This window comes from Pseudomonas sp. PB105 (assembly GCF_009764655.1).
Lineage (GTDB): Bacteria > Pseudomonadota > Gammaproteobacteria > Pseudomonadales > Pseudomonadaceae > Aquipseudomonas > Aquipseudomonas cyclaminis.
Genome location: NZ_RWIO01000089.1, coordinates 1 through 89,430 on the forward strand (window position 1 = coordinate 1; position 89,430 = coordinate 89,430).

Genomic DNA, 89,430 nt, shown 5'->3' on the forward strand with positions numbered 1-89,430 from the left:
TGGTGAGCGGGCTTGTCCCGCGCTGGGCTGCGAAGCAGCCCCAATAACAAACACCGCGTAGCATCAGCAAGAACCCGATCACCACAGTGTTATGTGTAAGCCTTTGAGAGTTGTGTAGATACCCATGGCCATCGGGGGCAAGCCCCCTCCCACATTGATCGGTGATAGACAGGACCGCTCGGTCAACTGTGGGAGGGGGCTTGCCCCCGATGAGGCCCCCAAAGCCAATAAAAAAGGCCCGCATTGCGCGGGCCTTCTTGTTCAGCGGGGCAGGGCGGTAATCAACCCGCTACCAATACCCGAATCGCCTCCAGTCGCAGCGCCGCCTTGTCGAGCATGGCCAGGCCTTGCTCGCGTTGGTTGCGCAGGGCAACCAGCTCGCTGTCACGTACGGTCGGGTTGACCGCTTGCAACGCAGTCAGGCGCGCCAGCTCTTCGTCGGTGTCCGCTGCCAGGCGACGCTTGGCCTCGGCCACGCGCTCGGCATGTTGCGGGGTGATCTTCTCTTCACCCGCGTTGATCCTTGGCGTCAACTGGTCGCGCTGGGCCTGGATGAACTTGTTGGCGCTAGCCCGCGGCACGCTTTCCAGCTGGTCGTTGAGGGTCACGAATGACACACGCCCCGACAGGTCATTACCGTTCGCATCCAGCAGGCAGCGCAGTGCCGCCGGCGGCAGGTAGCGACCCAGTTGCAGCGCACGCGGTGCAACCACTTCGCTGACGTAGAGCAGTTCCAGCAACACGGTGCCCGGCTTGAGTGCCTTGTTCTTGATCAGCGCCACGGCGGTGTTGCCCATGGAACCGGACAGCACCAGGTCCATGCCGCCCTGCACCATCGGGTGTTCCCAGGTGATGAACTGCATGTCTTCGCGTGACAGTGCCTGGTTACGGTCGTAGGTGATGGTCACACCTTCGTCGTCGCCCAGGGGGAAGCTGGCGTCGAGCATTTTTTCGCTGGGCTTGAGGATCAGCGCGTTTTCCGAATGGTCTTCGCTGTCGATGCCAAAGGCGTCAAACAGGGTTTCCATGTAGATCGGCAGGGTGAACTGGTCGTCTTGCTCAAGAATGTCTTCAACCAGTGCATCGCCTTCGCCGGCGCCGCCGGAGTTGAGTTCCAGCAGGCGGTCGCGACCGGTGTGCAGCTCTTGCTCCAGGCGCTCGCGTTCGGCACGGGCTTCGTCGATCAGGGCTTGCCACTCGCCGTCGTCGGCGTTTTCCAGCAGCGGCAGCAGGCGTGGGCCAAACTGATGCTGCAAGGCGTTGCCGGTCGGGCAGGTGTTGAGGAATGCGTTCAGCGCTTCGTGGTACCACTGGAAGAGACGCTCTTGCGGGCTGGTTTCCAGGTACGGTACGTGCAGTTCGATCACATGTTTCTGGCCGATCCGGTCCAGACGGCCGATGCGTTGTTCCAGCAGGTCGGGATGGGACGGCAGGTCGAACAGCACCAGGTGGTGGGAGAACTGGAAGTTGCGGCCTTCGGAGCCGATTTCCGAGCAGATCAGCACCTGGGCGCCGAACTCTTCATCGGCAAAGTAGGCGGCGGCGCGATCACGTTCGAGGATGTTCATGCCCTCGTGGAACACCGTGGCCGGGATGCCGGAGCGCACGCGCAGGGCGTCTTCCAGGTCCATGGCGGTTTCAGCGTGGGCGCAGATCACCAGGACTTTGGTGCGCTTGAGCATTTTCAGCTGGTCGATCAGCCACTCGACGCGCGGGTCGAAGCGCCACCAGCGGTTTTCTTCGTCAATGTCCGGCTGCGACTGGAAGCTGACTTCCGGGTACAGCTCGGCGTGTTCGCCCAGCGGCAACTCCAGGTATTCGTCCGGGTTCGGCATCGGGTAGGCGTGCAGCTTGCGCTCCGGGAAACCCTGCACGGCGGCACGGGTGTTACGGAACAGCACGCGGCCGGTGCCGTGGCGGTCGAGCAGCTCACGCACCAGGCGCGCACTGGCTTCGGCGTCGCCATCGTTGACGGCGGTGAGCAGCGCTTCGCCTTCGTTACCGAGGAAACCCTGGATGGTCTTGTGGGCGGTCGGCGACAGGCGGCCCTTATCGAGCAGTTCCTGCACGGCTTCGGCCACCGGACGATAGTTTTCGCTCTCGGCGCGGAAGGCCTGCAGATCGTGGAAGCGGTTCGGGTCCAACAGGCGCAGGCGCGCGAAGTGGCTGTCCTGGCCCAGTTGCTCCGGGGTGGCGGTGAGCAGCAGCACGCCTGGTATCACTTCGGCGAGTTGCTCGACGAGAGAGTATTGCGGGCTGGCTTTTTCTTCATGCCAGACCAGGTGGTGGGCTTCGTCGACTACCAGCAAGTCCCAGCCAGCGGCGAACAGCGCGTCCTGGGCCTTCTCGTCGTCCACCAGCCATTCCAGGGCCACGAGGGCCAACTGGGTGTCTTCGAACGGGTTGGCGGCATCGCTTTCGATGAAGCGTTCTTCGTCGAACAGCGCGACCTGCAGGTTGAAGCGGCGGCGCATTTCCACCAGCCACTGGTGTTGCAGGTTTTCCGGGACCAGGATCAACACGCGGTTGGCGCGGCCCGAGAGCAACTGGCGATGGATCACCAGGCCGGCTTCGATGGTCTTGCCCAGGCCGACTTCGTCAGCCAGCAATACCCGCGGTGCGATACGGTCAGCGACTTCACGGGCGATGTGCAGTTGGTGAGCAATAGGTTGCGCGCGTACGCCACCCAGGCCCCACAGCGTGGACTGCAACTGGCGGCTGGTGTGTTCCAGGGTGTGATAGCGCAGCGAGAACCAGGCCAGCGGGTCGATCTGGCCGGCGAACAGACGGTCGCTGGCCAGGCGGAACTGGATAAAGTTGGAGAGTTGGGTTTCCGGCAGGGTGACCTGCTCGTTCTGCCCATTGAGGCCGTGGTAGACCAGCAGACCGTCGACGTCGTCGACTTCCTGTACGGTCATTTTCCAGCCTTCGAAATGGGTGATGGAGTCACCCGGCGAGAACCTCACACGGGTGAGGGGCGCATTCCGTAGCGCATACTGGCGAGTGTCGCCAGTGGCCGGATAGAGCACGGTCAACAAGCGGCCGTCCTGTGCCAGAACGGTGCCTAACCCCAGCTCTGCTTCGCTGTCACTAATCCAGCGTTGCCCCGGTTGATACTGCTGCGCCATGCTGCCTGACTCCCGCCGTGAAAAAGCCGACTATCTTAACGGAACAAGGCCCGCAGCCAAAGGACTCTGACAAAAACTACTCCGTTTGAGTGCAGGGCAGAGTGCTGAATCGACGGGTGGCGGGCACTTGCGAGTGTCGACTGGGTCACAGGTTGGCGAGTCCGCGCTCAAGTCGCCGTGGCCCCCGCCGACAGCCTGCTGACAGGAGAACAACTATCATGCTGCCACCTATGCTGCCCGTCAGCGTTATACCGGTTACGTCGCAACTCGACCCGGTCCGTCAGAAACCAGATATTCCGCCCGTGGTCCCTGTTCAAGCGGGCTCCAGTGAAAGCACTATCGACTTGAAAAAAGGCGATGCCGAGCAGTCGACCTTTCTGCTGCGCGAAGAGCAACGCCGCCAGCAGGAACAGCAGAAACGCCGGCGCGAAGCCGATGAGGATCCGGACCAGCACCTGGCGATCCCGGGCGACCTGCTCAATGCCGACAACACCGTACCGGTTGTGCCGCTGATCGAAGACGCGCCGCGCCAGGGCCTTTGGGTGGACGTCGAGGTTTAAACCCGCAGTTGCCTCAAGGCCGCTAGCAGCGACTCGATGTCGTGGTCGTTGTTGAGGGGGCTGACGGAGATTCGTGCAACGCTTGCCAGGCCCCGCGCCTGCATATCCAGCGGGGTGTAGGCCACGCCGTTGGCGCCAATATTAATGTGCCTGAGTCCCAATTGTCGTTTCAGCTCGAAGGCGTCGCAGCCGGCGAGGTTGAAGGCGATCAGCCCTGATTGAAACGTGCCCAGGTCATGCAGGGAAACCCCCGGAATCTCACACAGTGCTGCGCGAATTTGCGCGCTGGTTTGTGCGACGTGTTTCCATACTCGCTCAATCCCCCAGTTATTCATTTCGTGCAGCGCATTCCCCAGCCCCGCCAACAGGGCGAAGGACACTTCGCTGGTTTCAAAGCGCCGTGCGTCGTCACGCAGGTCGAAACCGGCGGCGGTCCAGGGGGCTGAAAACACATCGCGTTGGGCCGGGTTCAACTGTTGGAGAAAGTCCGGCCGCACATACAACAGCGCCGTGCCACGCGGCCCGCGCAGGTGTTTGCGGCCGGCCGACTTGAGCACATCACACTGCAACGCCTGCACATCCACCGGCACCTGGCCGACCGCTTGGCCGGCGTCGATAAAGTAGGGGATGCCATGACGCCGGGCCACTGCGCCGATGGCCTGGGCGGGGTTGATCAGGCCGCCGTTGGCCGGCAGCCAGGTGAGGTCGATCAGCTTTACGCTGGCATCGATCATCGCCTCCAGTGCCACCGGGCACACCGCGCCAGTGGCGTCGCAGGGGATGACGTCCACCCGCGCACCTGCTTGCACGGCCAATTGCATGCTCGCCAGGTTGCCGCCCCATTCGTGGCGCCCCACCAGAATGCGATCACCCGGTTGCCACGGGCCCAGGGCTTGGAATGCCATGCTCCAGGCAGTCGAACCGCTGCCGGCAAAGGCTATCGATGCGGCGGGCGCGTTGAGCAGTCGCGCGGCGGCGTGGCGCGCTTTTTCCACGAGCATGGCGCCATGTTCACCGGCTTCCATCGGACCGTCCCGGGCTTCGCGCTGGAGTTGGTCAATGATGGCGTCAAGTGTCGCCTGGCTTGGCAGCGAGGCGCCGGCAGGGTTGAAGTGCACCAGGCCCGACTGGCAGCCAGGCGTGGCCTCCCTTAATCGTTGAATATCGAGCGGGCTCACGGCTGCAGCTCGAAAATCGCGTCAACCTCTACCGCCACACCGGCTGGCAGACTGGCAACCCCCACTGCGGTGCGCACATGCCGGCCTTGTTCACCGAGGGCATTGACCAGCAGGTTCGACGCACCGTTGGCCACCGCGCCCTGGCGCTGGAAATCGGCGCTGCTGGCGATAAACACCCCCAGGCGCACAGTGCGCACCAGGCGCGACAGGTCATCGCCCAAGGCATCGCTCAATTGCGCGAGCAAGCTCAGTGCCGCCAGTTCTGCCGCCTGGACACCTTCTTCTTCACTGAGGGATTCGCCCAGTCGGCCGAGGTAAGCAGGCCTTGCGTCGAGCAGGGGGATTTGCCCGGAGATAAACAGCTGGTTCTGACTGATGACATGGTTGATGTAGTTGGCAATCGGCTGGCTGGGAGCTGGCAGCGTCAGGCCAAGGGCGTGCACGCGTTGGCGCAGGGAGTTGCTCATGCTGAGTCCTCTGGTTTCAAGAGGGTTGAGCATGTTGTTCCGGGGGGGACTGCGACAAACGGATAGATCTCACTCGACGTATCGAAATTACTCACGCGTCGGCGCAGATCTCCCTTAGCCACTGGCTGAAGCATTCGACCGCTTGGTGGGCAGGGCCTTGAGGGGTGATCAGCCAATAGCCGATATCGCTGTGGTAGGGCGGCCAGTCGAAGGCTTGCACCAGGCTGCCGTCCTGGAGTCGGCGTTGGATGAGATGGTGACGACCCATCGCGATGCCCTGGCCGGCCACGGCGGCTTCGACCACGATGTTGTAGTCGTGCAGCATGACGCGCGGGTGATGTTCAAGGCTGACTTGATAGTGCTGGGACCAATCCGTCCATTCGAACGGCCGGTGTGAGGTTGCCATCAGCAAGGGGCCGTTGCCCAGTGAGTTGGCCTTGAACGTCGGGCTGCAGACCGGTGAAATGACTTCAGCCATCAGGCGCGTGGCCTGCACGTGCGGCCAATCGCCCTTGCCGTAGCGGATGGCCAGGTCGACCTCGGCGGCGGCGACGTTGGCCAGTTGAATTGACGGCAATAGCTCCACCTGGATGTGTGGGTAGCGGTTGAGAAACCCCGCCAGGCGCGGCGCCAGCCACAGCGTGGCGAAAGACGCCAGCAGGCCGACGCGCAATACCGTGGCGCTGGGCATCTGCCGTTGGGCGCGTGTCGCGGTGGCGATGGCATCGAGGGCCGGGCGGATTTCATCGTAGTAACGCTGCCCATCTGCGGTCAGATCGATGGCGCGGGTGCGTCGGATAAACAACGGTTTGCTCAGGTGCTGTTCGAGTTTCTGGACCTGATGGCTGAGGGCGCTTTGGGTCACTGAAAGCTCCTGGGCCGCCTTGATAAAGCTCAAGTGCCTGGCCACGGCTTCAAAAGCACGAAGGGCCAGCAGCGGGGGAAGATCCTTGTGCAGTGACACCTGAGTGCGCCTCCTGAGTTGGGCGGAAAGTACCGATTTTGGGCGACGGTCTGCCTTTTGTCGCGTGCTGATTTGCCGTCGGGCACAGGAGCCCGCATTATTGAGCCCTACTTGCCACGACGTAAGACAAACCATGAGTGATGACGACAAGCTGATCGACCTGAATGCCGAACGCGCCAAGCGCGTGCATGACCTCAATGACAAACGCCTGAATGAAGTGCGCCAGGCATTTGAACACGCAATGCCTTTAGGCAAAGCCAAGAAAAAATCAAAGAACAAACCGAAAAAGCGTTAATACGGCCTGCGTCTGTTGATGCAGGTCAGTTATTGCCCTTCTTTACGCCCCGTTGCGGGCGACATTGATCCCCGTCAATTTTCCAATTCGCCTTCTCCAGTAACTTAGCCCTATCGCAACAGGGCAAGTGCAGGAGGCCGGTCATGTTTATCGATAATGTGGTATTCGCCGGGGTGCTGACTGTCAGCCTCATGGTGCTGTTTTTTGTAGGGTTTGGGATTTTTATCTGGAAGGACGCTAATAAGCGTAAAGAACCGTAAGTCTTTCTGGATTACATGAGCACGCAAGGCATTTTGGGCGACTTCGGTCGCCTTTTTTTTGCCTGGTATTTAATGATGTCGGTTAATACTGATCCATAAAAAAAGGTGCGGTCCTCACAGAGGCCGCACCTTTTTTTCAGCGCCTGGCTATCAGTTGCCCAGCGCCTTGGACGCCAGCCAGAACAACCCGGCCGACAGGCCAACGGTCGCAGGCAACGTCAACACCCAAGCCATCAGGATGGTCTTGACCGTGCCACCTTGCAGGCCGCTCTTGTTCGCGACCATGGTGCCGGCCACGCCCGAAGACAGCACATGCGTCGTGGACACCGGCAGGGCAAAGATATTGGCAAAGCCAATCATGGTAGCGGTGGTGATCTGCGCTGACATGCCCTGGGCATAGGTCATGCCCTGCTTGCCGATCTTCTCACCGATGGTCAGTACCACACGCTTCCAACCCACCATGGTGCCCAGGCCCAAGGCCAATGCGACGGCGAGGATTACCCAGAACGGCGCGTACTCGGTCGTCGCGGTCAGGTCTTTGCGAAGCTTGTCGAGGTCGGACTTCTCACGCGCATCCAGGCCCGGCAGCTTGCCGACTTTCTTCGCGGTGTCGTCCAGGCAGAGCAGGTAGCGACGCACTTCGATACGCTGGTCCGAGGTCAGCGAATGGTAGTCCGAGACCCCGCTCAACGTACTGACGAGCGCTTTGATAGTGGGCTCGGTCTGCTGCGGGTTGCACTGGAACTTGCCCGGCAGATCGTCCTTCACACTTTTGCCCAGGGCCAGGAATTCGCCGAGAGTGGCGTTATTGCGCTGGTAGAACTGGCTCAAATGCACGGTGGCGTCGCGGGTACGCTCGATCTGGTAGGTGGTGCTGCCCAAGTCGAGTACGAACTGCGCCGGCACGATACCGATCAGCACCAGCATGATCAGGCCGATGCCTTTCTGACCATCATTGGAGCCGTGCACGAAACTCACGGCCATGGCGGAGATCACCAGGACCAGGCGGTTCCAGAACGGCGGGTGCTTCTTGTCGTCGAGCTTGCGGCGCTGGTCCGGGGTCTTGTGCATCTTCGACAGCGGGCGCCACCATTTCAGACCGATCAGCACCAGGGCTGCGACCAGGAAGCCGGCCATCGGCGAGAACACCAGGGAGGCGCCGATATCGATAGCCTTCTGCCAGTTCACACCGTCAGCCAGGGGAATATCGTTGATCAGGGCGTTGGCCAGGCCGACACCGAGGATCGAGCCGATCAGGGTGTGGGAGCTGGAAGCAGGAATACCGAAGTACCAGGTGCCCAGGTTCCAGGTGATCGCCGCGGCCAACAACGAGAAGACCATCGCCAAACCATGGCCGGTGTTCACATTGATCAGCAACTCCACCGGCAGCAAATGCACGATGGCGTAGGCGACACCGACACCACCGAGCAATACGCCGAGGAAGTTGAACACCCCGGAGAAGAACACGGCCAGATGCGGCGGCATGGCTTTGGTATAGATGACTGTGGCCACCGCGTTAGCGGTGTCATGAAAGCCATTGATGAACTCGAAGGCGAGGACAAAGGCCAGGGCGAGCAACAGGCTCACGAGAACCCAAGCATCCAGTCCGCTGAATAAATCGATCATGAAGGTTTTCTGACCCGGTCGTAAGGGGGCGCGATTATGCCAGAAAACCTCAGTAATCGATGCACTAGCTGCTCATCGGTAACAAACTTCATTGAAACGCCAGGGGCGAAACCGGGCGATCCCAGGGTTTTCGGGGCTTTGGCAAGTCTTTGATTTATAAAGTACAGGGCTGAAAAGACCGGGTTTTGTCACCGAATCGTCATCCCTGAAACATTTGTATGAAATTTTACTGGCGATCGTGGGATTCAGGGCCCGGGCTGCTGGCTAAGCGCTAGCAGCCTGGGCCGCGCCCCTGGCTCAATCCGAAGTACTTATGGCTCTTCGGCCTTGAGTTCCTGTTCAATCTTTTGGATTTCCTGGGTAAACGCCTGGTCGAGCAGGCTGGCTCGCTTGCGCCAGGGTTTGCGCTCAGGTTCAGGCTGGGCGGCGTAGGTGGTGACTTCCCCGCCGTAAACGTCCTTGTAACGTTGCTCCTGGCGCTCAAGTTCCGCGCGCAGTTCATCTTTCGTCACATTGTTACCTAATCGAGTTGAGTGTAATTACCCGGCAGCGTAGTGCCTGAATGTCGCCTTCGGATTGTTCAAAGTTGAACCAATGATGCGCTCAAGTTTGAACCGCTGATACTAAAGACCGTTGGTGATAACTGTCATTCAAGGCAGGTAGTTGCGACCTTCCATGCACGGCATGTGCCTGGGCTGGCGAGCTCTGGTCCCGATAGTGAAACCGGGCTGACCTCCGCACAGCGTGCATTATAGCGGCGCATTTGAATAACACTATCGGCATAAAGTTAAAAAGCGTCAACTTTGTGTGAGCGTTTTGTTACACGCAGACGTCAGCAATTGCTGAAATTCTGGCGCCATAAAGTCAACAAGGAACTAAAGATCCAACCTTCTCACCGCAACTTTACTCTGCCAGGCGGGTGAGGGCGCGGGCACGGCTCAAATTGCGATAATCGCATGATCGTCCGATAATCGCCCTATGTTGCCGGCCCTGCCTTGTGCAGGGCGGCCGGTGCGGCTTGTAATACCCGCCCAATCCCTGCGGTTGACAATAAGAGAAAGGAACCTGAGATGAACGATCAATTGCGCAACTCCTTCGCGTCAGTGGCGCCGCCGATCGTTGCCTCGCCGGCCAAGCGGATCCAGGCGTTTACCGGTGACCCCGACTTCATGACCTCCCTGGCCCGTGGCCTGGCCGTCGTGCAGGCATTCCAGGAGCGCAAGCGCCACCTGACGATTGCCCAGATCAGTCACCGCACCGAAATCCCCCGCGCCGCTGTGCGCCGTTGCCTGCATACCCTGATCAAACTGGGCTACGCCACCACCGACGGGCGCACCTATTCACTGTTGCCCAAAGTCCTGACCCTGGGCCATGCCTACCTCTCATCCACGCCACTGGCGGTGTCGGCCCAGCCATACCTGGACCGTATGAGTGAACAACTGCACGAAGCCTGCAACATGGCCACCCTGGAAGGCGATGACATCCTCTATATCGCCCGCTCGGCCACGACCCAGCGCCTGATTTCGGTGGACCTCTCGGTGGGCGGCCGTTTGCCGGCCTATTGCACTTCCATGGGGCGCATCCTGCTCGCGGCACTGGACGACGCTTCGCTGCAGGACTACCTCGATCACGCCGACCTGCAAACCAAGACCAGTCGCACCCTCACCACACCTGAAGCCTTGTTCGAATGCCTGCAACAAGTGCGTCAGCAGGGCTGGTGCATCGTCGACCAGGAACTGGAACAAGGCCTGCGCTCCATCGCGGTGCCGGTGTATGACGCCTCGGGCCAGGTATTGGCGGCACTCAATGTCAGCACCCATGCAGGGCGGGTCAGCCGCAGCGAGCTGGAACAGCGTTTCCTGCCGAGCATGCTCAGCGCCAGCCGTGAGCTGAGTGCGCAACTGTTTGCCTAAGCTGTTCGGTGACCGCACAGATCCCGGCTTGATCAATTGACGGTGTTTCACCCGGCTTATTATTGTGCGGCAGCGCTCTCAAGGGCGCCCCAATAATAATGACGACCCCAGGTCGTTGGCCCGCCCTCGGTGTGGAATAAAAATAATGAATCAGCCTTCTGTCGGTACCACGCTGGACGTGCAGTCCTTCATCAACACCCAGCCACTGTCACGCTATCAGTGGCGCGTGGTCATCCTGTGTTTCCTGATAGTTTTCCTCGACGGCCTCGACACTGCAGCCATGGGCTTTATTGCGCCTGCGCTGTCCCAGGACTGGGGCATCGACCGCGCCAGCCTCGGCCCGGTGATGAGTGCTGCGTTGATCGGCATGGTATTCGGCGCGCTGGGTTCCGGCCCGCTGGCCGACCGTTTTGGCCGTAAAGTGGTGCTGGTCGGTGCCGTACTGGTGTTTGGTGCGTTCAGCCTCGCCTCGGCCTACAGCAGCAATGTCGACCAGTTGCTGGTGCTGCGTTTCCTCACAGGGCTGGGCCTGGGCGCGGGTATGCCCAATGCCACCACGCTGCTGTCCGAATACACCCCCGAACGTCATAAATCGTTGCTGGTGACCAGCATGTTCTGCGGCTTCAACCTGGGCATGGCCGGTGGCGGGTTTATCTCGGCCAAGCTGATCCCGGCGTTCGGCTGGCATGCGTTGTTGATGATCGGCGGCATCCTGCCGTTGATCCTGGTGGTGGTCCTGCTGCTCTGGCTGCCGGAGTCGGCGCGTTACCTGGTGGTGCGCAACCGTGGCACTGACAAGGTGCGCAAAACCTTGTCACCCATCGAGCCCACTATCGTTGCCCAGGCCACGGCCTTCAGCGTACCCGAACAGAAAACCGTCAAGGCCCGCAATGTGTTCGCGGTGATCTTCTCCGGCACCTACAGCGCCGGCACCTTGCTGCTGTGGCTCACCTACTTCATGGGCCTGGTGATTGTGTACCTGCTGACCAGTTGGCTGCCGACGCTGATGCGCGACAGCGGCGCGAGCATGGAGCAAGCCGCGTTTATCGGTGCGTTGTTCCAGTTCGGTGGGGTACTGAGCGCAGTTGGCGTGGGTTGGGCGATGGACCGGTTCAATCCCCACAAAGTCATCGGCATTTTCTACCTGCTGGCTGGGGTGTTTGCCTACGCGGTCGGACAGAGCCTGGGCAATATCACCGTGCTGGCGACCTTGGTGCTGATTGCCGGGATGTGCGTCAACGGTGCGCAATCGGCGATGCCGTCCCTGGCGGCGCGTTTCTACCCGACCCAAGGCCGCGCCACCGGCGTGTCGTGGATGCTCGGCATCGGCCGCTTCGGCGCGATCCTCGGCGCCTGGATGGGCGCCACCTTGTTGGGCCTGGGCTGGAACTTCGAGCAGGTGCTCACCGCCCTGGTGATCCCGGCCGCAGTAGCCACCGCGGCAGTGGTCATCAAGGGCATGGTCAGCCATGCGGATGCGACCTGAGGTTGATTGATAGCTTGCCAACAATCGGTTCGATAATCGAACGCTTAGTCGATTATCGGATTGTTTGGCCCATTTCCCCAGCTTAATCTTCAAGCACTTCGGCGCCACCTCAGCGCCTTTTTCGATAACCCCGGGAGCCCAACCCCATGGCTGACATTCTCACCCTGCGTGATGCGGTCAAGCGCTTCGTGAACGACGGCGATACCGTCGCCCTCGAAGGCTTTACCCACCTGATCCCTACCGCCGCAGGCCATGAAATCATTCGTCAGGGCAAGAAAGACCTGACGCTGGTACGCATGACGCCTGACCTGATCTACGACCAGTTGATCGGCGCCGGCTGTGCACGCAAGCTGATTTTCTCCTGGGGCGGCAACCCTGGCGTGGGCTCCCTGCATCGCCTGCGTGACGCGGTCGAGAAGCAATGGCCACAGCCGCTGGAGATCGAAGAACACAGCCATGCCGACCTGGCGAATGCCTACGTCGCTGGTGCCTCAGGCCTGCCGTTCGCGGTGCTGCGTGCCTACGCCGGTTCCGACCTGCCCAAGGTCAACCCGCTGATCAAAAGTGTGACTTGCCCGTTTACCGGCGAAGTGCTGGCGGCGGTGCCGTCGGTACGCCCGGACATCACCGTGATTCACGCCCAGAAGGCCGACCGCAAGGGCAACGTGTTGCTCTGGGGCATTCTCGGCGTGCAGAAGGAAGCGGCCCTGGCGGCCAAGCGTTGCATCGTCACCGTCGAGGAAATTGTCGACGACCTGAATGCACCGATGAATAGCTGCGTATTGCCGACCTGGGCCCTGACTGCTGTCTGCCACGTACCCGGCGGCGCGCATCCTTCCTACGCCCACGGTTACAACGAGCGCGACAATCGCTTCTACCAGGCGTGGGACCCGATTGCCCGCGACCGTGGGACGTTTACCGCCTGGATTGACGAATACATCCACGGCACTGCCGACTTCAGTGAATTCCAGGCCAAACTGGCCACCGCGCAGGAGGCCAAGTAATGGCTTACTCGACCAATGAAATGATGACCGTCGCCGCCGCGCGCCGCCTCAAAAACGGCTCGGTGTGCTTTGTCGGCATCGGCCTGCCCTCGAAAGCAGCCAACCTGGCGCGCCTGACTTCGTCGCCCGACGTGGTGTTGATCTATGAGTCCGGCCCAATTGGCGCCAAGCCTTCGGTACTGCCGTTGTCCATCGGTGACGGTGAACTGGCGGAAACCGCTGACACCGTGGTGCCAACCGGTGAGATTTTTCGCTACTGGCTGCAAGGCGGGCGCATTGACGTCGGCTTTCTCGGTGCGGCTCAGGTCGACCGTTTCGGCAACATCAACACCACCGTGGTCGGTGACTATCACCAGCCCAAAGTACGCCTGCCGGGTGCCGGTGGCGCGCCGGAGATTGCCGGTTCCGCCAAGAGCGTGCTGATCATCCTCAAGCAGTCGTCCCGGTCGTTCGTGGACAAGCTGGACTTCATCACCTCCGTCGGCCACGGCGAGGGCGGCGATTCACGCAAGCGCCTGGGCCTGCCGGGCGCCGGTCCTGTCGGGATCATTACCGACCTGTGCATCATGGAGCCGGAAGAGGGCACCCATGAATTTGTGGTCACCGCGCTGCACCCTGGCGTAACTCGCGAGCAAGTGGTGGCCGCCACCGGTTGGGCGATCCGCTTTGCCGACCAGGTCAGCACCACTGCCGAACCGACTGACGTCGAACTGACCGCCCTGCGTGACCTCGAAGCCCGCACGGCCGCCGCCCATGGCCAAGCACCCGGAGAAGCCTGATGCGCGACGTGTTTATCTGTGATGCCATCCGCACGCCCATCGGCCGGTTTGGCGGTGGCCTGGCCACGGTGCGTGCCGACGACCTGGCGGCGCTGCCGATCAAGGCGCTGATGGAACGCAACCCGTCGGTGGACTGGCGTGCGGTGGACGAGGTGTTCCTCGGCTGCGCCAACCAGGCCGGCGAAGACAACCGCAACGTTGCGCGCATGGCGCTGTTGCTGGCGGGCCTGCCCGAGACTATTCCGGGCGTGACCCTCAACCGGTTGTGCGCCTCGGGCATGGACGCCATCGGCACCGCGTTTCGCGCCATCGCCAGCGGCGAAATGGAGCTGACGATTGCCGGCGGCGTCGAGTCGATGTCCCGTGCACCGTTCGTGATGGGCAAGGCCGATGCGGCGTTTTCGCGCAACATGAAGCTGGAAGACACCACCATCGGCTGGCGTTTTATCAACCCGCTGATGAAGGAACAATACGGCGTGGATGCAATGCCGCAGACCGCCGATAACGTCGCCGACGATTACCAAGTGTCCCGCGCCGATCAGGACGCCTTCGCCCTGCGCAGCCAGCAACGCACGGCAGCCGCCCAGGCTGCCGGTTACTTTGCCGAAGAAATCGTGCCGGTGCGGGTCGCCCATAAAAAAGGCGAGACCGTAGTGGCGCACGATGAGCATCCACGGGACACCACCCTCGAAGCCCTGACCAAGCTCAAGCCGGTCAACGGCCCTGACAAAACTGTCACCGCTGGTAATGCTTCGGGTGTGAATGATGGCGCCGCCGCGCTGATCCTGGCGTCCGCCGAAGCGGTCAAGAAACACGGCCTCACCGCCCGTGCCCGCGTGTTGGGCATGGCCAGCGCCGGTGTCGCCCCGCGTGTGATGGGCATCGGCCCGGTGCCGGCGGTGCGCAAACTGCTGGAGCGCCTGGGGTTGGCGGTCACCGATTTTGACGTGATCGAACTCAACGAAGCCTTCGCCAGCCAAGGCTTGGCGGTGCTGCGTGAATTGGGGATCGCCGACGACGCGCCCCAGGTCAATCCGAACGGTGGCGCCATCGCCCTTGGGCATCCGCTGGGCATGAGCGGTGCACGGTTGGTCCTGACAGCCCTGCATCAGTTGGAAAAAACCGGTGGCCGTAAAGGCCTGGCGACCATGTGTGTCGGCGTCGGCCAAGGCTTGGCCCTGGCGATTGAACGCATCTAATAAGAGAGGACTGCTCCATGAGTGACAAGCCCGGTTACCGGCGCCCGCAAGCGGGCACTCAACCTGATTACCTGCACCCGGCCTACCAGTCGACGAACCTGCGTTCGCCGTCCCAGCCGTTGGTGTTCCTGCCCCATTCCTTGTCGGAAATCACCGGCCCGACCATCGGTGCCGAGCGGATCAACGAGAAGGACAACGACCTCACCGCGCAGCATGAAGGCGAGCCACAGGGCGAGCGCATCATCATTCATGGCCGCGTGCTGGACGAAAACGGTTTGCCGGTGCCGGGCATCCTCGTGGAGATCTGGCAGGCCAACGCCGCCGGTCGCTACAACCACAAGCGCGATGTGCACGACGCGCCGCTGGACCCGAATTTCACCGGCACCGGCCGCACCGTCACCGACGCCGATGGCTGGTACCAGTTCCAGACCATCAAGCCCGGCGCCTACCCGTGGGGCAACCATCACAATGCATGGCGCCCGGCGCATATCCACTTTTCGCTGTTTGGCCCGAGTGTGCTGACGCGGTTGGTCACGCAGATGTATTTCCCCGGCGACCCGTTGCTGGAATACGACCCGATCTACAACTGCGTGCCGGACACTTCGGCCAAGCAGCGCTTGATCGCCAGCTTCGACCTGGAAAAAACCATTCCTTCCTATGCCCTCGGCTACCGCTGGGACATCGTCCTGCGCGGCCGCGACGCCACGCCGATGGAGAAATGAGATGAGCCTTTACGCAACCACGTCCCACACCGTCGGGCCGTATTACCACATCGGCCTGACCTGGCTGAACCGCGAAGACCTGACCGTCGCCGCCACCCTTGGCGAGCGCGTGGCGATCAGCGGGCAAGTGGTGGATGGCAACGGTGATGTGGTCAACGACGCCATGCTCGAGGTCTGGCAGGCCAATGCCGCCGGCAAGTACGACCATCCGGAAGATGAGCAGGACAAGGCCGTCGACCCTAACTTTGAAGGGTTTGGCCGGGTGCCGGTGGACGCCGAAGGGCGCTTCCGGTTTACCACCATCAAGCCGGGGGCTGTTCCGGGACTGAAAGGCACGACCCAGGCACCGCATTTGGTGGTGCTGGTGTTTGCGCGAGGCTTGGTGAAGCACTTGCTGACGCGGATTTATTTTGACGGTGAGGTGCTCAATGGTGATGACGCGCTGCTGGCGTGTGTGCCGGCCGAGCGGCGTAGCACCTTGATTGCCAGGCAGGATGAGCAGGGTGTGTATCAGTGGAATGTGATTTTGCAGGGGACGGATAAGGAGACGGTGTTTTTTGATTATTGAGTAAGTCTGGAGGGCTTCATCGGGGGCAAGCCCCCTCCCACAGTTGATCGAGTTGTCTGAGCCTTACTCGGTTAAATGTGGGAGGGGGCTTGCCCCCGATAGGGCCGGTTCAGGCAACCCATTATCCAAATGTCTGCTTGCGGAACATGGTTGTTGCAAAGTATGTCTAGGCTATAACCGTTCCCACTGAGTGAAAAATCATGACAACAACCACCAGTCACTACACCGGAGAAGAACGCAGCAAACGGATCTTCGCGATTGTCGGTGCCTCCTCCGGCAACCTGGTCGAATGGTTCGACTTCTACGTCTACGCCTTCTGCGCTATTTACTTCGCCCCGGCGTTTTTCCCCTCGGACGACCCCACGGTCCAACTGCTCAACACCGCCGGCGTATTCGCCGCCGGGTTCCTGATGCGCCCCATCGGCGGCTGGCTGTTTGGCCGGGTGGCCGATAAACACGGTCGCAAAAATTCGATGATGATTTCGGTGCTGATGATGTGCGCCGGCTCGCTGGTCATCGCCTTCCTGCCCACCTACAAAGACATCGGCGCCTGGGCCCCGGCGTTGCTGCTGGTGGCGCGGTTGTTCCAGGGTTTGTCGGTGGGTGGCGAGTACGGCACCACCGCAACCTATATGAGTGAAGTCGCCCTCAAGGGCCAGCGCGGTTTCTTCGCCTCGTTCCAATACGTCACCCTGATCGGCGGGCAACTGCTGGCGGTGTTGGTGGTGGTGATCCTGCAACAGATCCTCACCGAAGAAGAATTGCGCGCCTGGGGCTGGCGGATTCCGTTCGTGATCGGCGCGATTGCGGCGGTGATTTCGCTGTTGCTGCGTCGCACCCTCAAGGAAACCACCAGCAAGGAAATGCGCCAGGACAAGGACGCCGGCAGCATCGCTGCGCTGTTTCGCAACCATAAAGCGGCGTTTATCACCGTGCTCGGCTACACCGCCGGCGGCTCGCTGATTTTCTACACGTTCACCACCTACATGCAGAAGTACCTGGTGAACACCGCCGGGATGCACGCCAAGACCGCCAGCTACATCATGACCGGCGCGCTGTTCGTGTACATGTGCATGCAGCCGCTGTTCGGCATGCTCTCGGACAAGATCGGTCGACGCAACTCGATGCTCTGGTTTGGCGCCCTCGGCACCCTGTGCACCGTGCCGATCCTTTTGACCCTGAAAACCGTGACCAGCCCGTTCCTGGCGTTTGTGCTGATTTCCCTGGCGTTGGCTATCGTGAGCTTCTACACCTCGATCAGCGGCCTGGTGAAAGCGGAAATGTTCCCGCCCCATGTGCGTGCCTTGGGCGTAGGCCTGGCCTATGCGGTGGCCAATGCGATCTTCGGCGGCTCGGCGGAATACGTGGCCTTGGGTCTGAAATCCATGGGCATGGAAAACACCTTTTATTGGTACGTCACCGGCATGATGGCCGTGGCTTTCCTGTTCAGCTTGCGTCTGCCGAAACAGGCGGAGTACTTGCACCACGATTTGTAAGGAATGCGTTATGACACTGCGCACCAGCAATCAGCTGTTCGACGCTTACTTCACGGCTGACAGCATGGCCGAGGTGTTCTGCGACCAGGGGCGCTTGCAGGGCATGTTGGATTTTGAGGCAGGTTTGGCCCGCGCCGAGGCGCGGGTCGGGTTGATTCCCCAGGCCGCCGTTGCACCGATTGCCCAGGCATGCCTGGCGTCGTTGTACGACGTGGACGCGCTTGGCGTGGCGATTGCCACCGCAGGCAATTCGGCGATTCCGTTGGTCAAGGCGCTGGGTAAGTTGATCGCCAGCGAAGATGCCGGGGCCGAACGCTACGTGCATCTGGGCGCGACCAGCCAGGATGTGATGGACACCGGGCTGGTGCTGCAATTGCGGCGTGCACTGGTGTTGATCGAAACCGACCTTGCTCGCTTGGGGGATGTACTCGCCGCCCAGGCCCAGCGTTATGCGACCACACCGATGGCCGGGCGTACCTGGCTGCAGCACGCAACGCCCGTGACGTTGGGCATAAAAATCGCCGGTTGGCTGGGCGCCGTGACGCGCAGTCGTCAACGTCTTACCGAGCTGAAACCGCGCCTGTTGGTGCTGCAATTCGGCGGCGCCTCCGGCACCCTGGCCGCACTCGGCGAGCAGGCGATGCCGGTGGCCGAGGCGTTGGCGGCTGAGCTGCAACTGAGCTTGCCCGAACAGCCCTGGCACACTCAGCGTGATCGCCTGGTGGAGTTCGCCAGCGTGCTGGGGTTGATCGCCGGCAGCCTCGGCAAGCTGGGCCGCGACATCAGCCTGTTGATGCAGACCGAAGCGGCGGAAGTGTTCGAACCGTCGGCGCCGGGCAAGGGTGGCTCGTCGACTATGCCGCACAAACGCAATCCAGTCGGCGCTGCGGTGCTGATCAGTACGGCCACCCGCGTGCCTGGGTTGGTCGCGACGATGTTCAGCGCGATGCCCCAGGAGCATGAGCGCAGCCTGGGCTTGTGGCATGCCGAATGGGAAACCTTGCCGGAGATCTGCCGGTTGGTCTCCGGCGCCTTGCAACAGGCGCTGCAGGTGAGCGAGGGGTTGGAAGTCGACCCCGAGCGCATGAAGCAGAACCTCGATCTGACCCAGGGCCTGGTCCTGGCCGAGGCCGTCAGCATCGTGCTTGCCCAACGCCTTGGCCGCGAAACCGCACACCATTTGCTGGAGCAGTGCTGCAAGCGAGCAGTCGCCGAAGGGCGCCATCTACGCGCCGTATTGGCCGACGAACCGCAGGTCAGCGCCGAGCTGTCTGCACCCGAACTCGACCGCCTGCTCGACCCGGCCCACTATCTGGGCCAGGCGCACACTTGGGTCACCCGTGCTGTCACCGAACATTTTGAACTGACTGCCTGAGGAGGCCGCCATGCCATTTGCACAACTCGCCGAGGGCGACCTGCATTACCAACTCGATGGCCCCGTGGACGCGCCAGTATTGCTGCTGTCCAATTCGTTGGGCACAGACCTGCATATGTGGGACATCCAGATTTCGGCCTTCACCGAGCATTTTCGCGTGTTGCGTTTCGATACCCGTGGCCATGGCAAATCCCTGGTTACCAAGGGCCCCTACAGCATCGAACAGCTCGGCCGTGATGTGCTGGCGCTGTTGGACGCACTGGATATTCAACGCGCGCATTTTTGCGGCCTGTCCATGGGAGGCCTGATTGGCCAATGGCTGGGCATCAACGCCGGTGAGCGTTTGCAGAGCCTGGTGGTGTGCAACACCGCGGCCAAGATCGGCACGCCGGAGATCTGGAACCCGCGCATCGAGATGGTGTTGCGCGACGGTGCAGCGGCGATGGTGGCCTTGCGTGATGCCTCCATTGCGCGCTGGTTCACCGCTGACTTCGCAGCGGCCAACCCGCACCAGGCCCAGCAGATCACCGACATGCTCGCGTCCACTTCGCCCGAGGGTTATGCGGCCAACTGCGGCGCCGTGCGGGATGCGGATTTCCGTGAGCAACTGCGCACGATCAAAGTGCCGACCCTGGTGATTGCCGGCACCGAAGATGCCGTCACACCGCCAGAGGGTGGCCGCTATATTCAGACCCATGTGAGGGGTGCCGAGTACGCTGAGTTCTATGCGGCGCACCTGTCCAACGTTCAGGCCGGTGCTGCATTCAGCGACCGTGTAATTGAATTTTTGCTGGCCCGTTGAGGAGCTTTTTGTGGAAGAGAAACAACGTTACGCCGAGGGGCTGCAAGTACGCCGCGACGTGCTGGGCGACGCGCATGTCGACCGTAGCCTCAATGCCCTGACCGAGTTCAATAGCGAATTCCAGGAAATGATCACCCGCCACGCCTGGGGTGACATCTGGACCCGCCCGGGCCTGCCTCGGCACACCCGCAGCCTGATCACCATTGCCATGCTGATCGGCATGAACCGCGCCGAAGAGCTCAAGCTGCACCTGCGCGCCGCTGCCAGCAATGGCGTGACCCGTGCCGAGATCAAGGAAGTGCTGATGCAGAGCGCGATCTACTGCGGGATCCCGGCGGCGAATGCCACCTTCCACCTGGCTGAATCCGTGTGGGATGAGCTGGGCGTTGAGTCCCGCCAACCCGACTAGATTTGAACTGCGCTCAAAATGTGGGAGGGGGCTCCCACCTGTTTGATTTCACAAGGCTTCAAGTTTCAGTGGGAATCAGCATCCCACACCCAGTTCCATACCCCCGGCAGGTGCACGGCTTCACTCACATCCTTGACCGTCCGCGCCAACGCCGCACGCTGCAGTGCATCATGGTCGGTATAGAACGGCTCGGCGGCGGTCTTCATGCCGGTGACCTGGGCACTGTCCAGCAGGATCTGCAGGTATTCCTGCATATGCCGCGCGGTGTAGCGGTTGATGTCGTGGAAGGTCACCACCACCGGTATCACCCCATCCACCGTTGGCAACTCGCCCAATGCAATGCGCTCGCGCACCACCGACAGTTGCCGATACAGGTTGGCGCGGCGGCGTGGGCTGCCGTTGAAGCCCCAGATCTTGCCGTCATTGGCGCTCAAGTCCGTCAGCAGCACGTGCAGGCCATGGCGCTGGTAGGCGGCGAAGGTGCGGCGGTCGTAGTTCCAGAACGGCGGGCGCACCAGCACCGGTGGCGCGCCGGTGATCGCGGCGATATCGGCAGAACCCTGGGCGAGGGTGCTTTCCAGTTCGGCGTTGTTCAGCCAGCGATGGTTGGTATGAAACGCCGTGGCTGTGTGGAAGGCCAGGATATGCCCGCCCGCGTACTCACGTTCCATGGTCTTGCGACCCCGTGAACTGCCGCCGGAACGGGCCGCCTCGGTCTGCAAAAAGAACACCGCCTTGATCCCCGGCAACACCGGGTTGTGCGCCAGGTCGGCCACCACCGAACGGCTCGGGTTGTTGTAGCCCGAGGCACTGGGACCGTCATCGAAGGTCAGCAGAAAACGGATCGGCGCCTGGCTTTGCAGGCGCTGCTCAGTCTGGGGCGTCAGGGCGACGGGCGCGCCGATGCAGCCACTGAGGCTCACGGCCAGGGCCAGCACGGCCGATGCGATGGCGAAGGATTTCATGGTGTATGCGGGCTCGAAAAAGAGGCCGCTGCTGGGCGGATCAGCAGCGGCAGGCGCGCACCATACAGCAAGTGCGACGCTGGATTACAGCAGACTTATCGGGTAACTGACGATCAACCGGTTTTCGTCAAACTCGTTGTTGCTGTAGTCGCGGCGCATGCTGGAGTTGCGCCAGCGCATCGTCAGGTTTTTCAGGCTGCCGCTTTGCACGGTGTAGCCCAATTCGCTTTCGCGACCCCATTCCCTGCCATCGGTGATGGTGCCGGTGTGCACGTTGCTGCCGCTGATATAGCGGTTCATCAAGGTCAGGCCCGGCACACCGAGGGCGGCGAAGTTGTAGTCGTGGCGCAGTTGCCAGGATCTTTCCTGGGCGTTGTCGTAGCTGGAGTTATAGCTGTCGTTGGCCAGGGTGCCGCCGCTGGTGCCGTTGACGCGCATCCAGGCGTTGTTGCCGGTGAGTTTTTGCAGGCCGACATAGAAGGTGTTGCCGCCGTACTTGGCAGAGAACAGGCCGGACCAGGTCTTGTTGTCCAACTCGCCAGCGCGGGCACTGCCGTCGTCCTTGCCGTAGAAGAACCCGAGGTTGGCGCCCAGGGTCCAGTCACCGAGGGGCTGGCTGTGGGTCAGGTTGACGTATTGTTGGCTGTAGATGTCCTTGAGCTGGGCATTCCACAGGCCGACCTGGGTGCGTTTGTCGTTGAACGTATATTCGCCGCCCTGGAAGTTGAAGCGGTCAGAGGTGAAGGCGGCTTTGCCGGTCATCGACAGGTCGGTCATGCTGCTGTCGTCACGCGGGCTGTTGGCGCGGAATTGGCCGCCGTAGAGGGTCAGTCCGTCGATTTCCCTGGACGTGATCTGCCCGCCGCGCAGGGTTTGCGGCAGGGAACGGCCGTCGTCCGAGCGCAGGATCGGCAGCACCGGCATCCACTCGCCGACCTTGACTTCGGTCTTCGAAATACGGGCCTTGAACGCCACACCGAGGCGCCCGAACTCATCCGCCGGCCGGCCGTCGCGATCCAGCGGCAACAGCTGTGTGCCACCGGTGCCGCGCCCGCCATCGAGCTTCAACGAATACAGCCCCAGCACATCCACACCGAACCCAACCGTGCCCTGGGTAAAGCCGGACTTGGCGTCAAGGATGAAACTCTGCGTCCACTCCTGCGCGCCGCCCTGGGTCTTGGTCGGGTTGGTGAAATTGCGGTTGATAAAGAAATTGCGCAAGTTGAGGTTGGCGCTGGCGTCTTCCAGGAAGCCGTGCTCTTCGGCGACGACGGGAATTGCGAGGCTGGCGACAGCGGTGGCCAGCAAGAGCTGGCAGGGACGGAACGTGCTCATGGCGTTGGACCTGTTGTTATTGGGGTTATGCAGGTGGCGGCCATGGTGCGGGGCGGTACGGGGGCGATGAAAGTGGGGGCGGGCGGGTTTTGGGCGGTGATCGAACGACTTTGAGCGGATAAACGCTCGGGATAGATTGCCCGTGTGAGCACACAGGCCGTCCATGAAATTGACAATCATGGACGGCATTTATGACGCCAGCGAATGACTACAGCGCCTTTCCCTCAGCGCCAGGATCCATTGTCGAGTTGCTCAAGTTGCCGGGTCAGTTCGCTGCGGGCTTCACGGATGCGGCGTTCGTCCTGGGTGTCGAGGATCTGCTGGAACTGCGCGGCCCAGTGGCCGAGCTGCTCGCGCAGCTCGCCGAGGTTTTCCTGATAGAGCCGTTCGAGGCGCGCAGTCAGCACCGTGTTGACCTGCTGATCGCGTGGGTGAACCTTCAACTGCGCCAGCGCTTGCAGGCGTTGCTGAATCTCTTGCGGGCTGAGCACGCCGGGGTTGTTCTCGATCACCAGGGAGTGCTGCTCGCCGGTCAGCGGGATGCTCACCTGGGCTTCCAGCAGACCGTTGTTGTCGTAGGTGAAGCGCACATCCAGCGAGACTTCACCGGCCTTGCGCTTGGGCACCGCGATGTCCAGTTGGCCCAGTTCGATGTTGTCTTTCACCAGGCGGCTTTCGCCTTGGTAGATTTTCAGCAGCACCTGGCTCTGGTTGTCGTGCAGTGTCACTACGCTTTTGACCCGACTCACCGGCACACTGCTGTTGCGTTCGATCAACGGCAGGTAATGGCCGCTTTCGATATGGCCGCCGTATTGGTTCGAGGTTTCGATGCCCAGGGTGTAGGGGCACACGTCGGTCAGCACCACTTCTTCAAGCGCGGCGGAACGGGCTTTGAGCGCCGCCTGGATCGCCGCGCCGTGGGCGACCACCTGGTCGGGGTCAAGGCTGATGGACGGAAAGCGCCCGAACAACCCGGCGGCGAGTTTGCGCACCAGCGGCATGCGTGTGGTGCCGCCCACCAGCAGGATTTCATCGAGGTCGCTGACGCGAATCCGCGCATCGCGCAGGGCGCGTTCAATCGGGGCGCGCAGGCGTTCCAGCAGTGGCGTGTAGAGCTTGGCCATGTCCTGTTGGGTGATGGTCTGCACCCATTGCTGGCCATCGACCCGCAGGGCGAACTCGGCGCTGTCGTCCTGGCCGAGGGCCTTGCGCACGCGCTCGGCTTCGCGGCGCAGGGCTTGCAGCACACTGTTGGTGGGCGGAAAACCGGCGGTGTTGCGCTGGCTCTCGACGAAGTGTTCCAGCAGCAAGGTGTCGAAGTCTTCGCCACCGAGGAAGTTGTCGCCGGCGCTGGCGCGCACTTCCATCACCCCGTCGAACAGCTCGATGATCGACACGTCAAAGGTGCCGCCGCCGAGGTCGAAGACCAGGAACGAGGTTTCTTTGTCGCGCTGATGCAGGCCGTAGGCGAGGGCGGCGGCGGTGGGTTCGTTGATCAGTTTTTCAACGTTGAGCCCCGCCAGTTCACCGGCGATGCGCGTGGCTTTGCGTTGGCCGTCGCTGAAGTAGGCCGGCACGCTGATCACGGCTTCAGTGACGGTATGGCCGTAGGTACGCTCGATGTCTTCCTTGAGGCTCTTGAGCACCAGCGCCGAGAGTTCTTCGGGGCGGAACGAGCGATCACCCAGGCGCACCTCAGTGGCGCTGCCCATGTAGCGCTTGAACAGCGACGTGGTCAGGTGCGGGTGGGTGTGCAGGCGCTCTTTGGCGGCCTGGCCGACCAGGATACGGCCTTGATCATCCAGCCCGACCACGCTTGGGGTCAGCAACTGGCCAAGGGCATTGGGCACCAGTTCGGCGGCGTCGCCGCGCCAGACGGCGGCGAGGCTGTTGGTGGTTCCCAGGTCGATTCCTACGATCATTACGACAAGCTCCCTCTGTGGTCTGTAAGAATCTGTGACCAATTTTACCCTGAAAGGTTGAAGCGAAAGCAAGGCGACAGGGTGTTTTGTGGTGAGCCCGCTCACCACTATGGACATAAAAAAACCGCCTCCTGTAAGGGCGGCGGTTTTTTCTTTACTGCAGCGTGATCAGAACAACTTCAACGCCGGCGCTTCTTCTTTCAACGGCTCATTCTTCGCCGTCTGCTCGTTCCAGCCGCCGCCGAGGGCCTTGTACAGGGTGACCTCGCTGGTCAACTGTGCCAGGCGGTCGGTGATCAGCGATTGCTGGGCACTGAACAGCTGGCGCTGGGCGTCGAGGAAGGTCAGGTTGCTGTCGACACCAATACGGTAGCGACGCTCAGCCAGGCGGTAGTAATCCTGGTTGGCCTCGACGAAACCGCGCTGGGCGTCCAGTTGCTGCTTGTAGGTCTCACGTGCGGCGAGGCCGTCGGAGACTTCCTGGAAGCCGGTCTGGATGGCCTTCTCGTAGTTCGCCACGTTGATCTCTTTCTGGATCTTCGAGTAGTCCAGGCTGGCGCGCAGGCTACCGGCGTTGAAGATCGGGATGTTGATCTGCGGTGCAAACGACCAAGTGCCCGAACCGCCTTTGAACAGACCACCCAAGGTTGGGCTGGCGGTGCCGGCACTGGCCGTCAGGGTGATGCTCGGGAAGAACGCGGCACGGGCCGCGCCGATGTTGGCGTTGGCCGCCTTGAGGTTGTACTCGGCCTGCACGATGTCAGGACGACGTTGCAGCAGGTCCGATGGCAACCCGGCCGGCACGTCGCTGAGCAGGTCATCCGACAGCGGCTGGCTGGCGATATTCGCCGGCAGGCCGGTGCCCAGCAGCAGGGTCAGGTTGTTTTCGTCCTGGGCCACCTGGCGGGTGTAACGCGCCAGTTGCACGCGGGCGTTTTCCACCGAGGTGCGCGCCTGGCTCAGGTCAAGTGCGGAGGCGACGCCGACTTCGTTGCTGCGCGAGGTCAGTTTGAAGCTCTGCTCGAACGCGCCCAGGGTGTCCTGGGTGAGCTTGAGCAGCTCCTTGTCGGCCTGCCAGGTCAGGTAGGCGTTGGCCACACTGGCTACCAGGCTGATCTGGGTGCTGCGACGCGCTTCTTCGGTAGCGAAGTATTTCTGCAGCGCTTCTTCACTCAGGCTGCGGACACGCCCGAACAGGTCCAGCTCGTAGGAGCTGATCCCCAAGCCTGCCGAGTACTGGCTGGCGATGGTCGCCTCGCCGGTCTGCGACAGCTTGGCCGGCGTACGCGAACGGCTGCCGCTGCCCGTGGCCGAGACGGCCGGGAACAGGTCGGCGCGCTGGATCTGGTACTGCGCGGCATAGGCATCGATGTTCAGCGCCGCAACGCGCAGGTCACGGTTGTTTTCCAGCGCGGTCTTGATCAGCTGTTGCAGGGCCGGGTCATGGAAAAACTGCCTCCAGCCTTGCTCGGCAGCCGCCTGGTTCGGCGCCTGGGCTGGCGAATACGCCGGCCCCTGCGGGAACTGTGCCGCCACCGGCGCTTCGGGGCGCTGGTAGTCAGGTATCAGCGAGCAGCCACTGAGCACGAAGGCGGTGACGGCTAGGGAAAGTAGCGACTTGCTCATTGGCCAGCCTCTTTAGGAGTTTGCTTAGGTTCAGTCTTTTTACGCTCGCCCGCGGCGGACACGGTTGCAAAGAACAGTGGCACCCAGAAGATCGCCAGGACAGTGGCCGTGATCATACCGCCAATCACGCCGGTACCGATGGCGTGCTGGCTGCCTGAACCGGCGCCCGAGGAGATCGCCAGCGGCAGTACGCCGAGGACGAACGCCATGGAGGTCATGATGATCGGGCGCAGACGCATGCGGGAGGCTTCGATGGCCGACTCGACAATGCCCTTGCCTTGTTCATGCAGCTCTTTGGCGAACTCGACGATCAGGATGGCGTTTTTCGCCGCCAGGCCCACCGTCACCAGCAAGCCCACCTGGAAGAACACGTCGTTGGACAAGCCGCGCATGCTGGTGGCGATCAACGCACCCACCACACCCAACGGCACCACGAGGACAACTGCAATCGGGATCGACCAGCTTTCGTACAGTGCCGCGAGGCACAGGAACACCACCAGCAGCGACAAGGCGTACAACGCAGGTGCCTGGGAGCCGGACAGACGTTCTTCGTACGACAGGCCCGTCCAGGCATAGCCCACGCCCGCCGGCAGTTGCTTGGCGATGCGTTCGACTTCAGCCATGGCATCACCGGTGCTGTAGCCCGGAGCCGGGGTACCGAGGATTTCCATCGCCGCTACACCGTTGTAGCGCGAGAGCTTCGGCGAACCGTAGATCCACTTGCCCGACGAGATAGCCGACAACGGCACCATCTTCCCGGAGTCGCTGCGCACGAACCACTTGTTCAGGTCTTCAGGGGACATACGGCCAGCGGCCTCACCCTGCACGTACACCTTCTTCACGCGACCACGGTCGATGAAGTCGTTGACGTAGCTGCCACCCAGGGCAATCGCCAGGGTCTGGTTGATGCTCGACAGCGTAATGCCTTGGGCACTGGCCTTCTCGTCGTCGACGGTGAGCTCGTACTGCGGCTCATCGTTCACGCCGTTGGGGCGTACACCGGCCAGGATCTTGCTCTGGGCCGCCATGCCGAGGAACTGGTTACGCGCCTCCATCAGCTTCTCGTGGCCGACACCGCCCTGGTCTTGCAGGAACACGTCGAAACCGGTGGCGTTACCCAATTCCAGAACCGAAGGCGGCACGATGGCGAAGACCATGGCGTCCTTGAATGCCCCGAAGAAGTAACCCTGGGCACGCTTGGCCACTTCGAATACCGACTGCGAAGCGTCGCGCTCATCCCATGGCTTGAGCATCACGAACGCAAGGCCCGAGCTCTGGCCACGGCCGGCGAAGTTGAAGCCGTTGACGGTAAACACCGATTTCACAGCCTTGCCTTCGCCTGGCTCGCCTTCTTTGTCGTTGAGCAGGAAGGCACGCATGTCGTCGATGACTTTTTGCGTACGTTCAGCCGACGAACCGACCGGCGTCTGCACCTGGGCAAAGATCACACCCTGGTCTTCCTCGGGCAGGAACGCGCTTGGAATGCGGGTGAACAACCAGATCATGCCGACGACGATGATCAGGTACACAAAGAACGCAGGGAATTTGTGCTTGATCATGTTGCCCACGCCGCGCTCGTAGCTGATGACGCCACGGTCGAAGGTGCGGTTGAACCAGCCGAAGAAACCACGCTTGGGTTGGCCGTGTTTCTCGGGATCGATGGGCTTGAGCATGGTGGCGCAGAGCGCCGGGGTGAAGATCAGGGCAACCAGTACCGACAGCGCCATGGCCGAAACGATGGTGATGGAGAACTGTTTGTAGATCACACCGGTGGAACCACCGAAGAACGCCATCGGCAACAGTACCGCCGACAGCACCAGGGCAATACCCACCAGGGCGCCCTGGATCTGGCCCATGGACTTGACCGTCGCCTCTTTCGGCGACAGGTGTTCCTCGGCCATGACCCGCTCGACGTTTTCCACCACGACGATGGCATCGTCCACCAGCAAGCCGATGGCGAGGATCATGCCGAACATGGTCAAGGTGTTGATGGTGAAACCGAACGCCGCCAGGATCCCGAAGGTGCCCAGCAATACCACCGGTACGGTCATGGTGGTGATGATGGTGGCGCGGAAGTTCTGCAGGAACAGGAACATCACCAGGAACACCAGCACGATCGCTTCGACCAGGGTGTGCACCACGCCGGAGATCGATTCGGTCACCACAGGGGTGGTGTCATACGGCACCACCGCCTTCATGCCTGGCGGGAAGAACGGCTCCAGGGATGCCACGGTCGCACGGATGGCCTTGGCGGTGTCCAGGGCGTTGGCGCCCGAGGCCAGCTTGATCGCCATGCCGGAAGCCGGCTTGCCGTTGAACTGTGCACTGATGCTGTAGTTCTGGCCGCCCAGTTCGATACGCGCGATGTCACGCAGACGCACCTGCGAGCCATCGGCGTTGACCTTCATCAGGATCTTGCCGAACTCTTCTGCGGTTTGCAGGCGGGTCTTGCCGATGATGGTCGCGTTCAGTTGGGTGCCGGGCAGGGCAGGCAGGCCGCCCAGTTGACCGGTGGCCACCTGTACGTTCTGTGCCGAGATGGCGGTGCTGACGTCGACCGGGGTCAACTGGTAGTTGTTCAGCTTGCCCGGGTCCAGCCAGATACGCATGGCGTACTGCGAACCGAACACCTGGAAGTCACCGACACCCGCAGTACGCGAGATCGGGTCCTGGATGTTGGACACGATGTAGTTGGAAAGGTCGTCCTTGGTCATGCTGCCGTCTTCCGACACCAGACCGATCACCATCAGGAAGTTCTTTACCGACTTGGTCACACGGATACCCTGTTGCTGCACTTCTTGCGGCAGCAACGGGGTTGCCAGGTTCAGCTTGTTCTGCACCTGGACCTGGGCGATGTCCGGGTTGGTACCCTGGTTGAACGTCGCGGTGATGGTCATGCTGCCGTCGGAGTTACTGTCCGAGGCGACATAACGCAGGTTGTCGATACCGTTGAGCTGTTGCTCGATGACCTGCACCACGGTGTCCTGCACGGTTTGTGCGGACGCGCCTGGGTAGGTCACCTGGATGTCGATGGCGGTTGGCGCAATGGCCGGGTATTGGTTGATGGGCAACTTCAGGATCGACAGTGCCCCGACCAGCATGATCACCAGGGCAATTACCCAGGCGAAAATGGGACGGTCGATAAAAAATTTCGACATGGATTACTCCCCTTTGCCGGCAGCGGCAGCAGGAGCAGCAGCGGAACCTGCGGGCTTGGCGTTGTCAGCGTCCTTGACCTTGACTTCGATGCCCGGCTTGATGAATTGCAGGCCTTCGGTGATCACGCGGTCACCGGCGTTCAGGCCTTTTTCCACCAGCCAGTAGGCGCCGTCGGTACGGTTGGCCACCAGGGTGCGTTGCTCGACCTTGTTGTCTTTGTTCACCACCAGCGCGGTCGGGATGCCCTTGATGTCACGGGTCACGCCTTGCTGCGGTGCCAGGATCGCCTTGCTGTTCACACCGGCTTGTAGTTGGGCGTGAACAAACATGCCCGGCAGCAGGGTGTGGTCAGGGTTGGGGAACACAGCGCGCAGGGTCACGGAACCGGTGGTCTGGTCGACCGACACTTCGGAGAACTCAAGTTTGCCTTCCTGACCGTAGTCGGTGCCGTCTTCCAGGGTCAGCTTGACCTTGGCGGCATTGGCGCCGGCTTTTTCCAGTTGGCCGCTTTCCAGGTCGCGGCGCAGTTTCAGCATTTCAGCGGAAGACTGCGTGACGTCGACGTAGATCGGGTCCAGTTGCTGGATTACGGCCATGGCATCGGCCTGGCCATTGCTGACCAGCGCGCCTTCGGTGACGGCAGAACGGCCGATACGCCCGGAAATCGGCGCGTAGACCTTGGTGTAGCGCACGTTGATCTGGGCGGTTTGAACGTTTGCTTCGGCAGTCATGCGGTTAGCGACGGCGTTGTCGTATTCCTGACGGCTGACGGCTTGTTCATCCACCAACTGTTTGTAGCGATCGGTGATCGACTTGGTCTGGGTCAGCGTCGCTTGTGCGCTTTTGAGCGTGGCTTCATAGACCGACGGGTCGATCTGGTAAAGCTGCTGGCCTTCCTTCACGTCGGCGCCTTCTTTGTACAGGCGCTTGAGGATGATGCCATTGACCTGAGGACGAACTTCCGCGATGCGGTAGGCGGTGGTGCGGCCTGGCAGCTCGGACGTCAGGGTATAGGCTTGCGGTTGAATGGTGACCACGCCGACCTGAGGGGTTTGAGCGGGCGGAGCCGCTTCTTCCTTTTTACATCCGCTGAGCAGCGATGCCAGGGCGACGGCAGTGACCAGAGCGGTAACAGCTGGCTTAAGTTGCATGAAGATCCTCGGGTCAGGCGCGCAGGGTGCGCACAAGAAGGGTGGAAGGGTAAAAAACAAGCCGTGAGTGGATAAGTAGCTTGCTACGCAATATACTTACGTTCATGGTTGTTTGTAAACTCTTGACAGGCTGCGTGGAATGTTGACAAAGCAACGCCCGAAGCCTCGATTCCATTACGTTCGGCACCCATGACGGTGTCGTCCCACAAATATTCAGATGATCGTTCGCGTCTATTAACGTTGCGTTAACGATAGTCTCAAGTGTCCTGATTGAGGTTCTACTGCCATGGTTCGTCGCACTAAAGAGGAAGCTCAAGAAACGCGCAGCCAAATTCTTCAAGCCGCCGAGCAAGCCTTTTACGATCGCGGCGTTGCACGCACGACGCTGGCGGACATCGCCGCGCTGGCCGGTGTGACGCGGGGCGCTATTTACTGGCACTTCAGCAACAAATCCGATCTGTTGCAGGCGCTGCTCGACACCTTGCATGAGCCGCTGGATGAATTGGCCAGGGCCAGTGAAAGCGAGGATGAACTCGACCCGCTGGGCTGCATGCGCAAGCTGCTGATTCATTTGTTTCATCAAGTGGCCCTGGACCCGAAAACCCGGCGCATCAATGAGATTTTGTTTCATAAGTGCGAATTCACCGATGAAATGTGCGACATGCGCCGCCAGCGCCAGACCCACAGCCTGGAGTGCAACCTGCGCATCGGCCTGACCCTGCGTAACGCGGTCCATCGCGGGCAACTGCCGGAAAACCTCGACACCACCCGTGGCGCCGTGTGCATTCATGCCTACATCAATGGGCTGATTGGCCAGTGGCTGTTGGTCCCCGACAGCTTCCAATTGCATCAGGAAGCGGAACGCTGGGTAGACGCAGGGCTAGACATGCTGCGTCTGAGCCCAAGCCTGCGCAATTGAAACAAAATGCGTAATTGCATCAGGGTGTGTCAACAGTAAAGCCTAAGGACAGTCAATCGTCCTTCTGCCTGATTGGTGGGGTGACTTTATATACGGGCTGGCGGGCGGTTGATAGGTAGCCGCCTAAGTATTTTGTAGGGATTTTGTTGCGGTTCTGTGAAGTGATGTTTCCCAAGGCTACAGACAGTCAAAAACGTGGGAGGGGACTTGCCCCCGATAGCAGTGGGTCAGTCAACACCTATAGTGACTGATGCACCGCCATCGGGGGCAAGCCCCCTCCCACGTTTGGTTTTACAGCGCCAGCGTCGGGTAATCGATGTAGCCGACCGGGCCCTTGCCATAGAAGGTGTCCGGACGTGCTTCGTTCAGCTGCGCATCGGCCTTCAAGCGTGCCGGCAGGTCCGGGTTGGCAATGAACGGCACACCCCAGGCCACCGCATCCGCTTTACCTTCGGCCAGCCACGCATTGGCGCTGTCCTTGGTAAAGCGTTCGTTGGCGATGTACACGCCGCCGAAGGCTTTCTTCAGTTGTGGACCGAGGCTGTCCGCGCCTTCCTTTTCACGTGAGCAGATAAACGCGATGCCACGTTTGCCCAATTCGCTGGCGACGTAGGTGAAGGTTTCTGCCAGGTTATCGTCGCCCATGTCATGGGAGTCGGCACGCGGTGCCAAATGCACGCCCACACGGCCGGCGCCCCAGACTTCGATGGCCGCGTCGGTCACTTCCAGCAGCAGGCGTGCACGGTTTTCCAGGGAGCCGCCGTACTGGTCGGTGCGCTTGTTGGTGCTGCTCTGAAGGAACTGGTCGAGCAGGTAGCCGTTGGCGCCGTGGATTTCCACGCCGTCGAAGCCGGCGGCCTTGGCGTTCTCGGCACCGGTGCGGTAGGCGTCGATGATGTCGGCGATTTCTGCAGTTTCCAGGGCGCGCGGGGTCGGGTAGTCAGCCAGTGGGCGTACCAGGCTGACGTGGCCCTTGGGCTGGATCGCGCTCGGTGCCACCGGCGTTTCGCCGTTCAGGTAGGACTCGTGGGAGATGCGGCCCACATGCCACAGTTGCAGGAAGATCTTGCCGCCCGCGCCATGAATCGCCTTGGTGACGTTGGCCCAGCCACGCACCTGGTCGTTGGACCAGATGCCTGGCGTGTCCGGGTAGCCCACGCCCAGCGGCGTCACGGAGGTGGCTTCGCTGAGGATCAGCCCGGCGGACGCACGTTGCACGTAGTACTCGGCCATCAGCGCGTTGGGTACGCGGCCTTCATCGGCACGGCAGCGGGTCAGCGGCGCCATGATGATGCGGTTCGACAGTTCCAGGTCGCCCAGTGTGATCGGATCGAAAATAGTCGTCATGGGAATACACCTTTCTCTTTGAAGTTGATCAGTTGGTCGCAGGGGCCAGGTCGGCATCGCCGCCCTGACGGAAAGTAATCAGGGTCACTACCAGCGCAAGGATGGCCAGGGCAGCTGCCGCCAATGGCACGCTGGTCAGGCCGAAGCCGTGGGCAATCACACTGCCGCCGACCCAGGCACCAAGGGCGTTGCCGATGTTGAAGGCGCCGATGTTCAAGGTGGACACCAGGTTCGGCGCGGCCTTGCCGAAGGTCACCACGTTGATCTGCAACGCAGGCACGGCAGCAAACGAAGCGGTGGCCCACAGGAACAGGGTGATTTCAGTCGGGATCACGGCGACGCTGGTCCAGGTCAGCGCCGTGGACACCACCGCCATGCTGATAAACACGCCGATCAAGGTCGCGGCCAGACGCTTGTCCGCCAGCTTGCCGCCGATGATATTGCCCACGGTGAGGCCCAGGCCGATCAGCAGCAGGGTCCAGGTCACGCCTTTGGGCGACACGCCGGTGACATCACCGAGCAGCGGCGCCACATAGGTGAAGAGGGTAAACATGGACGCGGCGAACAGCGCGGTCATGCTCAGCGACAACCAGATCCCGGCCCCTTTGAGGGCGGCCAGTTCGGCACGCATGTCGAGTTTTTCTTCGTCGCGCTTGGCCGGCAGGAAGCGGATCAGGCCGATCAACGCCACCACACCAATCACCGTCACCGCCCAGAAGGTCGAGCGCCAGCCGGCTTCCTGGCCCAGCGCAGTACCCAGCGGTACACCGAGCACGTTGGCCAGGGTCAAACCGGTGAACATCAAGGCCACGGCGGACGCCCGCTTGTTGGCAGGCACCAGGTTGGCCGCCACCACCGAGCCGATCCCGAAAAACGCACCGTGGCACAACGCGGTGACCACGCGGGCAAACATCAGCACGTTGTAGTCACTGGCCAGGGCGCAGAGCAGGTTGCCGATAATAAAGATGCCCATCAACGCTACCAGCGCTGCCTTGCGAGGCAGCTTGGCGGTGGCCAGTGCCATGAACGGCGCGCCGATGGCCACGCCCAGGGCGTAACCAGTCACCAGCCAGCCGGCGCCGGGAATCGACACACCGAGGTCCGCCGCCACATCGGGCAACAGGCCCATGATGACGAACTCGGTGGTGCCAATGGCGAAGGCGCTCAGGGCCAGGATGAGTAGCGAGAGGGGCATTTGCGTTTCCTTTGTTACAGCGCTGCGTTGTCGTCAGCGCTGAGTTCGGTGGTGAGCGCCGCGAGGAAGGCCTGGATGGTTTCCTCGTTGCGTTTGAAAAAGTGCCACTGCCCGGCCTTCTGGCTGCTGATCAAGCCCGCCCGTTGCAAGGTGGCCAGGTGGGCCGACACGGTCGACTGGGACAAGCCGCAGCGCTGGTCGATCTGCCCGGCACAGATGCCGTATTCGTGGTTGTGCAGCTGTTGGGGGAATTGCACTTTCGGGTCTTTCAGCCAGGTGAGGATGTCTCGTCGTACTGGGTGCGCCAGGGCTTTTATTATTTCGTCGAGGTCGATGGACATGGCAGGTGCTCGGTGTCGTAAAGCGTTATATCGCGATGAGGCGAACCTTAAATCGTTGCATCCCGATATACCAATATGATTTTGGTCTGAGGACAGGTCAAATCGGTATATCGGGTTATAACGATACGTTGACGGCAGTGCTAGACTGCGCGCCATGAATTATCTCGCACATCTGCACCTGGGCGGCCAACTTCCTGCACAACTGCTCGGCAGCCTCTATGGCGATTTCGTCAAAGGTCGCCTGCAAGGGCAGTTCAGCCCGCAAATCGAGTCGGCGATCCAGTTGCATCGCTCCATCGACCGCTTTACCGACAGCCACCCGCTGGTCGGCGAAGCGTTGTCGCGCTTCAGCCTTACCCGCAGGCGCTATGCGGGGATCGTCCTCGACGTGTTTTTCGATCATTGCCTGGCGCGGGATTGGGCGTTGTATGCCGATCAGCCGCTGGAGCAGTTCACTTCGCAGGTGTATCGCGTGCTCGCGGCCGAGCCGCAGTTGCCGGGGCGGCTGGCGCAGATTGCGCCCTGGATGGCAGCGGATGACTGGCTGGGTTCGTACCGTGAGTTCGAGGTGATGGAGCAGGTGTTGCGCGGGATTTCGCGGCGGCTGACGCAGCCGGAGGAGTTAGGGCAGGCGATGCAGGAATTGCGGGTGTTGTATGAGCCGCTGAGTGAAGACTTCCGGGTGTTCTACCCGGAGTTGCAAGCCTTTTCACAAGCCCAACTGATTAGTGGGGTCTAAATGTGGGAGGGGGCTTGCCCCCGATAGCTGTGGGTCAGTTATAGATGAGCTGACTGATACACCGCTATCGGAGGCAAGCCCCCTCCCACATTGGAACCGTGTTTAGCTCATATCAGGCGGCGAATGCTGGTCGAACCGCCACTTGCTCAGCCTCTGGAAGCGGCCCAAACAACGCCTTCTGCACCGCCTGCTGCGTCTGATACGCCAATGCCGCGCGTTCTTGCCCGGCGCACGCAATCGGCTTGAGCAGGTGAATCTCCACATCGCCCTGATCATTGGCGAACAACCGCATCAGGTGCGACAACAAATCGTCATCGCCAATAAACGGCGCCAGCGGGTCTACTTGCCCATCGCGCAGGTAACGAATTGCCACCGGTTGCAGCGCCACATCCGCATCGATCGCACTGGCCAGCAAGCGCCCGTGGAAGGTGCGCAGGCTACGCCCGTCGGTGGTGGTGCCCTCGGGGAACATCAGCAGCGGATGCTGTTGCTCCAGATGGCGGGTCATCTGCTTGCGGATCAACTGGCTGTCGCCCGAGCCACGGCGGATAAACAGGCTGCCGGCCTTGGCCGCCAACCATCCCGCCACCGGCCAGGTGCGCACTTCGGCCTTGGACAGGAACGACATCGGCGCCACCGCACCCAGCAGCGGAATGTCCGTCCAGGACACGTGATTACTCACCCACAGCATCGGCTGCGTTGGTAACTCACCGTGCACCGTCACGCGAAAGGGCAGGGCGTTGGTCAGCCGCGCCATAAAAAACCGCGACCAACGCTGACGCCGCACCATCGAGTTGGCGATGCCCAGCCGCTCGAACACGCCGAACACACTGGCCATGCTCAAGCCCAGCGCCACCACCACCAGCACGCGGGCGATGCGCCCGTACACGCGCAAACGGCTCATCACATGGCCGCCTTGAAGTGGCGCGCGTAACGCGGGCACAAATTATCGCGTTTGAGCAGGATGAACACGTCGGCCACCTGGAAATCTTCATCCCAGCACGGCTCGCCGCAGATCTTCGCACCCAGGCGCATGTAGGCCTTGAGCAGCGGTGGCATTTCGGCGATCACGTTGGACGGCAGGTCCAGCGCCGGCAGCGGTTTTTTCGGTTCGGCGCGCAAGTGTTCGTTGCACAGATAGCGTTCGCGCAGGCGCTGCATGATCGCGTGGGCCTGGATGCCGCCGTCGTGCATCGGGATGCTCGCGCAGCCCATCAGATAGCTGTAGCCGCCCTGGTTGAGCACTTCGGCCAATTCGCCCCACAGCACGGCGATGGTGCCGCCGTTGCGGTAGGCCGGATCGACGCAGGTGCGGCCGATTTCCAGGATCGGGCCCTGCAGGTGCAGCAAGCCATGCAGGCTGAATTCTTCTTCACTGTAGAACCGGCCCAAGGTGCTGGCGGCCTGATGGTCGAGCAAGCGGGTAGTGGCGACGAGTCGACCGCTGTTCAAATCCCGCACGCCGATGTGGCTGCAGTGAACATCATAGTCATCCATGTCCAGGCCGTGTTCCGCGCCTTTCAGCTTGGCGTTGAACTCGCCGCTGAACACGTTGAACCGCAGGGCCTGGGCTTCCTGCAACGCTTGTGCGCCAACCAGGCGTTCGGCTTGCAGACGGCGTTCATTGCCGGTGTCGCTGATGCGGGCGATCTGAGTCATGGCGAATCTCCGAGTGCCAGCCACCTTTCGGCCGGTCGACTTGTTTGTCCAAACTCAGGCTATGTAGGCTCGGTGTCATCTCCATGAAGTTATGGTGACGCTTGGATGACAGCCCTTCCTGTCGCAAATCTGTCATCACCCTCGGCTAGGCTCGCGGGCTTGAATGCCCCCTTGAGTCTGTGTCCATGGTCAGAGGCCTGCTGTGTGTTGCCCTGCTGTTCGTCACCGCTACCGCCCACGCCGAAACCTGGCCAGACAAGGACTGGGCCAAGGGCACGCCGCTTGCCGGGCCCGCCGTCGAAGCCTTGGACGCCTACGCGTTCCCACCGCGTGACGATGCCACCCGCCAAGGCATTCGCACCGATGCGCTGCTGGTGATCCGCGACGGCCAGATCATCTATGAACGCTACGCCGCGCCCACCACCGCCGACACGCCGCACCTGACCTGGTCCATCAGCAAGAGCCTGATGGCCACTGTGCTGGGCATAGCCTACGGTGATAATCGCTTCAAACTGACTGACCCTGTGTGGCGTTTTTACCCGCCGATGAAGCAACACCCCACGGTGACCATGGCCGACCTGCTGCACTGGGCCTCAGGCCTGGACTGGCAGGAGGACTACGAATACGCGCCGCTCAAATCCTCGGTGGTGGCGATGCTCTATACCCGTGGCCACGCCGATATGGCCGAGTTCGCCGCCAACACCGGATCGTTCAGCGCGCCGGGCCAGGCCTTCCGTTATTCCAGCGGTGACAGCAATATTTTATCCGCCGCACTCAAAGGCATGCTCGGGCACAAGGCTTACATCAGCTACCCGTGGGACGCGCTGTTCAAACCGCTGGGCATTCGTAATGCCACGTGGGAAACCGATGCCGATGAAACATTCGTCGCCTCGTCCTATGCCTACCTGACTGCACGCGACTTGGCCCGCGTCGGTTTGCTGATGGCGCGCAACGGTCGTTGGGGCGAGCAACAATTGCTGCCAGAAGGCTGGGTCGCCTTCAACCGCCAGCCTTTCGACAAATACCAGGCAGGCCAGGACGAAGCCGTGCCCGGCGGTCATTGGTGGCTGAACCAAGGCACCCCGCGACCCTGGCCCGCCGCCCCGGCTGACACGTTCGCCGCACTCGGCCATTGGGGCCAGGCGCTGTACGTGATGCCCGCCGACCACCTGGTGATCGTGCGTTACGGCGATGATCGCGACGGCAGCTACCAACACAACGAACTGCTCAAGCGCGTGCTTGCGGCGGTGCAGCCATGATCCGTCGTCGGCCGTTTACCACCGTGTTTCTATTGTTGGTCGCAGCCCTGCTGGGCTGGATCTGGCACGAGCGCGTCAACCTGCAAGCCTTCCCCGACATCATCGCGGCGTACACGGCCAAGGAGTATTGCTCGTGCCGGTATGTTGCGAACAATCCGGCGGAATATTGCCGGGGGTATGTGAAGCAGTACGTGCCGACCAGTGCATTCAGCGATAACCCTGAGCGCAGTGAAGTGACGGCGAGTGGGTTGGGGCGCACGCACAGTGCCAGGTGGTTGGGGGAGCGGCAGGGGTGTCGCCTGACACCCTGACCCGGCAAGCCCCCTCCCACATTTGGATTTGCGCCGTTCCTGACATGCGCTTAAGGTTCGTGCAGGTTTTTTGCCCCACGAGTCTTTATGTTCAATGTCAAACCACTGGCCTTCACGTTACTGACCTGCGCCGCTATCCCCGCCCATGCCGATTGGTACCTGGATAACGAATCCTCGCGGCTGTCCTTTGTCACCACCAAAAACACCGAAATCGCTGAAGTGCAGCGCTTTCTGGTGCTGCATGGCAAGGTCGACAGCAAGGGCGCGGCGCAGGTGGAAGTGGAACTGGAGTCGGTCAATAGCGGCATCCCGCTGCGTGACGAGCGCATGCGCAACCAGCTGTTCGAGATCAAGACGTTTCCCGATGCGCTGATCTGTACACAGATCAATCTGCAACCCATCAATGACCTGGCCCCCGGCGCGCAGTTGGAGTTGCGCCTGCCGCTGAGCGTGACCTTGCACGGCAAGACCCAGACCTACAGCGCCGAATTGCTGGCCACGCGCCTGGATGACCGGCGCTTCCAGGTAGTGACCCTGGAGCCTGTGGTACTGCACGCCGAGGGTTTCGACCTGGCGCCAGGTGTCGCGGCATTGCGTGAAGCCGCGGGGCTCAAGTCGATCAGTTTGTCGGTGCCGGTGGGTGCCGTGCTGATTTTCACGGCGCGCTGACGTGAGCGGCGCAGTGTTCCCGTGGCGCAGCGCCAACCGTTTCGAGTTGTTGATCGACGGACCGAATTTCTTCCCGCAGATGCTGGTGGGCATTGCCCGCGCCGAGCGCCAGGTGGATCTGGAGTTGTACCTGGTGGAGGCGGGCGCTTGTGCCGAAGCCATGGTGCAGGCGCTGGTGCTGGCCGCCGAACGCGGCGTGCAGGTGCGTTGCCTGTTCGATGACTACGGCAGCCTCGCCTTCACCCTGGGGCTGCGCAAGCGTTTGACCGATGCGGGTGTGACGCTGCGTTTCTACAATCGCCTGAGCTGGCGCCGTTGGATGCGTAACCTGTACCGCGACCACCGTAAGCTGCTGCTCATCGACCAAAACATCGCCGTGGTCGGCGGCACCGGCGTCACCGATGAATTCTGGACGCCGGGCGAAGACACCGCCGAATGGCACGAAGTGATGGTGCAGATCAGCGGCCCGTTGGTGCAGGACTGGCAGGCGCTGTTCGACCGCCAATGGCACGCCAACGTGGCGCGCCGGGAATGGAAGCCCGCCACCCATTTCGGTTTGCCGCGCTTGCCCAAAGTGCCAGCGACCGGGCCGGGTCTGGGCCGCGTCGCGTATGCCGACGCCCGTCAGCACCGCGACATCCTGCAATCGCTGATCCGTGCACTCAACAACAGCAAGACGCGAATCTGGCTGGCTACGCCGTATTTCCTGCCCACTTGGGGCGTGCGCCGGGCCTTGCGCCGGGCGGCTGGGCGCGGGGTGGATGTGCGTTTGCTGCTGACCGGTCCACGCACCGATCACCCGTCCGTGCGTTACGCCGGGCATCGTTATTACCCGCGTTTGTTGCGCTCGGGCGTGCAGATCTTTGAATACCAGCCGTGTTTTTTGCACCTTAAAATGGTGCTGGTGGATGACTGGGTGAGCATCGGCTCGTGCAATTTTGATCACTGGAACCTGCGCTTCAACCTGGAAGCCAACCTTGAAGCGTTGGACCCGCAATTGACGGCGGCGGTGGCGGGCAGTTTCGAGCGGGACTTTGCACAGAGCCAGGCGGTAAGCCTGCAAGCATGGAAGGCGCGGCCATTGTGGCGGCGGGTAAAGCAGCGAGTGTGGGGCTGGGTGGATCGGTTGGTGGTCAATCTGCTGGATCGACGCGGCTGACAAGAACAACGAGGCCAAATGTGGGAGGGGGCAAGCCCCCTCCCACAGTTTTTTGCGCATTTGAGGTTTAGAGCAGTTCGAAGGTCTGCTGCTGCACATCCTGGGAATCCAGCCCGATCTGCACATTGAACTCACCCGGTTCCGCCGCGAACTTGAGCTGGGTGTTGTAGAACTTCAAATCCTCTTCGGTGATGGTGAAGTGCAAGGTGCGCTCTTCCCCAGCCTTGAGCATGACTTTCTGGAAGTTCTTCAGCTCCTTGATCGGGCGGATCATCGAGCCGGCCACGTCCTGGATATACAACTGCACCACGGTTTCGCCGTCGACCTTGCCGGTGTTCTGCACGGTGACGCTGGCGTCGAGCTTGCCGGTCTTGTTCAGGGTGGTGGACGACAGCGCCATGTCCGACAGGCTGAACGTGGTGTAGCTCAGGCCATACCCAAACGGGAACAGCGGCCCGGTGGTGTCATCGAAGTATTGCGAGGTGTAGTTGCCCGGTTTGCCTGGGGTGAACGGCCGGCCGATGGTCAGGTGGTTGTAGTAAGTCGGAATCTGCCCCACGGAGCGTGGGAAAGTGATCGGCAGTTTGCCCGACGGGTTGTAGTCGCCGAACAGCACATCGGCGATGGCGTTGCCGCCTTCGGTGCCGGCGAACCAGGTTTCCAGGATGGCGTCGGCCTGTTGGTTCTCTTCCAGGATCGACAGCGGGCGACCGTTCATCAGCACCAGTACCAGCGGCTTGCCGGTGGCCTTCAACGCCTTGATCAGGTCGCGCTGGCTTTGCGGGATGTTCAGGTCGGTGCGGCTGGAGGATTCGTGGGACATGCCACGGGACTCGCCCACGGCGGCGACGATCACGTCGGCATCCTTGGCCGCTTTGACCGCTTCATCGATCAGCACCTGCGGCGCGCGCTTGTCATCCACCACTTCCGGGGCATCGAAGTTGAGGAAGTTGAGGTAGTCGACCACGGCCTTGTCGTTGGTGATGTTGGCGCCACGGGCGTAGATGATCTTGCCTTTCTCGCCGATCACCGCATTCAAACCGTCGAGCAGGGTTACCGACTGTTCCGGCTTACCGGCTGCGGCCCAACTGCCCATCATGTCGATCGGCGCCTTGGCCAGCGGGCCGACCAGGGCGATGGTCGCGGATTTTTTCAGTGGCAGGGTGTTGTTCTGGTTTTTCAGCAAGACCAGGCTGCGGCGCGCGATGTCACGGGCCTCGGCGCGGTGCAGGCGGCTGTCGGCGTAGGTGTCGGCCGGGTCATCCTCGGCCTTGCCGATGCGCAGGTACGGGTCCTTGAACAGGCCCATGTCGTACTTGGCGCCGAGCACTTCGCGCACCGCGTTGTCGATGTCGCTTTGCTCGATCTCACCGGACTTGAGCAGCCCCGGCAATTCCTTGCCGTAGAGCGAGTCGTTCATGCTCATGTCGATGCCGGCCTTGATCGCCAGCTTGGCGGCTTCACGCCCGTCCTTGGCCACGCCGTGCTTGATCAGTTCGAAGATCGCACCGTGGTCGCTGACGGCCAGGCCCTTGAAGCCCCAGTCCTTGCGCAGCAGGTCGTTCATCAGCCAGGTGTTGGCGGTGGCGGGCACGCCGTTGATCGAGTTGAGCGCCACCATCACGCCGCCGGAACCGGCCTTGATCGCCGCGTGGTACGGCGGCAGGTAGTCCTGGTACATCTTGACCGGGCTCATGTCGACCACGTTGTAGTCGCGCCCGCCTTCCACCGCGCCGTACAGGGCGAAGTGCTTGACGCTGGCCATGATGCTGTCGGCATTCGCGGGGCTGGCGCCCTGGAAGGCGCGGACCATGACTTCGGCAATGCGCGAGACGAGGTAGGTGTCTTCGCCGAAACCTTCGGAAGTCCGGCCCCAGCGCGGGTCACGGGAGATATCGACCATCGGCGCGAAAGTGATGTCGAGGCTGTCGGCGGCGGCTTCCTGGGCGGCGATGCGCCCGGAGCGGCCGATGGCGTCCATGTCCCAGCTGGAGGCCAGGGCCAGGCTGATTGGGAAGATCGTGCGGTGGCCGTGGATCACGTCATAGGCGAAGAACATCGGGATCTTCAGGCGGCTGCGCATGGCCGCGTCCTGCATCGGCCGGTTTTCCGGGCGGGTGATGGAGTTGAACGTGCCGCCGATGCGGCCGGCGGCGATTTCCTTGCGGATCATCTCGCGGGGCATTTCGGGGCCGATGCTGATCAGGCGCAATTGGCCGATCTTCTCGTCGAGCGTCATCTGCTTGAGCAGGTCGCTGACAAAGGCGTCCTTGTCTTTAAGCGCAGCAGGCTTTGTTTCTGCCCAGGCGGGGTGGGTGGCCAGCGTGGCAACAAGGCCGAGCAAACACAGCTTTTTCATGAATATCCTTTTTCGGCTTACTGCACAGCGAACAGGCGCCGTTCTGCCAAAATGTGGGGAACATATGGTGTTGTTCGAGTGTTATTGCAGAAAATGCACCACACTTCTGAACTCTTATTTGCGCTGGGCATCTTTTTAGCTGAATGATTCGATGCAATCCAGTAGTGGGAGCGGATTATGCCCCAAGCGCGCGGTTTATAGGGTCAGTCGTCACATTCCATCAAGATTGCTCAGGAGAAACACCATGCAAGCAGCACAAGGTTACCGCTGGGGCTTCAAGGCCGCGGCTTTGCTATTGATCAGCACGGTGCTGAGCGGTTGCGGCATCAACACCATCCCCACCCTGGACGAACAGGCCAAAGCCGCCTGGGGCCAGGTGCAGAACCAATACCAACGCCGCGCCGACCTGATCCCCAACCTGGTGGAAGTGGTCAAAGGCTACGCTGCCCATGAGCAAGACACCCTCACTGCGGTGATCGAAGCGCGGGCCAAGGCCACCTCGATCCAAGTGGATGCCAGCACCCTCGACAACCCCGAGAAGCTCAAGCAGTTCCAGCAAGCCCAGGACGGTTTGAGCGGCGCCCTCAGCCGTTTGATGGTGGTGTCCGAGCGCTACCCGGACCTGAAGGCCAACCAGAACTTTCTGGCCCTGCAATCCCAGCTTGAAGGCACCGAAAACCGTATCGCCGTGGCCCGCCGCGACTTTATCCAGGCCGTCCAGGCCTACAACACCGAGATCCGCACCTTCCCAGGTCGCCTGTGGCACAGCGTGATGTACAGCGACTTGCCGATCCGCCAGACGTTTGAAGCCACCAGTGCCGATGCCGATAAAGCGCCGCAAGTGAAGTTCAAGTAAGCCGATGCGCTTATTACGGATAGGCCTGGCGCTGTGGCTGCTGGCCTGCGTCGGGGCGGCCCAGGCGGCGTTGACCTTCCCGGAGTTGACCGGGCGGGTGGTGGACAACGCCCAGATGATCGACCCGGCGGTGCGCGCGCAGTTGACCGAGCAGTTGCAGGCGCTGGAGCAAACGTCCGGCGACCAGATCGTAGTCGTCACCGTGCCCGACCTGCAAGGCGTGCCTATTGAAGACTTCGGTTATCAACTGGGCCGCCACTGGGGCATCGGCCAGAAGGGCAAGGACAATGGCGCGCTGTTGATCGTCGCCCGCGATGAGCGCACATTGCGCATCGAAGTCGGCTATGGCCTGGAAGGCGTGCTGACCGATGCGCAGTCGTGGGTCATCATCAATCAGGTGATCACCCCCAAATTCAAAACCGGCCATTTCAGCCAGGGCATCAGCGATGGCGTGGCCGCGATGATCCAGGTGGTTGGTGGTGAGCCATTGGCCGTGCCGGCCCATGTGGCGGACGCCAACTTTGCCAAGGATAATCCCGGGTTTTCCATTGGTCTCTTTATCCTGCTGATCGGCGTGTTGTGGCTGTGCAACCGTATGGGGCTGCCGGTGGGCGCGATCTTGCTGGCTATTCTCAGCAGCAGCGGACGCGGCGGCGGGGGAGGCGGTGGCGGTGGCGGCGGTGGTTTCCGGGGCGGCGGTGGCGGCTTCGGCGGCGGCGGCGCTTCAGGTGGCTGGTGATGACAATAACTAGAAAAGAGCATGTACAACCATGGCATTACTGACTGAACACGAGCAACGCCAAGTCGCCGAGGCGATTGCCCGGGTCGAGCAACAGACCGACGCCGAGCTGGTCACCGTGCTGGCCGCGCGTGCCGACGATTACGCCTACATCCCGTTGTTGTGGGCCAGCCTGATCGCCTTGGTGGTGCCGGGTGTGGTGCATTACCTGTCGGGCTACCTGACCATGTACACCTTGTTATTGGCCCAGTGGCTGACCTTCATTGTGCTGTGCCTGGTGTTTCGTTTGCCCAAGGTGACCACGCGGCTGATTCCGCGCTCGGTGCGCCACTGGCGGGCGTCCAACCTGGCGCGCCGGCAGTTTCTGGAGCAGAACCTGCACCACACGTTGGGCAGTACCGGTGTGCTGATTTTTGTCTGTGAGGCCGAGCGTTACGTGGAAATCCTGGTGGATGACGGCATTTCCAAACGCCTGGATGACAGCAGTTGGGATGCCATCGTCAAGACGTTTACCCAGCAGGTGAAGCAGGGGCAGACGTTGGCCGGGTTCATCTCCTGTATCGAAGCGTGTGGCGAGTTGTTGAAGGTGCATGTACCGGTGACGCAAGCCCGGAATGAACTGCCCAACCGTCTGGTCGTACTCGAATAACCCAGGCGCCGCTGAACAACAATGTGGGAAGGGGCTTGCCCTCCCACATTTGGATCTGTGTTGACCACTGGTCAAATAACCCCGTGCCCTAAACCTCTATCCCCCCTAAAATGCCCGGCATTCTTAGCCCGAGGCGTTTTTGTTCATGTCCGTCACCGCTCAACCTGCCAGCCCCGCGCCGGATCATCACGCCCAGTTCATCGAACTGCTGGACACGAGCCTCGCGCAGAACGCCTTTATCAAGCTGGTGCTGGCCAAGTACGTTGGTGAGGAAGCCGAGCTGCAACGGCTGATCATCAAGCCCGTGACGGTCAAGGAGCAGGCGTGCCTGTCCTTCGTCTACCGCTACAAGACCCGCGACATCACCAAGAACTTCCCGCTGGCCGATGGCGTGGCGGCGATTGCCGAGCTGCTGCCGGCCTCGTTCAAGAACGCGCATTTGCTGTCGCTGACCGACGAAGCCCAGTTGGAATACAGCAAGAAGAACAAAAGCTCGCTGTTCAAAAGCAAGCCCCAGCAACTGCGTGAGGCACCTTCGGCCGAGCACAACCGCGAGAAGCATCGCTTCCTCGATCTGAGCCGGCCGTTTCTCGCCGACCTGGGCGTGACCGACGCCAGGCAGGCGCTGATCCCATCGATGTCGCGCAAGTGGAAGCAGATCAACAAGTTCATTGAAGTGTTCAGCCATGCGCTGACCTCGTCACCGCTCAAGCTGGACCAACCGGTGCGCGTTGCCGACTTCGGTTCGGGCAAGGGCTACCTCACGTTTGCGATCCACGATTACCTGCGCAACACCCTCCAGGCCGAAGGTGAAGTTACCGGTGTGGAACTGCGCGAAGACATGGTGACCCTGTGCAACACCGCTGCCGCACGCCTGGAACACCCGGGGCTGGTGTTCAAATGCGGCGATGTACGCAGCGTGGCACCGAGCGAACTGGACGTGATGATCGCGCTGCACGCGTGCGATATCGCCACCGACTATGCGATCCACACCGGCATCCGCTCCGGCGCGTCGATTATCATGTGTTCGCCGTGCTGCCATAAGCAGATCCGCTTGCAGATCCAGAGCCCGGTGCTGCTCAAGCCGATGCTGCAATACGGTTTGCACCTGGGCCAGCAGGCGGAAATGGTCACTGACAGTTTGCGCGCATTGTTCCTTGAAGCCTGTGGTTACGAGACCAAGGTGTTTGAGTTCATCTCCCTGGACCACACCAACAAGAACAAGATGATCCTCGCGGTCAAGCGCGCGGAGCCGGTGGACAATGCGCAGTTGCTGGAGAAGATTCAGCAGTTGAAGGCGTTCTACCAGATCACCGAACACTGCCTGGAAACCCTGCTGCGCGCCGACGGCTACCTGAAGTAGCCTTCTCTACACAACCCCCGTAGCAGCTGCCGAGCCCTGGCGAGGCTGCGTAGCGGTGTGTCAGGCACGCCGCAGACGCAGTCTCGCCAAAGCTCGGCAGCTGCTACGACGAGGTTGCAGGCTTGACGACTGGGGCCGGTTGCACGGATGTCCTGCGCCCCAGCATCACCGTCACAATCACCCCGCACGCAAACACCCACGTAGTCGGCTCGATATGTTCCCCAAAGAACAACGCCGAAAACGCGATGGTGAAGAAGATCTGCAACAGCTGAATCTGGCTGACCCGCGCAATACCGCCCATGGCCAACCCGGCGTACCAGGCAAAGAACCCCAGGAACTGCGAGAACAGCGACACATAGCCAAACGCCCACCAGGTGCGCATGGAAATCGCGCCTTGATGTTGCGCCGCCAGGTACCACACCGGTCCGATCAACACCGGCGTCGACAGCACCAACGCCCAGCAGATCACCTGCCAGCCGCCCATCTCCTTGGCCAACCGGCCGCCTTCGGCATACCCCAGGCCACCCACGGCAATCGCGCCGAGCATCAGCAAATCACCCGCCTGGATACTGCCGGCGCCGGTGATCAACGCATAACTCAATACCAACGCACTGCCCAATGCGGCGCAGGCCCAGAAGGCTTTGGACGGTCGCTCGTGGGACAGCCACGCCGCATACAGCGCCACGCACAGCGGTTGCAGGCCGTTGACCAGCGCGCCATGGGACGCCGGCAGGGTTTGCATGGCCCAGGCCGACAGCACCGGAAAGCCAAGAATGACGCCCGCGATCACCAGGCACAGCCCGCGCACTTGGCGCCAGGTGGGCCAGCGCTCGCGACGCCACAGCAACAGCGCCGCCGCCGGGACCGCCGCGAACAAGGCACGGCCCAGGCCGTTGAGCAGCGGGTGGATCTCCTGCACCACGATACGGGTGAAGGGCAGGGTCAGGCTGAAGATGATGACGCCCAGCAGGCCGAGGGCCATGCCGGTGTTTTCACGCGATCTCATGGGGGTACCGAAATCCAGAGGGCTTCAAGGGAAGCCCATCTAGCCACAACCCCCGTCGAATGCGGGCCTACAGCTGGGTACGGAATTATCCGTACAGTTTTAGAAGAAGCGTGTGACGCTGATCTTGGCGTTGCGCCCTTCGCTGTAGGCACGGTCGCCGCTGAGTGCCGGCCGGTAGTTGTTGTTAAGCAGGTTGTCGACAGTGAAGTTGACTTCGGTGCCTTTGAGGCCGGCCTGTTGGGGTTTCCAATTGGCGAACAGGCCCATGCTGCCGTAGGACGGGTTGGCGTATTGGTCATAGAACGTGTCGCCCACCGAGCTGTTCAAGGCGCTTGAGTATTTATCGCTGGGCAGGCGGTCGGTCTTGCGCACGAACTGCGCCGTCCAGCCGAATTGGGCGTTCCAGGCGGGGATCTTGTTGCCCATCATCAACACCCATTTGGCTGGTGGAATGTCCCGGGCCCAGACGTGGATGTCGGTGGCCCACGGGTTGGTGTAGGGGTTGTCGCGTTTGCCGGTAGCGTAGGAGTAACTCACCGAGCCGAACAGATAGGTCGAGTCGTAGTAGGCCTCAAGCTCAAAACCCTTGATCGTCATGCCACCGACGTTGCGGTAGTTGGTCTTGGCGGCCATGTCGGCGCTGGTGCAGACGCGGTCGATGCCCCCCACTGCGGTGTTCTGACGGTCACAGCCGATGCCCGTTGCCTTGAAAATCTCGTCTTCGATGCGGTTGTGGAACAGCGTCGCACGCAGTTGCAGGTTGTCGTCACGGCCGATGAGGTTGGAGAAATTGGTGACGTTGCCCGCGGTTATGGCGGTGATGCGCTCCGGGTTGAGATTAAGGCTGGTGGACGTGCGGCTGCCCAAGCCCTGGACTTCGTACTGTTCGTCGATCACCGGGGCGCGCCAGGTTTTGTTCCAACTGGCGAACATCGCCACGTCCGGCGTGATGTTCCAATAGGCCGCCAGGCGGGGTGACCAACCGGTGTAGGTGCGGTCGCTGTAGTCATGCCCGATGGAGGGATCGGGGTTGCTGTAGTACGGCGCGTCGTTGGCTTCGCCACGGTTGCGCACGTGGTCATAGCGCAGGGAGGGGGTGATGGTCACGTCGCCGAGGGTCACGGCGTCCTGCAGGTAGAACGCGTTGGTGTCGACTTTGCCATGGGGCATGAAGTACGGCTGGAAGTGGCCGTAGTTGTACTTGGCGGTGTTGTAGGTTGCGCCGGGCATCCAGCTTTCGGTTTCACGCTTATGCTTGCGAATCTGCACGCCGCTGGTCACGGCATGTTCCAGCGGGCCGGTGCTGAACAGGCTGATGTTGCGCAGTTCCAGAATCTTGTCGCCGTAGGCGGTGTCCATCTTGCGCCCACCCGTGGCCAGGGAGAACGACGCATCGGCGTTGCGCTCATCGGTCTGGTCGGTATGAGACACCGAATAGCTGAGCTTCATGTCGATCAGTGGGTTGTCCAGCGGCTGGTAGAGGTACTTGCCCGAGTACGTGGTATCGATGGTTTCCCGATTGGCGAGGAAGCGTTTCAATGCACCCTCGTAGCCATAGCGGTCAATCGCCGACTGCAGCGGCGGGGTGGGATAGCTTTTGGCCGAGAATGGCGTCCAGCGCCGGCTGTTGGAGCGCGAGTACGACAAGCCTGCGCTGTGTTCATCAGTGAAGTGGGCGTTGAGCTTGAACAACTTACCGTCCACATTCTGTGCGCTGTTGGGCAGGCGCTTGGGATTGATCGGGTACTCATTGCGGGGATCCGGCGGCGTGCCGGCCAGCTTCATGTCACCCCCATCGCGCTGGGTCAGGTAGGCGAGAGCGTCGAAGCGGCCATCGTCGGTGCGCCCGTAAACGGCCGAGCTGTAGACCTGCTCGTGATCGTTGCTGGCGTAGCCATACTTGAGCATGGCGCCGGCGTTGCGGCCGTCCTCCAGCATGTCGGGAGCATCTTTGGTCTCCATGATGATCGAGCCGCCGAAGCCACCGTTGCCGGTGAAGGCCGAGTAGGGGCCTTTTTCCACCTCGACGCTCTTGATCAGCTCAGGCTCGATAAACACGGTGCCTTGCTGATATCGCTCAAAGCCGCTTTTGGTGGCGCCATCCACCGACATCGGCACGTCTTCGGCCTCACCCATGCCACGGATATTGATGGTCTGGCCTCCGGGCTTGGACGAGCCACCCATAAATACACCCGGCAGGTTTTGCAGCAGCGCGGGGACGTTGTTGGGCTGAAAGCGGTCGATATCCGCCTGCTTCATGGTAGAGCGGCCGACGGTGCTGGAGTCGACCTGGGTGCCAGTGCCGATCACGCTCAGGGCATCCAGTTGCACGGCGCCGCTGCTGGTGGTCCTGGCCTCTTCGGGCTTGACCACGTAGGTACTGCCCACCTTGATCAAGGTAAACGCAGCGTTTTTCAGCAGGGTGCGAATCGCCACTTCCGGGGTGAAATCACCTTTGAGCGCCGGTGCCTGTACGTTCTTGAGCAGCGTTTCATCGAACAGCAACTGGATTTTCGCCTGCTGCGCCACCTGGCTCAGGGAGGTGGCCAGCGACTGGGCGGGCAGGTGCAGGGTGAGCGACTCGGCCTGGGCACTGAGGCTGAAGGCCAGGCAGCTGGCAATAAGGGTTGGTCGCAGAAACAGATGCGTAGCGTGGCAAGGCGCGCGAAACATGAAATCCCCCAGTGTGGCCAAATGGCCGAAAATGCGTGCGTATCAAACGCAGACCGGAGGAAGACGGGGCTGGCCAAAAAAACCACACCTGCGAATGAAAAATATTCTCAAGTGTGGTTTTGGCTGGCTTACTTGCTCGGTTCTATCCGGACAATGCCGTCGGCCGACGCCACGGTTTTCACCGGCAGCAGGGCGGGCAGGGCATTGAGCAGGGCGTCGGGGTCATTCACATCAAGATTGCCCGACACTGTCAGGTGGGCCACGGCGTTGCTCACCTGCAACGGCGCCTGGGGGCGGTACAGGCTCAGTTCATCGATCAGGCTGACCAGTTCGCGGTTGCGAAACGACAAGTGCCCGCTGCGCCAGTCGGCCACTTCTTCAGCCGTGAGGGTTTGCTGCTGCAAGGTGCCTTTGGTGTAGCTATAGCTGGCGCGTTGCCGGGCGCCGAGCAGGGTGACGGGGCTTTTGGTGTCCGGTTCGAACGCGACCTGGCCGTGGGCGACGCTGACCACCAGTTGCTGCTGGCTGCGTCGCACGTCAAAACCGGTGCCGACCACCCGCACAGTGGCCGCGCCGGCCCGCACGAACAGCGGGCGCTCCTTGTCGGCAGCCACCTCGATGTACAACTGGCCCTTGTCCAGGTGCACGATGCGTTGGTGCGCATTGAAGTCCACGCGCAGTTGAGTATTGGCATTCACGTACAACGTACTGCCATCCGGCAGATTCACGGTGCGCATGCCCTTGGCATGGGCAGCGACCTGGGTGTGATAGAGCTCACGCGGCGCGCCGATATGCGTGGCCAGCACCGCGCACAGCAATGCGGCGGCCACCGCCAGCGCAGGGCGCCATACCGATGGTTTGCGCTTGGGCAGCGCCACGGGTTTGTTCAGTTGCTGCAACTGGGCCAGGTCCGCCCACAGTTGCTCGAATTCGGCATAGGCGCGGGCATGGGCCGGTTCGGCCACCCAGGCGGCAAACGCCCGGCGGTCGGCGCGGTCGGTGTCGTTGCGGTTGCGCGCAAACCAGCTGGCGGCCTGGGCGTCGATGGCGTCGCTATCGTCGATATCCAGGTCGTCGGTGTCGCTCAGGCGGTTCATTCTGGCTGCTCCGTGCCGGGGTCGTTTTGAAGGCGTCGCTTGCAATGCAGCAGGGCAAAGGCGATGTGCTTTTCCACCATACTGGTCGAAATGCCCATGCGTTCTGCAATCTGCGCCTGGCTCAGGCCTTCGAAGCGGTGCAGCATAAGGGCTTCTCGCCTGCGGGGCGAGAGTTCGGCGAGGACTTCTTTCAACTGTTCCAGGCGTTGCAAGCGTTGCGCGGCGGCCATGGGATCGTTTTGCTCGTCGGTGACAGGTTCGACGTCCATGGCGGCCTGATCTTGATGGACGGTGTGTCGTACCTTCTGTTTGCGCCAGTGATCACGCAGCAGGTTGCGTGCCATCTGGAACAGAAACGCTCGGGGCTGCTCGACCTTGGCGCGGTCGCGGTAGTCCAGCCATTGGGTAAAGACATCCTGGGTCATGTCCGCCGCGTCGCTGGCGTTGTCCGTGCGTTTACGCAGGAAATACAGAATATCCGTATAAAACGCGCGAAAGGCATCGGCCGACACCGGGTCGGGCTTGGGACGAGACATGGATATCCTTCTTGACGAAGCACGACGTGGGAAAAGTCGTGAATGATATCGAGAACTATTGTCATTTGTCTCTATTTGAAGGATCTACTCTCTTTAAAATGTGGGAGGGAGGCCCCGCCCCACACTGGATCGCCGCGTCAGCGCAGCAGCGTCGTCAGCTGTTCAATCCCCGCTTCACCCAAGGGGAACACCGGCAGCCGCGGATCACCCACCTCCAATCCGGTCAACCGCAGCCCAGCCTTGATCGTCGCCGGCAACCCGCCCTTGAGGATAAATTCCAGCAGTGGCAACTGACGATAAAACAGTTCACGTGCGAGGGTCAGGTCATTGGCCAATACAGCGTTATACAAATCCAGGTTGAGCTGCGGGATCAGGTTCGGCGCCGCCGTGCACCAACCCTTGGCACCCGCCGCGAAGGCTTCCAGCGCCAGCGGGTTGCAGCCGTTGTAGAACGGCACATCACTGTGACGATGCAACTGGTGCATACGCTGAATATCCCCGGTGCTTTCCTTGACCATGGTCACGTTCTCGACCTGCTTGAGGATGCGCAGGATCAGTTCCACCGACATGTCCGTGCCACTGGTGGCCGGATTGTTGTAGAGCATGATCGGCACACCGACGCTGTCGCCGATCGCCGCGTAGTGGGCGAGAATTTCCGCCTCGCTGAGTTTCCAGTACGAGGCCGGCAGCACCATCACCCCATCGGCGCCGTTGGCCTCGGCGTAACGGGCGCGGCGCACAGCTTTGGCGGTGGTCAGGTCGGACACGCTGACAATGGTCGGCACGCGCCGGGCGATTTTTGCGAGGCTGTAGGCGCTGACTTCGTCCCACTCGGCATCGCTTAGATACGCGCCTTCGCCGGTGCTGCCCAGCGGCGCAATGGCATGCACGCCGCTGTCGATCAGACGGTCGATGGAGCGGCCGAGGGCGCCGAGGTCGATGCTTTGACCGTCAGCGCTGAACGGTGTGATGGTGTAGCCGATGATGCCGTGAAGAGTGGGGCTGGACATGGATAATCTCCGGTCTGAGAGGGGCGGGTCAGTTCAAGCAATCGGCGTGTTGGCGCAGGTTCTGCCGGGCGTAATAGTTGAACGCGGCGCCATGGCGCTTGGGTCGGGCAATCCAGTCATGGGCCTCGCGGCCCAGCGCTGGCAGGATCGGCTTGATAGTGCCCGCCGCCATCGCCAGCAGCTGCAATTTGGCGGCGCGCTCGATCAACTGGGCGATTACGCAGGCCTCCTCGATACTCGCCCCGGTGGACAGTTGACCGTGGTGCGAGAGCAAAATCGCGCGCTTGTCGCCGAGCGCCGTGGTGATGATATCGCCTTCCTCATTGCCCACCGGCACGCCTGGCCAGGCTTCCAGGAAGGCGCAGTCTTCGTACAGCGGGCAAAGGTCCATGTGGGACACCTGCAGCGGCACTTCGAGCATCGACAACGCCGCGATATGGGTGGGGTGCGTGTGGATGATGCAGTTCACATCCGGCCGGCCACGGTAGACCCAGCTGTGGAAACGGTTGGCCGGGTTGGGGATGCCGTGACCTTCCAGCACTTCAAGGTCCTCGTTCACCAGCAACAGGTTGCTGGCGGTGATCTCATCAAAACCCAGGCCCAATGGTTGGGTGTAATAGGTGCCTGGCGTGGGGCCGCGTGCGGTGATCTGCCCGGCCAGGCCGGAGTCGTGGCCGTTTTCGAACAGGATGCGGCAGGTGAGCGCCAGCTTTTGCCGGTCGGTCCACGTATTATCCGCCAGGCTGTTTTGCATCTGATTCAGTGCGTGCTTGACCAGTTGGTCTTTGGGGAGTGCTAATGTCTTGGCCATATCGGTGTCCTTTGGGTTAGAGCAAATGACACTAAAGATGCTATATGACACTTTGTGTCATTAGCAAGCACAGCTTATCGTTTTCTGCATGGATTACCCGCAGCGCATGTCTATCCGTTTGAAATTATTAAGGAAAAAACTTGGCGTGACCTTGGAGACCCTGGCTGAAAAATCCGGGATGACCAAGAGTTACCTGTCCAAGGTCGAGCGCGGGCTCAACACGCCGTCCATTGCCGCCGCGTTGAAACTGGCCAAGGCGTTGAACGTGAACGTCGAGGAATTGTTCAGCGAGGATCGCGTCAGCCTCGACAGCTACAGCCTGGTGCGCAGTCACGAGCGGCCCGATACCACGCCGGGTTACGCGGTGCTGGCCCATCAAGTCAGCGAGCGCAGCTTGCTGCCGTTCATCATTTACCCGCCGGCGGAGTTCAGCGACAAGACCTTCAAGGAGCATCTGGGGGAGGAGTTTCTGTTCGTGCATGAAGGCGCGGTAGAGGTGGACTTCATGAACGAACGGGTGATTTTGCAGCGAGGCGATGCGTTGCACTTCAACGCGCAAAAGCCGCACCGGCTTCGTTCGGTGGGGGACGTGCAGGCGCAGTTGCTGGTGGTGGTGCACAGCGCGGAAGAATAATTACGATCCGAATTTTTGATCAGCGTTCGACAGGGACGGACAGTGCTGCATTCCCCAGCGGATGCGTGCGCGCCGCAAAAAACTTCAGCGCCACATCGCTGCCATCAAACAACTCGGAATACCGCCGCTTCTGCTGGCGGATAAACCCTTCACTGCGGCCCGACACCGAGATCGCCAGCGTGCTCACATTGGCCTGGCGAATCGCGTCCACCAAGTGCTGATCCTGCGGCCCCAGACCGTGCCCGAAGATGCACAGCGCGCCCTCGTGAGTCAGCAATTGCTCATAGCAGAACGACAGGTAATCCGAACTGCGGATGGTCTTGAGCTTCTCCTCCATCTTGCCTTCGCTGACAAACAGCGGCACATCGTCCAGGGTCTTGATCGTGTTGTTGATGGCAAAGCTGCTGAGCAAGGTGCTGTCGGTCGTCGGCAGTTTGCGCGCAGTGCCGTCGAGGTTGCGCACCAGGTGCAGGCCGCCGTGCAGGTACAGGATGCGTGTGGCGTCGGTGCGGGTGTTGCGCAGGTCGAAGCTGGCGTCGGCGTTGCGAAACAGGTCGTCGATGCCCGGCGTGTGCAGGATCGCCCAGTAGTTGAGCAGATCGTAGTTACTGGTAAACACAGTGGCATAACCGGCCAGTTCCGTATTGATCGCTGCCAGTGTCGATGGCTGCACCAGGCGCCACGGGATATGCACCGCGTGGATGGTGTTGATCAACGCTTCCTTGATCGCGTAGTAGCGATTGCGCGGTGCCGCCGAGCTGACTGCCAAGGCCTTGTTGACCCGGCTGGTGGTTTTCAGCGCGCCCAGGGCTTGCTCGAAACTGCGGGTTTGCAGGGCGTCGAACACGCTGAGTTCAGAGGGGCTCAGGGGTTTTTCTTCGACGGTGCGGGCGTTTTCAAACAGCGAGTCGTAGGCAAAGTCTTCCCAAATCGTACGACTCGCGCCGTTGCCGATCAGAATCCCAGTGAAGTCGATGGCGCTGCGCAGGGCGCTCCAGTCTTCAAGGTGGGCGTCAATATCCTGGAAATCCTTCATTGCGGCGGGCTACTCGAAATCGGCTGGGCGGTGACTTTATCACGAGCGGGCGTTGATCCTGATCAAGATGCCGCAGGCCAGTGAGGTCGATGCTGTAGGCATAAACGTTATCCGAGGATTCGCCATGAGCAGCACCTTCTTCATTCCTGCCGTCAACATCATGGGCACCGATTGCCTCGACGAAGCCATGAACGCTATCCGCAACTACGGTTTTCGCAAGGCGCTCATCGTCACCGACGCCGGCCTGGCCAAGGCGGGCGTGGCCAGCATGATCGCCGAAAAACTGGCGATGCAGGACATTGACTCGGTGATCTACGACGGCGCCAAGCCCAACCCCAACGTGGAAAACGTTGAGAAAGGCCTGGCGTTGTTGCAGCACAGTGCGTGTGATTTTGTGGTGTCGCTGGGCGGCGGCTCGCCCCATGACTGCGCCAAGGGGATTGCCCTGTGTGCCACCAACGGCGGGCATATCGGCGACTACGAAGGCGTCGATCAGTCGGCCAAGCCACAACTGCCGCTGGTCGCCATCAACACCACCGCCGGCACTGCCAGCGAGATGACGCGCTTTTGCATCATCACCGACGAAACCCGCCACGTGAAAATGGCCATCGTTGACCGCAACGTCACGCCGCTGCTGTCGGTCAACGACCCATCGCTGATGGTCGGCATGCCCAAGGGGCTCACCGCCGCCACCGGCATGGACGCCCTGACCCACGCCATCGAAGCCTACGTCTCCACCGCCGCCACGCCGATCACCGATGCCTGCGCGATCAAGGCCATCGAACTGATCAGCGCCAACTTGCGCCTGGCCGTACGCGACGGCAGCGATAAGGTCGCGCGGGAAAACATGGCTTACGCGCAGTTCCTCGCCGGCATGGCCTTCAACAACGCATCCCTGGGCTTTGTGCACGCCATGGCCCACCAGTTGGGCGGTTTCTACGACCTGCCCCACGGCGTGTGCAATGCGGTGCTGCTGCCCCATGTGCAAAGCTTCAACGCCAGCGTCAGCGCCAAACGCTTGAGCGACGTGGGCCGCGCACTGGGTGCCGAGATCAAGGGCATCACCGCAGAAGAGGGCGCCCAAGCCGCCATCGCCGCCATCCGCAGCCTGGCCCAGGACGTTGAAATCCCCGCTGGCCTGCGTGAACTGGGCGCCAAGTTGCAGGACATTCCGCTGCTGGCGGCCAATGCGTTGAAGGATGCGTGTGGACTGACCAACCCACGGCGCGCGGATCAGCGTCAGATTGAGGAGATTTTTCGCAGCGCGTTTTGAATAGGGGCAGTGGCAAGCGGCAAGCGTTAAGCTACAAGTCGAATGCGTTTAACTTGAGCTTGCGGCTTGCCGCTGAGGTCCCCTTATGAGAGTTCTGTTATTCGGCGCCACCGGCATGGTCGGCCAAGGTGTTCTGCGTGAATGCCTGTTGGCTGCCGACGTGCAGGAAATCGTCGCCGTTGGCCGCACGCCACTGACCCAGGAACACGGCAAGCTGCATCAGGTATTGCACGGTGACATGCTGGATTTCCAACCCCTGGAAAACCTGCTGCAAGGTTTTGATGCGTGCTTCTTCTGCCTCGGCGTGTCTTCGGCCGGCATGAATGAAACCAGGTACACCCATCTCACCTATGACTTGACTCTCGTCGCTGCCAGCACCTTGGCGCGGCTCAATCCGCAGATGACGTTTATCTATGTGTCCGGCGCCGGTACCGACAGCTCCGAGGCGGGCAAGTCGATGTGGGCGCGGGTCAAGGGCAAGACCGAGAACGCCTTGCTGCGCTTGCCGTTCAAGGCGGTGTACCTGTTCCGGCCGGGGATTATCCAGCCATTGCACGGTGTGCGCTCGAAGACGCCGTTGTACCAGGCCTTCTATTCTGTGCTGGGGCCGGCGCTCTCGTTTGTGCGCCGGGTCAAACCGAGCTGGGTGGTGAGTACCGAGACCGTTGGGCGGGCGATGTTGCAGGCGGTGAGCCACGGCGCGCCGCAAGCGGTGGTAGAGCAGGGCGAGATCCACCGTCTGGCTGCCGAGCGTCGCTGATGTTGCACAAGAGCCTGGTGCGTCGCCTGGACCTGATCACCCTGCAGCTGTTTGTCGCGGTGTTCGAAGAAGGCACTTTGACCCGTGCCGCTGCCCGTGAGGCCATTGCGGTATCGGCCGCCAGCAAGCGCCTGATGGAACTGGAGCACGTGTTGGGCGTAAGCCTGTTTGTGCGCCGGGCCAAGGGCATGGACCTGACGGCCGCTGGCGAAACGCTGTTGCACCATGCACGGCAGATGCTGTTCAACGTCGAGAAGATGGGCCTGGAACTGGGCGAACACAGCCACGGTGTGCGCGGTTATGTGCGGATGTTGGCCAATCTTTCGGCGATCATTCAGTTCCTTCCTGAAGATTTGCGCGATTTTTCCGAGCTGCATCCCGAAGTGAAAACCGATCTGGAAGAGCGCCCCAGTACCGGCGTGGTGCAGGGCGTGCTGGACGGCGTCGCGGACCTGGGTATCTGCTCGTGCGACACAGACACCAAAGGCTTGCCCAGCGTGACCTATCGGCTCGACAAACTGGTGGTGCTGATGCCGGCGGATCATCCGTTGGGAGCGCGCCAGAGCGTGGCGTTCGCCGAAACCCTGGACAGCGACTACGTCGGCCTGCACGCCGCGAGCTCAATCAACATGCGTACCCACGCCGCTGCGCGTGAGGCCGGCAAGATGCTGCGCCTGCGTATCCATGTGCCGGGCTTTGATGCGATGTGCCGGATGGTCCAGGCCAATATGGGCATCGGTATCCTGCCGCACAAGGCCTACGAATTGTTTGGGCGCGCACTGGGTTTGCACGCGGTGCCGTTGACGGACAGTTGGTCTGATCGCCGTTTGATCCTGGTGGTGCGCGACGAAGCGCAATTGTCGCCAGTGAGTCGGCTGTTGTTCGATTACCTGAGTCTCTCGATGCCTTCCCTGGAGCAGCCTGCCAGCCTGGTCCTACGGAAAATTCGCTGAGCGTTCGCTTTTCGCGAACGCTCCTTGCCAACTGACGGTTGGATTTCTTCCGCCCCCGTCCTCTAGCCTTGGTCCACATTCCAAGAATAAGAGGTACACCCCATGACGGCTCCCCTGAGCGGTATCAAGGTGATCGAGATCGGTACCTTGATTGCCGCGCCGTTCGCCGCACGGTTGATGGCCGAGTTTGGCGCCGAGGTGATCAAGATCGAATCCCTCGGCCAGGGCGATCCGCTTCGTAAATGGCGAAAGCTGCACAACGGCACGTCGCTGTGGTGGTACCTGCAATCACGCAACAAGAAGTCGTTGGCGCTGGACCTCAAGTCCACGCAAGGCCTGGGCCTGATCAAGCAACTGCTTGGCGACGCCGACGTGCTCATCGAAAACCTGCGCCCCGGCGGCCTGGAAAAAATCGGCCTGGGCTGGGACGTGCTGCACGCACTCAACCCCAAGCTGACCCTGGTGCGCATCTCCGGCTACGGGCAGACGGGCCCTTACCGCGACCGTCCGGGTTTCGGCGCTATCGGCGAGGCCATGGGCGGCATTCGCTACACCACGGGCAACCCGGATTCGCCACCGGCGCGAGTGGGGGTGAGCCTGGGCGATTCCCTCGCGTCCCTGCACGCAGTGATCGGCACCTTGATGTCGTTGCTGCGGGTCAAGACCGGCCAGGGCGATGGGCAGATTGTCGACGTGTCCCTGGCTGAAAGCGTGTTCAACCTGATGGAAAGCCTCGTGCCGGAATACGACATGCTCGGTCATGTGCGCGAACGCAGCGGCGGGGCCTTGCCCGGCATTGCACCGTCCAATACCTACCTCACCGCCGATGGCGCCTATGTGGTGATTGCCGGCAACAGTGACCCGATCTACAAGCGGCTGATGACCACCATCGGCCGTATCGATCTGGCCGAAGCCCCCGAGTTTGCCCACAACGATGGGCGTGCGGCGCAGAGCGGCCTGCTGGATGCGGCGATTACCCACTGGACCAGCAGCCTGCCCATCGAGCAGGTGCTCAGCGCTCTGGAAGCGGCGCAAGTACCGGCCGGGCGTATCTATTCGGTGGCGGATATCGTCAGCGACCCTCACTACCAGGCACGTGACATGCTGCTCGACGCCGAGCTGCCTGGCGGCGTTTCGGTGAAGATGCCGGGCATTGTGCCCAAACTCTCGCAAACCCCCGGCGGTGTAAATTGGTCGGGCCCGGCCCTGGGCCAGCACACTGACGACATTCTCACCGGGCTGGGCCTCACCGGCGCCGATATTCAACGCCTGAAAACCACCGGAGTGGTGCAATGATCACTGATTATTCCGACCCGCTGATCGTGCAGGAAGTGTCCCCGCGCGATGGCTTGCAGATCGAACCGACCTGGGTCGAGACCGCCGATAAGATCGCGCTGATTGACCGGTTGTCACTTGCCGGTTTTTCGCGGATCGAGGCCGGTTCGTTCGTCTCACCCAAGGCTATCCCTGCGCTGCGCGATGGCGAGCTGGTGTTCCAGGGTATCGAGCGCAAAGCCGGTGTGATCTACGTGGCGCTGATCCCCAACCTCAAGGGCGCCGAGCGCGCCATCGCGTCTCGCGCCGATGAGCTGAACCTGGTGATGTCCGCCAGTCAGACCCACAACCTGGCCAATATGCGCATGCGCTGCGAAGCATCGTTGGCAGCATTTGCCGACATCGTCAGCTTTGCCGCCGAGCATCCGGTGCGCCTCAACGGCAGTATCGCCACCACCTTTGGTTGCCCGTTCGAAGGCAAGGTCGACGAAGACCGCGTGCTGCAGATCGTTGACGCCTATCGCAAGTTGGGCATTCAGGGCATCAGCCTGGCTGACACCACCGGCATGGCCAACCCCCGTCAGGTGCAACGCCTGGTCAAGCGCGTGCTGGAGCGCATTCCCGCCAGTGACCTGACCCTGCATTTCCACAACACCCGCGGCCTGGGGTTGTGCAATGTACTGGCCGCTTACGAGGCCGGTGCCCGTCGTTTTGATGCGGCGCTTGGCGGCCTTGGCGGCTGCCCGTTTGCGCCGGGGGCCTCGGGCAATATCTGTACCGAAGACCTGGTCAACCTGTGTGAGGAAGTCGGGATTCACACCGGGATCGACTTGGCGCACCTGCTGGACATGTCCCGGCGCCTGCCGGCGCTGTTGGGCCATGAGTTGCCCGGTCAACTGGCCAAGGCCGGGCGCAATGGTGATTTGCATCCACCCCCGGCTTACATCGCCACGTTGTAACGCCTGCCAGACAACAAAAACAATCGGACGCCTGTGAGCAGTCCGCTGGAGAAGCACAATGAGCACTAATACGTTAGAGGCCGGCGCGCGCCCGGCCGGTGAAGTCGATCCCATCAAAGCCGTGGTCAAGAAGGTCGCCTGGCGCCTGATGCCACTGATCATGGTCTGCTACCTGTTTGCGTTTTTTGACCGCATCAACATCAGCTTCGCCAAGTTCCAACTGCAAGCCGACCTGGGCCTGAGCAACACCGCCTATGGCCTGGGCGCGGGGCTGTTCGTGATCGGTTACGTGATCTTCGAAGTGCCGAGCAACATGATGCTCTACAAGGTCGGTGCGCGCCGCTGGATTGCGCGGATCATGGTGTCCTGGGGCCTGGCCACGGCGGCCATGGTATTTGTCACGGCCGAATGGCAGTTCTATGCACTGCGCTTTGTGATCGGCGCGATGGAGGCCGGGTTTGCCCCTGGCGTGCTGTACTACCTGACGCTGTGGTTCCCCCAGGATTTCCGTGGGCGGATTACTTCCTTGCTGTTCCTGGCCTCTGCGTTCGCCGGGCTGGTGGGCGCGCCGTTCTCCGGCCTGGTGCTGGAGCACTTGGACGGCGTGCTGCAGATGCGCGGCTGGCACTGGTTGTTCCTGCTTGGCGGCTTGCCGTGTATAGGGCTGGCGTGGATGGTGCTGACGCAATTCAAGGATCGCATCGAAGATGCACCTTGGCTGAGCGCCGAGGAAAAAACCTTGCTGTCCAGCCGTATCGCCGTGCACGAAGTGCACAAGAAAGGCTCGTTGCTCCAGGCCCTGCGCATTCCGGGTTTCCTGATGCTGGGGCTGATCTACTTTCTGATTCAGGTGGCATCCTACGGCCTCAATTTCTGGGCTCCGCAATTGATCCGCAGTGCGGGGGTCGAAAGCCCGGTGGTGATTGGCTTGCTGACGGCCATTCCTTACATCTGCGGGGCGATCACCATGGTCCTTGTGGGGCGTTGGTCGGATGCCACGGGTGAGCGGCGCAAGTTCGTCAGCGGGCTGGTGGCGTTGGGCGCTGTAGGGTTCTTCTGTGCAGGGATCTTTGATAACCACACCACGTTCCTGATCATCGCCCTGGGCCTGCTGGGCGCGGGGATTATCGCGTCGATCCCGACCTTCTGGACCCTGCCGCCCAAACTGCTGGCGGGCGCGGGTGCCGGGGCGGCTGGCGGGATTGCGCTGATCAACACGTTGGGGCAGTTGGGCGGCATCGTCAGCCCGGTCATGGTGGGGCGCATCAAGGACATCACGGGCAGTACCACGCCGGCGCTTTATGTCATCGCTGTGTGCGCCTTGATTGCCGCAGCACTGTTGCTGTGGGGTTTGCCACACAAGCTGCGTACGTCCGACAAGCGCTGACGGTATTTCACGCGGCAGCCAGGGCTTTGGCTGGTGCGCCGCTGAATTGAATCAGCGCCACCCCACCTATCAACAACAACGCCCCAAGCACCCGGGGCGTTGTCAGTTGACGCTCCACCAGGCCAAACAGCCCGAAGTGGTCGAGCAGCAGCGATGCAATCAGTTGCCCCGTCAACGCCAGGGCAATGAACCCGGATGCCCCCAGCTTGGGCAGCAGCATCAGCGCCAGGGAAATAAAGCACACGCCAAACGCGCCACCGGCCCACATCCATAACGGCGCCTGGGTAATGAATGCCAGGCTCGGCAAGGGCAGGCGCAGGGCGATGATCACCGGCAGCAGCACGATAATGCTCACCAGCAGCGATGCCAGGGTGGCCCACAATGGATGGCCCAGCCCGCGCCCGAGGTTGGCATTGATTGCACTCTGAAACGGCACCACCGCCCCGGCGATTACCGCCAGCGCCAATAAACCCAGCCATTGCAACGTTGTCATTTGGTATCTCCCAGAGGTTTTGCTGGACTCTAGGCTATTCGTCGCGCAAATTTAAATTCCTAGTTCTTATGCTGGATATGCAGCTGATGAATGATCTGCGCCGCATCGACCTCAACCTGTTGGTGATCCTCGACGCCTTGCTCAGCGAGCAACACGTTACCCGCGCCGCCGAGCGCCTGCACCTGAGCCAGCCGGCGGTCAGCCATGCGCTGGCGCGGTTGCGGGATGTGTTGGGGGATCCGTTGCTGGTGCGCCATGGCGGCGCGCTGGTGCCCACTGCGCGTGCGTTGGAATTGGCCGCACCGCTGGCCGAAGCCCTGGCCCAGGTGCAGGCGTTGCTGGCGCCGAATTGTTTTGATCCGGCGTCGGCCAAGCGCCGGTTTCGTGTGGCGATGTCGGACTACAGCGCGGCGATTTTCCTACCGGGATTGGTCCGCGTTCTGCGTCGTGAGGCGCCGGGCATCGACCTGCAAGTCATCCAGGCCAGCCGTGAAGGCATGGTCGACGGTGTGCTCAATGGCGACCTTGACCTGGCCGCCGGTGTGTTCCCCGACATGCCCGCCGAACTGCGCACCACGCGCTTGTTCGAAGAGCACTACACCTGCCTGGTGGACCGTAACAGCCTGCCGCCGGACGGCACACTCGACCTGCCCACCTACCTCTCGCGCCCCCACGTGCTGCTGGAAATGCGCGGCAGCGGCACGCCGGAAATCGAACGCGCGCTGACGGCGATTCGTCAGCGGCGGCATGTGGCGATCAGCCTGCCGCATTGGGGCGTGGCGCCGCAATTGATCGAGGGCACGGACCTGATCCTGACCGTATCGTCGCGGGGCTTGCGCGCTGTCGAGCATCCGCACTTATTGGCCGTAGCGCCGCCGTTTCATATTCCATCGTTTGCGTTTGAGCTGGCGTGGCATGCGCGGCGGGGAGGGGATTCGGGGTTGCAGTGGTTGATGGGGCAGGTGCGCAGAGTTTTACAAGACTGAATAAGGATCGCTACCAAGACGCGGGTGGCTGACGACGGGTATGGAAAATCCGCATGACCTGCAACCGCCCCTCTCGAATGCGGTAGGGAACGATATAAGGCCATCGAGGCACCACCCATTCGCGAGTACCGGATACTCGGCCCTCTTTCCCCATTGCGGGAAATTGCGCGATGTTCTCAAGGCCGCTCAAAATTGCCTGGACGAACTCATAGGCCGCTTTGGGATTTTCTTCGGCAATGAAGGCCGCTTCGTCGTCAAGGTTCCTGAGGGCTACCCTCAGCCACTCAACCTGCATTGTTGCGCCATTTGTCGGCGATAGCTTTTACCTCTGCTGCCGTTGCGAAGTCACCCGCATCAGCTTCTTTGAGGGCTTTTTGAATTTCTTCAATTTGCCAGGCTTCGCGCGTCAAGTATTCGCGTAACGCATCAACTGCGAGAAAGGATTTGCTGCGCCCGGTGGCCTTGGCAAGACTGGCAAGCGTATCGGCGATTTCTTCCGGTATGCGTAGGGACATAACAGACATATATATCTCGATGTAGTGATGTGTAGTGAAACATACTACCTTGTCATCATGCTTGCAGTTTGCACCGTTCGTCAGAGTCATTATGGTCTAGGACATCTTCATGCTTACAGGACTCAATCACCTAACGTTGGCTGTCACTGATTTGCACCGTAGCCTGTGCTTTTACCATGACCTGCTGGGGCTTCGGCTTGATGCCACTTGGAGCAACGGCGCCTATCTCTCATTGCCGGGTTTATGGTTATGCTTGTCTCTGGACCCGCTGCGCGTCTCGACGCCTGCACCTGATTACACCCACTTTGCATTTACCACCGATGCGGGCGATTTCGCTGCACTGGTTGAGCGCTTGAGGGCTGCCGGTGTTCAGGAGTGGCGCGACAATCGTAGTGAAGGCGCCTCGTTCTACTTCCTTGACCCCGATGGACACAAGCTCGAAGCCCATGTAGGTGATCTGGCATCGCGTCTGCAGGCCTGTCGACAGAAGGCCTATCCAGGAATGCAGTTTTACCCCTAGCACCGGAACATACAGAATCCATCCAACTCACAGTCTTTTTTCAGAGTCGCCTTCATGACCCTATCCCTGCTGCTCGCCGTACTCGCCTCGGGTTTTATCTATGGCATTACACCTGGCCCTGGGGTGTTGGCCGTGTTCGGTATCGGTGCCGCCCGTGGTCGCCGCGCCGGGGCAGGTTTTCTGTGCGGGCATCTGCTGGGCGATGTGGTGTGGTGCAGCACCGCGTTGATCGCCATTGTCGGTGCGCGGGAAGTGGGCAGCACTGCGTTTGATGTGCTGGGCGTGCTCAGCGGCCTGTATCTGTTCTGGCTTGGCTGGCGGGCCATCCGCACGCAACGGCGCAGCAGTGACGACCCTCAGGGCGCTGCGCGGCATCCGTTCTGGCACGGGATTGTGTTCGGCCTGACTAATCCGAAAGCCTACCCGGTGGCGGTCGCGACCTTCACTGCGTTGCTGTCCAGCCGCGCCGAGTTGCTGACCTGGTCGATGCTGCCGTCGCTGATCTTCCTGAGCTTCGTTGGCGGTCTGCTGGCCTATGCAATCCTGATCGGCGTGGTCGGCGCCCAACGTGTACGCACGGTGTATCAGCGTCATGAAGTCCTCATCACCAAGCTCTGTGGCGTGATGTTTATCGGCTTCGCCATCAATGCGCTGGCCCATGCGGTGCCAGGCCTGTTCGCCAGCAAACCGGCATGACATGTCGACGACCGTTCGTCGCGTCGGCAAGTTTTTTCTAAACCTTTACCGCCCTGAAAATTCGAATTCAGGGCGGGGTGTGTTCCCCGTCCTAATTTATGCCCTGGAGGAACCCCTCATGAGCCGCATGGCTATCCGGTTACGCACCGCCAGTTTCGCGATGCTGCTGGGCCTCGGCGCCAGCAATGCTTTCGCCCAGTCGCCTGCTGAATTCATCGAGCAGGCCTCGGCCAAAGGAATGGCCGATATCGAGACCAGCCGCATGGCCCACGCGAAAACCTCGTCCCAGGAAATCAAGGACTACACCATCGAGGTGATCAACGAGCGCACCCTGGCCAATCAGCACTTGGCAGCCATCGCCAAGAAGCTCGATCTGCCCGTGGCGCCACGTGAGAAAATTGTCGACAAAGCCGAGACCCTGATGCCCGAGCTCAAGGACGGCGACTCGTTCGACGCCGCCTATACCGCACAACAGGTCAAGGAAAACGAAGACGCTATTGCACTGTTCAAACAGGAAGGCGCCGCGTCGGATGTACCGGAAATAAAAGCGTTGGTCGATGAGACACTGCCAAAATTGGAAGAGCGCCTGCAGAAGGCCCGCGCCTTGGCGTCGACTTATGGCAAAGGTCATCAAGGCGACGGTTAAGGTCGTCACCTGAATTGAAAAACGGCGGTTGGATCCTCTCCAACCGCCGTTTTTTTATGCCTGGTTCAGATCGGTTTTAGTGGGCGCCGCGTCGTCGGCAGCGTGGCCGCAACTGCTGTTCAGGTTCAGGGTGCCGGCGTTGCCAATGCTGCGGTATTCCTGGCGCAGTTTTTCCAGCTCTTTGCGGTCCAGACCATCCAGGCTGAGTACGGCGTTCTGTGCATCTTTGGACACGCGCAGCAGCTCGTCGATCTTGATATGCAGGATATCGTTGTCGCGGTTCTGGGTGTTCTGGATCAGGAACACCATCAGGAAGGTGATGATGGTGGTCGAGGTGTTGATGATCAGCTGCCAGGTGTCGTTGTAGTGGAAATACGGCCCGCTCAGGCTCCACGCCAGGATCAATGCCGTCGCTGCGTAGAAGGTGCGGGGGCTGCCTGCCCAGCGGGACAGGGATTGCGAGACTGTGGAGAATTTCATGACCGTTTTCCTGGAGTGAAGGGGTGATGAACGTATGGACAGCAGGTGCTCTTTGAAATTTCTTTTTACAACTTGGCTGATGAACCAAACGGTGCGCTTTTTCTTCGGGTTTCAAGGCAAGGGCTTACATCGACCAGCAGTGGCGGGCGCAAGACTTTGCTTTTGCCTGGACTGCCCATGCGCGCCATTCCTACCCGCGATTTGCCCACGCTCTATTACCGGACTGAAGATCATTTTTTTACCGTGACCTGTCCGTTACGTCGGCGCTATGGCGCCTGCATCACTGCCTATTTCACTGATCTATTTCGCAACCCGTCGAACCTGTTGCTTATCCGCGTGGGCAACGCCCCGTCGGGTGACGCAATGACTGAGCCTCTGGGTCTGATTCGCCGCACCTGCCTGGCGATACAGGTGGTGATTCATGAGGAAAAGGTCGAGGGAGTGCATGAGGCACTGACGGAGCTCGGCTTGCAGCCTGCCGAAAGGACCACCACGATGGCGCTCGAACTGTCGCGTCGGGTGCCTTCCGTAAGTGAGCGTTTTGCGCAGATCAGCCTGACTCGGAACTTGAATGACTGGGCGCTTCCCATTGGTAATGCGTTCGCGGTCCCGCCCGAGGTGGTGGCGCATTATCAGGCTCGGCACCAGCGTGCCCTGGACGCCGGTCATTCACTTCACCACTTCACTTTGTCTGTCGAGGAGAGGGTGGCGTGTTCGTTGACGTTGTCGCTATGTGATGGCGTCGCACGGCTTAACGATGTCGGCACGATCAAGGAATTTCGTGGGCAGGGTCATGCCACTCAATTGATTAACGCTGCGCTGTTGCACGCTTCGAACCTGGGCGCCCAGCGATGCTTCCTAGAGGCGTCGATGGCGGGGCGCTCGTTGTACAGCACGCTGGGTTTCAAACCGTTGTTCGATTATCAGTACTTTAACCGTGGAGCGGTCGCAGGCACGTGATCAGAAGGCCATTTTCACCTGGCCGCGGTTCTCAAGGGTCAATAGATACTGCTTGGCCTCAAGCCCTCCAGCAAAGCCGGTCAAGGTGCCCGAGGCACCGATGACCCGATGGCACGGCGCGATGATTGAAATCGGATTACGCCCATTGGCCGCACCCACGGCGCGCACGGCGTTGGGGTTGCCGATCTGTAGGGCGATCTGGCTGTAGCTGCGGGTTTCGCCGAAGGGGATGGTCAGCAATGCCTGCCAGACCTGCTTCTGGAACGCGGTGCCGTTGAAATCCAGTTCCAGCTCGAAGGTGCTGCGCGTGCCGGCGAAGTACTCCTGCAACTGGCGCTCGGTTTCCAATAGCACGGGGCTTTCATTGGCTTCGTGCAATTCGCCCAGGCGCACGCGGTTGGCGCGTTCTGTCTCCCACAGGATTGCACCGAGCTTGCCATTGCGCGCCACCAGGGTGAGTTGGCCAACGGGGGAGGGCATGAGTTTGTATTCGTACACCATGAGCGGGCTCCTATGGGCGGGTGTAGTGCCAATCTAAAGCATGCCGCCCCGGTCAAAACTACGTTTCTTGCGGTGGAATTCGACGGCGTCAGCGGTCCTGCTGCAGCACTTTAAGCGCAGTCGACGAGATCCCGGCAATCACGCTGAGGAACGCCTCGACCAACACACTTTTTGTTTCAGTCGCGGTCAAGACTAACAACTGTGCACAGGCGTCCGCCTCGATCAGCGGCCTGTACTTGATGCCCTTGTTCATCAAGCTTTGCGTGCATTCCGGTACCAGCGCCACCCCTTGGCCAGCCGCCACCAGCGCGATGATCGAGGTGATCTGCCGCCCAGTCGGGCCAGGACGCAGGGGCACGCCGTGGTGTCGGTAAAGCTGTTCGATGGATTGGTTAAGCCCCGAGCCATAATCCGCCGGAAACAGTATCAGTGGGTAGGCACTGAGCTGCGCCAAGCTGACCTCGGCCAAGCTCGCCAGTGGGCTGTTTGTGGACACCGCCGCTACCAACCGCTCCTCTCCCAGGGATAGCACCTGCACTTCTCGGGGGGGCGGTAGCAGTCGGCTCAAGCCGATATCCAGCCGCCCATCCGCTACCTGAGCGCCCAGGCTGCCGGAAGCGCACTCCACCAGCGTCAACTGCACATCCGGATATCGCTGGGCAAAAGACTGGATCGCTTGGCTGAACAGATCTGAGAGGGCTATTGAGCTGGCATAACCAAGCGCCAGCTGCCCGGCAGTGCCTGCGGCCAATTTGTTTGCGATCACCTGTGCCACGTCGATCTGTTCCAACACCCCGCGTACATAGGGCAGGAACGCTCGTCCTTGGGCCGTGAGGGTCACCGTGCGGCTGGTGCGGTCAAACAGTTTGAAACCCAACTCTGCTTCCAGCGCTGAAATCTGCCGTGTCAGCGGTGGTTGCGCGAGGTGCAGGCGAATGGCAGCACGGCCGAAGTGCAATTCCTCGGCGACCGTCAGAAAGTAACGCAGCTTGCGTAGGTCGAGCATCCTGGTCCTTGGGTATCAATCGGTCGGAATTCGGTATTGGTCCCAGACCCGCAGGCCATTCTATAAAGACCTTTCAAAATAAGACGAGAGGTTTCATGAAATCGCACCTGCATTGCGCCCGCCTTGCCCTGTTCCTGTGTGGCTGCGCGGCGTTTCTCAACCTGTATGCAACCCAGAGTATCCTCCAGACCTTTGCCGCGCAGTTCCACCTCAGCCCCAAAGCCGCAGGTTGGAGCATCACGGTGACCACTCTCGCAGTGGCGATCACCGCGCCGTTTGTCAGTCGTGTGACCGGGCGTTTCGAGCAACGCACGGTGATCTGCGTGGCCGCGCTGTTGCTGGCGGTGCCGACGTTGATGACCGCCTATGCCGGCAGCTTTGCCGAAGTGCTGGTGTGGCGCTTCGTGGAGGGCATGGTGATACCGGTGGTGTTTGCCACCAGCGTGGCCTATATCGGCGACCGTTGGCATGGCGGCACCGTCACCGAAGTCACCAGCCTGTATGTCGCCGGCACCGTGTTGGGTGGGTTTGCCGGACGCTTCGTCACGGGGATGGTGACCGAGTACTTCGGTTGGCGCGAAGCCTTTGAAGTGCTGGCGGTGTTGAGTTTGATGGTCGGTGGGTTTATCCAGTTTCTGCTGCCGGCCAACCGCGCGCGGGAGGTCCAGGTCCGCGCTCCTTCTTCGAGCGTTTTTCGCAAACCATTGTTGGCTGCTTACGCCGTAGGTTTTTGTGTGTTGTTTTCCCAGGTTGCAGCGTTTACCTACGCAGGTTTGTACCTCGGCCTACCGCCATTCAACCTTGGATCGGCGGCCTTAGGCACGCTGTACATGGTGTTTTTGTTGGCGCTGATTGTGATCCCCATCGCCGGCCGCCTGAGCAAGGCCCGTCCCCATGCCCAATTGCTGACGGTAGCTGCCGTGCTTGGCGTAAGCGGATCAGCCCTGACGCTGATCCCCTCTCTGTGGTGCATCGTGACGGGCCTGGCCCTCAGTTCCACCGGCGTGTTCCTTGCCCAGGCCGCAGCCAATGCCTTCACCACCGCCACCGCGCACGACAACAAGGCCGGTGCCGTTGGCGTCTACCTCACGTGTTACTACTTGGGCGGCAGTTGCGGTGCAGTCGTGCCAGCGCTGATCTGGGAGCGTTGGGGCTGGGACGGTTGCGTGGCTCTTATCATCGTGTTCCAGCTGTTGATCTTGTTGATCGCGCTGACAGGTTGGCGACCCTACGAACCTATGCGGGGCCAAACCTCATGATGTTGCCTGCCGGGCCTGGATGGCTGGTTGCAACGGTCCTAAAGAGTCGCACCCAGCGAAAATGGAATGCGCAACGCACCGACAGCGCCCTCGCGGGTGCCACACATTTCGTCATGGGCGCACTGCTGCACCAACACACAGGGAAACGGTGGAACGTCCCGCAGCAGGTCGCGTAAATGCGTGCTGGAGCGCAGGCGCAGGGTCTTGCCGTTATCGTCCAGCAATGTCATCTCGACGTGATCGAGCTTCACACGGGCAATATAGAAACCGCCCTCCAGGGACAGCAACTCAAGACCCCGTATTTCACCTTTCTCGGCCAGTTTGGCCAGCTTCTCCACATTCATTTTTCACCCCCGCGTTGACTGTTATTGGCGACGAAAGAACAACGTGACCTGGCCCCATTCCACGCCGAACTTGGACATGCTCGACCGGTTGATCATCGTGTCCTCGTCCATCAGGTACATCCAGTCGTCAAAACTCACCTCGTACACCGAGCCATCCACCGGGAGGTTGAGGCGGTAGCGCCACCGCAACGCGTTCCCGGCGACCTCGCCGATGGCCTCGCCCACCACATCACCCGCTCGCCCGCGCCAGCGCCCCGGACCATCGGGCGTGAGCGTCCACACGCGGCGCTGGCGAGTGCCGTCGCTGTACAGGAACTTTTCGTCGAGAATCAGTTTGTCGCCTTCGCGATGACTGGCGATATCCACTTCAAAACGCTTGGCGACTTCGCCCGAGCGTTTCTCGAAGATGCCCCAGGCTTTCACGGGTTTGCTGAAGAAACGCTCAAGATCCAGCGCAGGTTTCTGGTCGGCGTAGTGTCCGACCTCTACATTGCTGCAACTGGCCAGGCTCAAAACCAGCAACAGTGAAATCAGCAGGCGCGTCATTGCCCGGCTCCTTGATCATGCGAGGCTTGGTGCCTGCGCTCAAGGTCTGATAGTTGTACAGAATTCTGTATTTGTACAGGTTTGCGGGCGGGAAAATATTGGCATAAAAAAACCGGCCTCCAGGGACCGGTTTCTTTATGCATCCCCCGCCAAAACCATGTTGGCGTGGGATCTATGTCTGAGTGGAGCGGGTAGAGGGAATCGAACCCTCGTCGGAAGCTTGGGAAGCTACTGTTCTACCATTAAACTATACCCGCTCAGAGCGGCTGACTTTGTACCAGATGTTCACTTGAATTTGAAGTTTTTCTTTGAAAATGTGCAGGTTGCGGCGAAGGCGTGTGCTCCTTCGCCACAACGAGCGTGGCGTTGAGTCATCATTTCAAACTGCAAATGCATGCTGTGCCTGACCTTGGTGATAACGCAATCGGCTGATCTGCCGCGCCGGTTTCAAAAAGCCCACCACTGCCTCCCGGCTGTCCTTGCATGCCGCCTTATGCTCCATGTCCAGAAAATGCCCCGTCGCCTGGATGGTGCTGAAGCTGCTGTTGGCCACGTAGTTGCCGAACTGCCTGGCATCCTGGGCGCTGGTGTATTCGTCCCACTCGCCGTTGAGGAACAGCACGGGAATGTCGATCGCCTTGGCGGCCTTGAGGTAGCAGAGTCGGTCGCTGGTGAGCACTTGGCTGATGTGGAAGTGCATCTGCCCATATTCGTGCTCGGCCAGGCTGCTGACATGCTTGTAGTTGAAGCGCTTGAACAGCGACGGCAGGTGTTTGCCGATGGTGTTGTTGACGAGGTGGCCGACACGGTCGCGGTCGAGGTTGCCGAGGTAGTCGACACCGCGCTCCAGGTAGTCACGCATGGGCGCGTTGATCACTGGGGAGAACGAGCTGATCACGGCCTTTTCCACGCGACGGGGGCGGTGGGAGAGGGCGACCAGGGTAGCGGCGCCGCCCCAGGAAAACGACAGCACGTGCTCGGCGGCAAAGTGGTCGATGAGTTCCAGCAAGATCTGGCCCTCGATTTCCTTCGTCAGCATTTGCTCATGGCGATTATGGATTTTGGAGCGGCCGGCGTAGGGCTGGTCGTACAAAACCACGTTGAACTGCGGGTGCAGGCTTTTCACGGTCTGGGCGAAGGATGCCGTGGTGGCCATTGAGCCGTTGACCAGAATGATGGTCTTTTCAGCCTCGTCCGCGCGATAGAACTCCGTGTAAACCCGATACTGACCCTGTATATCCAGCACAGCGATTTCTGGCCTCATGTCGTAAGACTCCTGGCAAGCGGGTAGGGCGCGCAGATAACTCTGCACGAGCTTTGTGACAGGTAGGCATACGCCTGAAAATGGAGGCCCATGTCGGTCCGATGACGGCTGGCCGACGGGTGTTGTTATGGCGGGCTGTTTGCCTGGAAGGCCCGTGGGATAAAGCGCGGGCGGGGGCAAGGTGTTTCTTGGAGGTTATAGGCGACTCGCCAGTCATATTTAAACTGGTGAGCTTGATTCAAGCACAGACTCGGGATGTCGCAAGGCGTAAAAATGGGTTTTTGCCATCACCGGCTGAACGGTCATCAGACCTGGCGGATTTCCTCAAGCGTCAACGGCCTATATTCGCCCGGCGCCAGCGCAGCATCCAATTCGAGCGGCCCCATGCGCTCGCGATGCAAGCCGATCACTTTGTTGTTGAAGTGCCCGAACATGCGCTTCACCTGGTGATAACGGCCTTCGATAATGCTCAGTCTCGCGGTCGTCGGCCCCAGCAGTTCCAATGCGGCGGGCTGGGTGGTGAGGTCTTCAAACGCAAAGTACAGGCCCGCCGCAAACGTATTCGCGTACTCGGCGCCGATGGCCTGTTCTGTTTCAACGAGATAGACCTTGGGCAATTTGGTCGTCGGTTGCGTCAGGCGGCGCGACCACTGGCCGTCATTGGTGATCAGCATCAGCCCGGTGGTGTTGAAATCCAGACGGCCGGCGATATGCAAGTCGGCGGTGTCCGGTTCATGCATCAGGTCCAGCACCGTGGGGTGTTGCGGGTCCGACGTCGCGCTCACACACCCCTGAGGCTTGTGCAGCATGAAATACCGCGCAGGTTTGCCAGCCTGCAGCACGTTCTCATCAACGCACACGCGGCTGAACTCCCGTACTTCATGGTGAGGGTCGCTGACGGCCAGCCCATCGACGGTCACCCGTCGTTCTACCAATAACAAACGCACTTGCTTGCGGTTGAACTGCGACAGGTTGCTGAGGAAACGATCAACTCGCATCGCGGCTGCGCAGCTGTTGATCGACTTGGGCGCAGCGCGGGCACAGGCAGGCTGTGTTGCGCAGCTCGTCCGGCAACGCTTCGAGCACCGCGGTATCGATGGTGACGCTGAAGCACCAGCAGGCCTGGTCGGCGGTACGTGGGTCGGCCAGGGTGCAGTCGTTGCGGGCGCCGCAGGCGGGGCAGAGGGTTGGCGTGGTCATGGGCTGCATCGGGCAAGGTTCGCTTGGCCTTGCACGATACAGCGCCAACCCACGGCAGGCTACTTACAGCTGGAACTTGCTGACCAGCAGATTGAACGACGTAGCCAGGCGCGACAGGTCCTGGCTGGAGGCATTGGTCTGGTGGGCGCCGGCGGCGGTCTGGGTCGACAGGTCTTGAATGTTGAGCAGGTTGCGGTCCACTTCACGGGCCACTTGCGCCTGTTCCTCGGAAGCGGAGGCGATCACCAGGTTGCGCTCATTGATCTTCGCCACGCTGCTGGTGATGCGCTCCAACGCCTCGCCGGCGTTCTGTGCCAGGGTCTGGGTGTTGTTGGCCCAGGTCAGGCTCTTGTTCATCGCGGCCACGGCGTCATCGGCACCGACCTGCACTTCGCCGATCATTTTTTCGATGTCGACGGTGGAGATTTGGGTGCGATGGGCCAAGGCCCGCACTTCATCGGCAACCACCGCGAAACCTCGACCTTGCTCACCCGCACGGGCTGCTTCGATGGCCGCATTGAGGGCCAGCAGATTGGTCTGGTCGGCGATGCCGCGAATCACATCGATCACCTTGCCGATTTCCCGGACCTGGCCCGCGAGGTCGGCGACCGATTGCGTCGAATCATTGATCTCTACCACCATCGAACCCATGCCGGACACGGCCTGGGCCACTTGCTCACGACCTTCTTCGGCTTCGGTGGTGGCCTGGCGCGAGGCTTCCGAGGTGGATACGGCGTTGCTCGCCACTTCGTCCACCGCGGCGGTCATCTGGTTGACGGCGGTGGCGGCCTGTTGGATTTCGTCATTCTGGCGGGTGAGGCCCCGGCTGCTTTCTTCGGTGACTGCGCTGAGTTCCTCTGCTGCTGAAGCAAGCTGGTCAGAGGCGTTGGCGATTTCCACCAGGGTGCTTTTCAAGCCGCCCTGCATGTCGGCAAGCGCCATCAGCAGTTGCCCGGCTTCGTCGGTGCGCTCGGTGACGATGGCTTGGGTCAGGTCGCCTCTGGCAATGCGTTGTGCGCTCTCCACGGCCTGGGCGATGGGGCGGGTGATCAGGCGGGTGATCAACACACCAATGGTGATGGCGATGATGAAGGCCAGCACGATGCCGCTGATCATCCAGGTCAGCGCGCTGTTGCGCAGGTCATCAGCAGCGATGGAGCCTTCTTTGATCTGGCGGTTGTTGGAGTCGATTAGCACGCGGATCAAGTCGCGTGCCTGGCGGAAAATCTCATTGTTGGTGGTGTTGAGCTGTGCACGGGCCTGGTCGAGCTGGTTGTTTTCAAGCATCGACATGATGCGTTCGGAGTTGCTGATGTAGGTGGGCCAGAGCTGGTCGAGCTTATCGCCGGCTGCCCGTTCGTCGTCTTCCAGCGGCGTGGTGCGGTAGGTTTTGTAGGCGGCCTGGCTGTTCGCGAGTTCTTTGGTGATGTCCTGGCGCACGCGATCGCGGTCTTGCTGGGACACGTCGCCCTGGCTGGCATCCATCAACCGGTACAGGCCACGGTTATGAGCGACCAGGCCGTTGAGGGTGGCCGAGGTGGTGCTGACGGAGACCAGATTGTTCGAAAACGTCAATTCCAGTGCAGTGGCGAGGCGAACGACCCCTTTGATACCCAGTACACCCACGCCCAGGGTTACCACTGCGCACAGTAGAAAGGAGAGCAACAGTTTGGTTGAAATCTTCATGGCTGAAATCCGAGGTTATAGGGGTATAAAGCTCGCGCTAGAGCCTCCGTGCCATTGTGCGATGTCATAGTGACACTATTCAATTGTTTAAAGTTTCAATACACCCACAAATGTTCCACCCACTCTCAAAGCCCGACCCATTGGCAAACTTGCGGCGCCAACACAGTTTGGTCTGATACAGATGTATCAAGCTGTTACCAAAACGCACCAGATTCGGTTTTTGATGTCAGATATTTCGTCATTCGGTGAAAGCTGAATGCCGCCCTCCCGCGTCGCTGGAGGTGCTCTTTCGCGGTCCAGGAGGCCGCCATGTATCGACGACTGCTGCTCAGCGCTTTACTCGGTCTGACCCTTTCCGCTTGTGTGCCCTACTACGATGGAGGCCAGAGCTACTATCGATCCGAGGTCTACACCTCACCGGCGCCGGCGTATTACTACGGTGGTGGCCCGGCGTATCAATACCGCCGTGACTACTACCCATCGCCGCGCTACTACGCACCCGCACCGCGTTACTACTCGGCGCCGCGTTATTACCAGCCGGCACCTCGCTATTACCCTTCGGGGCCAAGGGCGGGCTACCGGCCTTATCCGAACCAGGGGTGGGGTGATCACGGGGGTAATGGCAGGCACGGACGCGATGGCGACCATGGCCGCGGTCGCGGCGGTCACCGCTGACCGGTGTTGAATGCAAACGGCGCAGGAAGCGCCGTTTTTTTTGGTGAAGCAATCAGTAATCGGACAGGTCCGCCAGCGGATGGCGGCCTTCCCACGCCTTGTGAAAGTGCGCCTGCACCACGGCGTCCGGAACTGTATTGATATCTGGCCAATGCCAATGGGCTTTGAGGTCCTTGTCGATCAAGCGCGCGCGCACGCCTTCGCTGAACTCCGGGTGACGGCAGCAATTGAGGCTCAGGGTGTATTCCATCTGGAATACCTGGGCCAGGGATAAATGCCGGGCGCGCTGGATCTGCTCCCACACCAGGTGTGCGGTCAGCGGGCAGCCTTCGCTCAAGGTCGTGCCGGCACGGCTGAACAGCGAATCGGCGTGGTCACGCAGCGGGCTCAAGGCGCGCCAGGCACAGCGCACGTCGCCAACGTCCAACCATTCGTCGATCTGCGCCCGGCGCGGCAGCCATTGGGCCTCGGGCTGTTGGCTGACTGCTTCCTGGGCCAGGGCCTTGAGCAGGCTGTTGAGCTGCATCGCGGTCTGTTCCTGCCAGTTGAGTTGCAGCAGGCCATCGAGCAGTTCGTCCTGTTGATCATCGCGCAGGAAGCGGTCGGCCAGACCCAGGTCCAGGGCGTCACGGCCGTTGATGTGCGCGCCGGTAAGGCCCAGGAATAAACCGAGCTTGCCCGGCAGGCGCGACAGAAACCAACTGGCGCCCACATCCGGGTACAGGCCGATGCTGATTTCGGGCATGGCCAGGCGGCTGCTCGGCGTGACGATGCGGATGGCGGCGCTTTGCAGCAGGCCCATGCCGCCGCCCAGTACATAGCCGTGGCCCCAGCAGATCAGCGGCTTGGGGTAAGTGTGCAGGCGGTAATCAAGGCGGTATTCCGCAGCAAAGAACTGCGCCGCCAGGGCGGGCACTTCGCCGGGCTGTTCACGGCATTCCATGGCCAGGCTGCGCACCTCGCCGCCGGCGCAAAAGGCCTTGGGTCCGTTACCGCGCAGCAGCACACAAACGATATTTGGGTCCTTGGCCCAGACATCCATGCGATCGTGTAAGGCCAGGATCATCGGCAGGGACAGGGCGTTCAGGGATTTTTCAGCATCAAGGCTGGCGATGCCGATGCGGGCACCGTCGCTGCCAGTCAGCTCTTCGAAGTGCAGGTTCATTATGACCTCATTCGGGAGGGTGAAGGATCAGTATGATCGCTTCGTGGGAAGGTGCCGATGGTGTGTCAGATCAATTGACAAGCAAGGCCGGCTTTCCTAGGGTTCGCCTCATTCTTTTTTACAAGACAATTCAACTATGACCGAAGGCGACCGTATCAAACTCGAACCCAGCTGGAAACACGCCCTGCGTGAGGAGTTCGATAAGCCCTACATGGCCCAGTTGCGCGAGTTCCTGCGCCTGGAGCATGCCGCTGGCAAAGAGATCTACCCGCCTGGCCCTTTGATTTTCAATGCGCTCAATTCCACGCCTTTGGACAAGGTCAAGGTGGTCATCCTTGGCCAGGACCCGTACCACGGCCCCGGCCAGGCCCACGGTTTGTGCTTCTCGGTGCAACCGGGCGTGCCCACACCGCCGTCGCTGGTCAACATCTATAAAGAACTCAAGCGCGACCTGAACATCGACATCCCCAACCACGGCTACCTGCAAAGCTGGGCCGATCAGGGCGTGTTGATGCTCAACACCACCATGACCGTCGAGCGCGCCAATGCCAACGCCCACGCGGGCAAGGGCTGGCAGTTCTTTACCGATCGGATTATAGAAGTGGTCAGCGAGCACCAGCCACATTTGGTATTTCTGCTGTGGGGCGCCCATGCGCAAGGCAAGCAGAAACTGGTCGATGCCACCAAGCATCTGGTCCTGACGTCAGTGCATCCGTCGCCGCTGTCGGCGTATCGTGGGTTTCTGGGCTGCGGGCATTTCAGCCGCGCCAACAAGTTTCTTGAGCAGAATGGCGAGACGCCGATTGAGTGGCGGTTGCCGCCTGTCTGATCAGCGTGCATACCTGTGACATTCGACAGTAGCCAGAGGGTGTACTTGCGCATTAAATGATTTACCTGGCCTTGTCGGTTGGGTGCACTCCCATCGGTGGTCAATGGCCGGTCATTGATCGATTGCCCAAGGAGAGTGGACATGCCCAAATACACAACCTCTACCCCTATTCCCCGCACGCTGGACCAGCCCTGGGTTCCAGCGGCGCTGCCGTTGCTGGATGATGAAGTCGCTTACAAAATACATCGGCAGAACCAAGTTGACCCGTTGGCAGTGGAAATCTCTACCCTTTGGATTGGCGGGGGCCTGCTTGACCCAGGTGAGGTAACACGTGTGACCTGGCTGTGGGATGACGTCCAGGTTGGTGATGTGAAGGAGTTGACAGCACCCTATGATGAAAGCGATCTGCCCATGGTAGCGAGCTTCATACCGGCTATCCGCCTGGCCGAGCCTGGCCTGCACAGGTTGCAGTACATCGTTGAGCTGATCGCTGGCAACCCTACGGACGCGTCATTTCCAATCCAGATTGATCTAGACAAGGTTGCGCCCAATCAAGGGCAGCAGCCTAACAGGCTGCAATTTGACGCTTATATTCAAGCCAACGGTGTGACTGATGATTACCTGGCCGACCCGGCCAACAATGATCAGGTCGTGGCTGTTGTGCCGCCATGGCCCGATATGCGCCTGGAGGATCGCGTTGACGGTAAGTTGACGTTGTTGCCGGCGTTTCGACGCTCATACTCACGCAACGACGAGATAGTCGCATCGGTGCACATTACCCAGGCTCACAAAAACGGTGCCCCGATCGAATTGGTCTTTGAAGGCGACACGTTTCGCACACTGCGCAGCAATCGAGAATACTCCGCTCAGTACTTCTTGATAGACCGCACCGGTTGGCAAGGGCCGGCGTCGCGTACTTCCGTCGTACTGAATGCGCTCACACCCTCGCCCATTCAGTTTCTCTCGCCGGAGGTGCCACAAGCCTTCGGCGCGGGTGCAAATGGGCGGATTGACCTGGAAGATGCCCGTGAAAGTGGCGGCGTCTATATGAATATCCTGGAAATCGTTGGAGCACTTGATGGCGATGTGGTAACGCCTTCGTGGGACTTGATTCCCCTTCCTCCGATTACCGTAGGGCCTTTTCAGGTCTGGCCAGTGCGTGTCGATATTCCTTGGCCGATTCTGGCTCAAGGCGGCTTCGAGCTGGTGGGTGGGGTGATCCGGGCCGGCTATACTTGGCAACGTGGAACCGGCACCGCCCGGCCGGCCATCCCCAGGTTCGTCCCCGTGGACCTGACCGCCGCGGGCGAACTCAACCCGGACAACCCCAACTACATCAACCCCCTGCTTCTGCTGCCAACCGTCAAAGGTGAGACCGGCGACGATGTGTTGACCCTCTTGGATCAAAATAAACCCGCCACTGTGGAATTGGAGTTGGGCGTTGATTTCCAGGTGGACGATGAGCTGGAGCTGATCTGGAATGATAACCCCGTGCCGGTGGATACCCACAAGGTTGCCATCGGTGAGAATCCGGGGGATTTGATCACGTTCCATATTCCCTGGTCGCTCATCGAGCCGATTGGTAACGCACGGGTCAATCTCTTCTATCGCACTTTCAATGGCGTGAACCGTCAACGTTCTAACCACAAAGTCATCACCGTGGCCGTTTCACCGATTGTGGGGTTGAGGCGCACCCAATACCCGGACGTGAACTATGGCCCAGGACCTGATTCCGGGTTTATAGGTTGCACGCTCAACCCTCACCCCTCTTTTGGAGTCAAGGTATTTGTCCCGGGGGACACTGCGCGACTGGAGGTAGGCGATGTGTTGCGCTTGATCTGGGTGGGCTATGCCAGCCCCAACGGCAATCTCGTTCATGTGATCGACAGCTCTAAAGGCGAGTGGGATTCGCCTTCGTTGACCCAGGAAGGGGTGCAAAACGGTCACACGTTCACAGTCCCGTTCAATCCCCATGTGTTGTTGCCTGGGTTGGTCAAGCGAGATGAATATCCCCATGAGCCGGCCCACGGCTCAGCCACCACGTATTACCAGGTGATTCGAGGTGGAGTGCCTGTCGGCGCGTCGGCGCTCAACCTGGTATTGGTCACGTTGATTCGTCCAAACAATTTACCGCCCTGCATCGCGCCATCCTGAATCAACGCGCAAATGGGAAGGGCGCAATGCCCTTCCCATGTGGTCTGCATGCCGTCGCCAGCCTTTTTAATAGAACCCTTTGCGCTGTTCAGCGCCTGGCAGATGCTCGCACGTAGTGAAAAAAGACGCTTCACCGACATTTAGCGGTCGAATGCCAAACTGCATATTTTCTGGCGTTTGGCAAGTTGTGAGAATTGACAGTTATGCGGTGAGCGAGGCTGAGGTTTAATGGACTAACCGTTGTCAGGTTGCAGTGATAGCTGGAGATGACGAATGACATCTCCAATAACAGGGTCGCAGGTCTGTGGGTGAAATACCGTTGTCCGGATTCAGATCCTTTCCCCCATGCAAGGAGCTTTGGATCATGTCAAAAAAACTACCGTTGTCGAAGGCCAAAACGCCAGCAACGCAGGCGAACGAAAAGTTGCCTGCGAAAGCAAAAGCTACCCGTAAACCCTCGCAGCGCACGCGCGCAGGGACACAGAGGGTTTTAGCCGCTGCGCCTGCTCCCACGCTTGTCAACGCACTCCCTAACTTGCCAGTGGTTCCCCCCGACCCTGACCAATCGGCAGACGGTCAACCCAATCTCATACCCCACGCTGTCCAGGCCGGCGGTTTGACGCTTTCCCTTCCACGCTGGGCTCCACTTGCAGATCCGGGGGAAATCGACACTATTTTTTGCCGTGCGAACGGCCGAATGATTGGCTACTACGAATACAGTGGCGACGATCCAGCGCCACCTGATCCTTTTATTCTCGCTCTTCAACCGCACTCCGAGCTGCAAACCCATGGTGAAAAGGAGATCACCTATACGATCTTTCATGCCAATGGCAATGTAGCTCCCTCTGACATCACCCAGGCGTTTGTCGACGCACGCGACCCCAACCTCAATAACCAGCCGGCTGCCATTACCTTGCCAACCGATCTGTCGGGGCCAGTGACACCGGATTATCTGGCTGGCAAACCCGGGTTGGTGTGTCAAATCCAACGAATGGCAGACAACCGCCCCGGAGATACCTGGCGGGCATTTTTCGGGAGTAAGGATTTAATCGGTGTCACGGGTGTTTTTCCGTTGACAGGCAGTGCTGAAGTGATTTTTACAACCGCGATTGTCCTGGCCGGTGGGTCGGGCGATCGGGAGATTACCTACAATGTAACTGATCGTGGAGGCAACGAGACGAAGAGGTCTTTTACCCGGACCGTGACAGTCGCCACCGCTAACGAACCCGTGTTGGAAAACTTTCAAGTATTGGAGGCGCCTTTGATCGATAAGGAAGAGGCGCGTAATGGTGTAACGGTACGCTTGGGGAATATTGTCGACTGGCTCTCGACTGATATGGTTCGAATGTTCTGGCATGGCACCTTGATCTACGAGAAACCTGTAGGTGTGTTCCCTATCTTCCCGCTTGATGGCACGGCTACGTTCGATGTGATCAGTTCACATGGGGACATGTACAACGCCGATGTCCACTGCACCATCAGCCGTGACGGGCTAGGGACTATCCCCTCGCCAACGATCACCGTTGCGGTGAATATAGATGAGCCCGGTGATACGGATAACCCTGGCCCAGGCCCCGTTGACCCCAACTATGATCTACCAACGGTCAGAGGCAATGAAGGTCATGAGAACCATTTGGTAGAACTTGACCGTGGTTTCCCGGCCACGGTGACGTTCATTATTCCTTCAGGGCTAACCACCGGCGTTTTTATTGATGTTTACTACGGCATTATGGGCGGGACGCTGGCTGACACTTATGACGTCACCGGTAGTGAAGCTCCCGATTTCGAGGTTGCGTTGGAGATTGGTTGGGACATTATCGAAATGTATGGCAACGGCGATGCCATACCTTGTTATTACAAGGTTCGCGATGCAATCAACTACAAGCACTCTCCCGACCAGAGCGTCAAGGTTGAACTCTACAGCTTGTCGGGGCTTGCAGATCCGGTGTTCTCGGTACTCAATACAGTGGGCAGGCTTGGATGCTTCGACCGCTTGACGCCTCCGCTAGTCCCGGCGCCTTGGGTGGCAGTCCCTATTTTCATCAAGGACGACGTAGCTCTTCAAATCGGTGACCTCGTCGTTGTGCATGCGGCCAGGTACGCATTTGCCGATAACACTACCCCGTTAGATACCATGGAAACGACGCCTAGAGAGATATCGTTCAACGACATCGCGGATGGCTTCACCATCAACCTCTTGCTGGGGTTGTGGTTCAGGGACTTTACCGGGACCGGCGGTCGTGGTTGGGTAGGTGTGCGCTGGAGTATCTATCGCCCTGACACGACGGATCGCGGTACCTCGGATGAAGTTCAGGTGCGATGGGATTTCCGTGGTGCTTACCCACCACTGGGCACCTGTGTGCCAGATTCGACGCGAGCGCTCGGGTCGCTGTGATCCATGCATAACCCTGTTGGCCTCTTTGTGGGGCCACAGGGTTTTTTATTGCGGCTTGCTTAATCAACGCCAGGGTTGTGTCGAAGCTAGATGATCGACTCATAAGGAAAGTCCTACATAAAAAGGTAATTCCAATCCTTAGTCTTTGCGCCGTGGAAAACGGAAGGCCGGTCGATATGGCCTTCGGGTTCGAACTGGTACTTTTTCTGAGGTTCATTGGCAATGCACACGATTAATTCTTCTGACTTTAAACACTCCAAATTATCGGCAGCGATCAAGCTTATCGCTGTTGCCCCAATGTGTTTCCTGAGCGCTCAAACCCTGGCGCTGGAAGAACTGGACGGAACGACCAAAGACGTCTATCCAGTGACGTACGTTGATAACTTTCGGCTGAAAAACAACGCCACGCTGAATGTTCATAATGGTGGGACAGTGCGCGACATTCAGTCGGTTGGCTCGACGGTAAACCTGACAGGCGCACGGGTTTCATCCACTGCCAGTACCACCGCAGTGATACTGACCAACAGCACTGCACACATCAACAATACCCTTATCACCAGCACTCGTGCGGGCGGTCTGGACGTGGTTCGCAATCCGTCAACGCTCACGGGGTCCTTGGCAGAGGTCAGCAATAACAGTGAAATTCACGGCGCGACTTATGGTGCCAATGTAACTTCCTACAGCACCTTGAACCTCAATGACTCGAAACTGATAGGTGGTTCCCAGGCCGGGTTGATCCTTCGCGGTGGCGCGGCCAATGCGGTCAATAGTCAAATCATCGGTGCTACCGACGGCATCCGCATGACCCGCGAACACAGCACCGTCCCCAACTCGCCGGAACTGCGCTTGGAAGGTACACGTGTCGAGGGGCTGACAGGCTCTGCCATTGTGGTCGATACACCGATCACTGCTGAAATTGATGTCAATAACGGTTCTACCCTGATAGGCAATAACGGCAACTTGCTTGAGTTGAAAACCGGCGGCAACGCCAACATGCGCGTCAACAACAGCGCGCTGACCGGCAATATCCAAGTGGGCACCGGCAGCGCCCTGGACCTGAGCCTTGACGGTGCCATCATGAACGGCGACGTGATCAACAACGGTGGCACTGCCAGCGTCGGCTTGAACAACGGTTCGGTCTTGACGGGGCGACTGGAGAACGTCGACAAGCTGGCGATCAACAGCGACGCCACCTGGGTCATGGTCGACAACCAGCAGGTCGGCGACCTGTCCCTGAACGGCGGCAACATCAAGTTCGGCGATACGGGGCACTTCTACCAACTCGACGTAGAAAACCTGTCGGGGAACGGCACCTTCCTCATGAGCGTGGACTTTTCCACCCTGAAGGGCGACTTCCTCAACGTCACCGGCACATCTGCGGGCGAGCACCAACTGTTGATCGCCAGCAGCGGCGCAGACCCCTTGGGCGATGACCGTTTGCACGTGGTACATACCGCGGATGGCGTTGCCAAGTTCAGCCTGCTGGGTGATCGCGTGGACGTGGGGACTTACTCCTACAGCCTGATCGATGACAACGAGAGCAAGGATTGGTACCTCGACCCGGACAGCAAAGTGATCAGCCCGAGCACCAACTCCGTGCTTGCGTTGTTCAATGCTGCGCCAAGTGTACTGCTGGGTGAAATGACCACCCTGCGTACCCGCATGGGCGAATTGCGCTTCAGCGACGGCAAATCCGCAGGCCTGTGGACTCGCGCCTACGGCAACAAATACGAAGTGTCCAACGACAAGACGGGCTTGGGTTATAACCAGTCGCAACGTGGTTTTACCCTCGGTGCCGACGCGCCGGTAGAGGGCGGCGACGGCCAGTGGCTGATCGGTGCCATGGCGGGTCACAGCACCTCGGACCTGGACCTGAACCGTGGTAGCAGCGCCACCATCAACAGCTACTACGTGGGCGGTTATGCCACGTGGATGGATGCCGAGAGCGGCTTCTACTTTGACGGCGTGCTCAAGTTCAACCGCCTGCACAACGAGTCCAAGGTGGCGATGAGCGACGGCAAGAAAGCCAAGGGCAACTACACGCAAAACGCGATGGGCGCGTCGGCGGAAGTCGGTCGCCATATCAGCCTGGACGACGGTTATTTCGTCGAACCGTATGGTCAGTTGGCGGCGGTGATCACCCAGGCCCAAAGCTACACGCTGGACAATGGCCTGGACGCCAAGGGCGACCGTTCAAGCTCGGTCATCGGTGAAATCGGTACAACGGTGGGGCGCAACATTCAATTGGAAAGCGGCGGGGTGTTGCAGCCGTACCTGAAGGCTGCGGTGGCCCACGAGTTCGACCAGAGCAATAAGGTGTTCGTCAACGACAACGCGTTCAACAACGACCTGTCGGGTTCGCGCCTGAAGCTGGGGGCGGGTGTGGCGATGTCGGTGTCGCAGAACCTGAAGTTGCATGCGGATCTTGAGCGCAGCACCGGGAAGAACATCAAGCAGCCGTATGGGGTGAATGTGGGGTTGCGGTACGATTTCTAAGTCGGTGAGTCCAGGGATTGGTGGCCGTTAAACTATACCGGTAATAAAAAATGCCCCCGCTCGAAAGAGCGGGGGCATTTTTTATGGCTTACAGGCTGACGATAATGACATTGTTATTTCCGGAGTTGGCAACGTATGCCACCGCGCCATCAGAGCTGATAACAATTTCTGTTGGACGATCCAGCGGGTGTGTAGTGGTATTGACTTCTCCAGTGATGAGTTGCGTTGCTGTATCGATGATTTTTATCGAGTTGTCTCCGTGCAGGCACATGTAGCCTTTATCGCCGTTTGGTGTGAATGCTATTCCCCACGGCTGAGGTAGGTTCCCGAGTTTCTTGATCAGCGAGGGTGGAGTGGTCGTTGTTGAAAGTATATTCAGGCTGCCATTGGTAGGCGTCGAACTACTATAGGTTGTCACATAAAGGACTTCTTCAGTAGGGCTGTAGGCAATACCTCTGGAATGTGTAGACCCATTGTGATAACTGCCTAAAAGCGTGCCGGTAGATTGATTGAACTCACTTACATAGTAACCCGTCGTGTAAACTCGACTGCCAGAACGGTTAGTGGTAACCGCATTTGCGTAATAGTTGTTACCGGAGAGATATCTTACGAGTGTATGAGTTGAAGTTTCGATTTCTTGTGTGCTGGCGTAGTAGTCATTACCTACATATAGGCGTGAACCTGTAGGGTTTAGGCGCATCGCTGAATAATACTCAAATACATAAATGGCTTTGATTATCTGGAAGTTCTTAGTCTCAATGGCAAGCGTCGCCCAAGGCTTTCCAATGGAGACATACAAGGTTTGGCCGTTCGGATGAATGGCTATACCGAGAGGTACCGCTGCAAGCGAGACCGTGTGTGTCACTTTCCGTGTAGCGGTATCGATGACTGAAACCGTGTTGTCATAGTTGGCCACATAGAGTGTCGAATTGTCGGAACTCAGCGCAAGGTGGGTGGGCGTGTTGCCCACCGCGATTGCCCCGTCCACCACCCCCGAAGCCCTCTTGACCCGATACGGCGGCGAAATCTCCAACGGCCTCGCCGAAGACTTGTAACCCGTGCCATCCAGCGACACCAGTACCTGCACTTCCAGCGTGTCGCCTTCATGCAGGCTGCGCAGGTAATTGGCCGGTATCGGCATGCTGATCCGCCGGGCGTTGAACTCTTCGGTACTGACGGGCAGGCTTATCCGCAGCGCATAATTGCTGCTGCTGAGCAGATCAATCCACACCGCCTGCCCCAGCCGCATGAACGGCCAGCCGTCCACCCGCACGGTGTAAGCCTTGTTGGTTTCAACCTGGCCCCCCACCGCTTCTGGAATCCGTACCAGATCCAGCTCCTGCGCCGGCAGGTCTTGCACCTCCAGGGTCAGCTCTTTTGAGGGGGTTGAGACATGGTCGCGTATCACCTCATAAAATACCTGGCAGTTCATGCCGAGATTGGCGCCGACAAAGAGGTTGGAGACGGTAAAGCTGACATAGTTTTCCCCCGGCTCCGGGATACCGGGTTTGCTTGGAATATCCGGTGTGCCGAACCCCGCAGCGCCGATGATGCGCACCTTGATCTGATCGCTGGGCAGCATCGGGCTGTAGCTCACCCGGATCGTCACCACTTCCGGCCGTGGCGGCAGCACATGCTCGGGGTTCAGACGCGTCAGGGTCGGCGTGATCACTGTGCCTTCCAGCACCAGCGGCACGTGCAGGTTCAAGGCCGCCCCCACCGTGATCACCACTTCAAAGGAGAACAACGTGCGTTGGCCTAGTACTTGTACGGTGTAGTAAAGCCTGCCCGTGCCGTTCAAATTGGCGATCACGTAAACCCGTGGGATGGTGAAAGGCAGGTCCCGGCCGAACCAGTTACTGTTGATCGAGAGTTCGTTGGGCGGAGCACTGCCGCCGGCGGCGCTGCCTTCGAAATGCAGGGTAACCGTGGCGCCGAGCACAAACGCAGCGTGGCGGGTGACGGTGACATTCAGATCGCCGCGCTGGGTGTCCGGATCGAACACGTAGTGCGGTGGCAGCGCCTGGCGTGGCACGGGAGCCGGCAGTGAGGCCTGAAAGTCGCCGACATCAAGGGCAAGCGATTTCGACTGTGGTCGTTCCGCCGCGCCATTGACCTTGTAGGACAGCCGGAGACGTCCGCCTTCCAACTGGGCAATGTCGCCATTGGGGCCGTTGGGCAACTCAAAGTAAATGTCGCCGTTGCCGGCGCTCTCAGTGCGCTCGTCGTAGTAAGGGTCCCCGTTGGCATAGTCGCCTTCCAGCAACAGGGTGATGCGATCCTGGGGGTCCTGCCCGGGGTAGGCCAAGATATGCACGAACACCGGATTGATTGTTGGCGGCAGTACCCCGCCGATAGCATCGGGCACGAGTGGCGCGGGCAAACTGGTGTCGATGGGGGTGCCGATGATATTGATTAGTGTGCTTTCGGAGTTGCGAGGCAGTACACCGGTCCGAAGGCGCTTATAAGTGATCTGGATCCGGCCGCCGACCAAAGGCTGGATATCGGCATTGGGCCACTCGATATTGGCGAACATCACCGTGGTGGAGGTGACGGTGAAATTGTAGAAGTTGGTGATGCGTACACCGCCCTGTGTCAGCCCAATGACCCGCACACGGATGGTGTCATCGAACAGGTAGCCCATGCCGCGGACTGGCACAGTAATCTTGGCATTGGTGCCGTTGAGCTTGTCGTAGTTGAGAGCGTCATTGCCATGACCATCGTCCTCAGACTCAAAAATGAAGGCGGCCGGCAAGAAGGGTTCGGTCGAATCATCCAGTCGCACCTCAATCACCTGCGCCGGGGAAAACCCATCGGAGGCGTTGCCCACTTCGTCGACCACATTGTATTCACAGACGTGCACGCCACTGCCGACCTGTGGCCAGATACCTGGGTTGACGAATACCTTGATGGGATCCTGGCCCGAGGCTTCGAACTCGGTGACGCGGTGCTCGACAATGACCCCGCCAATGCTCAAGAGAATACGATCGCGCACTTTGCGATGGTTGACCGCTGGCAGCGCTCGGTTGGCGGGGTAAAAGTCGATAAGGACCTCTATGGGCGAGCCTGCGTTGTCCTTGTCCACCCCAAAGTCGATGATGGACTGAGGGAAGCGCGGCAGCGGCAGGTTTTCGTTCTCTGGCGTGCTGGCAGTCGGGTTACGCCCGCCGGGCAGTTCACTGTCAACCAGGAGGTTGAAACGCTTGGTTTCTTCGGTTCCACCCCCAATGCGCGTGACGAAGGCCTGCAGCGTATTGCCGGCCTCGCGCAAAAAAGCGCCGCTGGGTGCAAACAGGATGATTTGCTTGCTGTTTGCTGCTTCGTCGTCAGTGACGGTATGAAAGTCGGCCCGGATATTATTGAGCCGAAGCTCAATGAAGTCGCCTTCGGACTGGCCAAGATAGGGCAGCAGGATACAGATCACCCCTATGGCGGCGACATCCAGCGCGGCGCGATTAAGCCCGCCATCGTAGCCCACTACCGGATTGCTCAGGGTTGGCAGATAAAGGGGCAGGTCAGAAAACGGTACGCTGGCAAAGGACGCCGGTGTCAGAAGTGCATCGTCGGGTTGGGGAAGGGTAAACCCCTCGCGGCGCAAATCATCGGATTGTGATGAGGAAGGCGTAGCGGGCGTTTTCACGAGCAACAGCGCGGGGTCGATGTCTTGATTCATGGTCGCAATCCTGTGTGAACCGTACGAAAGGCGACCGCGAAGTGAGAGGGGTCGCCAGAGGATTCAATACCCTGCGACCCGACGTTGACTAGCTGTGAGAAATGACAGTGGCGACGAGTGGTCAGTGGCCCAGGACGGGCCCCTTGAAGCGCTGATGTCAGGGCTGACGGTTCCAGTGCCTGAACAACGGCTCCGCCAGAAACAACACAAACAGCAACCGCATCACCTGCATCGCCGTCACCAACGGCACCGACAGTTGCCGGCGGACGGATAGGCCACCTGGTTTTTAAGGGCACCATTGAAAAAAATGCCCCGCACAGCGAAGTGCGGAGCATTTTTTGCTGGACGCTGAAGCTTATGTACTGATGACAGTGACAGAGTTGCCACCTAAGTTGGCGACATAGAGCGTGGAGCCGTCTGGGCTGATAGCGACCCCATACGGGCCATTGAGCCCTACCACTGCATCAATGACGGTTTCTTCATCGGTGTTTATGATTTTCAGGCTGTTAGTACCGTAGTCCGTGACATAGGCGAATGGTTGTGTGGGGTGCATGACAACGCCGTAGGTAGCGCTGAAACCCGTAAGGGTTTTACGGATGACGTTCGTGCCCGTATTCATAATCTTAATGTTACTGGCACTTGAGCTCGTTACGTACAGTGTTGGCTTGGCACTTACGTTGTGAGGGCTGTGAGCCATGCTATAAGAGATATTGAAACCCGCCAAGGATCCCACGGCGGTATTGCTTGGCTGGTCGACGGTGTATACGCGGGTGTTTGCCCCCACATAAATGCGAGAATTACTGGGGTTTAGCGTCACTGACAAAGCGTTCGTGTACCCGCCGAGTGTGTACAGGCGCGCACCGGAGGAGGTGTCGTGGGTATACAGCGCAGAGGAAGTGTGGCTAGTAACATATAAGCGCGTTCCCAGCGTATTCAAAGCAAGTCCGTAAGGAGTAGCGATACCCGTTATTTGGTTGATAAATTCATAGCTGGTAGTGTTGATAACGGTAACTCGTTGCGTGCCCAAGTTGCTTACATACAGGATGCCGCCGTTGGGACTGATAGCTATGGCGTATGGGTTGCTCAGACCGGTAATGGTATGAATAACTTGACGGGTGGCCGTCGAAATCACTGACACCGAATGAGAGGTCGAATTGGTAACGTAAACGCGACTGCCATCGGGGCTGACGACCAGTCTTCGCGGTTTGCCCCCTACATTGACATGGGTAATGATCCCCGCCTGTTTTTTAATCGAATAGGACGGTTTGCCCAATTGTACGGCGGTGTTCCTGTCACCGAAACCGTCCATTGAAACCAGTGTTTTAAGCCGAATTTGGCTGCCATTGGGCCGCGAGCGCAGGTACGTGCCAGGGATGATGTGCACGATTTTCTTCGCGCTCGACTCTGCGGGCGTTAGCGGGTCGCCATTACGCAGCACATAGTCTGGCGTACCATCGTCATGTTCGAAGATGATCCAAACGGGCTGCCCTGTCGTCATGAAGGTATAGGCCAGCACCTGCACGGTATTGTTGGCATTGGCATCGACTTGGCCCGCGTGGGCTTCGGGGATGGTCACCA

Annotated in this window: 82 protein-coding genes, 1 tRNA gene and 1 pseudogene; 42 read left to right on the forward strand and 42 right to left on the reverse strand. The window is 60.4% G+C overall.

Annotated elements, in window-relative coordinates; genetic code table 11:
- Nucleotides 1-281: 281 nt before the first annotated feature.
- A complete protein-coding gene (gene rapA, locus EJD88_RS20975; RefSeq protein ID WP_112193920.1) occupies nucleotides 282-3,128 on the reverse strand; it encodes an RNA polymerase-associated protein RapA in 2,847 nt (948 codons plus the stop codon).
- 218 nt (nucleotides 3,129-3,346) lie between these two features.
- Here rapA and EJD88_RS20980 point away from each other — a divergent pair, with 218 nt between their 5' ends.
- Entirely contained in the window at nucleotides 3,347-3,688 is a 342-nt protein-coding gene (locus EJD88_RS20980) for an aspartate-semialdehyde dehydrogenase (RefSeq protein WP_112193922.1), read from the forward strand.
- On the opposite strand, the gene EJD88_RS20985 is transcribed toward EJD88_RS20980, so the two are convergent.
- The 3 genes from EJD88_RS20985 to EJD88_RS20995 form a co-directional block, all read right to left on the reverse strand.
- The gene (locus EJD88_RS20985) at nucleotides 3,685-4,866 is read right to left on the reverse strand and encodes an aminotransferase class V-fold PLP-dependent enzyme (protein ID WP_158878924.1); all 1,182 of its coding nucleotides are present in this window, start codon (nucleotides 4,864-4,866) and stop codon (nucleotides 3,685-3,687) included. The genes EJD88_RS20980 and EJD88_RS20985 overlap by 4 nt on opposite strands.
- Complete coding sequence (locus tag EJD88_RS20990; RefSeq protein ID WP_158878925.1) at nucleotides 4,863-5,333, reverse strand: RidA family protein; 471 nt, start codon at nucleotides 5,331-5,333, stop codon at nucleotides 4,863-4,865. The genes EJD88_RS20985 and EJD88_RS20990 overlap by 4 nt, the downstream gene beginning before the upstream one ends.
- A gap of 91 nt (nucleotides 5,334-5,424) precedes the next feature.
- On the reverse strand, nucleotides 5,425-6,297 hold the full coding sequence (locus EJD88_RS20995; RefSeq protein WP_158878926.1) for a LysR substrate-binding domain-containing protein: 873 nt from the start codon (nucleotides 6,295-6,297) through the stop codon (nucleotides 5,425-5,427).
- 133 nt (nucleotides 6,298-6,430) lie between these two features.
- Between EJD88_RS20995 and EJD88_RS27035 the strand changes: the two genes are divergently transcribed.
- Both EJD88_RS27035 and ccoM read left to right on the forward strand, forming a co-directional pair.
- Nucleotides 6,431-6,592 (forward strand): hypothetical protein, encoded by a 162-nt coding sequence (locus EJD88_RS27035; RefSeq protein WP_092487749.1) that lies wholly within the window; start codon nucleotides 6,431-6,433, stop codon nucleotides 6,590-6,592.
- Between the two features lie 143 nt (nucleotides 6,593-6,735).
- Complete coding sequence (ccoM, locus tag EJD88_RS27400) at nucleotides 6,736-6,852, forward strand: cytochrome c oxidase subunit CcoM (protein ID WP_276145525.1); 117 nt, start codon at nucleotides 6,736-6,738, stop codon at nucleotides 6,850-6,852.
- Between the two features lie 150 nt (nucleotides 6,853-7,002).
- Here ccoM and EJD88_RS21000 read toward each other — a convergent pair whose 3' ends face one another.
- Nucleotides 7,003-8,478, reverse strand: a complete 1,476-nt coding sequence (locus tag EJD88_RS21000) for an inorganic phosphate transporter (protein ID WP_099583296.1) — start codon at nucleotides 8,476-8,478, stop codon at nucleotides 7,003-7,005.
- Nucleotides 8,479-8,789: 311 nt separating this feature from the next.
- Entirely contained in the window at nucleotides 8,790-8,990 is a 201-nt protein-coding gene (locus EJD88_RS21005) for a hypothetical protein (RefSeq protein ID WP_099583295.1), read from the reverse strand.
- A gap of 558 nt (nucleotides 8,991-9,548) precedes the next feature.
- Between EJD88_RS21005 and pcaR the strand changes: the two genes are divergently transcribed.
- The 11 genes from pcaR (at nucleotide 9,549) to pcaC (ending at nucleotide 20,231) form a co-directional block, all read left to right on the forward strand.
- A complete protein-coding gene (pcaR, locus tag EJD88_RS21010; RefSeq protein WP_025855315.1) occupies nucleotides 9,549-10,391 on the forward strand; it encodes a pca regulon transcriptional regulator PcaR in 843 nt (280 codons plus the stop codon).
- Between the two features lie 145 nt (nucleotides 10,392-10,536).
- Nucleotides 10,537-11,877, forward strand: coding sequence for an MFS transporter (locus EJD88_RS21015; protein ID WP_112193937.1), 1,341 nt, complete (start codon nucleotides 10,537-10,539; stop codon nucleotides 11,875-11,877).
- Nucleotides 11,878-12,023: 146 nt separating this feature from the next.
- On the forward strand, nucleotides 12,024-12,881 hold the full coding sequence (locus tag EJD88_RS21020; protein WP_112193939.1) for a CoA transferase subunit A: 858 nt from the start codon (nucleotides 12,024-12,026) through the stop codon (nucleotides 12,879-12,881).
- Nucleotides 12,881-13,660, forward strand: a complete 780-nt coding sequence (locus EJD88_RS21025; RefSeq protein ID WP_112193941.1) for a CoA-transferase subunit beta — start codon at nucleotides 12,881-12,883, stop codon at nucleotides 13,658-13,660. The genes EJD88_RS21020 and EJD88_RS21025 overlap by 1 nt, the downstream gene beginning before the upstream one ends.
- Nucleotides 13,657-14,859 (forward strand): 3-oxoadipyl-CoA thiolase, encoded by a 1,203-nt coding sequence (pcaF, locus tag EJD88_RS21030; RefSeq protein WP_178116879.1) that lies wholly within the window; start codon nucleotides 13,657-13,659, stop codon nucleotides 14,857-14,859. Before EJD88_RS21025 ends, pcaF begins: the two co-directional genes overlap by 4 nt.
- A gap of 17 nt (nucleotides 14,860-14,876) precedes the next feature.
- On the forward strand, nucleotides 14,877-15,581 hold the full coding sequence (pcaH, locus tag EJD88_RS21035) for a protocatechuate 3,4-dioxygenase subunit beta (protein WP_099583290.1): 705 nt from the start codon (nucleotides 14,877-14,879) through the stop codon (nucleotides 15,579-15,581).
- 1 nt (nucleotide 15,582) lies between these two features.
- Nucleotides 15,583-16,149 carry a protocatechuate 3,4-dioxygenase subunit alpha gene (pcaG, locus tag EJD88_RS21040; protein WP_099583289.1) on the forward strand — a complete coding sequence of 189 codons (567 nt, stop codon included), beginning with the start codon at nucleotides 15,583-15,585 and terminating at the stop codon, nucleotides 16,147-16,149.
- A 200-nt stretch (nucleotides 16,150-16,349) separates the two neighbouring features.
- The gene (locus tag EJD88_RS21045; protein ID WP_012722673.1) at nucleotides 16,350-17,645 is read left to right on the forward strand and encodes an MFS family transporter; all 1,296 of its coding nucleotides are present in this window, start codon (nucleotides 16,350-16,352) and stop codon (nucleotides 17,643-17,645) included.
- Nucleotides 17,646-17,655: 10 nt separating this feature from the next.
- On the forward strand, nucleotides 17,656-19,020 hold the full coding sequence (locus tag EJD88_RS21050) for a 3-carboxy-cis,cis-muconate cycloisomerase (RefSeq protein WP_158878928.1): 1,365 nt from the start codon (nucleotides 17,656-17,658) through the stop codon (nucleotides 19,018-19,020).
- Between the two features lie 10 nt (nucleotides 19,021-19,030).
- On the forward strand, nucleotides 19,031-19,822 hold the full coding sequence (gene pcaD / locus EJD88_RS21055; RefSeq protein WP_158878929.1) for a 3-oxoadipate enol-lactonase: 792 nt from the start codon (nucleotides 19,031-19,033) through the stop codon (nucleotides 19,820-19,822).
- A gap of 10 nt (nucleotides 19,823-19,832) precedes the next feature.
- Nucleotides 19,833-20,231 (forward strand): 4-carboxymuconolactone decarboxylase, encoded by a 399-nt coding sequence (pcaC, locus tag EJD88_RS21060; protein WP_112193950.1) that lies wholly within the window; start codon nucleotides 19,833-19,835, stop codon nucleotides 20,229-20,231.
- 65 nt (nucleotides 20,232-20,296) lie between these two features.
- Here the strand turns inward: pcaC and EJD88_RS21065 are convergent, their stop codons facing one another.
- From EJD88_RS21065 to EJD88_RS21090, 6 genes are all read right to left on the reverse strand, one after another.
- Nucleotides 20,297-21,196 (reverse strand): polysaccharide deacetylase family protein, encoded by a 900-nt coding sequence (locus tag EJD88_RS21065; protein ID WP_099583284.1) that lies wholly within the window; start codon nucleotides 21,194-21,196, stop codon nucleotides 20,297-20,299.
- 84 nt (nucleotides 21,197-21,280) lie between these two features.
- The gene (locus EJD88_RS21070; protein WP_158878930.1) at nucleotides 21,281-22,531 is read right to left on the reverse strand and encodes an OprD family porin; all 1,251 of its coding nucleotides are present in this window, start codon (nucleotides 22,529-22,531) and stop codon (nucleotides 21,281-21,283) included.
- 224 nt (nucleotides 22,532-22,755) lie between these two features.
- Nucleotides 22,756-24,453: a molecular chaperone HscC gene (locus tag EJD88_RS21075; protein ID WP_158878931.1), complete on the reverse strand. Its 1,698-nt coding sequence runs from the start codon at nucleotides 24,451-24,453 to the stop codon at nucleotides 22,756-22,758.
- A gap of 168 nt (nucleotides 24,454-24,621) precedes the next feature.
- Nucleotides 24,622-26,079, reverse strand: coding sequence for an AdeC/AdeK/OprM family multidrug efflux complex outer membrane factor (gene adeC / locus EJD88_RS21080; protein ID WP_099587562.1), 1,458 nt, complete (start codon nucleotides 26,077-26,079; stop codon nucleotides 24,622-24,624).
- The gene (locus EJD88_RS21085) at nucleotides 26,076-29,237 is read right to left on the reverse strand and encodes an efflux RND transporter permease subunit (RefSeq protein ID WP_112193956.1); all 3,162 of its coding nucleotides are present in this window, start codon (nucleotides 29,235-29,237) and stop codon (nucleotides 26,076-26,078) included. The genes adeC and EJD88_RS21085 overlap by 4 nt, the downstream gene beginning before the upstream one ends.
- 3 nt (nucleotides 29,238-29,240) lie before the next feature.
- On the reverse strand, nucleotides 29,241-30,389 hold the full coding sequence (locus EJD88_RS21090; protein WP_158878932.1) for an efflux RND transporter periplasmic adaptor subunit: 1,149 nt from the start codon (nucleotides 30,387-30,389) through the stop codon (nucleotides 29,241-29,243).
- A gap of 286 nt (nucleotides 30,390-30,675) precedes the next feature.
- Here EJD88_RS21090 and EJD88_RS21095 point away from each other — a divergent pair, with 286 nt between their 5' ends.
- Nucleotides 30,676-31,308 carry a TetR family transcriptional regulator gene (locus EJD88_RS21095; RefSeq protein ID WP_099587559.1) on the forward strand — a complete coding sequence of 211 codons (633 nt, stop codon included), beginning with the start codon at nucleotides 30,676-30,678 and terminating at the stop codon, nucleotides 31,306-31,308.
- Between the two features lie 291 nt (nucleotides 31,309-31,599).
- Here EJD88_RS21095 and EJD88_RS21100 read toward each other — a convergent pair whose 3' ends face one another.
- From EJD88_RS21100 to EJD88_RS21110, 3 genes are read right to left on the reverse strand one after another with little or no spacing between them, the layout of a single operon-like run.
- Complete coding sequence (locus EJD88_RS21100; RefSeq protein WP_158878933.1) at nucleotides 31,600-32,655, reverse strand: alkene reductase; 1,056 nt, start codon at nucleotides 32,653-32,655, stop codon at nucleotides 31,600-31,602.
- 28 nt (nucleotides 32,656-32,683) lie between these two features.
- The gene (locus EJD88_RS21105; protein WP_112193962.1) at nucleotides 32,684-33,850 is read right to left on the reverse strand and encodes an MFS transporter; all 1,167 of its coding nucleotides are present in this window, start codon (nucleotides 33,848-33,850) and stop codon (nucleotides 32,684-32,686) included.
- A gap of 14 nt (nucleotides 33,851-33,864) precedes the next feature.
- Entirely contained in the window at nucleotides 33,865-34,191 is a 327-nt protein-coding gene (locus tag EJD88_RS21110) for a helix-turn-helix transcriptional regulator (protein WP_158878934.1), read from the reverse strand.
- 154 nt (nucleotides 34,192-34,345) lie between these two features.
- On the opposite strand from EJD88_RS21110, the gene EJD88_RS21115 reads away from it, so the two are divergent.
- Nucleotides 34,346-34,930 (forward strand): ACP phosphodiesterase, encoded by a 585-nt coding sequence (locus tag EJD88_RS21115; protein ID WP_158878935.1) that lies wholly within the window; start codon nucleotides 34,346-34,348, stop codon nucleotides 34,928-34,930.
- A 112-nt stretch (nucleotides 34,931-35,042) separates the two neighbouring features.
- Here the strand turns inward: EJD88_RS21115 and EJD88_RS21120 are convergent, their stop codons facing one another.
- Both EJD88_RS21120 and olsB read right to left on the reverse strand, forming a co-directional pair.
- Nucleotides 35,043-35,834 (reverse strand): 1-acyl-sn-glycerol-3-phosphate acyltransferase, encoded by a 792-nt coding sequence (locus EJD88_RS21120; RefSeq protein ID WP_158878936.1) that lies wholly within the window; start codon nucleotides 35,832-35,834, stop codon nucleotides 35,043-35,045.
- Nucleotides 35,834-36,589 carry an L-ornithine N(alpha)-acyltransferase gene (olsB, locus tag EJD88_RS21125; protein WP_099587554.1) on the reverse strand — a complete coding sequence of 252 codons (756 nt, stop codon included), beginning with the start codon at nucleotides 36,587-36,589 and terminating at the stop codon, nucleotides 35,834-35,836. The genes EJD88_RS21120 and olsB overlap by 1 nt, the downstream gene beginning before the upstream one ends.
- Nucleotides 36,590-36,774: 185 nt before the next feature.
- Here olsB and EJD88_RS21130 point away from each other — a divergent pair, with 185 nt between their 5' ends.
- The 4 genes from EJD88_RS21130 (at nucleotide 36,775) to EJD88_RS21145 (ending at nucleotide 39,987) form a co-directional block, all read left to right on the forward strand.
- On the forward strand, nucleotides 36,775-37,848 hold the full coding sequence (locus tag EJD88_RS21130; protein WP_158878937.1) for a serine hydrolase: 1,074 nt from the start codon (nucleotides 36,775-36,777) through the stop codon (nucleotides 37,846-37,848).
- Nucleotides 37,845-38,159 carry an amidase gene (locus EJD88_RS21135; RefSeq protein ID WP_158878938.1) on the forward strand — a complete coding sequence of 105 codons (315 nt, stop codon included), beginning with the start codon at nucleotides 37,845-37,847 and terminating at the stop codon, nucleotides 38,157-38,159. Before EJD88_RS21130 ends, EJD88_RS21135 begins: the two co-directional genes overlap by 4 nt.
- A gap of 87 nt (nucleotides 38,160-38,246) precedes the next feature.
- Nucleotides 38,247-38,828: a YceI family protein gene (locus tag EJD88_RS21140; protein ID WP_158878939.1), complete on the forward strand. Its 582-nt coding sequence runs from the start codon at nucleotides 38,247-38,249 to the stop codon at nucleotides 38,826-38,828.
- Nucleotide 38,829: 1 nt separating this feature from the next.
- Nucleotides 38,830-39,987 (forward strand): phosphatidylserine/phosphatidylglycerophosphate/cardiolipin synthase family protein, encoded by a 1,158-nt coding sequence (locus tag EJD88_RS21145; RefSeq protein WP_099587550.1) that lies wholly within the window; start codon nucleotides 38,830-38,832, stop codon nucleotides 39,985-39,987.
- A 67-nt stretch (nucleotides 39,988-40,054) separates the two neighbouring features.
- On the opposite strand, the gene bglX is transcribed toward EJD88_RS21145, so the two are convergent.
- Complete coding sequence (gene bglX / locus EJD88_RS21150) at nucleotides 40,055-42,346, reverse strand: beta-glucosidase BglX (RefSeq protein ID WP_112193972.1); 2,292 nt, start codon at nucleotides 42,344-42,346, stop codon at nucleotides 40,055-40,057.
- Nucleotides 42,347-42,590: 244 nt separating this feature from the next.
- Between bglX and EJD88_RS21155 the strand changes: the two genes are divergently transcribed.
- From EJD88_RS21155 to EJD88_RS21170, 4 genes are all read left to right on the forward strand, one after another.
- Nucleotides 42,591-43,202: a LemA family protein gene (locus EJD88_RS21155; RefSeq protein WP_032888315.1), complete on the forward strand. Its 612-nt coding sequence runs from the start codon at nucleotides 42,591-42,593 to the stop codon at nucleotides 43,200-43,202.
- 4 nt (nucleotides 43,203-43,206) lie between these two features.
- Nucleotides 43,207-43,941 carry a YgcG family protein gene (locus EJD88_RS27405; protein ID WP_158878940.1) on the forward strand — a complete coding sequence of 245 codons (735 nt, stop codon included), beginning with the start codon at nucleotides 43,207-43,209 and terminating at the stop codon, nucleotides 43,939-43,941.
- Between the two features lie 31 nt (nucleotides 43,942-43,972).
- Nucleotides 43,973-44,590, forward strand: a complete 618-nt coding sequence (locus EJD88_RS21165) for a TPM domain-containing protein (RefSeq protein ID WP_158878941.1) — start codon at nucleotides 43,973-43,975, stop codon at nucleotides 44,588-44,590.
- A gap of 145 nt (nucleotides 44,591-44,735) precedes the next feature.
- Nucleotides 44,736-45,953, forward strand: coding sequence for an SAM-dependent methyltransferase (locus EJD88_RS21170; protein ID WP_158878942.1), 1,218 nt, complete (start codon nucleotides 44,736-44,738; stop codon nucleotides 45,951-45,953).
- Between the two features lie 103 nt (nucleotides 45,954-46,056).
- Here the strand turns inward: EJD88_RS21170 and EJD88_RS21175 are convergent, their stop codons facing one another.
- The 6 genes from EJD88_RS21175 to EJD88_RS21200 form a co-directional block, all read right to left on the reverse strand.
- The gene (locus EJD88_RS21175; RefSeq protein ID WP_158878943.1) at nucleotides 46,057-46,959 is read right to left on the reverse strand and encodes a DMT family transporter; all 903 of its coding nucleotides are present in this window, start codon (nucleotides 46,957-46,959) and stop codon (nucleotides 46,057-46,059) included.
- Nucleotides 46,960-47,058: 99 nt separating this feature from the next.
- Nucleotides 47,059-49,632 (reverse strand): TonB-dependent receptor, encoded by a 2,574-nt coding sequence (locus EJD88_RS21180; RefSeq protein ID WP_158878944.1) that lies wholly within the window; start codon nucleotides 49,630-49,632, stop codon nucleotides 47,059-47,061.
- A gap of 128 nt (nucleotides 49,633-49,760) precedes the next feature.
- The gene (locus tag EJD88_RS21185) at nucleotides 49,761-50,729 is read right to left on the reverse strand and encodes a FecR domain-containing protein (protein WP_112193981.1); all 969 of its coding nucleotides are present in this window, start codon (nucleotides 50,727-50,729) and stop codon (nucleotides 49,761-49,763) included.
- Nucleotides 50,726-51,265, reverse strand: a complete 540-nt coding sequence (locus EJD88_RS21190) for an RNA polymerase sigma factor (RefSeq protein ID WP_112193983.1) — start codon at nucleotides 51,263-51,265, stop codon at nucleotides 50,726-50,728. Before EJD88_RS21190 ends, EJD88_RS21185 begins: the two co-directional genes overlap by 4 nt.
- 137 nt (nucleotides 51,266-51,402) lie before the next feature.
- Nucleotides 51,403-52,275: a dihydrodipicolinate synthase family protein gene (locus EJD88_RS21195; protein WP_158878945.1), complete on the reverse strand. Its 873-nt coding sequence runs from the start codon at nucleotides 52,273-52,275 to the stop codon at nucleotides 51,403-51,405.
- A gap of 28 nt (nucleotides 52,276-52,303) precedes the next feature.
- Nucleotides 52,304-53,086 (reverse strand): aldolase, encoded by a 783-nt coding sequence (locus EJD88_RS21200; protein WP_158878946.1) that lies wholly within the window; start codon nucleotides 53,084-53,086, stop codon nucleotides 52,304-52,306.
- Between the two features lie 106 nt (nucleotides 53,087-53,192).
- Between EJD88_RS21200 and EJD88_RS21205 the strand changes: the two genes are divergently transcribed.
- Complete coding sequence (locus tag EJD88_RS21205; RefSeq protein WP_158878947.1) at nucleotides 53,193-53,720, forward strand: helix-turn-helix domain-containing protein; 528 nt, start codon at nucleotides 53,193-53,195, stop codon at nucleotides 53,718-53,720.
- Between the two features lie 19 nt (nucleotides 53,721-53,739).
- Here EJD88_RS21205 and EJD88_RS21210 read toward each other — a convergent pair whose 3' ends face one another.
- Complete coding sequence (locus EJD88_RS21210; RefSeq protein ID WP_158878948.1) at nucleotides 53,740-54,756, reverse strand: DUF4917 family protein; 1,017 nt, start codon at nucleotides 54,754-54,756, stop codon at nucleotides 53,740-53,742.
- A 124-nt stretch (nucleotides 54,757-54,880) separates the two neighbouring features.
- Here EJD88_RS21210 and yiaY point away from each other — a divergent pair, with 124 nt between their 5' ends.
- From yiaY to EJD88_RS21240, 6 genes are all read left to right on the forward strand, one after another.
- Nucleotides 54,881-56,029: an L-threonine dehydrogenase gene (gene yiaY, locus EJD88_RS21215; protein ID WP_158878949.1), complete on the forward strand. Its 1,149-nt coding sequence runs from the start codon at nucleotides 54,881-54,883 to the stop codon at nucleotides 56,027-56,029.
- A gap of 85 nt (nucleotides 56,030-56,114) precedes the next feature.
- Nucleotides 56,115-56,789, forward strand: a complete 675-nt coding sequence (locus EJD88_RS21220) for an NAD(P)H-binding protein (RefSeq protein WP_158878950.1) — start codon at nucleotides 56,115-56,117, stop codon at nucleotides 56,787-56,789.
- On the forward strand, nucleotides 56,789-57,742 hold the full coding sequence (locus EJD88_RS21225) for a LysR family transcriptional regulator (protein ID WP_099587534.1): 954 nt from the start codon (nucleotides 56,789-56,791) through the stop codon (nucleotides 57,740-57,742). Before EJD88_RS21220 ends, EJD88_RS21225 begins: the two co-directional genes overlap by 1 nt.
- 102 nt (nucleotides 57,743-57,844) lie before the next feature.
- Nucleotides 57,845-59,038: a CaiB/BaiF CoA-transferase family protein gene (locus EJD88_RS21230; protein ID WP_158878951.1), complete on the forward strand. Its 1,194-nt coding sequence runs from the start codon at nucleotides 57,845-57,847 to the stop codon at nucleotides 59,036-59,038.
- On the forward strand, nucleotides 59,035-59,976 hold the full coding sequence (locus tag EJD88_RS21235) for a hydroxymethylglutaryl-CoA lyase (protein ID WP_099587532.1): 942 nt from the start codon (nucleotides 59,035-59,037) through the stop codon (nucleotides 59,974-59,976). Before EJD88_RS21230 ends, EJD88_RS21235 begins: the two co-directional genes overlap by 4 nt.
- Before the next feature lie 58 nt (nucleotides 59,977-60,034).
- Entirely contained in the window at nucleotides 60,035-61,363 is a 1,329-nt protein-coding gene (locus EJD88_RS21240) for an MFS transporter (protein ID WP_099587531.1), read from the forward strand.
- 7 nt (nucleotides 61,364-61,370) lie between these two features.
- Here EJD88_RS21240 and EJD88_RS21245 read toward each other — a convergent pair whose 3' ends face one another.
- Nucleotides 61,371-61,856, reverse strand: a complete 486-nt coding sequence (locus EJD88_RS21245; RefSeq protein ID WP_158878952.1) for a DMT family transporter — start codon at nucleotides 61,854-61,856, stop codon at nucleotides 61,371-61,373.
- Between the two features lie 68 nt (nucleotides 61,857-61,924).
- Between EJD88_RS21245 and EJD88_RS21250 the strand changes: the two genes are divergently transcribed.
- Entirely contained in the window at nucleotides 61,925-62,842 is a 918-nt protein-coding gene (locus EJD88_RS21250; protein ID WP_158878953.1) for a LysR family transcriptional regulator, read from the forward strand.
- Nucleotides 62,843-62,852: 10 nt separating this feature from the next.
- On the opposite strand, the gene EJD88_RS21255 is transcribed toward EJD88_RS21250, so the two are convergent.
- Together EJD88_RS21255 and EJD88_RS21260 are read right to left on the reverse strand one after the other, a co-directional pair.
- Complete coding sequence (locus EJD88_RS21255; protein ID WP_112193992.1) at nucleotides 62,853-63,137, reverse strand: type II toxin-antitoxin system RelE/ParE family toxin; 285 nt, start codon at nucleotides 63,135-63,137, stop codon at nucleotides 62,853-62,855.
- Nucleotides 63,127-63,366 carry a CopG family ribbon-helix-helix protein gene (locus EJD88_RS21260; protein ID WP_112196918.1) on the reverse strand — a complete coding sequence of 80 codons (240 nt, stop codon included), beginning with the start codon at nucleotides 63,364-63,366 and terminating at the stop codon, nucleotides 63,127-63,129. Before EJD88_RS21260 ends, EJD88_RS21255 begins: the two co-directional genes overlap by 11 nt.
- Before the next feature lie 100 nt (nucleotides 63,367-63,466).
- On the opposite strand from EJD88_RS21260, the gene fos reads away from it, so the two are divergent.
- From fos to EJD88_RS21275, 3 genes are all read left to right on the forward strand, one after another.
- A complete protein-coding gene (gene fos, locus EJD88_RS21265) occupies nucleotides 63,467-63,877 on the forward strand; it encodes a fosfomycin resistance glutathione transferase (protein WP_158878954.1) in 411 nt (136 codons plus the stop codon).
- Between the two features lie 54 nt (nucleotides 63,878-63,931).
- Nucleotides 63,932-64,573: a LysE family translocator gene (locus EJD88_RS21270; RefSeq protein ID WP_099587525.1), complete on the forward strand. Its 642-nt coding sequence runs from the start codon at nucleotides 63,932-63,934 to the stop codon at nucleotides 64,571-64,573.
- Between the two features lie 118 nt (nucleotides 64,574-64,691).
- Nucleotides 64,692-65,219 (forward strand): DUF4142 domain-containing protein, encoded by a 528-nt coding sequence (locus EJD88_RS21275; RefSeq protein ID WP_016975135.1) that lies wholly within the window; start codon nucleotides 64,692-64,694, stop codon nucleotides 65,217-65,219.
- A gap of 54 nt (nucleotides 65,220-65,273) precedes the next feature.
- On the opposite strand, the gene EJD88_RS21280 is transcribed toward EJD88_RS21275, so the two are convergent.
- Nucleotides 65,274-65,699 (reverse strand): low affinity iron permease family protein, encoded by a 426-nt coding sequence (locus tag EJD88_RS21280; RefSeq protein ID WP_099587524.1) that lies wholly within the window; start codon nucleotides 65,697-65,699, stop codon nucleotides 65,274-65,276.
- 45 nt (nucleotides 65,700-65,744) lie between these two features.
- Between EJD88_RS21280 and EJD88_RS21285 the strand changes: the two genes are divergently transcribed.
- A complete protein-coding gene (locus tag EJD88_RS21285; RefSeq protein WP_305982636.1) occupies nucleotides 65,745-66,659 on the forward strand; it encodes a bifunctional aminotransferase class I/II-fold pyridoxal phosphate-dependent enzyme/GNAT family N-acetyltransferase in 915 nt (304 codons plus the stop codon).
- On the opposite strand, the gene EJD88_RS21290 is transcribed toward EJD88_RS21285, so the two are convergent.
- Both EJD88_RS21290 and EJD88_RS21295 read right to left on the reverse strand, forming a co-directional pair.
- On the reverse strand, nucleotides 66,660-67,160 hold the full coding sequence (locus EJD88_RS21290) for a methylated-DNA--[protein]-cysteine S-methyltransferase (RefSeq protein ID WP_099587522.1): 501 nt from the start codon (nucleotides 67,158-67,160) through the stop codon (nucleotides 66,660-66,662).
- A gap of 88 nt (nucleotides 67,161-67,248) precedes the next feature.
- On the reverse strand, nucleotides 67,249-68,166 hold the full coding sequence (locus EJD88_RS21295; RefSeq protein WP_158878955.1) for a LysR family transcriptional regulator: 918 nt from the start codon (nucleotides 68,164-68,166) through the stop codon (nucleotides 67,249-67,251).
- 95 nt (nucleotides 68,167-68,261) lie between these two features.
- On the opposite strand from EJD88_RS21295, the gene EJD88_RS21300 reads away from it, so the two are divergent.
- A complete protein-coding gene (locus EJD88_RS21300; RefSeq protein WP_158878956.1) occupies nucleotides 68,262-69,425 on the forward strand; it encodes an MFS transporter in 1,164 nt (387 codons plus the stop codon).
- Nucleotides 69,426-69,463: 38 nt separating this feature from the next.
- Here the strand turns inward: EJD88_RS21300 and EJD88_RS21305 are convergent, their stop codons facing one another.
- The 7 genes from EJD88_RS21305 to EJD88_RS21335 form a co-directional block, all read right to left on the reverse strand.
- A complete protein-coding gene (locus tag EJD88_RS21305) occupies nucleotides 69,464-69,769 on the reverse strand; it encodes a DUF6482 family protein (RefSeq protein WP_158878957.1) in 306 nt (101 codons plus the stop codon).
- A gap of 21 nt (nucleotides 69,770-69,790) precedes the next feature.
- On the reverse strand, nucleotides 69,791-70,315 hold the full coding sequence (locus EJD88_RS21310) for a DUF3833 domain-containing protein (RefSeq protein ID WP_099587518.1): 525 nt from the start codon (nucleotides 70,313-70,315) through the stop codon (nucleotides 69,791-69,793).
- 183 nt (nucleotides 70,316-70,498) lie between these two features.
- Nucleotides 70,499-70,572, reverse strand: a tRNA-Gly gene (locus EJD88_RS21315).
- Nucleotides 70,573-70,694: 122 nt separating this feature from the next.
- Nucleotides 70,695-71,579 (reverse strand): alpha/beta fold hydrolase, encoded by an 885-nt coding sequence (locus EJD88_RS21320; RefSeq protein ID WP_158878958.1) that lies wholly within the window; start codon nucleotides 71,577-71,579, stop codon nucleotides 70,695-70,697.
- 305 nt (nucleotides 71,580-71,884) lie between these two features.
- A complete protein-coding gene (locus EJD88_RS21325; RefSeq protein ID WP_112194006.1) occupies nucleotides 71,885-72,577 on the reverse strand; it encodes a 16S rRNA pseudouridine(516) synthase in 693 nt (230 codons plus the stop codon).
- Nucleotides 72,567-72,779 carry a cysteine-rich CWC family protein gene (locus tag EJD88_RS21330; RefSeq protein ID WP_099587575.1) on the reverse strand — a complete coding sequence of 71 codons (213 nt, stop codon included), beginning with the start codon at nucleotides 72,777-72,779 and terminating at the stop codon, nucleotides 72,567-72,569. The genes EJD88_RS21325 and EJD88_RS21330 overlap by 11 nt, the downstream gene beginning before the upstream one ends.
- A 63-nt stretch (nucleotides 72,780-72,842) precedes the next feature.
- Nucleotides 72,843-74,465, reverse strand: a complete 1,623-nt coding sequence (locus EJD88_RS21335) for a methyl-accepting chemotaxis protein (RefSeq protein ID WP_112194008.1) — start codon at nucleotides 74,463-74,465, stop codon at nucleotides 72,843-72,845.
- A 309-nt stretch (nucleotides 74,466-74,774) separates the two neighbouring features.
- Between EJD88_RS21335 and EJD88_RS21340 the strand changes: the two genes are divergently transcribed.
- Nucleotides 74,775-75,140 carry a hypothetical protein gene (locus EJD88_RS21340; protein WP_112194010.1) on the forward strand — a complete coding sequence of 122 codons (366 nt, stop codon included), beginning with the start codon at nucleotides 74,775-74,777 and terminating at the stop codon, nucleotides 75,138-75,140.
- Between the two features lie 52 nt (nucleotides 75,141-75,192).
- Here the strand turns inward: EJD88_RS21340 and EJD88_RS21345 are convergent, their stop codons facing one another.
- Entirely contained in the window at nucleotides 75,193-76,305 is a 1,113-nt protein-coding gene (locus EJD88_RS21345) for an enoyl-CoA hydratase/isomerase family protein (RefSeq protein ID WP_158878959.1), read from the reverse strand.
- Nucleotides 76,306-76,441: 136 nt separating this feature from the next.
- Between EJD88_RS21345 and ung the strand changes: the two genes are divergently transcribed.
- The 4 genes from ung (at nucleotide 76,442) to EJD88_RS21365 (ending at nucleotide 84,179) form a co-directional block, all read left to right on the forward strand.
- Nucleotides 76,442-77,134 carry a uracil-DNA glycosylase gene (gene ung / locus EJD88_RS21350; RefSeq protein WP_158878960.1) on the forward strand — a complete coding sequence of 231 codons (693 nt, stop codon included), beginning with the start codon at nucleotides 76,442-76,444 and terminating at the stop codon, nucleotides 77,132-77,134.
- A 141-nt stretch (nucleotides 77,135-77,275) separates the two neighbouring features.
- Nucleotides 77,276-79,288 carry a hypothetical protein gene (locus tag EJD88_RS21355; RefSeq protein ID WP_158878961.1) on the forward strand — a complete coding sequence of 671 codons (2,013 nt, stop codon included), beginning with the start codon at nucleotides 77,276-77,278 and terminating at the stop codon, nucleotides 79,286-79,288.
- A 364-nt stretch (nucleotides 79,289-79,652) separates the two neighbouring features.
- Nucleotides 79,653-81,683, forward strand: a complete 2,031-nt coding sequence (locus EJD88_RS21360; RefSeq protein WP_158878962.1) for a hypothetical protein — start codon at nucleotides 79,653-79,655, stop codon at nucleotides 81,681-81,683.
- Between the two features lie 222 nt (nucleotides 81,684-81,905).
- The gene (locus EJD88_RS21365) at nucleotides 81,906-84,179 is read left to right on the forward strand and encodes an autotransporter outer membrane beta-barrel domain-containing protein (protein WP_158878963.1); all 2,274 of its coding nucleotides are present in this window, start codon (nucleotides 81,906-81,908) and stop codon (nucleotides 84,177-84,179) included.
- An 88-nt stretch (nucleotides 84,180-84,267) separates the two neighbouring features.
- Here EJD88_RS21365 and EJD88_RS21370 read toward each other — a convergent pair whose 3' ends face one another.
- The 3 genes and pseudogenes from EJD88_RS21370 to EJD88_RS21380 form a co-directional block, all read right to left on the reverse strand.
- On the reverse strand, nucleotides 84,268-87,852 hold the full coding sequence (locus EJD88_RS21370) for a YncE family protein (protein WP_158878964.1): 3,585 nt from the start codon (nucleotides 87,850-87,852) through the stop codon (nucleotides 84,268-84,270).
- 157 nt (nucleotides 87,853-88,009) lie between these two features.
- Nucleotides 88,010-88,111, reverse strand: a pseudogene (locus EJD88_RS21375) (AbrB family transcriptional regulator); the annotation flags it as partial.
- A 96-nt stretch (nucleotides 88,112-88,207) separates the two neighbouring features.
- On the reverse strand, nucleotides 88,208-89,430 hold a 1,223-nt coding region (locus EJD88_RS21380; protein ID WP_158878965.1), incomplete at its 5' end, for a YncE family protein.

Bases quoted from the DNA above. Each gene is read 5' to 3' on its own strand.
- EJD88_RS21305 (WP_158878957.1), bottom strand. From the start codon at position 69,769: ATGAATGTGGAGAAGCTGGCCAAACTGGCCGAGAAAGGTGAAATACGG.
- olsB (WP_099587554.1), bottom strand. From the start codon at position 36,589: ATGACTCAGATCGCCCGCATCAGCGACACCGGCAATGAACGCCGTCTG.
- EJD88_RS21325 (WP_112194006.1), bottom strand. From the start codon at position 72,577: ATGCGAGTTGATCGTTTCCTCAGCAACCTGTCGCAGTTCAACCGCAAG.
- EJD88_RS20990 (WP_158878925.1), bottom strand. From the start codon at position 5,333: ATGAGCAACTCCCTGCGCCAACGCGTGCACGCCCTTGGCCTGACGCTG.
- ccoM (WP_276145525.1), top strand. From the start codon at position 6,736: ATGTTTATCGATAATGTGGTATTCGCCGGGGTGCTGACTGTCAGCCTC.
- EJD88_RS21020 (WP_112193939.1), top strand. From the start codon at position 12,024: ATGGCTGACATTCTCACCCTGCGTGATGCGGTCAAGCGCTTCGTGAAC.
- EJD88_RS21045 (WP_012722673.1), top strand. From the start codon at position 16,350: ATGACAACAACCACCAGTCACTACACCGGAGAAGAACGCAGCAAACGG.
- EJD88_RS21310 (WP_099587518.1), bottom strand. From the start codon at position 70,315: ATGACGCGCCTGCTGATTTCACTGTTGCTGGTTTTGAGCCTGGCCAGT.
- EJD88_RS21075 (WP_158878931.1), bottom strand. From the start codon at position 24,453: ATGATCGTAGGAATCGACCTGGGAACCACCAACAGCCTCGCCGCCGTC.
- pcaD (WP_158878929.1), top strand. From the start codon at position 19,031: ATGCCATTTGCACAACTCGCCGAGGGCGACCTGCATTACCAACTCGAT.
- EJD88_RS21175 (WP_158878943.1), bottom strand. From the start codon at position 46,959: ATGAGATCGCGTGAAAACACCGGCATGGCCCTCGGCCTGCTGGGCGTC.
- EJD88_RS21270 (WP_099587525.1), top strand. From the start codon at position 63,932: ATGACCCTATCCCTGCTGCTCGCCGTACTCGCCTCGGGTTTTATCTAT.
- EJD88_RS21360 (WP_158878962.1), top strand. From the start codon at position 79,653: ATGTCAAAAAAACTACCGTTGTCGAAGGCCAAAACGCCAGCAACGCAG.
- EJD88_RS21250 (WP_158878953.1), top strand. From the start codon at position 61,925: ATGCTGGATATGCAGCTGATGAATGATCTGCGCCGCATCGACCTCAAC.
- EJD88_RS21365 (WP_158878963.1), top strand. From the start codon at position 81,906: ATGCACACGATTAATTCTTCTGACTTTAAACACTCCAAATTATCGGCA.
- EJD88_RS21320 (WP_158878958.1), bottom strand. From the start codon at position 71,579: ATGAGGCCAGAAATCGCTGTGCTGGATATACAGGGTCAGTATCGGGTT.
- EJD88_RS21195 (WP_158878945.1), bottom strand. From the start codon at position 52,275: ATGTCCAGCCCCACTCTTCACGGCATCATCGGCTACACCATCACACCG.
- EJD88_RS21340 (WP_112194010.1), top strand. From the start codon at position 74,775: ATGTATCGACGACTGCTGCTCAGCGCTTTACTCGGTCTGACCCTTTCC.
- adeC (WP_099587562.1), bottom strand. From the start codon at position 26,079: ATGAGCAAGTCGCTACTTTCCCTAGCCGTCACCGCCTTCGTGCTCAGT.
- EJD88_RS21135 (WP_158878938.1), top strand. From the start codon at position 37,845: ATGATCCGTCGTCGGCCGTTTACCACCGTGTTTCTATTGTTGGTCGCA.
- EJD88_RS21015 (WP_112193937.1), top strand. From the start codon at position 10,537: ATGAATCAGCCTTCTGTCGGTACCACGCTGGACGTGCAGTCCTTCATC.
- EJD88_RS21210 (WP_158878948.1), bottom strand. From the start codon at position 54,756: ATGAAGGATTTCCAGGATATTGACGCCCACCTTGAAGACTGGAGCGCC.
- EJD88_RS21100 (WP_158878933.1), bottom strand. From the start codon at position 32,655: ATGACGACTATTTTCGATCCGATCACACTGGGCGACCTGGAACTGTCG.
- EJD88_RS21185 (WP_112193981.1), bottom strand. From the start codon at position 50,729: ATGAACCGCCTGAGCGACACCGACGACCTGGATATCGACGATAGCGAC.
- pcaH (WP_099583290.1), top strand. From the start codon at position 14,877: ATGAGTGACAAGCCCGGTTACCGGCGCCCGCAAGCGGGCACTCAACCT.
- EJD88_RS21170 (WP_158878942.1), top strand. From the start codon at position 44,736: ATGTCCGTCACCGCTCAACCTGCCAGCCCCGCGCCGGATCATCACGCC.
- EJD88_RS21230 (WP_158878951.1), top strand. From the start codon at position 57,845: ATGACGGCTCCCCTGAGCGGTATCAAGGTGATCGAGATCGGTACCTTG.
- EJD88_RS21130 (WP_158878937.1), top strand. From the start codon at position 36,775: ATGGTCAGAGGCCTGCTGTGTGTTGCCCTGCTGTTCGTCACCGCTACC.
- EJD88_RS21225 (WP_099587534.1), top strand. From the start codon at position 56,789: ATGTTGCACAAGAGCCTGGTGCGTCGCCTGGACCTGATCACCCTGCAG.
- EJD88_RS21200 (WP_158878946.1), bottom strand. From the start codon at position 53,086: ATGGCCAAGACATTAGCACTCCCCAAAGACCAACTGGTCAAGCACGCA.
- EJD88_RS20980 (WP_112193922.1), top strand. From the start codon at position 3,347: ATGCTGCCACCTATGCTGCCCGTCAGCGTTATACCGGTTACGTCGCAA.
- EJD88_RS21245 (WP_158878952.1), bottom strand. From the start codon at position 61,856: ATGACAACGTTGCAATGGCTGGGTTTATTGGCGCTGGCGGTAATCGCC.
- EJD88_RS21115 (WP_158878935.1), top strand. From the start codon at position 34,346: ATGAATTATCTCGCACATCTGCACCTGGGCGGCCAACTTCCTGCACAA.
- EJD88_RS21095 (WP_099587559.1), top strand. From the start codon at position 30,676: ATGGTTCGTCGCACTAAAGAGGAAGCTCAAGAAACGCGCAGCCAAATT.
- EJD88_RS21345 (WP_158878959.1), bottom strand. From the start codon at position 76,305: ATGAACCTGCACTTCGAAGAGCTGACTGGCAGCGACGGTGCCCGCATC.
- EJD88_RS21255 (WP_112193992.1), bottom strand. From the start codon at position 63,137: ATGCAGGTTGAGTGGCTGAGGGTAGCCCTCAGGAACCTTGACGACGAA.
- EJD88_RS21120 (WP_158878936.1), bottom strand. From the start codon at position 35,834: ATGAGCCGTTTGCGCGTGTACGGGCGCATCGCCCGCGTGCTGGTGGTG.
- EJD88_RS21140 (WP_158878939.1), top strand. From the start codon at position 38,247: ATGTTCAATGTCAAACCACTGGCCTTCACGTTACTGACCTGCGCCGCT.
- EJD88_RS21275 (WP_016975135.1), top strand. From the start codon at position 64,692: ATGAGCCGCATGGCTATCCGGTTACGCACCGCCAGTTTCGCGATGCTG.
- EJD88_RS27035 (WP_092487749.1), top strand. From the start codon at position 6,431: ATGAGTGATGACGACAAGCTGATCGACCTGAATGCCGAACGCGCCAAG.
- EJD88_RS21000 (WP_099583296.1), bottom strand. From the start codon at position 8,478: ATGATCGATTTATTCAGCGGACTGGATGCTTGGGTTCTCGTGAGCCTG.
- yiaY (WP_158878949.1), top strand. From the start codon at position 54,881: ATGAGCAGCACCTTCTTCATTCCTGCCGTCAACATCATGGGCACCGAT.
- EJD88_RS21260 (WP_112196918.1), bottom strand. From the start codon at position 63,366: ATGTCTGTTATGTCCCTACGCATACCGGAAGAAATCGCCGATACGCTT.
- ung (WP_158878960.1), top strand. From the start codon at position 76,442: ATGACCGAAGGCGACCGTATCAAACTCGAACCCAGCTGGAAACACGCC.
- EJD88_RS21330 (WP_099587575.1), bottom strand. From the start codon at position 72,779: ATGACCACGCCAACCCTCTGCCCCGCCTGCGGCGCCCGCAACGACTGC.
- EJD88_RS21165 (WP_158878941.1), top strand. From the start codon at position 43,973: ATGGCATTACTGACTGAACACGAGCAACGCCAAGTCGCCGAGGCGATT.
- EJD88_RS21295 (WP_158878955.1), bottom strand. From the start codon at position 68,166: ATGCTCGACCTACGCAAGCTGCGTTACTTTCTGACGGTCGCCGAGGAA.
- EJD88_RS21300 (WP_158878956.1), top strand. From the start codon at position 68,262: ATGAAATCGCACCTGCATTGCGCCCGCCTTGCCCTGTTCCTGTGTGGC.
- pcaR (WP_025855315.1), top strand. From the start codon at position 9,549: ATGAACGATCAATTGCGCAACTCCTTCGCGTCAGTGGCGCCGCCGATC.
- EJD88_RS21105 (WP_112193962.1), bottom strand. From the start codon at position 33,850: ATGCCCCTCTCGCTACTCATCCTGGCCCTGAGCGCCTTCGCCATTGGC.
- rapA (WP_112193920.1), bottom strand. From the start codon at position 3,128: ATGGCGCAGCAGTATCAACCGGGGCAACGCTGGATTAGTGACAGCGAA.
- EJD88_RS21085 (WP_112193956.1), bottom strand. From the start codon at position 29,237: ATGTCGAAATTTTTTATCGACCGTCCCATTTTCGCCTGGGTAATTGCC.
- EJD88_RS21370 (WP_158878964.1), bottom strand. From the start codon at position 87,852: ATGAATCAAGACATCGACCCCGCGCTGTTGCTCGTGAAAACGCCCGCT.
- EJD88_RS21070 (WP_158878930.1), bottom strand. From the start codon at position 22,531: ATGAGCACGTTCCGTCCCTGCCAGCTCTTGCTGGCCACCGCTGTCGCC.
- EJD88_RS21155 (WP_032888315.1), top strand. From the start codon at position 42,591: ATGCAAGCAGCACAAGGTTACCGCTGGGGCTTCAAGGCCGCGGCTTTG.
- EJD88_RS21180 (WP_158878944.1), bottom strand. From the start codon at position 49,632: ATGTTTCGCGCGCCTTGCCACGCTACGCATCTGTTTCTGCGACCAACC.
- EJD88_RS21065 (WP_099583284.1), bottom strand. From the start codon at position 21,196: ATGAAATCCTTCGCCATCGCATCGGCCGTGCTGGCCCTGGCCGTGAGC.
- EJD88_RS21090 (WP_158878932.1), bottom strand. From the start codon at position 30,389: ATGCAACTTAAGCCAGCTGTTACCGCTCTGGTCACTGCCGTCGCCCTG.
- EJD88_RS21235 (WP_099587532.1), top strand. From the start codon at position 59,035: ATGATCACTGATTATTCCGACCCGCTGATCGTGCAGGAAGTGTCCCCG.
- EJD88_RS21220 (WP_158878950.1), top strand. From the start codon at position 56,115: ATGAGAGTTCTGTTATTCGGCGCCACCGGCATGGTCGGCCAAGGTGTT.
- EJD88_RS21110 (WP_158878934.1), bottom strand. From the start codon at position 34,191: ATGTCCATCGACCTCGACGAAATAATAAAAGCCCTGGCGCACCCAGTA.
- EJD88_RS21240 (WP_099587531.1), top strand. From the start codon at position 60,035: ATGAGCACTAATACGTTAGAGGCCGGCGCGCGCCCGGCCGGTGAAGTC.
- pcaG (WP_099583289.1), top strand. From the start codon at position 15,583: ATGAGCCTTTACGCAACCACGTCCCACACCGTCGGGCCGTATTACCAC.
- EJD88_RS27405 (WP_158878940.1), top strand. From the start codon at position 43,207: ATGCGCTTATTACGGATAGGCCTGGCGCTGTGGCTGCTGGCCTGCGTC.
- EJD88_RS21025 (WP_112193941.1), top strand. From the start codon at position 12,881: ATGGCTTACTCGACCAATGAAATGATGACCGTCGCCGCCGCGCGCCGC.
- EJD88_RS21280 (WP_099587524.1), bottom strand. From the start codon at position 65,699: ATGAAATTCTCCACAGTCTCGCAATCCCTGTCCCGCTGGGCAGGCAGC.
- EJD88_RS21205 (WP_158878947.1), top strand. From the start codon at position 53,193: ATGTCTATCCGTTTGAAATTATTAAGGAAAAAACTTGGCGTGACCTTG.
- bglX (WP_112193972.1), bottom strand. From the start codon at position 42,346: ATGAAAAAGCTGTGTTTGCTCGGCCTTGTTGCCACGCTGGCCACCCAC.
- EJD88_RS21355 (WP_158878961.1), top strand. From the start codon at position 77,276: ATGCCCAAATACACAACCTCTACCCCTATTCCCCGCACGCTGGACCAG.
- fos (WP_158878954.1), top strand. From the start codon at position 63,467: ATGCTTACAGGACTCAATCACCTAACGTTGGCTGTCACTGATTTGCAC.
- EJD88_RS21050 (WP_158878928.1), top strand. From the start codon at position 17,656: ATGACACTGCGCACCAGCAATCAGCTGTTCGACGCTTACTTCACGGCT.
- EJD88_RS21335 (WP_112194008.1), bottom strand. From the start codon at position 74,465: ATGAAGATTTCAACCAAACTGTTGCTCTCCTTTCTACTGTGCGCAGTG.
- EJD88_RS21190 (WP_112193983.1), bottom strand. From the start codon at position 51,265: ATGTCTCGTCCCAAGCCCGACCCGGTGTCGGCCGATGCCTTTCGCGCG.
- EJD88_RS21290 (WP_099587522.1), bottom strand. From the start codon at position 67,160: ATGGTGTACGAATACAAACTCATGCCCTCCCCCGTTGGCCAACTCACC.